At 67.4% G+C, this 115,343-nt stretch carries 97 protein-coding genes, 1 tRNA gene and 2 pseudogenes; 68 read left to right on the plus strand and 32 right to left on the minus strand.

All coding sequences use genetic code 11. The features are described from left to right. The 14 genes and pseudogenes from CDO44_RS27700 to CDO44_RS21900 all read left to right on the plus strand — a co-directional run. Nucleotides 1-2,366, plus strand: a pseudogene (locus CDO44_RS27700) (hypothetical protein); the annotation flags it as partial. A 108-nt stretch (nt 2,367-2,474) separates the two neighbouring features. After that, a complete protein-coding gene (locus CDO44_RS21845) occupies nt 2,475-2,765 on the plus strand; it encodes a hypothetical protein (RefSeq protein ID WP_087782474.1) in 291 nt (96 codons plus the stop codon). 1 nt (nt 2,766) lies between these two features. Further along, nucleotides 2,767-4,263, plus strand: coding sequence for a hypothetical protein (locus CDO44_RS21850; protein ID WP_087782373.1), 1,497 nt, complete (start codon nt 2,767-2,769; stop codon nt 4,261-4,263). A 3-nt stretch (nt 4,264-4,266) separates the two neighbouring features. Continuing rightward, nucleotides 4,267-5,925 carry a hypothetical protein gene (locus CDO44_RS21855; protein ID WP_087782374.1) on the plus strand — a complete coding sequence of 553 codons (1,659 nt, stop codon included), beginning with the start codon at nt 4,267-4,269 and terminating at the stop codon, nt 5,923-5,925. 9 nt (nt 5,926-5,934) lie between these two features. Continuing rightward, nucleotides 5,935-7,098 (plus strand): hypothetical protein, encoded by a 1,164-nt coding sequence (locus CDO44_RS21860; RefSeq protein WP_144389567.1) that lies wholly within the window; start codon nt 5,935-5,937, stop codon nt 7,096-7,098. Nucleotides 7,099-7,209: 111 nt separating this feature from the next. Continuing rightward, complete coding sequence (locus CDO44_RS21865) at nt 7,210-7,590, plus strand: phage tail protein (protein ID WP_087782376.1); 381 nt, start codon at nt 7,210-7,212, stop codon at nt 7,588-7,590. Between the two features lie 14 nt (nt 7,591-7,604). Continuing rightward, nucleotides 7,605-8,522 (plus strand): hypothetical protein, encoded by a 918-nt coding sequence (locus tag CDO44_RS21870; RefSeq protein ID WP_087782377.1) that lies wholly within the window; start codon nt 7,605-7,607, stop codon nt 8,520-8,522. Nucleotides 8,523-8,540: 18 nt separating this feature from the next. Next, complete coding sequence (locus tag CDO44_RS21875) at nt 8,541-8,867, plus strand: hypothetical protein (RefSeq protein WP_087782378.1); 327 nt, start codon at nt 8,541-8,543, stop codon at nt 8,865-8,867. Nucleotides 8,868-8,909: 42 nt separating this feature from the next. After that, entirely contained in the window at nt 8,910-10,004 is a 1,095-nt protein-coding gene (locus tag CDO44_RS21880) for a hypothetical protein (protein ID WP_087782379.1), read from the plus strand. A gap of 81 nt (nt 10,005-10,085) precedes the next feature. Beyond that, a complete protein-coding gene (locus tag CDO44_RS27880) occupies nt 10,086-10,679 on the plus strand; it encodes a DUF5658 family protein (protein WP_198951423.1) in 594 nt (197 codons plus the stop codon). Beyond that, a complete protein-coding gene (gene avd / locus CDO44_RS27885; RefSeq protein WP_224648553.1) occupies nt 10,676-11,047 on the plus strand; it encodes a diversity-generating retroelement protein Avd in 372 nt (123 codons plus the stop codon). Before CDO44_RS27880 ends, avd (CDO44_RS27885) begins: the two co-directional genes overlap by 4 nt. A gap of 292 nt (nt 11,048-11,339) precedes the next feature. After that, the gene (locus tag CDO44_RS21890; protein WP_087782380.1) at nt 11,340-12,404 is read left to right on the plus strand and encodes an RNA-directed DNA polymerase; all 1,065 of its coding nucleotides are present in this window, start codon (nt 11,340-11,342) and stop codon (nt 12,402-12,404) included. After that, nucleotides 12,401-12,751 (plus strand): diversity-generating retroelement protein Avd, encoded by a 351-nt coding sequence (gene avd, locus CDO44_RS21895; RefSeq protein ID WP_087782381.1) that lies wholly within the window; start codon nt 12,401-12,403, stop codon nt 12,749-12,751. The genes CDO44_RS21890 and avd (CDO44_RS21895) overlap by 4 nt, the downstream gene beginning before the upstream one ends. Nucleotides 12,752-13,052: 301 nt before the next feature. Beyond that, on the plus strand, nt 13,053-14,126 hold the full coding sequence (locus CDO44_RS21900; RefSeq protein ID WP_087782382.1) for a reverse transcriptase domain-containing protein: 1,074 nt from the start codon (nt 13,053-13,055) through the stop codon (nt 14,124-14,126). A gap of 95 nt (nt 14,127-14,221) precedes the next feature. Here CDO44_RS21900 and CDO44_RS28170 read toward each other — a convergent pair whose 3' ends face one another. Further along, nucleotides 14,222-14,506, minus strand: a complete 285-nt coding sequence (locus CDO44_RS28170) for a helix-turn-helix transcriptional regulator (protein WP_087782383.1) — start codon at nt 14,504-14,506, stop codon at nt 14,222-14,224. A gap of 215 nt (nt 14,507-14,721) precedes the next feature. Between CDO44_RS28170 and CDO44_RS21910 the strand changes: the two genes are divergently transcribed. Genes CDO44_RS21910 through CDO44_RS21925 form a run of 4 tightly spaced genes read left to right on the plus strand, consistent with a single transcriptional unit; the run spans nt 14,722 to nt 18,415 of the window. Then, nucleotides 14,722-15,651 carry a branched-chain amino acid ABC transporter permease gene (locus CDO44_RS21910; RefSeq protein WP_087782476.1) on the plus strand — a complete coding sequence of 310 codons (930 nt, stop codon included), beginning with the start codon at nt 14,722-14,724 and terminating at the stop codon, nt 15,649-15,651. A gap of 12 nt (nt 15,652-15,663) precedes the next feature. Further along, entirely contained in the window at nt 15,664-16,875 is a 1,212-nt protein-coding gene (locus CDO44_RS21915) for an ABC transporter ATP-binding protein (RefSeq protein ID WP_087782384.1), read from the plus strand. A 41-nt stretch (nt 16,876-16,916) separates the two neighbouring features. Continuing rightward, nucleotides 16,917-17,672: an ABC transporter ATP-binding protein gene (locus tag CDO44_RS21920; protein ID WP_369824703.1), complete on the plus strand. Its 756-nt coding sequence runs from the start codon at nt 16,917-16,919 to the stop codon at nt 17,670-17,672. Next, nucleotides 17,669-18,415 (plus strand): ABC transporter ATP-binding protein, encoded by a 747-nt coding sequence (locus CDO44_RS21925; protein ID WP_233146305.1) that lies wholly within the window; start codon nt 17,669-17,671, stop codon nt 18,413-18,415. The genes CDO44_RS21920 and CDO44_RS21925 overlap by 4 nt, the downstream gene beginning before the upstream one ends. 13 nt (nt 18,416-18,428) lie before the next feature. Here CDO44_RS21925 and CDO44_RS21930 read toward each other — a convergent pair whose 3' ends face one another. Next, the gene (locus tag CDO44_RS21930) at nt 18,429-19,568 is read right to left on the minus strand and encodes a branched-chain amino acid ABC transporter substrate-binding protein (RefSeq protein WP_087782387.1); all 1,140 of its coding nucleotides are present in this window, start codon (nt 19,566-19,568) and stop codon (nt 18,429-18,431) included. Between the two features lie 139 nt (nt 19,569-19,707). Here CDO44_RS21930 and CDO44_RS21935 point away from each other — a divergent pair, with 139 nt between their 5' ends. From CDO44_RS21935 to CDO44_RS21950, 4 genes are all read left to right on the plus strand, one after another. Then, on the plus strand, nt 19,708-20,592 hold the full coding sequence (locus CDO44_RS21935) for a hypothetical protein (protein WP_087782388.1): 885 nt from the start codon (nt 19,708-19,710) through the stop codon (nt 20,590-20,592). Between the two features lie 201 nt (nt 20,593-20,793). Beyond that, the gene (locus CDO44_RS21940) at nt 20,794-22,377 is read left to right on the plus strand and encodes a tannase/feruloyl esterase family alpha/beta hydrolase (protein WP_087782389.1); all 1,584 of its coding nucleotides are present in this window, start codon (nt 20,794-20,796) and stop codon (nt 22,375-22,377) included. 200 nt (nt 22,378-22,577) lie between these two features. After that, nucleotides 22,578-23,726 (plus strand): DUF4382 domain-containing protein, encoded by a 1,149-nt coding sequence (locus CDO44_RS21945; protein WP_087782390.1) that lies wholly within the window; start codon nt 22,578-22,580, stop codon nt 23,724-23,726. Between the two features lie 25 nt (nt 23,727-23,751). Next, nucleotides 23,752-23,943: a hypothetical protein gene (locus CDO44_RS21950; RefSeq protein ID WP_087782391.1), complete on the plus strand. Its 192-nt coding sequence runs from the start codon at nt 23,752-23,754 to the stop codon at nt 23,941-23,943. 47 nt (nt 23,944-23,990) lie between these two features. Here CDO44_RS21950 and CDO44_RS21955 read toward each other — a convergent pair whose 3' ends face one another. After that, on the minus strand, nt 23,991-25,100 hold the full coding sequence (locus CDO44_RS21955) for an alkene reductase (RefSeq protein WP_087782477.1): 1,110 nt from the start codon (nt 25,098-25,100) through the stop codon (nt 23,991-23,993). A 192-nt stretch (nt 25,101-25,292) separates the two neighbouring features. On the opposite strand from CDO44_RS21955, the gene CDO44_RS21960 reads away from it, so the two are divergent. The 6 genes from CDO44_RS21960 (at nt 25,293) to CDO44_RS21985 (ending at nt 32,420) form a co-directional block, all read left to right on the plus strand. After that, on the plus strand, nt 25,293-26,474 hold the full coding sequence (locus CDO44_RS21960) for an HPP family protein (protein ID WP_198951424.1): 1,182 nt from the start codon (nt 25,293-25,295) through the stop codon (nt 26,472-26,474). Between the two features lie 147 nt (nt 26,475-26,621). Continuing rightward, a complete protein-coding gene (locus CDO44_RS21965; protein WP_087782392.1) occupies nt 26,622-28,319 on the plus strand; it encodes a bifunctional diguanylate cyclase/phosphodiesterase in 1,698 nt (565 codons plus the stop codon). Nucleotides 28,320-28,346: 27 nt separating this feature from the next. Further along, the gene (locus CDO44_RS21970) at nt 28,347-29,834 is read left to right on the plus strand and encodes an HDOD domain-containing protein (protein ID WP_087782393.1); all 1,488 of its coding nucleotides are present in this window, start codon (nt 28,347-28,349) and stop codon (nt 29,832-29,834) included. Beyond that, nucleotides 29,831-30,829 (plus strand): DUF2157 domain-containing protein, encoded by a 999-nt coding sequence (locus tag CDO44_RS21975; protein ID WP_158213380.1) that lies wholly within the window; start codon nt 29,831-29,833, stop codon nt 30,827-30,829. The genes CDO44_RS21970 and CDO44_RS21975 overlap by 4 nt, the downstream gene beginning before the upstream one ends. Further along, nucleotides 30,826-31,908, plus strand: coding sequence for a DUF4401 domain-containing protein (locus tag CDO44_RS21980; RefSeq protein WP_087782394.1), 1,083 nt, complete (start codon nt 30,826-30,828; stop codon nt 31,906-31,908). The genes CDO44_RS21975 and CDO44_RS21980 overlap by 4 nt, the downstream gene beginning before the upstream one ends. Continuing rightward, entirely contained in the window at nt 31,905-32,420 is a 516-nt protein-coding gene (locus CDO44_RS21985; protein ID WP_087782395.1) for a GDYXXLXY domain-containing protein, read from the plus strand. Before CDO44_RS21980 ends, CDO44_RS21985 begins: the two co-directional genes overlap by 4 nt. 48 nt (nt 32,421-32,468) lie before the next feature. Here the strand turns inward: CDO44_RS21985 and epsC are convergent, their stop codons facing one another. Then, entirely contained in the window at nt 32,469-33,389 is a 921-nt protein-coding gene (gene epsC / locus CDO44_RS21990) for a serine O-acetyltransferase EpsC (RefSeq protein ID WP_087782480.1), read from the minus strand. Between the two features lie 200 nt (nt 33,390-33,589). Between epsC and CDO44_RS21995 the strand changes: the two genes are divergently transcribed. From CDO44_RS21995 to CDO44_RS27705, 7 genes are all read left to right on the plus strand, one after another. Next, nucleotides 33,590-34,741, plus strand: a complete 1,152-nt coding sequence (locus CDO44_RS21995) for an ABC transporter substrate-binding protein (RefSeq protein ID WP_087782396.1) — start codon at nt 33,590-33,592, stop codon at nt 34,739-34,741. Nucleotides 34,742-35,030: 289 nt separating this feature from the next. Further along, complete coding sequence (locus CDO44_RS22000; protein WP_087782397.1) at nt 35,031-35,912, plus strand: branched-chain amino acid ABC transporter permease; 882 nt, start codon at nt 35,031-35,033, stop codon at nt 35,910-35,912. 15 nt (nt 35,913-35,927) lie between these two features. Continuing rightward, the gene (locus CDO44_RS22005; protein WP_087782398.1) at nt 35,928-36,785 is read left to right on the plus strand and encodes a branched-chain amino acid ABC transporter permease; all 858 of its coding nucleotides are present in this window, start codon (nt 35,928-35,930) and stop codon (nt 36,783-36,785) included. 1 nt (nt 36,786) lies between these two features. Then, on the plus strand, nt 36,787-37,566 hold the full coding sequence (locus tag CDO44_RS22010; protein WP_087782399.1) for an ABC transporter ATP-binding protein: 780 nt from the start codon (nt 36,787-36,789) through the stop codon (nt 37,564-37,566). Further along, a complete protein-coding gene (locus CDO44_RS22015) occupies nt 37,563-38,276 on the plus strand; it encodes an ABC transporter ATP-binding protein (RefSeq protein ID WP_087782400.1) in 714 nt (237 codons plus the stop codon). The genes CDO44_RS22010 and CDO44_RS22015 overlap by 4 nt, the downstream gene beginning before the upstream one ends. A gap of 96 nt (nt 38,277-38,372) precedes the next feature. Continuing rightward, nucleotides 38,373-39,653 carry an MFS transporter gene (locus CDO44_RS22020; protein WP_158213381.1) on the plus strand — a complete coding sequence of 427 codons (1,281 nt, stop codon included), beginning with the start codon at nt 38,373-38,375 and terminating at the stop codon, nt 39,651-39,653. Between the two features lie 171 nt (nt 39,654-39,824). Then, nucleotides 39,825-40,337, plus strand: coding sequence for a histone (locus CDO44_RS27705; protein ID WP_158213382.1), 513 nt, complete (start codon nt 39,825-39,827; stop codon nt 40,335-40,337). Between the two features lie 73 nt (nt 40,338-40,410). Here CDO44_RS27705 and CDO44_RS22030 read toward each other — a convergent pair whose 3' ends face one another. Genes CDO44_RS22030 through CDO44_RS22055 form a run of 6 tightly spaced genes read right to left on the minus strand, consistent with a single transcriptional unit; the run spans nt 40,411 to nt 46,475 of the window. Then, entirely contained in the window at nt 40,411-41,862 is a 1,452-nt protein-coding gene (locus CDO44_RS22030) for an aldehyde dehydrogenase (RefSeq protein ID WP_087782403.1), read from the minus strand. 47 nt (nt 41,863-41,909) lie between these two features. Continuing rightward, nucleotides 41,910-42,629, minus strand: coding sequence for an ABC transporter ATP-binding protein (locus CDO44_RS22035; RefSeq protein WP_087782404.1), 720 nt, complete (start codon nt 42,627-42,629; stop codon nt 41,910-41,912). Continuing rightward, entirely contained in the window at nt 42,622-43,380 is a 759-nt protein-coding gene (locus CDO44_RS22040; RefSeq protein ID WP_087782405.1) for an ABC transporter ATP-binding protein, read from the minus strand. Before CDO44_RS22040 ends, CDO44_RS22035 begins: the two co-directional genes overlap by 8 nt. Further along, on the minus strand, nt 43,377-44,321 hold the full coding sequence (locus CDO44_RS22045) for a branched-chain amino acid ABC transporter permease (RefSeq protein ID WP_087782406.1): 945 nt from the start codon (nt 44,319-44,321) through the stop codon (nt 43,377-43,379). Before CDO44_RS22045 ends, CDO44_RS22040 begins: the two co-directional genes overlap by 4 nt. Beyond that, on the minus strand, nt 44,318-45,190 hold the full coding sequence (locus tag CDO44_RS22050) for a branched-chain amino acid ABC transporter permease (RefSeq protein WP_087782407.1): 873 nt from the start codon (nt 45,188-45,190) through the stop codon (nt 44,318-44,320). The genes CDO44_RS22045 and CDO44_RS22050 overlap by 4 nt, the downstream gene beginning before the upstream one ends. A gap of 55 nt (nt 45,191-45,245) precedes the next feature. Continuing rightward, a complete protein-coding gene (locus tag CDO44_RS22055; protein WP_087782408.1) occupies nt 45,246-46,475 on the minus strand; it encodes an amino acid ABC transporter substrate-binding protein in 1,230 nt (409 codons plus the stop codon). Nucleotides 46,476-46,624: 149 nt separating this feature from the next. On the opposite strand from CDO44_RS22055, the gene CDO44_RS22060 reads away from it, so the two are divergent. Both CDO44_RS22060 and CDO44_RS22065 read left to right on the plus strand, forming a co-directional pair. Then, entirely contained in the window at nt 46,625-47,551 is a 927-nt protein-coding gene (locus CDO44_RS22060; RefSeq protein ID WP_087782409.1) for an AraC family transcriptional regulator, read from the plus strand. A 307-nt stretch (nt 47,552-47,858) separates the two neighbouring features. Continuing rightward, on the plus strand, nt 47,859-48,236 hold the full coding sequence (locus CDO44_RS22065) for a hypothetical protein (RefSeq protein WP_087782410.1): 378 nt from the start codon (nt 47,859-47,861) through the stop codon (nt 48,234-48,236). Between the two features lie 8 nt (nt 48,237-48,244). Here CDO44_RS22065 and CDO44_RS22070 read toward each other — a convergent pair whose 3' ends face one another. Beyond that, the gene (locus CDO44_RS22070; RefSeq protein WP_087782411.1) at nt 48,245-49,222 is read right to left on the minus strand and encodes a threo-3-hydroxy-L-aspartate ammonia-lyase; all 978 of its coding nucleotides are present in this window, start codon (nt 49,220-49,222) and stop codon (nt 48,245-48,247) included. A 391-nt stretch (nt 49,223-49,613) separates the two neighbouring features. Here CDO44_RS22070 and CDO44_RS22075 point away from each other — a divergent pair, with 391 nt between their 5' ends. The 3 genes from CDO44_RS22075 to CDO44_RS22085 all read left to right on the plus strand — a co-directional run bounded on the left by CDO44_RS22075 (nt 49,614) and on the right by CDO44_RS22085 (nt 53,643). Continuing rightward, entirely contained in the window at nt 49,614-50,336 is a 723-nt protein-coding gene (locus CDO44_RS22075; RefSeq protein WP_233146306.1) for a TerC family protein, read from the plus strand. A gap of 172 nt (nt 50,337-50,508) precedes the next feature. Then, a complete protein-coding gene (locus CDO44_RS22080) occupies nt 50,509-52,221 on the plus strand; it encodes a sulfatase-like hydrolase/transferase (protein ID WP_087782413.1) in 1,713 nt (570 codons plus the stop codon). A 24-nt stretch (nt 52,222-52,245) separates the two neighbouring features. After that, nucleotides 52,246-53,643: an MFS transporter gene (locus CDO44_RS22085; RefSeq protein ID WP_087782414.1), complete on the plus strand. Its 1,398-nt coding sequence runs from the start codon at nt 52,246-52,248 to the stop codon at nt 53,641-53,643. Nucleotides 53,644-53,649: 6 nt separating this feature from the next. On the opposite strand, the gene CDO44_RS22090 is transcribed toward CDO44_RS22085, so the two are convergent. Both CDO44_RS22090 and mdtD read right to left on the minus strand, forming a co-directional pair. Next, nucleotides 53,650-54,552 carry a recombination-associated protein RdgC gene (locus tag CDO44_RS22090; RefSeq protein ID WP_087782415.1) on the minus strand — a complete coding sequence of 301 codons (903 nt, stop codon included), beginning with the start codon at nt 54,550-54,552 and terminating at the stop codon, nt 53,650-53,652. 49 nt (nt 54,553-54,601) lie between these two features. Further along, entirely contained in the window at nt 54,602-56,014 is a 1,413-nt protein-coding gene (gene mdtD, locus CDO44_RS22095) for a multidrug transporter subunit MdtD (protein ID WP_087782416.1), read from the minus strand. Nucleotides 56,015-56,169: 155 nt separating this feature from the next. On the opposite strand from mdtD, the gene CDO44_RS22100 reads away from it, so the two are divergent. The 6 genes from CDO44_RS22100 to CDO44_RS22125 all read left to right on the plus strand — a co-directional run bounded on the left by CDO44_RS22100 (nt 56,170) and on the right by CDO44_RS22125 (nt 61,363). Beyond that, nucleotides 56,170-56,391, plus strand: a complete 222-nt coding sequence (locus CDO44_RS22100) for a dodecin (RefSeq protein ID WP_087782417.1) — start codon at nt 56,170-56,172, stop codon at nt 56,389-56,391. A gap of 125 nt (nt 56,392-56,516) precedes the next feature. Then, a complete protein-coding gene (locus CDO44_RS22105; protein ID WP_087782418.1) occupies nt 56,517-57,155 on the plus strand; it encodes a PepSY-associated TM helix domain-containing protein in 639 nt (212 codons plus the stop codon). A gap of 13 nt (nt 57,156-57,168) precedes the next feature. Beyond that, a complete protein-coding gene (locus CDO44_RS22110; protein WP_087782419.1) occupies nt 57,169-57,681 on the plus strand; it encodes a DUF2271 domain-containing protein in 513 nt (170 codons plus the stop codon). A 37-nt stretch (nt 57,682-57,718) separates the two neighbouring features. Further along, on the plus strand, nt 57,719-58,528 hold the full coding sequence (locus CDO44_RS22115; protein WP_087782420.1) for a DUF4198 domain-containing protein: 810 nt from the start codon (nt 57,719-57,721) through the stop codon (nt 58,526-58,528). A 289-nt stretch (nt 58,529-58,817) separates the two neighbouring features. Continuing rightward, nucleotides 58,818-59,747, plus strand: coding sequence for an FAD:protein FMN transferase (locus tag CDO44_RS22120; RefSeq protein ID WP_087782481.1), 930 nt, complete (start codon nt 58,818-58,820; stop codon nt 59,745-59,747). Next, nucleotides 59,744-61,363 carry a sulfite reductase flavoprotein subunit alpha gene (locus CDO44_RS22125; RefSeq protein ID WP_233146307.1) on the plus strand — a complete coding sequence of 540 codons (1,620 nt, stop codon included), beginning with the start codon at nt 59,744-59,746 and terminating at the stop codon, nt 61,361-61,363. Before CDO44_RS22120 ends, CDO44_RS22125 begins: the two co-directional genes overlap by 4 nt. Nucleotides 61,364-61,367: 4 nt before the next feature. Here the strand turns inward: CDO44_RS22125 and CDO44_RS22130 are convergent, their stop codons facing one another. Beyond that, nucleotides 61,368-62,783 (minus strand): MFS transporter, encoded by a 1,416-nt coding sequence (locus CDO44_RS22130; protein WP_087782421.1) that lies wholly within the window; start codon nt 62,781-62,783, stop codon nt 61,368-61,370. 148 nt (nt 62,784-62,931) lie between these two features. Between CDO44_RS22130 and CDO44_RS22135 the strand changes: the two genes are divergently transcribed. Then, a complete protein-coding gene (locus CDO44_RS22135; protein WP_087782422.1) occupies nt 62,932-64,125 on the plus strand; it encodes an MFS transporter in 1,194 nt (397 codons plus the stop codon). A 9-nt stretch (nt 64,126-64,134) separates the two neighbouring features. Here the strand turns inward: CDO44_RS22135 and CDO44_RS22140 are convergent, their stop codons facing one another. Next, on the minus strand, nt 64,135-64,530 hold the full coding sequence (locus CDO44_RS22140) for an ankyrin repeat domain-containing protein (protein ID WP_087782423.1): 396 nt from the start codon (nt 64,528-64,530) through the stop codon (nt 64,135-64,137). A gap of 339 nt (nt 64,531-64,869) precedes the next feature. Here CDO44_RS22140 and glgA point away from each other — a divergent pair, with 339 nt between their 5' ends. The 9 genes from glgA (at nt 64,870) to CDO44_RS22185 (ending at nt 85,406) form a co-directional block, all read left to right on the plus strand. Further along, nucleotides 64,870-66,396, plus strand: a complete 1,527-nt coding sequence (gene glgA, locus CDO44_RS22145; RefSeq protein WP_233146308.1) for a glycogen synthase GlgA — start codon at nt 64,870-64,872, stop codon at nt 66,394-66,396. Further along, a complete protein-coding gene (locus CDO44_RS22150) occupies nt 66,396-69,557 on the plus strand; it encodes an alpha-1,4-glucan--maltose-1-phosphate maltosyltransferase (protein ID WP_087782425.1) in 3,162 nt (1,053 codons plus the stop codon). The genes glgA and CDO44_RS22150 overlap by 1 nt, the downstream gene beginning before the upstream one ends. A 23-nt stretch (nt 69,558-69,580) precedes the next feature. Continuing rightward, complete coding sequence (gene treS / locus CDO44_RS22155; RefSeq protein WP_087782426.1) at nt 69,581-72,952, plus strand: maltose alpha-D-glucosyltransferase; 3,372 nt, start codon at nt 69,581-69,583, stop codon at nt 72,950-72,952. Continuing rightward, the gene (glgB, locus tag CDO44_RS22160; protein WP_087782427.1) at nt 72,936-75,131 is read left to right on the plus strand and encodes a 1,4-alpha-glucan branching protein GlgB; all 2,196 of its coding nucleotides are present in this window, start codon (nt 72,936-72,938) and stop codon (nt 75,129-75,131) included. Before treS ends, glgB begins: the two co-directional genes overlap by 17 nt. 3 nt (nt 75,132-75,134) lie before the next feature. Then, nucleotides 75,135-77,222, plus strand: a complete 2,088-nt coding sequence (gene glgX, locus CDO44_RS22165) for a glycogen debranching protein GlgX (RefSeq protein WP_087782428.1) — start codon at nt 75,135-75,137, stop codon at nt 77,220-77,222. A gap of 166 nt (nt 77,223-77,388) precedes the next feature. Continuing rightward, a complete protein-coding gene (treZ, locus tag CDO44_RS22170; RefSeq protein WP_087782429.1) occupies nt 77,389-79,179 on the plus strand; it encodes a malto-oligosyltrehalose trehalohydrolase in 1,791 nt (596 codons plus the stop codon). Beyond that, nucleotides 79,176-81,284 (plus strand): 4-alpha-glucanotransferase, encoded by a 2,109-nt coding sequence (gene malQ / locus CDO44_RS22175; protein ID WP_087782430.1) that lies wholly within the window; start codon nt 79,176-79,178, stop codon nt 81,282-81,284. The genes treZ and malQ overlap by 4 nt, the downstream gene beginning before the upstream one ends. After that, nucleotides 81,281-83,971, plus strand: coding sequence for a malto-oligosyltrehalose synthase (gene treY, locus CDO44_RS22180; protein WP_087782431.1), 2,691 nt, complete (start codon nt 81,281-81,283; stop codon nt 83,969-83,971). Before malQ ends, treY begins: the two co-directional genes overlap by 4 nt. A gap of 136 nt (nt 83,972-84,107) precedes the next feature. Beyond that, nucleotides 84,108-85,406 carry a solute carrier family 23 protein gene (locus CDO44_RS22185; RefSeq protein WP_087782432.1) on the plus strand — a complete coding sequence of 433 codons (1,299 nt, stop codon included), beginning with the start codon at nt 84,108-84,110 and terminating at the stop codon, nt 85,404-85,406. A gap of 40 nt (nt 85,407-85,446) precedes the next feature. Here CDO44_RS22185 and CDO44_RS22190 read toward each other — a convergent pair whose 3' ends face one another. Together CDO44_RS22190 and CDO44_RS22195 are read right to left on the minus strand one after the other, a co-directional pair. Continuing rightward, entirely contained in the window at nt 85,447-85,788 is a 342-nt protein-coding gene (locus CDO44_RS22190; protein WP_087782433.1) for a hypothetical protein, read from the minus strand. Between the two features lie 103 nt (nt 85,789-85,891). Then, complete coding sequence (locus CDO44_RS22195) at nt 85,892-87,460, minus strand: gamma-glutamyltransferase family protein (RefSeq protein ID WP_087782483.1); 1,569 nt, start codon at nt 87,458-87,460, stop codon at nt 85,892-85,894. 316 nt (nt 87,461-87,776) lie between these two features. On the opposite strand from CDO44_RS22195, the gene gshA reads away from it, so the two are divergent. Together gshA and CDO44_RS22205 are read left to right on the plus strand one after the other, a co-directional pair. After that, entirely contained in the window at nt 87,777-89,363 is a 1,587-nt protein-coding gene (gene gshA, locus CDO44_RS22200; RefSeq protein ID WP_087782434.1) for a glutamate--cysteine ligase, read from the plus strand. A gap of 31 nt (nt 89,364-89,394) precedes the next feature. Then, nucleotides 89,395-91,056 (plus strand): Na+/H+ antiporter, encoded by a 1,662-nt coding sequence (locus CDO44_RS22205; protein WP_087782435.1) that lies wholly within the window; start codon nt 89,395-89,397, stop codon nt 91,054-91,056. Between the two features lie 464 nt (nt 91,057-91,520). On the opposite strand, the gene cls is transcribed toward CDO44_RS22205, so the two are convergent. The 4 genes from cls to CDO44_RS22225 form a co-directional block, all read right to left on the minus strand. Further along, a complete protein-coding gene (gene cls / locus CDO44_RS22210; RefSeq protein WP_087782436.1) occupies nt 91,521-92,960 on the minus strand; it encodes a cardiolipin synthase in 1,440 nt (479 codons plus the stop codon). Nucleotides 92,961-92,969: 9 nt separating this feature from the next. Then, entirely contained in the window at nt 92,970-93,557 is a 588-nt protein-coding gene (gene ribA / locus CDO44_RS22215) for a GTP cyclohydrolase II (protein ID WP_087782437.1), read from the minus strand. 11 nt (nt 93,558-93,568) lie between these two features. Beyond that, nucleotides 93,569-94,381 (minus strand): undecaprenyl-diphosphate phosphatase, encoded by an 813-nt coding sequence (locus CDO44_RS22220; RefSeq protein WP_087782438.1) that lies wholly within the window; start codon nt 94,379-94,381, stop codon nt 93,569-93,571. A gap of 148 nt (nt 94,382-94,529) precedes the next feature. Next, the gene (locus tag CDO44_RS22225) at nt 94,530-95,345 is read right to left on the minus strand and encodes an inositol monophosphatase family protein (protein ID WP_087782439.1); all 816 of its coding nucleotides are present in this window, start codon (nt 95,343-95,345) and stop codon (nt 94,530-94,532) included. A gap of 53 nt (nt 95,346-95,398) precedes the next feature. Here CDO44_RS22225 and CDO44_RS22230 point away from each other — a divergent pair, with 53 nt between their 5' ends. Beyond that, the gene (locus tag CDO44_RS22230) at nt 95,399-96,157 is read left to right on the plus strand and encodes an RNA methyltransferase (RefSeq protein WP_087782440.1); all 759 of its coding nucleotides are present in this window, start codon (nt 95,399-95,401) and stop codon (nt 96,155-96,157) included. After that, nucleotides 96,144-97,292 carry a PrpF domain-containing protein gene (locus CDO44_RS22235; RefSeq protein WP_087782441.1) on the plus strand — a complete coding sequence of 383 codons (1,149 nt, stop codon included), beginning with the start codon at nt 96,144-96,146 and terminating at the stop codon, nt 97,290-97,292. The genes CDO44_RS22230 and CDO44_RS22235 overlap by 14 nt, the downstream gene beginning before the upstream one ends. A 22-nt stretch (nt 97,293-97,314) precedes the next feature. On the opposite strand, the gene CDO44_RS22240 is transcribed toward CDO44_RS22235, so the two are convergent. The 4 genes from CDO44_RS22240 to CDO44_RS22255 all read right to left on the minus strand — a co-directional run bounded on the left by CDO44_RS22240 (nt 97,315) and on the right by CDO44_RS22255 (nt 100,004). Then, nucleotides 97,315-98,124: a UDP-2,3-diacylglucosamine diphosphatase gene (locus CDO44_RS22240; protein WP_255407814.1), complete on the minus strand. Its 810-nt coding sequence runs from the start codon at nt 98,122-98,124 to the stop codon at nt 97,315-97,317. A gap of 85 nt (nt 98,125-98,209) precedes the next feature. Next, entirely contained in the window at nt 98,210-98,713 is a 504-nt protein-coding gene (locus CDO44_RS22245; RefSeq protein ID WP_087782443.1) for a peptidylprolyl isomerase, read from the minus strand. Further along, complete coding sequence (locus tag CDO44_RS22250) at nt 98,710-99,276, minus strand: peptidylprolyl isomerase (protein WP_087782444.1); 567 nt, start codon at nt 99,274-99,276, stop codon at nt 98,710-98,712. The genes CDO44_RS22245 and CDO44_RS22250 overlap by 4 nt, the downstream gene beginning before the upstream one ends. Then, complete coding sequence (locus CDO44_RS22255) at nt 99,276-100,004, minus strand: hypothetical protein (protein WP_087782445.1); 729 nt, start codon at nt 100,002-100,004, stop codon at nt 99,276-99,278. Before CDO44_RS22255 ends, CDO44_RS22250 begins: the two co-directional genes overlap by 1 nt. Nucleotides 100,005-100,138: 134 nt before the next feature. Here CDO44_RS22255 and cysS point away from each other — a divergent pair, with 134 nt between their 5' ends. The 7 genes from cysS (at nt 100,139) to CDO44_RS22290 (ending at nt 108,353) form a co-directional block, all read left to right on the plus strand. Then, nucleotides 100,139-101,515 (plus strand): cysteine--tRNA ligase, encoded by a 1,377-nt coding sequence (gene cysS, locus CDO44_RS22260; protein ID WP_087782446.1) that lies wholly within the window; start codon nt 100,139-100,141, stop codon nt 101,513-101,515. Nucleotides 101,516-101,565: 50 nt separating this feature from the next. Continuing rightward, the gene (locus tag CDO44_RS22265; RefSeq protein ID WP_087782447.1) at nt 101,566-102,216 is read left to right on the plus strand and encodes a DNA-3-methyladenine glycosylase; all 651 of its coding nucleotides are present in this window, start codon (nt 101,566-101,568) and stop codon (nt 102,214-102,216) included. Nucleotides 102,217-102,418: 202 nt separating this feature from the next. After that, the gene (locus tag CDO44_RS22270; protein ID WP_087782448.1) at nt 102,419-103,387 is read left to right on the plus strand and encodes an acetyl-CoA carboxylase carboxyltransferase subunit alpha; all 969 of its coding nucleotides are present in this window, start codon (nt 102,419-102,421) and stop codon (nt 103,385-103,387) included. Further along, entirely contained in the window at nt 103,356-104,792 is a 1,437-nt protein-coding gene (gene tilS, locus CDO44_RS22275; protein WP_087782449.1) for a tRNA lysidine(34) synthetase TilS, read from the plus strand. The genes CDO44_RS22270 and tilS overlap by 32 nt, the downstream gene beginning before the upstream one ends. A gap of 172 nt (nt 104,793-104,964) precedes the next feature. Next, nucleotides 104,965-106,224, plus strand: coding sequence for an aspartate kinase (locus CDO44_RS22280; protein ID WP_087782450.1), 1,260 nt, complete (start codon nt 104,965-104,967; stop codon nt 106,222-106,224). Between the two features lie 58 nt (nt 106,225-106,282). Next, nucleotides 106,283-106,374 (plus strand) — tRNA-Ser (locus tag CDO44_RS22285). 335 nt (nt 106,375-106,709) lie between these two features. Next, the gene (locus tag CDO44_RS22290) at nt 106,710-108,353 is read left to right on the plus strand and encodes a tannase/feruloyl esterase family alpha/beta hydrolase (protein ID WP_158213384.1); all 1,644 of its coding nucleotides are present in this window, start codon (nt 106,710-106,712) and stop codon (nt 108,351-108,353) included. A gap of 63 nt (nt 108,354-108,416) precedes the next feature. On the opposite strand, the gene CDO44_RS22295 is transcribed toward CDO44_RS22290, so the two are convergent. The 7 genes and pseudogenes from CDO44_RS22295 to CDO44_RS22320 form a co-directional block, all read right to left on the minus strand. Continuing rightward, nucleotides 108,417-108,845 (minus strand): carboxymuconolactone decarboxylase family protein, encoded by a 429-nt coding sequence (locus CDO44_RS22295; RefSeq protein WP_087782452.1) that lies wholly within the window; start codon nt 108,843-108,845, stop codon nt 108,417-108,419. Between the two features lie 84 nt (nt 108,846-108,929). Further along, nucleotides 108,930-109,796, minus strand: a complete 867-nt coding sequence (locus tag CDO44_RS28175) for a CocE/NonD family hydrolase C-terminal non-catalytic domain-containing protein (protein ID WP_233146309.1) — start codon at nt 109,794-109,796, stop codon at nt 108,930-108,932. Nucleotides 109,797-109,848: 52 nt separating this feature from the next. Beyond that, nucleotides 109,849-110,637 (minus strand): annotated as a pseudogene (locus CDO44_RS28180) (CocE/NonD family hydrolase); the annotation flags it as partial. An 8-nt stretch (nt 110,638-110,645) separates the two neighbouring features. Then, complete coding sequence (locus CDO44_RS22305) at nt 110,646-111,626, minus strand: tripartite tricarboxylate transporter substrate binding protein (protein ID WP_087782453.1); 981 nt, start codon at nt 111,624-111,626, stop codon at nt 110,646-110,648. 121 nt (nt 111,627-111,747) lie between these two features. Then, the gene (locus CDO44_RS22310; protein ID WP_087782454.1) at nt 111,748-112,719 is read right to left on the minus strand and encodes a tripartite tricarboxylate transporter substrate binding protein; all 972 of its coding nucleotides are present in this window, start codon (nt 112,717-112,719) and stop codon (nt 111,748-111,750) included. A gap of 27 nt (nt 112,720-112,746) precedes the next feature. Further along, nucleotides 112,747-113,616 (minus strand): polysaccharide deacetylase family protein, encoded by an 870-nt coding sequence (locus CDO44_RS22315; protein WP_087782455.1) that lies wholly within the window; start codon nt 113,614-113,616, stop codon nt 112,747-112,749. Beyond that, nucleotides 113,613-114,488 carry a fumarylacetoacetate hydrolase family protein gene (locus CDO44_RS22320; protein WP_087782456.1) on the minus strand — a complete coding sequence of 292 codons (876 nt, stop codon included), beginning with the start codon at nt 114,486-114,488 and terminating at the stop codon, nt 113,613-113,615. The genes CDO44_RS22315 and CDO44_RS22320 overlap by 4 nt, the downstream gene beginning before the upstream one ends. A gap of 85 nt (nt 114,489-114,573) precedes the next feature. Here CDO44_RS22320 and CDO44_RS22325 point away from each other — a divergent pair, with 85 nt between their 5' ends. Beyond that, nucleotides 114,574-115,239, plus strand: a complete 666-nt coding sequence (locus CDO44_RS22325) for a GntR family transcriptional regulator (RefSeq protein ID WP_087782457.1) — start codon at nt 114,574-114,576, stop codon at nt 115,237-115,239. Nucleotides 115,240-115,343: the final 104 nt, after the last annotated feature.

Genomic DNA, 115,343 nt, shown 5'->3' on the forward strand with positions numbered 1-115,343 from the left:
CCGCTGGCGGTGGGCGCGGCGCTGGAGCCGGAGGCCCAACCGATGGCGAGCGCGACGGCCAGGACGAAAGCGCGCTGCGCTCCCTGGGCGACCGCATCGTGGGCGCGTTCAAGGAATCGGGCGCCGGCCTGGAGGAAGCCGACCCGACGGTCAAGGCGTTCAACGAGGTGGCCCAGCCGATGGCGCGGGGCTACGAGCTGCTGACCGGCGGCGACAGCCAGAAGAAGCAGGAAGGCTGGCTGCGCCGCATCTACGGCTCGCTGACCGGCTTCAGGAAGGATGAGGGCCTGTTCAACAAGGTGGCCGCCAAGCGGCTGAAGGCCATCGAGGAAAAGCCAGTCGCCGAAGCCGGCGGCGGTGGCGGCCTGTTCGGCGGGCTGCTGGGAATGCTGGGCGGCCTGCTGAAGCGGATTCCGGGCGTCGGCGCGCTGGCTGCCAGCGCTGGCGGGCTGCTCGCGCGCGGCGGTGGGTTGCTGGCTGGGGCTGGCCGGATGGCCGCCGGCGCTGGGCGCGGCCTGCTGGGCCTGGGTCGTGGCGCGCTGCGCCGCATCCCGATCATCGGCGCGCTGCTGGGCGGCATCGGGGCGGCCACCGACATCTACGACTCGGAGACGGACGACACCCTGACCCGGCGCGAGAAAGACCAGCGCGCCGGGAAGGCGGTGGGCGGCCTGGCCGGGACGATGGGCGGCATGTTCGCCGGCGCGAAGCTCGGCGCGCTGGTGGGGGCCTTCGCCGGCCCGGCGGGCGCGGCCATTGGCGGCGCCATCGGCGGCGCGGCGGGCCTGTTCTTCGGCGACCAGGCCGGCCAGATCATCGGGACGACCGTGGGCGGCTGGGTGTCCGACCTGCGCGACGCCGACATCCCCGGCAAGATCGCGGCGGCTTGGACGGCGACCACCGAAGCCGTCATGTCCGCATGGAATGCGACGGTCGAAGGGGTGAAAAAGGGCTGGGATTCCGTTGTGTCTGGCTTCACGGCTGTGGGTGATGGCATCGGCAAAGCCTGGGGCAAATTCGTAGATTCGGCCAAGGCCGGGTGGGATGCCATCACGAGCCTGTTCACGTCGGCCTATGAGGGTCTGAAGTCACTTCCCGTCATCGGCCCGGCTATTGAGGCGGTCGAGGGCGCGGCCAAGAAGGCGGCGGAGGTCGTCAGCTCGGCCGCCACCGGCGCCAAGGAGCTTGCATCCAAGGCGGCGGATGCGGCGGTGGAACTGGGCAGCCAGGCGATTGATGGTGTCAAGGCTGGCGCAAGCTACCTCGCCGAGAACACTACCGTCGGGCGCGGCGCCACCAAGGCATGGGAAGGCGCGAAGTCCATCAGCGGGCAGATCGCCGAACGGTGGAACGACGCCAAGCAATACCTGTTGGGCGCGTCGGACAAGGCGGGCGTGGATGCTGGAACGGTGGCGAAGATCGCCAACTTCGAGAGCGGCTTCAACGCCGATGCCGCGCCGATCAGGAGGGACGGCACCCGCCTGTCGTCTGCCCACGGTTACGGCCAGTTCATCGACGGAACCTGGATGGACATGCTCAACAAGTACGGCGGCAAGTACGGTATCGAGGGCGCCGGCAAGCTGACGAAGGAGCAGGCCGCCAAGTTCCGGGGCGACAAGACCATCCAGGCCGCGATGCTGGCCGAGTTCACCCGCGAGAACATCGAGAAGGGCCGCAAGTACGGCGGCACCGACGACGACGCCAATGTCTATGCCTTCCACAATCTGGGGGACAAGGACGCCAAGAACCTGCTGACCGGGATGCGGCAGAACCCGTCCATGACCGTGCGCGAGGCGCTGTCGCAGGGAGCAAAGACGGACAAGGAGCGCGCCCGCGTCGAGGCCGTCATCACCAACAACAGGAGCCTGTACGGCGATGGCAGCGTCACGGCCGCCGAAGCCTATTCGCGCATGGGGCAGGTCATGCGGCGCGGCGAGGTGTTTGCGGCCGATGCGCAGCAGGCCCAGCAAGCGCCAGGCGGCAAGCGTCCGCCCAGCTATGCGGCTCTTGCGATGGCGAAAGTCTCCCCGGATGGCGAGGCCAAGCCGGCACCGCCGCGCGCCGCCGCTGCGCCGGAGGGCGTCACCGCGCCCGCCGCGCCGGCGCTGGCCCAGGTTTCCGCGCCGGCCGCCCCGGTTGGCATCGTGGCGCCGGCCGCGCCCGTGGTGGCTGCCGTGAGCGTGCCGACTGTGCCGGCCGCGCCCGTGGTGCCTCCCATCGCCGACGCGCCGCCCGTGGCCGTGCCGATGGCCGGGGCCGATGCGCGCAAGCCCGTTGCCGTCGTGTCTCAGCCGGCCGAGGTGGGCCAAGACCTGCGCGAGCGGGGTATCGCGCACATTGCCACGGGAGGCTTGGGGGGCGCGTAGCGGGCGTGCCGGCCCTGAAGGTTTCCGAAAAGGCCGCACGAAGGTTCCCGAGAAACCATCGGAAAACGAGCCGCTGCCTGTTGTTCCTTGAGCGTCATGATTTCTGGCATGGCGACGATCACTGGAAACGACATTCAAGGCATGGTGCGCCACTGGCTCAATACGCCGGTGGGGGGCTATCTCGGCTCGGACTATGGGCAGGACACGAAATCCTTGCTCCAGCGCCCGCACGCCGACGGTGCGCCCGATTCGTTCCTGCGCAAGATGCGCAGCGACGTGCCTGTGCTTCAGGCCCTGCCGACCGGCTCGCTGAACCTCTACGGCGTTCCCTCGCTGCCTGACCGCCTCGACCTGATCGTGGAAGTCGCCGGCCAGACCATCGAAGTGACGGGGGGATGACGTGCTGACCAAGGCCGATTACCAGCGGGCCATCCGCGATTCGATTGCTTCCTACCCGACCATCGCCCCTCTGTACCAGGCGGGCGACCCGCGCATCATGCAGCACCTGGACGCGATGGCGACCATGCTGGCGATGTTCTCGGCGCAGGTGGAGGCAGCCCATGCGGAGGCATTCGAGAAGACCCGTGACGCGACCGTGCTGGCGGATGCTGCCATGCGTGGCATCGTGCGCAAGGGCAAGTCCGCGCGTGTGCGCGTGCGGGCCATCAACACCAGCTCCAGCGCCTTCACGGTGGAATCCGGCCGCACGCTGCTGGATTCATCGGGCCTGCTGTGGCGCGTCGAGACGCCGGCCGCCGTGCCCGCCGGCGGCGAGACCACGTTCGAGGCCAGCCAGGTGCGCTCCAGCACCGTCACGCATACCGTGAGCGGCACCGAGCCGTTCTACGCCATCGAGGTGCCGGCGCCCGAGGACGACTCCTACCTGTGCGCCATCGCCGTCAGCGATGCGGATGGCGCCTTCGAGTACCGCGACCGCTACGTGAACACGGCGCCCGATGAGCGCGTGTTCCACGTCGAGGCGGACGACCGCCAGCGCACCTACGTCCGGTTCGGCTTCGACGGCGTGGTGGGCGTGCAGCCCAAGGACGGCGCGGAAATCACCCTGACGGTTTTCTACACCTCGGGCGAGGTCAGCCCGGCCTACGACAGCCCGTTCTCGTTCGAGTACCTGGGGTCGCCGGCCGAGTCCGCCATCGAGCTGCGCATGGACGCGCTGCTGATCGCCGGCCAGAACCCCATGCCCATGTCGGTGCTGCGCGACCTGGCGCGCTACCCGTCGGTGTACGACAACAACGCCGTGTTCCTGGGCGAGTTCGACTTTCTGGTGCGGCGCAACTTCCCGACCCTGCAATTCCTTTCCGTCTGGAACGAGTCGGCCGAGGAGCAGGCGCGCGGCCCGGCCTTCGACAACATCAATGCGATCTTCGTGGCCTGCCTCTCCAGCGAGGGAGGCGAATCCGTGTTGATCGAGGATGACCCAGACACGCCGGTGCCGCCGGCGGTGATCGCCGACGACGACCTGACCGGGACGCAGCAGGCCATCAAGGCGGCGATCCTGGCTGCCGACGACAGCTACCGCGTCCGCTTCTTCTCGCCAGTGCGCTCGAAAATCCGCATGACCATCAGCGCGCGGGTTTCCACCTCTTACGTGGCGTCCGACGTGAAGCAGAAGATCATCGAGGCGCTGATGGCCGAGTTCGGCCCGTCCTCGGCGGCATCGCGGCGCGGCCGCCAGCGCCCGCTGTACCAGCGCGTCTATGCGCTGCTGCGCCAGAAGGTGCCGGCCTTGTCCGACGGCGAGGCCGACCTGACCGTGGGCATCGTGGAGCCGGCCTCGCTGCTGGCCCGGCCCGAGATGTGGCGCTACCTGGACACCGATACCCTGAGCGTCACCGTGGAGACGGTGAATATCGTCACGCCTTCCTGGGGCGGGTAAGCCATGTCCCTGGATTTCTCGAACGCCCAGCTCCCGCGCCTGCTGCCGCTGGAGAACAGCTACACCGAAAACGAGGTCGAGGCCGACCTGAAGCGGCTGTTTCTCGACCTGTTCGACTCGACCCTGGCCGCCGACACCTTCGACGTGAATGTGCTGGGCGCGGCGCACCTGGGCAGCTTCGACCTGGTGCGCAAGGCGGTCAATGCCGACGGCCTGGTGCTGATGCAGGGCGACCGCGAGGAAGCCGCCACCCGCTACCTGTACCGGGCCTGGAAGTCGGGCGACGTGCAGGGACGCGGGCTGCACTTCCTGCGCACCTACCTCCAGATGCTGTTCCCGAACCTTTGCCAGGTCGATCAGCTCTGGCACGACAAGGCGCTGCCGTATCCGACCGGCCTCTATCCCTCGACGCCGCGCTTTTCCTGGTGGCTGCACCAGATCGGCGAACCCGGCCTGAAGCTGGACGGCACCTGGGGCATCGGCCGGCGCATCCTGAATGCCGCCGAGAGCCGCGCCGACCGGCCCATCGACACAGACCAGATGTACCTGACCAGCCGGGTCGAAATCGTGCTGGACTTCAGTGTGAATGTGCGCTCGATTGCGAGCCTCATGCACATCATCCGCTCGGTGATTCCCGCGCGCCTGCTGCCGGTGTTCCGCTTCTGGCTGAACTTCGTCCTGTACGTCGAAATCCTGGCATCGTCCAAGCTGCTGATGCAGAAGAACTCGCGGATGCGCTACCCCTGGTGCGGGCGCGTGATCGGCGATTCCACCGACGTGCGCTGGAAGCTGGGCAAGGACGGCGTGCTGGTCAAGCTGCCGCAGCCCTTCGGGTCGTTCCGCTTGGGCGAAGCGCGCGGCGGCAAGTCCGTGTGGCGCCTGAAAGGTTGCCGCATCCAGAGTTCGGCGCTGCTGGAGAGCGCGGCCAGCGCGATCATCTACCGCCTGCCGAAGGTGGGCGAGGCTGACCGGCGGCTGGACGGCACCTGGCGGCTTGGCGGCCGCTCGCTGTACGTCGGCAGCCGTGCGGCCATGCAGAAGCGCATCGAGATGGCGGCGCCGGCCGGCCTGGTGACGACGTTCCACGACAAGCACCAGATCAAGTACCCGGCCACGCCGGCGCGCCTGGGAAGCACGGCTCGCCTGGCGCCGTGGCGCCGCCTGGACGGCCGCTGGCGCGTGGGCGAGAAGTCCGTGCGCCGACCCTTCGGTTTCGCCATCGAGCGTGACGAGGCTTTCCTTGCCGACGGCTCCCTGGGCATGACTTCGACGGCGAATGCCTGGGCCATCCCCGAGCGCCTGGCGCGGCCCGCCGCCACGAAGCTCAAGGGCACCTCGCGCAAGCTCAACGGTACGTGGTTCCTGGGCGCGGAGAACCGCATCGGGCGCTTCCCCCTGGACGGCCGGCGCCTGCGCGCCATGAAGATGACCCAGTACCCGCGCATCGGGCACTTCGCCATCGCGGCAGACATCCCAGGCGACGTGGAATACGCCTCGGGCGACGTGCGCCGCCTGCGCCTCGATGGTGCTTGGCGCATCGGCGGCCCGGCCGCGCCGGAGTTCAAGCTGGAGGTGTTCAAGGTGCCGGGTGGGCCGGGCTACGAGCCGGAGCCGCTGGACGACCTGGACGCCTCGGTGCTGCCCGACGGACTGGCGGACTAGAACCATGTGGTGGTCTATGGGCAATCCCTGTCCGTGGGCGCCACCTCGCGGCCGCCGCTTTCTACGACGCCGCGCTATGGGCATCTGACGTTCGGCGCCGGCCCGCGCGCGAGCAAGGCCGGCAGCCTGGGCACGAACCCCGGCACCGACACGGTGAAGGGGCTGATAGAGAACACGGCGGCGTCCGAAGGCTCGAACCGTGGCGAAACGCCATGCAGCGGCCTCGCGCACGCCTTCACGGAGCTGTCGCTGTCCGAGGATGGCATCGCGCCGGGCAGCGTGGTGCTGTTCTGCTCCGCGCCGGGCCACGGCGGCTACTCGCTGGCCCAGCTCGACATGAACAGCGCCTGGGTGCAGGTGCTGAAAGACCATGTGACCGAGGCCAAGGCCCGCGCCGACGAGGCCGGCAAGTCGTACCAGGTAGTGGCGATGCCCTGGATGCAGGGCGAGGCAAACAGCGGCACCGCCTACCAGACTTACTACAACGGCATGGTGGCCTTCCAGGCTGGGTTCTCGGCCTGGGTGAAGAGCGTCACCGGGCAGAGCTTCGACGTGCCGATCATCATGTACCAGACCCCGAACAACGGGAGCCTGAACGGGCAGATTTCGCGCGCGCAGCTCGACCTGTGCCTCAACGAGCCGGGGTTCTTCTTCGGCGGGCCGATCTACCACATGGAGCCGGCCACCGACGGCACGCACATCACCAACATCAGCGAGTACCGCACCGGCCACCAGTTCGGCCGCGCGGTCAAGCAGTACCTGATCGACCGGAAGAAGCCCGCCTTCATCCGCTCGGTGGCCGCCGTGCGCAAGGGCAGCACCATCGAGTGGAAGTTCAGCGTGCCCCTGCGGCCGCTGGTGTTCGACGTGGCGACCATGCCGCAGACGACCGACTACGGGTTCCGTGTGAATGACAGCGCGGGCAACAAGCTGGCGATTTCCTCCATCGCCATCAAGGACGGCGACACCGTGGTGCTGACGCTGGCCGCCGGCGCGGCATCGGCCGCCGAGGTGCGCTACGCGCTCGACTACCGCGCGGCCGGCACGGCCTGGAATGACGAGGAAACCGGGAACCTGCGCGACTCGACCAGGGGCGATTTCTCGGTGGCGGGCGGCACCTACCGGCGCTGGCACGTTGCGCCTTCCTGCCGGGCCGCCATCACCCAGGGCTGACCGTCTCCGCCCGGCGGGCCGTTGTGGGCCGTCTGGATTCGGAAAAAGCCGCCAAGCCGGGGTGTTCCTGGCAACCAGAATGGCCGGCATCACGCTCATAGGAGGGCTGACATGGCTGAAGCCGTCGTCGTCAACACTTACCGCCAGCGCATCGCGGCCCACATGGCCGGCGGTGCGCAGCTCGCGCCCGTCGCCTACATGGCCTTCGGCGATGGTGGGCACAACGCCGACCTGACGCCGAAAGCCCCGTCCGCCAGCGCGACGGCGCTCAATCACGAAATCCTGCGCAAGCCCCTCGCGGCGATCACGCAGGAAGACCTGTATTCGGTGACTGGCAAGGGCGCGGTCGAGGCCAATGAGGTTGTCGGCGCCGGAATCTCCGAAGCGGCCCTCATCGACGCCAACGGGCAGCTTGTCGGCCTGAAGACGTTTGCTCCGAAGTTCAAAGAGAACGACGAGCGTTACGAAATCAGCATCAAGCTGCGCTTCTGAAAGGAGTTTCCACAATGGCACTGCCCCATCCCAACATTTCCCCGATTCCCAACAACGAGCCGGATGCCGTCCCGTCGCTGTGGAACACCCGCTACCAGGAAATCGACGAAAATTTCGCCGATCACGAGTCGCGCCTGGCGGCCCGCGAAACCGAGCTGAACAACGCCCGTGGTGGCAAGGCCAACCTGGCCGCCCGCCTGACCGAGATGGACTCGAACATCGGCGCGACCTCGGTGGACATGCAAAACGCCACGGCCGCCGCGCTGAAGTTCGCGCTCGACCAGGCCGCACTGGCGAACTACAGCGTGCGCGCGCTGCGAGAACAGGCCCAGCAGGAGGGCGTCGTCACGATCAAGAACCGGGGCATCGTCAAGGGTTGCTCGGTGTCGAAATCGACCACGGCGGCGCGCAACCTGAACATCACCAGCGGTGTGTGTTTCGCCAACGGCCGGGCCTACTCCGTGTCGGACGGTAATAACGCCGCCTCCGTGCCCAGCAACATCGGCTCCAGCTCCGTGGTGGTCTATGCCTACCTGTTCCAAGACGCGAACGGCTTGTGGCGTCTGGCGGTGACGCCCATCGGCACGACCGTGCCCGACGGCGCCATCATCATCTACAACCTGACCATCCCGGCGAACTCGACTGATGCCACTGACCCGAATCTGACGGGCGTGGCGATGACGGACGTTCGCCGCATCGAAGCGCAGTTCCCGCAACTGCTCAACAGTCCGGCCAGCGTGTCGCCCGCTCTGCAAACGCTGGGCGCCAACGACTACAGCCTGTCCTTCGACGTGGTTTCCGCCGACGGCGCGCCCTGCGACAGCCGGCACATCGTCGTTGCCAGCCGTGCCACCAACGGGTTCTCCGTCTATCTGGCGAGCGCGGCCGACAACGTGGTTCTGCGCTGGCGCGCCAGCAAGCTCAACAACTAAGGAAAGGAGCAATCCACCATGCAAATCATCCTCAAGCAGGACGGCCAGCCCGTCGCCGACTTCTCGGTGTCGGGCGCCAATGTCACCGTCGCTGGCGTCGCCATCGACTGCGCCGAGCGCCAGCAGGACATCGCCGTGACGGTTGAAGTCCGCCAGAACATCGGCGGCCCCAGCGAAGGCGGTAACGGCGCCTACCTGGCGCAGATCGAGATTCCGGCTCGCCGCTACGAGACGGTCATCGTCCCCGCCGAAGGCGAAGGCGAGGACGAGCAGCCGACCGAGCTGCGCGAGCCGCTGCCGCTCGACCCGAACGCCGTCGTCGTTACGCTCTGGCCCACGGCCTAAGCGCGCGGCACCACCCCGACCGATTCATCAGGAGAAACCTACATGCCTTCCATCTTCGTCAAGGACGACCTGCGCGCGTCCGTCGAGGCCGCCACTGGCGGCAAAGTCACGGTGCTTTACACCGCCAGCGGTCAGCCCTCGTACATGAACGTCATCCCCAAGTTCAACTTGGAAGACATCGATGCGGGCCTGGGTTCCGGCGTGCATCCGGCGTTCATCGTCGGCGGCGTCGAGAAGTCCGAGCTGTTCATCGGCACCTACCAGGGCATCAACAAAAACGGCGAGTTCCTGAGCCTGCCCGGCGTCGATCCGACCGCCAGCCAGAACTTCGACTATTTCGCCAACCTGGCCCGCGCCAATGGCCCCGGCTGGCACGCTATTTCGAACGTCGAATTCGCCGCTCTGGCGCTCTGGTGCTGGAAGAACGGCTTCATGCCGCGCGGCAATACCAACTACGGCAAGCCCAGCGACTCCGCCTGGGAAACCGGCCGGCGCCAGGATGGCGGCACGCCTGGCGACACGAACGGCACGGCGCGCACCCTCACCGGCTCCGGCCCGGTGAGCTGGCGCCACGACAACAGCGTGGGTGGAATCGCTGACCTGTGCGGCAACATCTGGGAATGGTCGCCGGGCCTGCGCGTGGTGCAGGGCGAAATCCAGGTCATCGCCAACAACGACGCTGCGCTGAACGCTACCGATCTGAGCGCCACGTCCTCGGCCTGGAAGGCCATCGACGGCGATACCGGACTGCTCATCAACCCGACCTTCACGGGCAGCATCGCCGGCGGCGACTACGTGCCGACCACGCCGAAGTCCGTCCGCTACAACACGTCGGGCACGGCGAACTACACCCTGGTGCGCACCTCGGGCCAGTCTTTCGAGGGCATGACCAACCCCGGCTCCACCCCGGTTTCGGCTGCTGCGCTGACCGTGCTGAAGAAGTACGGCCTGTTCCCGGTGGCAAGCACGGGCCTGGGCGGCGACGGCTTCTACCTGAACGTGGAAGGCGAGCGGCTGGCGCGCCGTGGCGGCAGCTGGCACTACGCCGCCCTCTCGGGCGTGTTCGCGCTGGACCTGACCCACGCTCGGTCGAGCGCGAGCACGGGCATCGGCTCCCGCCCCGCTTTTGTGCTCTGAAATCTGGAGCGTGTCATCTGATGGGGTGGGCGATAGCCCACCCCTCGGGCCTCTCCAAGAAAACTGCTCAGGGAATCCAAGATGAACGAAACAAACTTCGAGCACGCCATCTACGCCGTGCTCCTGCAAATCGCGGTGGGCGTGCTCACCGGCAACTGGTGGATTGGCGCCGCCGCTGGCGTCTTCTTCTTCCTTGGCCGCGAGCACGCGCAGTTCGAGCGCAAGCTGGCCGTCGCCGGCGGCACCGTCGGCACGCTCAACCCGCTGGCCGGGTTCCAGCTCTGGAAGTGGAGCCTCGACAGCCAGCTCGACCTGGCGTTTCCCGTCGCGGCGACGCTGCTGGTGGCCCTCGGCTGGCACCTCGGCGTGAGCGTGCCCTTCGTGGCGCTGTTCGCCGCCCTGGTGCTGCTGAACGTCGCCGATGCAGTGCTCACGGTGCGCGTGCTGGACGGCGGCGGCCGCGAGCTGAACCCCATCATGGCGAAGGCCATGAGCTGGATTGGCGTGGTGCCGGCGCTGGCGGTCGTGAAGGTCGTTGCTCTCGCGGCGTTCTACGTCGGCCTGGGCGTGCAGGCGCCGGATTGGGTCTATACGCCCCACGTCACGGCGGGCCTGTGCGGCTTCTATGGCCTGGTCGTCTGCAACAACTGGCGGCTGGTGGCCGCGCAGGCGTGACGCGGCCAGTCCAGAACGACCTACTGATTCGGCAGCGGTGCGAAGCAATGATCGAGTACGGCCACACGGCCGTCAGGCAGTTTCCCAAGATGGAGCGGCATGTCCTCGGCGCGGAGATTCGCGCCACCATGTGGGCGGTGCTTCGGTTGATCGTGGTGTGCAACAAGCGATACCACAAGAAGACCACGCTTCAGGACTTGGACGCTGAACTCGACCTGCTGCGCTCCCAGGTGCGGATGGCGAAGAACATGGGCTACATCGACTTCAAGAAGTATGAGCACTGGTCACGCCTGAACGACGAAATCGGCCGGATGGTAGGCGGTTGGGTCAAAGCATTTGCCGGTGACGGCAATGGGGGTGCGCGTTGAAAACGGCTGGCGATCCGTGGCGGCAACTGGAACAACGCCGCCATCTCGGGCGTGTTCGCGCTGAACCTGAACAACGCTCGGTCGAACACGAACACGAACATCGGCTCCCGCCCCGCTCTTGGGGAAAGTCAGGAACGGCAGGCTCACGGGCCTGACGGCAGCACACCCTCAAAAGGACGCGCATCCCCCGGCCACGGGAAACCTGAAGCCGGAAGATTGAACAGGCGGCCCGAACCAGTAGCCCGATTGGGCGACCGTTCGCAGCCGCCGCCCTTCGGGGTCTTGGGTTTTTATGGCGAAGACGTACAACAATCTCTACCCGGACATTTACAGCTTCGAGTCCCTTCACGCGGCCTACATGCTCGCCCGGCGCGGCAAGCGCGAGAGGCGCGAAGTCCAGAAGTTCGAGCAAGACCTGGAAGGCAACCTGATTCAGCTCCAGAACGAGCTTATCTGGGGCATGTACCAGACGGGGCACTACCGCCAGTTCATCGTCAATGAGCCGAAGGAGCGCCTCGTTGCCGCGCTGCCGTTCCGCGACCGCGTGCTCCAGCACTCGCTGGTGTCGGTGATCGAACCGATCTGGGAGCGTCGCTTCATTTTCGACAGCTACGCCTGCCGGCCGGGCAAAGGAACCCACAAGGGCGCCGACCGCGCCGAGGCCATGCTTCGCAAGGTGAAGCGCGAGCACAGCCATGTGTATGTGCTCAAGGCCGACATCTCCAAGTTCTTCTACAGCATCGACCACGGCGTGATGAAGTCGCTGGTGCGCCGGCGCATCCGATGCCGCCGCACGCTGAAGCTGATAGACGGCATCATCGACTCGACGGCCATGCCAGGCGACCCGCACCCCGTCGGCCTGCCCATCGGCAACCTGACCTCGCAACTGTTCGCCAACGTGTATTTGAACGAGCTGGACGAGTTCGTGAAGCATGTTCTGCGGGAGAAGAACTACCTGCGCTACATGGATGACTTCCTGATCGTGCATCACGACAAGGCCCACCTGCACCGCATCCGCGCCCAGATCGAGCGGTTCCTGTGGGAGCGCCTGCGGCTCAAGACGAACTCCAAGACCCAGGTGTTCCCCGTCGGCGAGCGGTTCGGCCGCGCTGTGGATTTCCTGGGCTACCGGATATGGACGACGCACCGGCGCATCAGGAAAAGCTCGATTTCGCGCATCACCCGCACGCTCAAGCGCCTGCGCAGGCAGTACGCGGCTGGCAAGATCGACCTCTCGAAGATCAGGGAATCGGTCATGTCGTGGATAGCGCACGCGAGCCATGCGGAAACCTACGGCCTGCGCCGCAAGCTGCTGGCCAGCACCCCCTTCACGCGCGGGGAGGGCCGGCCCCAATGAGCGACGCCCACCTGGTGCTGATGACGAAATTGGAGGAATTGGACGCCTACACCCACACGGTGCTGCACCAGTTCCCCAAGCTCGAACGGCATCTGCTGTGCGCCGAGATGCGCGGCACCATGAACAGGGTGATTCGTCAGGTCGTGGTGGCGTGGAAGCGCAGGCAGAAGTCCGCCGCGCTGTTCGACCTGGACGTAGAAATCGAGGTGTTCCGGGGCCTCATCCGCAAGGCCCACCGGCTGGGCTACATCAACACGCACCGGCTGGAAGTCTGGATGCGGCACACGAACGAGATAGGCCGCATGGTAGGGGCCTGGATTAAGAACGAGGGAGGCAAGGCCATGTAGCGCGCCACTCTCCCAAGCGATGGGGCAGAGGCTTACTCCGGCGGCAATTGGGGCAACGGCCAGAACGCCGGCGCCTTCCATCTCAACGTCAACAACGACGCGGAGTTCTCGAACTCCAACATCGGTGGCCGCCTCGCAAACGACATTGCCAGAAGGCGGGCGGTTCAAGCGGCCACCGTCCAGTGCATTTCCTTTGGGGCCTGTGTCCTGACCATGCTGTCGAAGATGAACAGGGCGTCACGGCAAGTACCCGGCACGCCGGCGAACGTGGTGGCACCCGACCACCCCCAACAGGAACCCCATGCCGAAGACCATCAGCGGCCTATGGCCGAGCATCACCCAGTTCGACAACATCTACCGCGCCTACCTTGAGGCGCGCCGCAGCAAGCGGTATCGGCCCGACGTGCTGCGCTTCTCCGAAAGCCTGGAAGACAACCTTTTTGCGCTCCAGGCGGCCATGATCGAGAAAACCTGGACGCCCGGCCCGCAGCGCGAGTTCATCGTGCGCGAACCGAAGCTGCGCGCCATCCAGGCGCCGCCGTTCGCTGATCGTGTGGTGCATCACGCCCTGGTGGCCGTCGTCGGCCCGCACTTCGAGCGCCGGTTCATTTCTGATTCGTTCGCCTGCCGCGAGGGTAAGGGAACCCAGGCCGCCGTGGCGCGCGTGCAGCACTTCCTGCGCGTCGCCAAGCGCAACCACGGTGACGGCCTCTACGTGCTGAAGGCGGACATCAGCAAGTATTTCGCCAGCATCCGCCACGACGTGCTCATGCGCGAGGTGGAGCGGGTCATTTCCGACCCGGACGTGCTCTGGCTGTGGCGCTGCATCGTCGCTGGCTACGGACACGAGAGCGGCGTGGGCCTGCCCGTGGGCGCGCTGACCAGCCAGCTCGGGGCCAACGTCATGCTGAACCGGCTCGATCACGTCGCCAAGGACGACCTCGGGCTGCGGTACTACGTCCGGTACATGGACGACTTCATCGCCATCCTGCCGGGAAAGTCGGCCGCCCAGCAGGCGATGCAGGCCCTGGGCGATACGGTGCGCGAGCTGGGCTTGTGGCTGAACCCGAAGACGGCAGTTCATCCCTGGCAGCGCGGCATCGACTTTTGCGGCTACCGCATCTGGCCCACCCATGTGCTGCCGCGCAAGAGGAACATCAAGCGGGCGCGGGCCGACTTCAGGGAGCTGGCGAGCCAGTTCTACCACGGCGAGGTCGACCTTGAGCACGTCCGCCAGCGGGTGATGTCCTTCTTGGCCTATGCCAAGCACTGCAACGCCCAGCGGACGGTCGAGGGCGTGCTCGGTGATTTGGTGCTGGTGCCTGGCCTGCGCGACATCGCCGAGAAGGCGTCAGGCATTCCCATGACACAATAGCGTAACTTTTAGCGTAACTCGATTTTTAAGTTATTGATTTTAAAGGGCCATAGACCCGTGCATCATCGGGGTATGGGAGGAAGTATCGGCTTTAGTCATGCAGGGCGATGAACGGGATTCCGGGTCGGTTCGGAGGCACGGCCGCGGGTTGCGGACCGCCGCCATTCGGTGTCGTCGAGGGGCCACTGCCCGGTCTTGATCATGAAAAGCTCGAACAAGCCGGGGGGCATGGCACGATCGCCTGCTTCCCATTGTTGCCAGCCGCGCAGCGAGGCGCGCACGGTATCGGCAGCCTCGGCCTGGGTGAGGCCGGCCGTGTGCCGGGCCAGCCGTATGGCTGCCGGAGGCGGGCCGTATTTTCTTGGCGCGGACAAGGCCATGGCGGGCGGGCGATGCGGGGCGAAGGAAGCGGTTGCGGAGATAGCGCGGGATTGTACGCTCAATGCGCGTAGCGAACCACGCTGGTGCACCGTGCAATCCTCCGTTGACTAGGCCGGCCTAACACGCGACCATCCTGTCTGGCTTGCGGCCGCGGGCTGCGGGCCGCCGCATGCTGCACGTTCGGGTCCAACGCATTCCGGAGAACGCCCGTTTCATGGATATCTTCCTCCAGCAGATCATCAACGGCCTGGTCCTGGGCAGCATGTATGCGCTGATCGCGCTGGGCTACACCATGGTCTATGGCGTGCTCAATCTCATCAATTTCGCCCATGGCGAGATCCTGATGATCGGGGCGATGGCGGGGCTGACCATCTTGCGCGTGATCGAGAGCGTGGCGCCGCAGCTGCCGGGCGGCGTGCAGCTGGCCCTGGCCATCGCGGGCGCGGTGCCGGTGTGCGTGGCCGTGAGTCTCGTGATCGAGCGGGTGGCCTATCGGCCGCTGCGCAACGCGCCCCGCCTGGCGCCGCTGATCACCGCCATCGGCGTCTCCATCCTGTTGCAGACCATCGCCATGATGATCTGGGGGCGCAGCCCGATCCCGTTTCCGCAATTGCTGTCGGCCGAGCCGGTGAATATCGCCGGCGCGCTGATCTCCCATACGCAGATCCTGCTGCTGGCCCTGGCCGTGGTCGCTATGGCGGGCCTGGCGCTGATGATCGAGCGGACGCGGCTGGGGCGCGCTATGCGGGCCACCGCCGAGAGCCCGCGCGTGGCGGGCCTGATGGGGGTGGACGCCAACAAGGTAATCATCGCCACCTTCGCCATCGGCGCCGCGCTGGCGGCGATCGCAGGCGTGATGTGGGCCGCCAATTACTCCACCACGCAGTTCGCGATGGGCTTCGTGCCGGGGCTCAAGGCCTTCTCGGCCGCCGTGCTCGGCGGCATCGGCAATATCTACGGGGCGATGCTGGGCGGCATCCTGCTGGGGCTGATCGAGAGCCTGGGCGCGGGCTACATCGGCGACCTCACGGGCGGTTTCCTGGGCAGCAACTACCAGGACATCTTCGCCTTCGTGGTGTTGGTGGGCGTGCTGACGCTGCGCCCGGCCGGCATCATGGGCGAGCGCGTCGCCGACCGCGCCTGAGGAGGGGCAGCGATGAATCATTCGTTCGCCGCCCGCGACCCGCGCCGGGTCCGTGCCGGACTGGCCGCCCTGATCGTCGTGATGCTGGTCTTTCCCTTTGTCGCCAGCCAGTTCGGCAACTCCTGGGTCCGCATCATCGACGTGGCGCTGCTCTACATCATGCTCGCCCTGGGGCTGAACATCGTGGTGGGCTTCGCGGGATTGCTCGACCTGGGCTATATCGCCTTCTACGCCATCGGCGCGTACACCGCCGGACTGTTCGCCTCGCCCCAGTTCGCCAGCGTGATCGAGTCGTTCGTCAATACCTATCCGGCCATCGGCGAGTTTCTGGTCTGGTTGTGCGGCCCGCAGATCGTGCAGGAGGGCATACACCTGTCGCTCTGGTTCATCGTGCCGCTGTCGGCGCTGCTGGCGGGCATCTTCGGCGTCATCCTGGGTGCCCCGACGCTCAAGCTCCGGGGCGACTACCTGGCCATCGTCACGCTGGGCTTCGGGGAAATCATCCGCATCTTCCTGAACAACCTGAACGGGCCGGTCAACATCACCAACGGTCCGCAGGGCATCAACATGATCGACCCGGTGCGGATCTTCGGCGTCTCGCTGGCGGGCGAGGCCGGCTCGGGTTCCACCGTGCACGTGCTGGGGTTCAGCCTGCCTTCGGTCAACGCCTACTATTTCCTGTTCCTCGTGCTGTGCGGGCTGACCGTCTTCATCTCGGTACGCCTGCAGAACTCCAGGCTGGGGCGCGCATGGGTCGCCCTGCGCGAGGACGAGATCGCCGCCGCGGCCATGGGCATCAACACGCGCAACGTGAAGCTGCTGGCCTTCGCCATGGGCGCCACCTTCGGCGGCGTGGCCGGGGCCATGTTCGCCGCCTTCCAGGGCTTTGTCTCGCCCGAATCCTTTTCGCTGACCGAGTCCATCGCCGTGCTGGCCATGGTCGTGCTGGGCGGCATCGGCCACATTCCCGGAGTCGTCCTGGGCGGCGTGCTGCTGGCGGCGCTGCCCGAAGTGCTGCGCCACGCGGTGGAGCCGCTGCAGCAGGACCTGTTCGGGCGGGTCTGGGTGGACGCCGAGGTGATGCGGCAATTGCTGTATGGCCTGGCCATGGTGCTGATCATGCTGGCCCGGCCGGCCGGGCTGTGGCCGTCGCCGCGGCCGGAGGACCGGCCCGAGGCCGACCATCCGCACGGGGCCGAATCCGTGGGTGAGGTGAAGGCATGAGGCAGGATGCCGTTGCCGCCCGCGCGGAAGAGGGGCTGGCGATGCTGCAGGTGAGCGGCGCCAGCAAGCGTTTCGGCGGCTTGCAGGCCTTGTCGGAGGTCGGGCTGCGCATCATGCCGGGGCAGATCTACGGGCTCATCGGACCGAACGGCGCGGGCAAGACGACGTTCTTCAACGTCATCACCGGCCTCTACCAGCCCGATGCCGGGCACTTCGCGCTCCAGGGCGTTCCCTATACCCCGTCGGCGCCGCATCGGGTGGCGCAGGCCGGCATTGCCCGCACCTTCCAGAACATCCGGCTGTTCGGCGACATGACGGCGCTCGAGAACGTCATGGTAGGGCGCCACGTGCGCACCTCGCAGGGCGTATTCGGCGCGGTCTTCAGGCACCGCGCGGCGCGCGAGGAGGAAGCGGCCATACGCGCGCGTGCCAAGGAACTGCTGGAGTTCGTGGGCATCGGGCATTACGCCGGCCGTACCGCCCGCCATCTGTCCTATGGCGACCAGCGTCGCCTGGAGATCGCGCGGGCGCTGGCGACCGATCCGCTGCTGCTGGCGCTGGACGAACCCGCCGCCGGCATGAACCCCACCGAGAAACTGGCGCTGCGCGAACTGCTGCAGCGCATCCGCGCCGACGGCCGCACCATTCTCTTGATCGAGCACGACGTCAAGCTCGTCATGGGGTTATGCGACCGCATCACCGTGCTCGACTACGGCAAGGTCATCGCCGAAGGTCCGCCCGCCGCGGTGCAAAGCGATCCAGCGGTCATCGCCGCCTACCTGGGAGCCAGCCATTGAGCGACGCGACGACCACCGCGGCCGGCAACGTCCTGTCCGTCCACGACCTGCGCGTGGCCTATGGCGGCATCCAGGCGCTCAAGGGCGTATCGCTGAAAGTCGACGAGGGCGAACTGGTGGCGCTGATCGGCGCCAACGGCGCGGGCAAGACCACGACGCTGAAGGCCATCACCGGCACGCTGCCCGGCAGCCGGGTCGAAGGCCGGGTCGATTACCTCGGCCAGCCCCTGAAGGGATTGAAGTCCTTCCAACTCCTCGAGCGCAAGCTCGCCATGGTGCCGGAAGGACGCGGCGTGTTCGCCCGCATGAGCGTGCGCGAGAACCTGCTGATGGGCGCCTACACGGTCTCCGACAAGCGCCAGATCGCCGAGGACATCGAACGCTGGTACGGCGTTTTTCCGCGCCTGAAGGAGCGGTCGTCGCAGATGGCCGGCGCCTTGTCGGGCGGCGAGCAGCAGATGCTCGCCATGGCGCGCGCCCTGATGTGCCGCCCGCGGCTCCTGTTGCTGGACGAGCCTTCCATGGGCCTGGCGCCCATCATGGTGCAGAAGATCTTCGAGGTGATCCGCGAAGTCTCGGCCCAGGGCGTGACGATCCTGCTGGTGGAGCAGAATGCCCGCCTGGCCCTGCAGGCCGCGCACCGGGGATACGTGATGGAGTCGGGTTCGATCATCATGACCGGCCCGGCTTCGGCAATGCTGGACGATCCGCGCGTGCGCTCGGCCTACCTGGGCGAGGAATGAGCCTCCCGGGGAGCTACTTGGTGACGGCCAGCAGGGTGCGCTTGCCGCCCTTGTAGGTATAGAGCGTGAGCGCGCCGTCCTTCAGGTCGCCCTTGCCGTCGAACGCGATGTTGCCGGTGATGCCCTTGTAGTTGATCTTGGCGAGTTCGGGCAGGTATTTCGCGGGCTCCCACGAATCGGCCTTCTGCATCGCGGCGGCCACGGCCAAGGTGGCATCGTAGGCGTAGGCGGCGTTGTAGACCACGTCTATGCCGTAGCGCTTCTTGTACGCCGCCCGGAAATCGTCCATGCCTTTCTTCTCGGACTCGGGCACGCCGCCCGCCTCGGCGCAGACCACTTGCTCTTCGCCCAGTCCGGCGCCCGCCAGCCCGGGCAGCGAGCCGGTGCATATGCCGTCGCCGCCCATGAATTTCGACGTGATGCCCAGCTGCTTCATCTGGCGCAACATAGGACCGCCCACGGCGTCCATGCCGCCGAAGAACACCACGTCGGGCTTGCGCGACTTGATCGCGGTCAGGATGGCGTTGAAGTCGGTAGCCTTGTTGTTCGTGTACTGGTTGGCCACGACCTTGCCGCCCGCGGCCTTGACGCCCTTGGCGAATTCCTCGGCCACGCCTTGCCCGTACGCCGTGCGGTCGTCGATGATGGCGATGTTCTTGGCGCCCAGCGTCTTGACCGCGTACTGGCCGAGCACGTTGCCCAGCTGGGCGTCGTTGGCGACCACCCGGAACGCCGTCTTGAAGCCCTGCTGGGTGTACTTGGGATTGGTGGCCGAAGGCGATACCTGGGGGATGCCGGCGTCCGAATAGATCTTCGAGGCCGGGATGGTCGTGCCGGAATTCAGGTGGCCGATGACGGCGGAGACCCGGGCGTCGACCAGCTTGGTGGCGGCGGCGGTGGCCTGCTTGGGGTCGGCCGCGTCGTCTTCGGCCTGCAGCTGGAAGCGGATCTTCTTGCCCGCCAGGGTGAGCCCCTTGGTATTGAGTTCCTCGACCGCCATGCGGGCGCCGTTCTCGTTGTCCTTGCCCATGTGGGCATCGGGGCCGGTGATCGGGCCCACGTGGCCGATCCGGACGGTTTGCTCCTGGGCGCCGGCGCCTGCCGCGAAGAGCAGGCCGCTGATCAGCGCGGCAACGGTGAACGTCTGCTTCATGGGTTTTCCTTGTGAAGGTGGCAAGTCCTGGACACTGGCCCCTGGCGGGCGCGGTCTAAGTATGCTCCGATCGGGCGGGGGCGGGGAAGGGGCGCGCGGTCGATTACACTGCCCGCCGATCCGCAATGGCGAGGTCCCGATGGAAATAGAAATCAACGAAGAACTGCGCGCCTATATCGACCCGCTGACCGACGACGAATATGCCGCGCTGGAAAGCAGCTTGCTGGCCGAGGGGTGCCGGGATGCCCTGGTTCTGTGGGGCAATGTGCTGGTCGACGGCCACAATCGCTATGGCATCTGCAAGAAGCACGGCATCGAATTCCGCACCGTGCAGAACACGGCGTTCCGGTCCATGGACGACGTGCGGCTCTGGATGATCGACAACCATCTCGGCCGTCGCAGTATTTCCGACTTTCAGCGCGGCGTCCTCGCCCTGCGCAAGAAGGACATCCTGCAGGCGCGGGCCGCAGCGGCGGCCCACGAGGCCGCCCCGGCGGCGCCGGAAGGCGCGTCCGGGGCGCAGGCCTTGCCCGCGAGCGACGCGCCTGCCGATGCGGGCAAGGCGGGCCTCGTCACGCGCGAGGCCGTGGCCAAGGCGGCGCGCCTGAGCCCAAGCATCGTTGGCCAGATCGAAAAAATCCAGAAGGCGGCCGCCCCGGAGCTCGTGGCCGCCGTCAAATCCGGCACCGTTTCCATCAGCGCGGCGGCGGCTGTCGCTTCGCTGCCCGCCGAGGAGCAGGTCGCAGCCGTGGCCGGCGGCAAGGAGGAACTGCGTCGCGCCGCCCGGCAGGTGCGCGAGAAGCGGGCCAGGCCGAAGCGCGACGAGACGATGCCCCCCGAGGACGGCGCGGCGGCGGCCGATGCGGACTTGCCGCCGGAAAGCAGCGACGTCGAGGAATTGCAGCGCACGGTACGGGCGCTGCGGGCCGAGAATGCCGACTTGAAGCGGCGCGTGGCGCACTTGACCATCGCCTTGAAGGAGGCGCGCGGCGGCAAAGGGGCCGGCCCGGCCGGCGAGGCGTAGCCGGCTTTCGCGGGATGTCCGCAAGCGCGCGGCTCGCCGGCGCATTGATTGGTTTCTTGGGATTGTCTATCCGAAATATCGAATTCACAGAATAGATGCGCAGGCATACATTGCCGCTCAACTCCGCTGGCCTGCGCCAGCAGCCTCCAGCGGACCGCCGGCGTCCGGCGCCGACATACGAAAAGCGAGGAGGAGAGAGCAATGGTGCTTGCCAAGGGGCGCGGCGTTGCCGTGCTTGGGATATGCGCATGGATGCTGTCGGCCTGCGGCGGCGATGGGGACGGCGGCGCGGGAACGCCGGAAAATCCTCCTCCCGCGGCATCGCGCAGCTGCGAAGAACTGGCCTCGGTGGCTCTGGACAATGCGCGTGTGGTGGACGCGGTATCCGTTGCCGCCGGCAAGTTCACGCCGCCCGGCGCCGCCGAGCTGGACGTGCCCGCCTTCTGCCGCGTGCGCGGCGTGGCGACGCCTACGGCGGATTCGCTCATCAACTTCGAACTGTGGATACCGCCGTCGGGCGAATGGAACGGGAAATTCCTGGCGACCGGCAATGGCGGCTACAGTCCTGCGCTGAGCTGGTCCGACATGGCGCGCGGCCTGGCCCGGGGCTATGCCGTCGTCGGCGGCGACACGGGCCACCAGACCGGCAATCCCAACGACATGCTCTGGGGCGTGGGCCATCCGGAGAAAATCACCGATTGGGGAACGCGGTCCATCCACGCCATCACCCAGGCCGCCAAGCCCCTGGTGGCGGCATTGCGCGGCAGGCCGGCGTCGAGGTCGTACTACATGGGCTGCTCGACGGGAGGCCATCAGGGATACGCCGAAGTCCAGCGTTATCCCGAGGACTTCGACGGCGTCATCGCGGGTGCGCCGGGCAACAACCGCACCGCCCTGAACGTAGGCTTCATGTGGCAGTTCCTCGCCAACCACGCACCCAACGACAATACCCGCCCGATCCTGACCGTGGAAAAGATCCGGTTGGCGACACGCACCGCCGTAGCCGCGTGCGACGGGATCGACGGCGTGACGGATGGCGTCATCGACGATCCGCGCCGGTGCACGCCCGACAAGTTCAATATCGAGTCCCTGCGCTGCACCGGTGAAGACGCGCCAGGCTGCCTGACGGGGCCGCAGATCGACGCGATGAACAAGATGTACGCCGGCCCATCGAATCCGCGGACGGGAAGCCAGATCTATCCCGGGTGGCCGATCGGCAGCGAGTCCGGCTGGAACGCCTATTGGGGGACCACCGAACCGACTCGGGCTGATTTCTGGCGCTACTGGGTTTTCGATGATCCGAAATGGAACTGGTGGACATTCGACTTCGATCGCGACCTGGCCTACGCCATGGCCAAGATATCGCCGCTGGTCGACCATGTGAATCCCGACATCAGCGCTTTCAAGGCCCGCGGCGGCAAGCTGCTGGTCTACAACGGCTGGGCGGATCCGGTCGTCAACGCCCTGGATACCATCGCCTACTACGACAAGGTCCGCGCCGCGCAGAGCGGGCAGGCCGCCACCGACGAATTCTTCCGGCTCTTCCTGGTGCCGGGCATGGGGCATTGCGGCGGCGGCAACGGCACTTCCACGTTCGATGCGCTGGCGGCGCTGGATGACTGGGTGGACAAGGGACTGCCCCCGGATCGCATCGAAGCGTCCCGGGTCGCCGGGGGCGCCGTCGACCGGACGCGCCCGTTGTGCCCGTATCCGCGCGTGGCCCGATACGACGGTTCCGGCAGCATCGACCACGCGTCCAGTTTCTCGTGCGTCATGCCGGATTGAGGAAACGCCGGGCGCCGGCTCGTTCCGGTCCCGGCGTGTGCTGCGCGCCACATCTTCGGTGCTTGTAACCGGCGCCCGCTTCGCCGCTTACACAGCTTACACGTGGATTACACGAGTCCGGCATCGGCCGCCGTATGCTCGGGCCGCGTTCACGTTTACCGAAGGAGATCGTCGTGGCGAACAAAAGAAATCTATACGGCATGCTGGCACTGGGCTGTGCAGGAATGGTCGGGCTGGCGGCCTGCGGCGGCGGCGATGGCTCCTCCGGGCCGGCCCAGGGCACGCTCCAGGTATCGATGACCGATGCGCCGGCCTGCGGCTTCGACCATGTGTATGTAACGGTCAGCAAAATCCGTGTGAACGGCAACCCTAACGTGGACGACAACGGCTCGGGCTGGGTCGACATTCCGGTTACGCCGGTCCGCCGTATCGACTTGCTGTCGTTGACCAACGGCGTGATGGCCACGCTGGGCAAGGCGGCGCTGCCGGCCGGCGACTACCAGCAGATCCGGCTGGTGCTGCAGGCCAACGGCGGCAGGCCTTACGCCAATGCGGTGGTGCAGACGGGAAGCGGCGGCGAGGAAATCGCCTTGACGACGCCGAGCGCCGCGCAGAGCGGGTACAAGATCATCCGGCCATTTACCGTCGCGCCCGACACGCTGACCGACCTGGTGCTGGACTTCGACGCCTGCAAGTCCATCGTGGCGCGCGGCAACGGGGGATTCAACCTGAAGCCGGTCGTGACCGCCATTCCCATGGTGGTGAGCGGCAGGATCCAGGGCTACGCGCCGGCCGGTTCCTATGTGTACGCCGAACGTGGCGGGGAAGTGGTCAAGGGAACCGTGGCGACCGATGCGGGCAGCTTCACGCTGTCGCCCATCGAGCAGAGCCGCACTGCCGGCAATGTCGACGTCGTGGTCGTGCCGCCGCCGGCGGCGGCACGCGCCGCGGGCATCATCCGCGCGGTGCCGGTGGTCGCCGGCGCCAGCACGACGGTCTCGACGGCGGCTGCGCCCATCAATCCGCCGTCTTCCGCTGTCAACACCGTCACGGGCACGGTTACCCCGGCCAGCGCGGAGGCCGCGTTGCGCGCCCTGCAGACGACCGGCGGCGCGCGGTTCGAGATCGCCTCGACCTTCGCCAACCTGTCGACCGGCGCCTACAGCATACGCCTGCCGGCGGCGGCGCCGGCCGTCGGTACCTATCAAACCACCTTGCCCATTCCGCTTGCGCAAGACGCCGCGGCGGCGGGGCGCTATACCATCGAGGCCACCAGCGCGACCGGAGCGGTCCAGTCCGCGTCCGTCGACGTCGGGGCGGGGCCGGCAACGCGCGATTTCGCGTTCTGAACCCATCGTGAACGGAGAATCGGCAATGAAATCCATCCTCACCGCAATCGCGGCGGCCGTCGTGCTGTCCGGGTGCGCCGTCTATACGCCGAGCGGCGTCGTGGTGGCGCCCGCTCCCGGCGTCTATTACGAGCCGCCGGGGTACTACGACTACGGGCCGGTGTATCCGGGCCCGAGGTTCTGCCCGCCGGGCCAGGCCAAGAAAGGCCGTTGCTGACGGCATGCGGCGCGGGCCCATGGCCCGCGCCGCGACGCGTTCCCGCATCAGGCCAGGGCGGGGTAGTCCGTGTAGCCCTTTTCCGTGCCGCCGTAGAAGGTGGTGTTGTCGGGCGTATTGAGCGGCGCCCGCTCGCGGAAGCGGCGCACCAGGTCCGGGTTGGCGATGAACGGCTTGCCGAATGCGACGAGATCGGCGGCGCCCGTTTCGACCGCGGCTTCCGCCAGCGCCTGGTCGTAGCCATTGTTGACCATCCAGGCACCCTTGCCGCCGGCGTTGGCATAAGCCGCCTTCAAGGCCGCATAGTCGAACGGCGTGTCGCCTTGCCGGAAATCGCGGGCACCGCCGGTCGCGCCCTCGATCACGTGGACGTAGGCCAGGCCGTAGCCGGCAAGCTTGCGGGCAACGTATTCGAACAGCGGCTGCGGCTGCGGATCGGACGCGTCGTTGGCCGGGGTGACGGGCGAGATCCGGATGCCGGTGCGCCCGGCGCCGATTTCCGCCGTGATGGCGTCCAGCACTTCCGTCAGCAGGCGGGCGCGGTTCTCGATCGGGCCGCCGTAGGCGTCGTCGCGATGGTTGCTGCCCGAGCGCAGGAACTGATCGATCAGGTAGCCGTTGGCCGCGTGCAGTTCGACACCGTCGAACCCGGCATCGATGGCGGCCCGGGCGGCGCGGCGGTAATCCGCCACGATGCCCGGCAGTTCGTCCAGCCGCAGCGCCCGCGGTTCCGACGTGGGGGCAAAGCCGCCGCCGTCCGGGCCCGCCAGGTAGGTCTTGGCATTGGCGCGGATGGCGGAAGGCGCCACCGGCGCGCCGCCCTCGGGTTGCAGCGAGGTGTGGGAGATCCGCCCCACGTGCCACAGCTGCACGACGATCTTGCCGCCGGCCGCGTGCACCGCGTCGGTAACCCGGCGCCAGCCGGCGAGCTGCTCTTCCGAATAGAGTCCCGGCACGTCGGCGTAGCCCTGGCCCTGGTGGCTGATGGCGGTGGCTTCGGTGATCAGCAGGCCGGCGCTTGCCCGCTGGGCATAGTAGGTGGCGGTGATCGGCCGGGGCACGGCCCGCGGTGACCGGTTGCGGGTCAGGGGAGCCATGACGATGCGGTTGGCGAGCGGAATGTCGCCGACGGTGATGGGGTCGAACAGCGTAGGCATGATGCGGGGATCCAAAACGGAAATGCTGGTGGTCAATATCGATGAACTGCGAATCATATATCGTTAAGTAACGATATATGCGCATGCCCGTTGCGGCATCGGGGTTATCGGGGCGAACCGGGGAGGGCGCCCAAATCCAGTACTATGCCCGGCTGGTTCAATCCGGCGGATCGCGCCGTTGCCTTGCTCTTCATGTCCGATCGTTCCGCTTCCTCTCCGCCCGTCTCCCCCTCATTGCCCTTTCCCATCCTCGCCGCGCTGCGGGCCTGGCTGCTGTCCTTTCGCCCGGGGCGGGTCCGCATCAGCGGCCGCGAGCGCCTGCGCATCATTGCCGGGGCCGCCGCCGGGATCTTCCTGGCGGCCTGGGCCTGCCGGCTCATGGCGGGGGAGGGGGCGGCCACGGCCTGGATGGTCGCGCCACTGGGCGCGAGCGCCGTCCTGGTGTTCGCGGTCCCGGCCAGTCCCTTGGCCCAGCCTTGGTCGGTGATCGGAGGCAATACCCTGTCGGCGCTGGTGGGCATCACCTGCGTCCGGTACGTCGGCGATCCCGCGCTGGCGGCGGCGCTGGCCGTGGGCGGGGCCATCGCCGCCATGCTGGCGCTGCGCTGCCTGCATCCGCCGGGCGGGGCGGCAGCCTTGACGGCCGTGCTCGCCCATGCGGCCGACTATCAGTTCGCGCTGTTCCCCGTGCTTACCAATTCGGTACTGCTGGTCATGGCGGGACTGGCCTACAACAGCCTGACGGGCCGGCGCTATCCCCATGCCCAGGCGGCCCCGTCGAGCGGCCAGCGGTCGCGCTTCACCTCGGCCGATCTCGATGCCGCGCTGGCGCACTACAACCAGGTGCTGGACGTCAGCCGCGATGACCTGGAAGAGCTGCTGCATCACGCCGAAATGGCCGCCTATCGCCGCAACCTGGGCGAGCTGCGCTGCCGGGACATCATGACGCCCGGACCGGTGGTCGCGACGCCAGAGATGCCGTTGAAGGAGGCCTGGTCGCTGATGCGCCGGCACCGCGTCAAGGCGTTGCCGGTGGTGGACAAGGGAAGCAGCCTGGTCGGGATCGTCACGGTGGCCGATTTCATGCGGCAACTGGACATGGACCGGCCCGAGGGGCTGGGCGGCCGGCTGCGCGCGTTGATCGGCCTGGGAGGAGCGGCGGGGCGGCCAGGCGTCATCGCCGAAATCATGACCCGCCAGGTGCGGGTGATCAGCGCCGGCCGCTACGTGATCGAGCTGGTTCCGCTCTTTGCGGAAGGCGGCCATCACCACATCCCGATCATCGACGAAGAGCGGAAACTGGCGGGCATCATTACGCAAACCGATCTTGTCAAGGCTTTGTCGCGGGCGGTCGGCGCCGGAAGAGAGGCATGAATAGGGGTCTTTTCGGATCGCCGCGCATCTCAATTTGGCGCCGGAAGCGCCGTTAACTACGGAACAAGTACGTTGACCGGAGAGCAAGCCCCGCTATCCTCCTGCTGTCCAAGCGTGGCTCCGGATCTCCCCTGAGCCCGTCCCTCCATGCGACTTGACACCTTAGACCGCGTTCGCGCCGATTCGATCTCCTCTTTCGAGCACGCTATCGATTTTTTCGCGCGCATCGACCAGCAGGGCCGGTTCCTCCACATTTCGGCGCCGGGGCTGGCGTTCATCGGTTACCACCGCGAATACCTGCGCATCATCACCTTGCGCGATCTGGTTCCCCAGGAAGACGCGCCCCTGCTCGACGCCTGCCTGAAGCAGGCGCACCTGACCGGAGAGGTGCAGAAGTGCACGCTGCACCTGATCAAGACGCTGACCTATCCGCGCCTGGTGGAACTGCGCATTTCGCCGGACGCGGCCGACCCGGGGCAATTGACGGTGGTCGGGCACGACGTCTCGGCATGGGCCGACAACGAGCAGTGCCTGACCTACGCCATGTACCACGACGTGCTGACGGGGCTGGACAACCTCGCCTCGGCCCGCCACGAGATCGAGCGGGCCAAGCAGGAGGCGCTGGACAAGGGCTTTCGCGTGGCCTTGATGCAGATCGACATCGACGAGTTCCACCGGGTGAACCAGGCGTTCGGCTACGAGGCCGGCGACCGCATCCTGCACGAGACGGCACTTCGCCTCAAGAACGCCTGCCACGCGCGGGAGTTCGTGGCGCGCTGCTACAGCGACGCCTTCCTGATCCTGCTGCGCGACGTTCCCGACCGCAACTACGTCGAGGAGTTCGCCCGCCGCATTTCCGACGCGATCCAGCTTCCATATTCGCACGAGGGGCAGACGCTGCAACTGTCGGTCCGCATCGGCGCCGTGCTGTTCCCGGACCCGGCCAACGGCAGCGACCAGTTGCTGCATCACGTGGACGAGGCCCTGGCGCAGGCGGGCCGCAACCGCGGCTACAGCTTCGCCTTCTACGAGCGGCGCGCGGCGGGCAACCGGCCCGATACGCTCAAGCTCGAGTCCGACCTGCACAGCGGCATCCGCAACGGCGAGTTCTCCCTGTATTACCAACCCATCGTCGAGGCTCGCAGCGGTCGCGTGGCCGGCATCGAGGCGCTGATGCGCTGGCACCACCCTGTGCTGGGGCCGGTATCGCCGGAAGTCTTCATCTCGCTGGCCGAGTCGGCCGGACTGATCAATTTCCTGGGCGGCTGGGCGCTCAAGAATGCCTGCATGCAGCTCATGCAATGGGATGCGCGAGGCATCCACTTGCAGTACGCCACCGTCAACGTCTCCGCCCAGCAATTCCGCGACAAGCGGTTTCCGGCGGCGGTGCGCGAGGCGTTCAAGCTGACCGGGCTCGCGCCTCGGCGCATCGTGCTCGAGATCACCGAAAGCGTGCTGATGGAGGACCCCGACCATGCCAAGCTGCTGCTGGAAGAGCTGACCGACCTGGGCGTGCGCTTCGCCGTCGACGATTTCGGCACAGGCTACTCCAGCCTGGCCTATCTGCAGAGCTTTCCGCTCGCCGCGCTCAAGATCGACCGCCGTTTCATCAGCAACCTGCCGGTGTCGCGCAACGACCAGGCCATCGTTGCCGCGATCGTGGGGCTGGCGCGCACGCTGGGCCTGGCGCTGGTGGCCGAAGGCGTGGAAACCGAGGCCCAACGCGAGCTGCTGGTGTCCAGCGGCTGCGAGCTGATCCAGGGCTGGCTGGTCTGCAAGGCCCTGCCCATTACCGAGTTGGCGCACAAGTTCGAAACGGGCGAATTGCTGCCGCTGGACTGCTGAGCCGGACATCACCACCTGATCCTTTCCATGCCGGATATCCAACAACGCCATGCGTTGACCCGCAAGCTATGGTCGCGCATCAACGAGCGCGGCGATTTCCCGCTGCTGTCCGACTCCCTGCGCGCCACCATCTCGGCCATGAAGGCCGACGATTACGATATTACCGCGCTGGTCCAGATCGTCCTGTCCGACTTCACGCTCACGCAGCGCGTCATCCGCCTCGCCAATTCCGCCATGTACATGGCATTCGGCGGCAACATCACCACCGTGTCCCGGGCGCTGGTGGTGCTCGGCATCGAGGCCGTGGGCCATCTCGTGCTGGGGCTCAAGCTGGTGGACCATTTCCAGCAATCGCACCTGCAGTTGCAGCGGCTCGATGCCAAGCTCGAATTGAACCGCGCCATGCTGGCCGGCTGCGTGGCGCGCAAGGTATGCGAGGCGCGCGAGGTGCTGGCGAGCGAAGAGGCGGTGGTCTGCACGCTGATGCGCCAGCTCGGAAAGCTGCTGTGCATCTTCTATCTCGAGAACGAATGGACCCGGATCCGCGAGCACGCGCTCGAATACCGCCGCACCGAGGACGAGGTGGCGGCCGAGGTACTGGGCGTGAATTTCGAGGAGCTCGGCGAGGACGCGGCCGAGCGCTGGGGCCTTCCGGCGGTGATACGGCGCGGAATGCAGCCGTTCGACCCGTCCTCGGTGCCGCCTGACCAGGAGGGCGTACTGGACCACGACCGCTGGCTGCAGGCGGTGGCGACGTTTTCGGTCCAGATGTCCCGCAGCATGACTATCGCCGGCGGGGACGTCGAGCTGCGCGAGCGCCGCATGCGCGAGACGGTGCAGCGCTATGCGCGGGCGCTGTCGGTCGCGCCGGGGCCGCTGTACGACATCATGGAGCAGCTGACCCGCGAACGGGCGAGCCAGCGTTTCATCCAGGAAATCGACGACCTGCACGCCGAGTCGTCCCAGGGCGGTTCGCACAACGCCGAACGCACGTTGCGCGAGGGCATGCGCGACCTGCGCTCGCTGCCTTCCGAGCACAACCTGGGGCCGGTGCTTGCCATGGCCTCCGAGGCCATGCTGGCGGGCATGCAGTTCTCGCGCACCATCGTTTTCGTCCGCGATCCGCGCCGCCATACCTTCGAGGCGCGGCTGGGATTCGGGCGCGGCATCGAGCAATTGCTGCCCCAACTGCGCTTCAATGAGATATTCTCGGTGGATGTCTTCCACCTGGCCATCACCAATTCCGTGGGAATCTTCATCGAGAACGCCTGCGATCCCAAGTTCAGCGTGCATATCCCGCGCTGGTTCCGCGAGGTCGTCCCCGATTGCCATGCCTTCGTGCTGCTGCCCGTGCGCGCCGACAAGGACACGGTCGCGTTGATCTACGGCGACTGGAACAGCGCCGAACTGGCACGCAAGATACCGCCCGAGGAAATGGCCGCCCTGAACGAGCTGGCGCGGGAACTGGGCCGATTCTTCGGCCATGCCCGCGCGGCGGCTCCCGAATCCCATTGAGCGCCCGGGATCACGTCCGCGAACGGTTCCTGCAACTGGCGCAACGGCGCCGGATCCCGGCCGCCGCGGCCGAGGAAGGCCTGCGGCTGGCGGGCGTGCTGCCCGATGCGCGGGCCTGGCGCGGGTTCCTCGAACGCCTCTGCGCCTACGGCGGGGCGCTGGCCTGCGCCGCGGCCGTCATTTTCTTCGTCGCCTTCAATTGGCAGGCGTGGCCGCCGATCGCCAAGTTCGCGCTGCTGCAAGCCGTGCTGGTGGCTGCCGCGGGACTGGCCTGGCGCCTGGGCACGGCTCGCGCCGGCGGGCGGGTGGCCCTGCTGTTCGCCATGATCGCCTGCGGCGCGCTGCTGGCCTACGTCGGCCAGCGCTACCAGAGCGGCGCGGACAACTACCAACTGTTCCTGGCGTGGGCGGTGCTCATTTTTCCATGGGTGGCGGCCTCGCGTTCGGCGGCCGCCTGGGTGCTCCTGCTCGTGTTGGCGAACCTGGCCGCGCAGCTCTATGCGGGCCGCTTTTCGCCGTTCCTGGTGGATGCCCTCGCGGGAGACGGCGGGCCGCATGCCACGCTGTTCTGGCTCGATCTTGCCGCCGCGGCGCTGGCGGAGCGGCTGAGCGCCCGCTTGGCCGAAGGCGGGGCGGGGCGCCTGCTACCGCGCCTGGCCGGCACGCTGCTGCTGGCCATCGTCGTGGTCGGGCTGGCCGGGGCAATCCTGGACGGCGGCCGCAACGCGGGAGCCGGATACTGGGTGACGCGCGCGGCGATGTTGCTGGCATTGGCAGGCGGTTTCCTTTTCTACCGCCGGCGCCGCGACCTGCTCATGCTCACCCTCTGCTGCATGGCCGCCATCGTGGTCGCGACGGCCGTGCTGTTGCGTCTGCTGTCCGAAGGTAACGGAGGGGAGCTGGGCGTGCTCGTCATCGGCGTATTCCTGGTCCTGGCCTCGGCCGGGGCGGCCGTGTGGCTGCGGCGCCTGCAGGCGCGGTGGGGAGCTGAATGAGCGCTCCAACCCGGCCGCCCGTACGGCCAGACGGGGCCCCATCCAGGCCCGGATTCGAGTCGATCTGGAGGCAGCTCCATGCCGGCGGCCTGGTCGACGGCGCGCCCCCCGGCAGTCCGGCCGACGGTCCGCCGGCGCCCTGGCACGTGCGGGCCATGCTGGCCGTGTGCGGCTGGCTGGGCGGGCTGTTGCTGCTGGTGTTCCTCGGACTGGTCGTGCCGGATCCCTTCGACGAGCGCAGTCTGGCCGTGGCCGGCGTCCTGCTGGTGCTTGCCGCCGGCGTGCTGTTCCGGGGCAAGGCCTCCGAGCTGCGGGCGCAGTTCGCATTGAGCCTGTGCCTCGCCGGCTATGGCGCGATCGCCGTCGCCGCCGGGCTTTGGCTATCCGCCGCCCAGGCGTGGGCCGCGGCGGCGCTGGCCGGCGCCGCACTGGCGGTCGCCATGCCCGACAGGACTGCCCGCACCTTCGGCGTGGCGGCGGCGTTTCTCGCCGCCGAAGGGGGGATACGGGCGCTGGATTGGCCCAGTCCTGTCGCAGCGGTGGCGGCGTGGACCTGCACGATCTGCTGGCTGGCCGAAACCCGCCTTGCCTATCGCCTGGGCGAGCGCCAGGCGCCGCTCGCCTGGGGCGCGACGCTGGCGCTTTGGGCCCTGGGCCTGGCCAGCGGCCTTTGGTCGGCAGTGGGGATGGAGACGCCCGCGGGCTGGCGCGCCGTGTCCTGGGGGCTCGCCTTGCTGGCGGCCTTGCCGCTGGCGTTCGCCGCCTGGCGGCTGTCGGCCCTTGCGGGGCAACCTGCCCGGGGCTGGGCCACCGGCGCGGCGTTGGCGGTCGTCCTCGCGGGCGCATGGGCGCAGGGCGTGGCGTTCGGCCTGCTGACCGCGGTCCTGGGCTATTCCCGCGGCCGGGGGCCCTTGTGGAAAGGCGGGTTGATGGTGGCGCTGTGGGGCGTCGGCTGGTTCTACTACGCGCAGCACTGGACCCTGCCCCGCAAGGCGGCAATGCTGCTGGCGCTGGGAGTGGTATTGCTGCTGGCCTGGCGCGGCGTGTCCCGGCTCGGGGCGCGGGAGGCCGGACCATGAGCGAGCGCGCGGTACGCTGGCTCATCGCCGTCGGCCTGGCGCTGGTGCTGGCAGCGGTCAACGTGTCGATCTGGCGCAACGAATCGCTGTTGGCCCATGGCACGCTGCTGTCGCTGGAACTGGCCCCGGTCGACCCGCGGTCGCTGATGCAGGGTGACTACATGGCGCTGGACTGGGCGGTGGCGCATGAAGCGCGGCAGCGCTATGGCGAGCGGCTGCCCCGGGCGGGCGCGATTGTGGTCAGGCGCGAGGCGGGGTCTACCCGCGCCACGCTGGTCCGGCTGGACGAGGGCGGGCCGCTGGCCGAAGGAGAGAGCCGGCTCGCCTATACCGTCCGCAATGGGCGGATGCGGATCGCCACGGACGCGTACTACTTCCAGGAGGGAATGGCGCAGGCCTATGTCCGCGCCCGCTATGGCGCGCTGCGGGTGGATGCGCGGGGCAGGGCGGTGCTGGTGGGATTGCAGGATGCCGACCTGGCGTGGCTGGGGCCGAGCCCGGCGGGAAAGTAAGGCCGCCGGCGCGCCGCCTGGAGGGGGCGGAGCGCGGGCGAGCGGGCGTCAATCTTCCTGGCTCTTGGCCTGGGTGACGTTGCTGCCGGCCGGCACGCTCTGGGTCAGCCAGACGTTGCCGCCGACGGTGGACCCGCGGCCGATGGTGATGCGGCCGAGGATGGTCGCGCCGGCGTAGATCACCACGTCGTCCTCGACGATGGGGTGGCGCGCGATGCCCTTGGTCAGCTTGCCGTCCGGGTCGGCGGGGAAACGTTTGGCGCCCAGCGTGACGGCCTGGTAGAGGCGGACGCGTTCGCCGATGATGGTGGTCTCGCCGATGACGACGCCGGTGCCGTGGTCGATGAAGAAGCTCGCGCCGATCTGTGCCGCGGGGTGGATGTCGATGCCGGTGGTCGAATGGGCGATGTCCGAGATCAGCCGGGCCAGGAACGGCGCGCCCAGTTTGTGGATCGCATGCGCCAGCCGGTAATGGATGATGGCCTTGATGCCCGGATACGACAGCAGGATCTCCGAGATGCTGGTGGCGGCCGGATCGCCCTGGTAGGCGGCATGCAGGTCGCTGACCAGTACCGCGCGGATGGCCGGGAGCTGGGCGGCGAACCGGCGCGTGATGTCGATCGCCTTGACCTGCAGGCCCTGCTGGTCGTGGGTGTCGGGGGCCTCCGAGAAATACAGGGCGCGCCGGACTTGCTCGCAGAGCAGGTTGAGGGTGGCGTTGAGCGTGTTGCCGACGAAGTAATCGATACTGTCGTCGGTCAGCTTGCAGCGGCCGTAGTGGGTCGGAAACAGGGCCGCCGACAGGCCGTCCAGCACGGTGACCAGCGCTTCGCGCGAGGGCAGTTCGCGCACGCGGTCGAGGTAGCGGATCTTGTGCTCGATCTCGCGCGAGGTGCGCAGCTGCTCGACGATGTCGGCCAGGTTCCACTCGGGCGAGATATCCGAAGATGGGGTATGGGATGCGATCATGATGGAACGAAACGCGGTTGCGTGGGCGATGCCCCCAAGCATAGTCGAAGCGCCGTCTCCCGCTAGGGGAAACCCTTTCGACTCGTCTGGTATGGCCCGAAACGGTAGAATATCGCCCCAAGTCGCCCGCGCATGCGGCTGACGCAGTCCCGCGTCCCAGGAGCCCATGCGCAAAGTCGACGCCTTCAGGGACATCAATTATGAACCGCATTTTCAGTCAATCGCTGGTGGCCGCGGCCGCGCTGGGCGTCGCCGCTTTCGCGCAGGCCGCCGAGGTCAAGATCGGCCTGGCGGCGGCGCTGTCCGGCGGTGCCGGCCAGTACGGCGCTGCCATCCGCAATGGCTTCCAGCTTGCCGCCGACGAACTCAACGCCGCGGGCGGCGTCAACGGCAATACCATCAAGCTGGTCATCGAAGACGAACAGGGCAAGAAAGAAGAAGCCATCAACGTCTTCAAGAAGCTGATTTTCCAGGACCGGGTCGTGCTGATCTTCGGGCCGACGCTGTCCAACTCGGCCCAGGCGGCCGATCCCATCGCCCAGGGCGCCAAGACGCCGGTGTTCGGCACGTCCAACACCGCCGACGGCATCACCTCCATCGGCAACTACGTCTTCCGCAATTCCGTGACGGAAGCCGACGTGCTGCCCGAGACGATCCGTGTCGCGGCCAAGCACAACAACATCAAGAAGGTCGCCGTCTTCTACGGCAACGACGACGTCTTCACCAAGAGCGGCTACGACAACTTCAAGAAGGCGCTGGAGGACTTGAAGATCCCGGTCACCACCACCGAGACCTTCGCCAAGGGCGACGTCGATTTCAAGGCCCAGCTGACCAAGATCAAGGCCTCCAATCCCGACGCCGTGGTGCTGTCGGCGCTGATTGCCGAAGGCGGCCCGATCATGGTTCAGGCGCGCCAGCTCGGGCTGAACGTGCCCTTCATCGGCGGCAACGGCATGAACTCGGTCAAGGTATTCGACCTCGCCAAGGAAAAGGCGGACGGCCTGTGGGTGGGCAGCCCCTGGTCCATCGAGAACGCGACGCCCGAGAACACCAAGTTCATCGCCGCCTACAAGGCCAAGTACAATATCGCGCCGGACCAGTTCGCCGCCCAGGCCTATGACGCGATGCACATCGTGGCCGAAGCCCTGAAGAAGGTGAAGCTCTCCGGCAACGTGCAGAACGACCGCCAGGCGCTGCAGGCGGCGCTGCCCGCGGTGAAGATCACCGGCGCCACCGGAGCCTTCCAGTTCCGCCAGGCCAAGGGCGCCGGCGGCAAGCCCGGCGGCTACGATGCGGTCCAGACCCCCATCGTGATGGTCACCCGCGGCGGCCGCTACGTCATCGAGAAGTAATCGGTACCTGCGGAATCCGCCGGCTCCGTGCCGGCGATCCGAAAAGGGCGCGGGACTCCCGCGCCCTTTGTAATAGTAGGGCTCTCGCCCATTTTTCACTTGTAACCTTGCTGCTTCGATCCTGTATTCGGTCCCACGAAAGGTGGGCTGCTCTGATTCACGGCGCCGCGGATCCGGCTCCGCCGGTCTGCCAGCGCCGCCCCGAGGCGAGTCCCGGCCCTCTCGGGGGGCTGCCGCGTAGCGGATGGGGGCTCACCATACAGGGCGCGCGAAGCGCGTAGGGGGTGCCATGTTCCATCAACAACTCGTCAACGCGCTTTCGCTCGGGTGCGTTTACGCCCTGTTCGCGCTCGGTTTCACGCTGGTGTTCGGCGTCCTGGGCGTCATCAATCTTTCCCATGGCGCCGTCTTCATGGTGGGCGCCTACGTGGCGCTGCAACTGGTTTCCCAGTTCGGCCTGCCGCTGTGGGCGGCCCTCGCCGCCGCCGCGCTGGGCAGCGGGCTCGTCGGCATCCTGATCGACGTGCTCATCCTCAAGCGCCTGCGCAAGCGCAATGCGCCGCACCTGATTCCCATGATCGCCACCATAGGCGTCGCCATCGCGCTCAACAGCGGCATGCAGGGGATCTACGGGGCGGCCAACATGCGCTTCCCGGCCGGCCTCGTGCCCGACGACGCCATCCAGATCGCCGGCCTTCACATGACGGTGATCGAGCTCATCATCATTTTCCTGTCGTTCGCGCTGATGGCGGCGCTGATGGTGATCATGAAACGGACCCAGCTCGGCCGGGGCCTGCGCGCCATCGCCGAGTCGCCCAAGGCGGCCTCGCTGCTGGGCATCAACGTCGAAGGGCTGTTCCTGCTCACCTCGTTCGCCGCCGCCGCGCTGGGCGGGGTGGCGGGCGTGCTGATCGGGCTGTATTCCAACGCGGTCTTCCCGCTGATGGGGCAACCCATGCTGCACAAGGGCATCGCGGTCATCATCCTGGGCGGCATGGGCGACATCCGCGGCGCCATGATAGGCGGCCTGTTCCTGGGGTTCGCCGAGGTGCTGTCGGTCGCCTACGTGGGGTCCACCATGCGCGACGCCGTGGCCTTCGGCCTGTTGTTCCTGATTCTGCTCGTTCGTCCGCAAGGCTTGTTCGGCAAGGTGCTGGAACGCAAGGCATAAAGGGCGAAGAAAGAAATGGAATGGTTCGATAACTTCTGGGCGATCTACAGCAACCTCGTGCTGACCCTCGGCACCAATGCGCTGCTGGCGTTGTCCATCTACCTGACGCTTTCGTGCGGCATGCTGGCCATGGCCAATGCCGCCTTCATGGGGATAGGCGCGTACACGGCGTCCATCCTGACCATGAACTACGAGATGTCTTTCCCCGTGGCGCTGCTGGGCGGCATGGCGGCCCCCATGCTGGTCGCGTTCGTCATCGGCAAGCCCACGCTGCGCCTCTCGGGCGTGTACCTCGCCATGGCCACCCTCGGGTTTGGCGAGGTCGTCCGCGTGGTCATCCTCAACACGGAATCCTGGACCGGCGGCGCGCTGGGGCTGAACGGCATCCCCCAGCTGACCCAGTGGTGGCATATCGCGCTGGCGGTGGTGCTGGCGCTGGCCGTGCTGTACCGCCTGCGCCGCTCCAAGGTCGGCCGCGCCTTCGAGGCCATCAAGGAAGACGAGACCGCGGCCGGCCTGATGGGCATCGACGTCAACAACACCAAGATGCTCGCTTTCGTCCTGGGGGCGCTGCTGGCGGGGCTGGCGGGCGCACTCAACGCGCACCTGACGTTCTTCATCGGCCCCAATGAGTACGGATTCGACCGCGGCGTCGAGATCCTGACCATGACGATACTGGGCGGCATCGGCAGCCTGGCCGGACCGGTGGCGGGTGCCGTGATCCTGACACTGCTGCCCGAGACGCTGCGTGCGTTCAGCGATTTCCGGCTCGTCATCAACGGCGTGATCCTGGTCCTGATCGTCCTGTTCCTGCCCAAGGGCATCTGGGATCCGGCGCTGCTGCGCAGCTGGTTCCGCCGGCGGGGTACCTGACATGCTCAAGCTTCAATCCATCTCCAAGCATTTCGGCGGGCTGCACGTATTGCAGGACGTCAATATCGAGGTTCCGCAAGGGACCATCTTCGGCCTAATCGGGCCCAACGGCGCCGGCAAGACGACGGTGTTCAACCTGATCACCGGGTTGCTCGAGCCTTCGGGCGGGAGCATGACGTTCGACGGCCGCGACCTGGCCGGCGCCAAGCCGCATCAGATCACGCGCCTGGGCATTTCCCGCACGTTCCAGAACATCCGCATCTTCAAGGAAATGTCGCTGCTCGAGAACGTGGTGGTGGGTATGCATCGCCATCTCGACTATGGGCCGGCGGGACTGCTGCTATCGCTGCCGGGGTTCCGCGCCCAGGAGCGCCGGGCGCGCGAACGGGCCCTGGAGCTCCTGTCCTGGGTCAAGCTCGAGCACAAGGCGCACCAGACGGCGGACAATCTTTCTTATGGCGACCAGCGCAAGCTCGAGCTGGCGCGCGCGCTGGCCACCGAACCCAGGCTGCTTTTGCTGGACGAGCCGGTGGCGGGCATGAACACCGGCGAAAAGGTGGACCTGATGGCCGAGATCGAGAACATCAAGTCCCGTGGCTACACCATATTCATGATCGAACACGACATGCGCTTCGTGATGGGCCTGTGCGACCGCATCGCGGTGCTCAACTTCGGGCGCATCATCGCCGAAGGCAAGCCCGAGGAGATCCGCAACAACCCGATGGTGATCGAAGCCTATCTGGGGCGGGAGGACGACGTGGCGGACGAGGTGCAGGCATGAATCCGCTGCTCAAGGTATCCGGGCTGGAGGTGTCCTACGGTCATATCGCCGCCGTCAAGGGCATCGACCTCGAACTGCGCGAGGGCGAGATCACGACGCTGGTCGGCGCCAACGGCGCCGGCAAGTCCACCACGCTGCTGGCGCTGTCCGGCCTCGTCCCCAAGGCATCCGGCACGATCATGTTCGAGGGCGAGGACATAACCCGGCTGGCTCCGCACAAGATCGTCTCCCGGGGCATCGTGCAGGTGGCCGAAGGGCGTGCGATCCTGACCACGATGACGGTACGCGAAAACCTCGAGCTCGGCGCGTACACGCGGCGCGACAAGGGTGAAGTCGGCGCCGACCTGGATCGCGTGTTCGAACTTTTCCCGCGCCTGAAAGAGCGCCTGAACGGCATGGCGGGCAACCTGTCCGGCGGCGAACAGCAAATGCTCGCCATCGGCCGCGCCCTGATGGCCAAGCCGCGGGTGCTGCTGCTGGACGAGCCGTCCATGGGTCTGGCGCCCATCATCGTCCAGGAGATCTTCCGCACTTTGCGCGAGATCAACCGCCAGGGATTGACGATTTTCCTGGTCGAGCAGAACGTCAGGCAGGCGCTCAAGATTGCCCACCGCGGCTACGTGCTGGAGACCGGCAAGATCGCGCTGGCTGGCAGCGGCAAGGAGCTGCTGGGCGACCGGCGCCTGGTGGAAGCGTATCTGGGAGGCTAGCGGACCTATCCCGCGCCGTTCAGGCCGCCGCATAATAAAGGAGCACGCCATGCATGTGGCGTGCTCTTTTTTTGCTTTTCCCGAGGAGATCCCGCCGTGGACGACAGGCGCCAAGCGCCGGCACGCATCGCCTTGCCGGTAGGATTCATCATCGTGCTGGGCCTGCTTGCGGGCCTGCCGCCGCTGTCCATCGACATCAGCCTGCCAGGCCTACCCGCCATCGGTGCGGAATTGGGCGCCTCCGACGCGCAGATGCAGGCCACGCTAGGCGCCTTCATGCTGACCTTCGGCTTCGGACAACTGGCGTGGGGACCGTTGTCCGACCGCCATGGCCGGCTGCGCATCATCCTGTCGGGCCTCGTGGTGTACGTCGTGGCGGCGCTTGCCTGCATGCTGGCGCAGGGCGGAGCGGCGCTGGTCGGCTGGCGGGCGCTGCAGGGATTCGGCGCATCGGCTGCGTCGGTGGCTGGCATTGCCCTGGTGCGCGACGTGTTTCCGCAACCACAGCAGCGGGCCACCATCCAATCCTTCATCGTGGCGGTATTGAGCCTGGCGCCCATCGTTGCGCCGCTTCTCGGCGCGCTGGTCATTCACCTGGCCGGTTGGCGCGGGTTGTTCGGCGTGCTGGCCGGCGCGGGGCTGTTGTTGATCGGCATCGTCGCGGCGCGCCTGCGCAGCGGACGGCTGCAGGCGTTGCGCGCATCGGCCGCGCAGGCGCCCGCCGGTGCACCGGAGGCGCCTTCCGCATCAGGCGCCTCCGGTACGCCTTCCGGGTACCGGCGCTTTATCTCCCTTCCGCACGCGCTGGCCCTGGCAGTGTCGCTGGGCATGGTCTTTTGCGGCATGTTCGTCTTCATCAGTGGTTCGCCGTTCGTGTTGATCGACAGGATGCGGATCTCGAGCGCCGCCTATGCGGTCGCGTTCGCCATCGCCTCGGCGGCCGTGCTCGCGGGTTCGCTCGCAACCGCTCGCCTGTCGCAGCGCGGCGTCGCGCCGCAACGGATCCTGGCCGCCGGCGTGCGCGGCGCAGCCTGCGCCGGTGTCGTGGCGCTGGTCGTTGGCCTGGTCTTGAGCGATGCGCACGGGCAGTGGTGGGAAGTCGCGCTGTTCGTCGCGGCGATGGCGGCGAGCCTGTTCTTTGGCGGCTTCGTGATGCCGGCCATCTATGCCTTGGGATTGCAGGACGCGGGAGCGATGGCCGGTGTGGGCGCCGCCGTGCTGGGAGCTTCGCAGATGCTGGGCGGTGCGCTGGGAAGCACCGCGGTGGGGGTGCTTCCGATCGCGCCCGTCGTAGCCGTGGGCATGCTCGCCGCCGCGTGCGGCTTATTGACCTGGGGTATTGCGGCCGCGACGATGAAAGCCGGCACGTCGCGCTGATCGCACGCTTCGACGGCGACGCCATCGACGTAACGCCGGAACAAAGCCTGCATGCGTGACCGCATTGCGTGTCGCAAAAAAAAATCGTCGCCGACGTGTTTTTGCGGCCAAAAGGGTTGACATTGTTCAGAGCACCATTAACACTTCGGGCCTCGACTTTTTGAGATTGATATGGTTAAGAAATCGCAATCCGTTAAGGCCGCTGCCAAACCGGCAGCCAAGAAGCCGGCCGCGAAGGTCGCCAAGAAAGCCGCTCCGGCCAAGTCGGCCGGATCGGGCGTGCTGGTGAAGCTCGAAGCCGCCGCCGTGCGTCTGGGCGAAGCCGCCAAGAAGGCGCTGGAGCGTTCGGAGAAGGCTCGCAAGGATGCCGCGCAACGCGTGAGCCTCTACGAGAAGGCCGTCAAGGCCGCTCTGAAAGAGGCCAAGGCTGTCGTGGCCGCAGGCGACAAGAAGCCTGCTGCCAAGAAAGCCAAGGCCGCTTCCCCGGCCGCGCCGGCCAAGAAGGCTGCCGCCAAGCCCGCCGCCAAGGCTGCCAAGCCGGTCAAGCCGGCCGCCAAGCCTGCGGTCAAGCCCGCTGCGAAGAAGCCCGCCGCCAAGCGCGTGGTTCGCAAGAAGGCTGTCGCTCCGGTTGCCGCACCGGCCGCCGCCGAGCAGCAAGCCGCCCCGGCTCCGGCCGCCGCCTGAGCCGCGACGCGTTGAAAAATGCCGCCCTTCGGGGCGGCATTTTTTTTGCTCTCGCGCAGCGGCCAGCGGGGATTCAGAATGGATAATGCCGTGGCGTCGTTTGCACCGTGATCCAGCGCAGCTCGGTGAATTCGTTGATCCCGGCCTTGCCGCCGAAGCGTCCGTAGCCGCTGGCTTTGACGCCGCCAAACGGCATCTGCGCCTCGTCGTGCACCGTGGGGCCGTTGATGTGGCAGATCCCGCTCTCGATGCGCTTGGCCACCTCCATCGCCCGCGCGATGTCGCGGCTGAAAATGGCCGACGACAACCCATACTCGCTGTCGTTGGCGACCCGGATCGCTTCCTCCACGCCGCTGACGCGCACGATGCAGACCACCGGCCCGAAGGACTCCTCGCCGTAGATTTCCATGGCCGGCGTGACCTTGTCGAGGACCGTGGCCGCCATGATGTTGCCCTCGATCTGGCCGCCGGCGACGAGCTTGGCGCCTTTGGACACGGCGTCGTCGATCAGCCGGCGGATGCGCTGCACGGCTTCCGCCGTCACCACCGCGCCGAGCACGACGTCGTCGCGGCGCGGGTCGCCGGCGGGCAGGGCGGCGGCCTTGGCGGCGAACTTGGCCGCGAACGCGTCGGCCACCGCGTCGTCCACCACCAGCCGTTCGGTCGACATGCAGATCTGCCCCTGGTTCATGAACGCGCCGAACGCCGCCGCGTCGACCGCGGCGTCCAGGTCCGCGTCGTCCAGCACCAGCAGCGGCGCCTTGCCGCCCAATTCGAGCAGCACCGGCTTCAGGTAGCGCGCCGCCGTCTGCGCGATGATGCGGCCCACGCGCGTCGAGCCGGTGAAATTGACCCGCCGCACCGCCGGATGGGCGACCAGCGCCTCGACCACGGCCGGCGCGTCATCCGGCGCGTTGGAGACGACGTTGACCACGCCGGCCGGCAGGCCGGCCTCACGCAGCACGTCGGCGATGAGATGATGCGTGGCGGGGCAGAGTTCCGAGACCTTGAACACGACCGTGTTGCCGCAGGCCAGTGGCATGGCGATGGAACGGGTGCCCAGGATGATGGGGGCGTTCCAGGGAGCGATGCCAACGACGACCCCCACCGGCTGGCGCACGGCCATCGCCAGGCTGCCGGGCACGTCGGACGGGATGACCTCGCCGGAGATCTGCGTGGTCATCGCCGCGGCTTCGCGCAGGATGCCCGCCGCAAGATGGGCGTTGAAGCCGGCCCAGCCTCGGGTGGCGCCGGTTTCGGCAATCATGCGGTCGATGAATTCGGGCGTGCGGTTCTCGAGCAGGTCGGCGGCGCGGTTAAGCAGCCGCCGCCGCTCGTTCGGCGCAAGCGCCGCCCAGGCGGGAAAGGCCGCGGCGGCGGCATCGGCCGCGGCCCGCGCATCGGCTACCGTGGCGGCAACGGCGCGGGTGCTTTCCGCGCCGGTCACCGGGTCGCGCCGCACGAAGGTGGCGCTTGCCGCGGCATCGCGGTCTTCGTTGTCGATCAGCAGCTTGATGTCGAACATGAATGAGGCTCCAGTGAAGGCGGCCGGCAAGGGCCGCCGGATTCGGATCAGGTGGCGGCCGCCATGCCGAGGTAGGCTTTCTGGACAGCCGGGTCGCTCATCAGCGCGTCGGCCCGGCCTTCGCCGGCGACGGCCCCGTTTTCGATCAGATAGCCCCGCTGCGCGATGGCCAGGCTCAGGCGGGCATTCTGCTCGACCAGCAGGATGCCCACGCCGGTCTCCCGGACGGCGGACAGGGACTTGAACAGCTCGGTGCTCATCAACGGCGACAATCCCAGCGACGGTTCGTCCAGCAGCAGGATCTCGGGCCGGGACATCAGCGCCCGGCCGATGGCCACCATCTGCTGTTCGCCGCCGCTCATGGTGCGGGCAGTCTGCCGCAGGCGTTCTCCCAGGCGGGGGAAGAGGGCCAGCACGCGTTCCAGCGTCTCGTGCTCGGCTCCGCGCGCGCGGCGGGCGTAGGCGCCCAGCTGCAGGTTTTCGCGCACGGTCAGATCGCCGAAGATGCCTCGTCCCTCGGGCACGAGCGCGATGCCGAGCTCCACGATCCGGTGCGCCGGCAGCGCGGCGATGTCCTTGCCCGAGAGCCGCACGACCGCGCGGCCGTCATGCGGGACCAGGCCGGCAACGGCCTTCAGGAGCGTGCTCTTGCCCGCGCCGTTGGCGCCGAGCATCACCACGATCTCGCCCGGCTGCACGGATAGCGCGACCTCGCGCAGCGCCGAGTGCTTGCCGAAGGCGACCGACAAATTAGAGACTTCAAGCACCGGCGTCTCCCAGGTAGGCGCGGACCACTTCCGGGTCCGCCAGTACGGTGGCGGGCGTGCCCTCGGCGATCTTGGCGCCGGCGTTCATGACGACGCAGCGATCGCATAGCGAATGCACCGCGTCCATGACGTGCTCGACCAGGACGATGGTCACGCCTTCCTCTTTCAGCGAACGGACCAGGGCAATGCCCTCCAGCAGCTCGGACGGATTCAGGCCGGCCAGCCACTCGTCCAGCAGCAGCAACTGCGGCGACAGCGCCAGGGCGCGCGCGAGCTCCAGCCGTTTCTGGTCGATGTAGGTCAGGTCGCCCGCGAGCGTCCGCGCATGGCGCGCCAGTCCCACCCGGGCCAGCAGCTCGCGGGCGCGCGAGGCGGCCTCGGCGCCCCAGAGCGGCCGCCGCGAAAAGGCGAGTCCGGCGATCACGTTCTCGACGGCATTCATCTCGCCCAGCACCCGCACGAGCTGGAAGGTGCGCGCAACGCCCGCGTGCGCCACCTTGTGCGGCGCCTTGCCGGCGATCGGATGGCCCGCGAGGACGATCTCGCCCGCGTCAGGCGACAGCGCGCCGGAGATCAGGTTCATGACCGTCGTCTTGCCCGAGCCGTTGGGTCCCAGCAATCCCACGATCTCGCCGGCCGCGACCGAAAAGCCGAGGTCGTTGACGGCGGTCAGGCCGCCGAAAGTCTTGCGCAGCGCGGAGATGCGAAGCAGGGGGGGCGAGCTTCCCGTGGCGGGAGCGGTCGTATTCATGCGACCTCCTTGCCCGCCGGGGCGGCTGGCGAAGCGGTGCGGCGCAGCCGTTCGGCCAGGCCGACGACGCCGTTGGGCAGCAGATAGACGATGACCATGAACACGGCTCCCAGCAGGATGCTGTAGTGATTCGGGAAGTTCGCGCCCAGGTATTCGAACAGCAGCGCCAGCGGTATCACGCCGAGCAGCGGGCCATAGAGGCGCTGCACGCCGCCGAGCAGGGCCATGATCAGCACCTGGAACGACGTGACCGGATTGAACGCGATGGCCGGATCGATGTAGGTCCAGCGAGGCGCCATGATCGCGCCGGCAAGCGTCATGAAGACGGCGCTCAGGGCGAACAGCAGCACCTTGGCGCGGGTGGTGTCGATGCCGCAATGGCGTGCCACCGTTTCGTCGGCGCCGATGATGCGCAGCGCGAAGCCCAGCCGGGACCGGCCCAGGAACAGGGTGGCCAGGAACAACACCGCGCCCAGGGCCAGCAACTGCCAGTAGATCTGCTCCTGGGTAATGTCGAGGAACACGTACCGGCCGATGGAGTTGGAGACGTTGACTTCGTACCAGGTGACCAGTTGGCGGATCAGTTCCGTCAGCCCGAAGGTGAAGATGACGAAATAGACGCCGGCCAGCCGCAGGGTGGATAGGCCCACCACGAACGCCACCGCGACGCCGACCAGCGCGGCCGCGGCCAGCACCGCGGGCCAGGGCAGGGCGTCGCCGAGCACCGCCACGGTATAGGCGCCGATGCCGAAGAACGCCACCGTGGCCAGCGACACGTAGCGAGTCGGCCCGGAGAACATGGTCCACGCCGTGGCCAGCACCGCATAGTTGAGGATGTTGATGGCCAGCGACAGGCCATAGCCGTCGGCTACCAGCGGCACGACGGCCAGCACGGCCACGGCGATCGCGCCGAAGAGCAGGGGAGTGCGCAGGGATGTCATCGCGCCGCCCTCCCGAACAGGCCGGTGGGCCGCACCAGCAGCACCAGCAGGAACACGCCGTAGGTCACGGCGATGGTCAGGCCGGGGTCGACATAGGTGGCGATGAAAGACTCGGCCACGCCCAGCAGCAGGCCGGCCACCAGGGCGCCCAGGACGTTGCCCACGCCCCCCATGATGATCACGATCAATGCCTTCATCGTGAAGATCACGCCCATGTTGGCGTTGAACGTCAGGAACATGCTGACCAGCACGCCGCCGGCGGCCGCCAGCGCGCCGCCCGCGGCGAAGGCCAGTGCCGCGGCCCAGCGCACGTCGATCGCGACGAGGCGGGCGGCGACGGGATCGACCGCCACCGCGCGGATGGCCGTGCCCAGCCGCGTCCGAGTCAGCGCCAGGTAGAAGCCTATGCCGAACACCGCCGCGAAGGAGAGCGCCAGCAGCCTGTTCAGGGCCACCACCGAATCGAGGATGCGCACGGGTTCATTGAGATAGGAGTAGCTGTGGTAGTTACCGCCGAAAATGACCTGCATCACGCCCTGCACGATGAACAGGAGGCCGAAGGTGGCGAGGATGCTGTCGACCTCCAGCGCCGCCCGCGTCTTGGCGCGCTTGACCAGCGGCGTGAGCAGGAAGCGGTAGACCAGCCAATTGAGCGCGAATGCGGCCGGGACGATGATCAGCAGCCCCCACAGCGGGGTAACCTGGAACGAAAGCATCAGCAGGTAGGCGCAGAAGGCCGCGGCGACGAGAAACTCGCCATAGGCCAGATTCATGATGCGCGAGACGCCGTACTGGAGCGTGAGCCCCATGGCGACGAGCGCGTACATGCCTCCCAGCGTGATGCCGGAGAAAAGTGCATCGATGAACATACGGAATTCCTGTCGCTCGCCGCCCGGCTGCAAAGGCCGGACGGCGGTTTAGGGGTCAGCGCGCGGCGGCGGGCTGCCAGGCGGGCTTGGGGAAGACCAGCTTGGCGGCGCCGGCGTGGTCGGCGGGTTCCACGCCGACGAACTCGCCGTTCTGCCATTGGCCCAGGGTCCAGACGTTGGGCATCATGTGGTTCTTGAGGTTGATGCGCCCCAGCACGGTATCGAACTCCTCGCTGGCGATCTTGGCGGATACCGCCTTGCGATCCAGCGTTCCCGCTTTTTCGATGGCCTGTTGCAGCACTTGCAGCCCCGCATAGGTGACCAGGCTGGCCCAGCGGTCGGGTTCGGCGCCCGTCACTTCCTTGTGGCGCTGGATGTAGGCCTTGACCGCGGGGCTGTTGGCATCGATGCCGCCCAGGCTCGCCACGCCTTCGACGTTCTGGCCGAAGCGGTTCTTGTACAAGGGGAAGGCGGTGCCCACGCCGGTGTAGAACACCTTGGGATTGAAGCCGAGCAACCGTGCCTGGTCGGTAATCGCCATGGTGTCGGGCGGATAGCTGAACGCGATGAAGACGTCGGGATTCAGGTTCTTGACCTCGGTCACGATGGGTGCCAGGTCCTGCGTGCCCACAGGATAGGTCTTGGCGTAGGAGACCTTGAAGCCCGCTTTCTTGAAGGCGGCGCGCGCGGCGGTGGCAAGTTCGATGCCAAAGCCGTCGGCGATGGAAACCATGGCGACGGAATCGCCGATCTTGCCTGCCTTGCGCAGGCTGGCGAGCTGGTCGACCAGCGCTTCGGCGTACTGCGAGCCGGTGCCCAGCAGCCAGTAGCTGTTGGGCCAGCGCTTGGCCAGCTCGGGCGCGCGCTCGGTCACGGCGGATCCGGCCAGCAGCGGATAGCCGTAGCGGTGGAACGTCGGGGCGACCGCCAGATTCATGGCGGTCGACCACGGCGGCAGCAGGAAGTCGACCTTGTCCTGGGTGATCAGCCGCTCGACGGCGCGCACGACGTCCTCGGAACTGGAGCGGTCGTCGTACTCGATGACCTTGATGGGCAACCGCTTGCCGCCGACCAGCAAGCCGCCCGCCGCATTGACCTCGTGGACCCACAGTTTGTAGTTGGGAATCGTGGTGATGCCCGTGCCGCCGGCATTGACGCCGGTCTTGGAGACCGCATAGCCGATCGTGACGGCATCCTGGGCGGCAGCCGGGGGAGCGAGCGAGAAGGCCGAGAGTGCCGCGGCCGCGCCCAGCAGGCGCAGGGACTTCAGGGACGAGGTGAGCATGGTTGTCTCCTGGTTATTTTGTAACAATCGCAGAGTTTTGTTGTAGCGACCTGCAGATTCTGGCCAGGGGACAAGGCCGTGTAAAGTTGCAGGCATTGACTAATTCGGACGAATACTTGCACTTTTCCGCGGACCTTCTCAGGAGCAACATGACGACTTCCCTCCCACCCGCCCCCGCGGGGCATGCGGACGCCGGCGACACGCCGCTGGCCACGCTGATCGACGGCGAATCGATGGTGCCCGCGCTGGCGCCTCGCGAGTGGGTGGTCGAGGCCGCGCGGCGCCAGGGCCGCAGCCACGCGTTGCTGCTGACCTCCGGCAAAGGGCTCGCGGTCCTGCGGCACGGCCAGCTCGCGCTGCGGGCGCCGTGCCTGGCGTGGCTGCCGCCGGGCATGGCGCAGTCGGTCCGGCTGGAGGCGGGCGGCGCGGGATACATGCTGTCGGCTGCCGAAGAACTGGTGTCGCGCGCATCTTCGGCCAGCCAGCATGCCGCGGCCCTGCGCAATGTGGCGGACCGGCTGCTGCACATCGGCCCGGATGAAATGACTTCCGGCGTGGACATGCTGCGCCCGGTGTTCGAGGCGGTGAACCACGAACTGCGCCAGGGTGCCAAGGGCGCGGCCGGCATTGTGGCCGCCTACCTCGCCATCGTCCTGACCCACCTATGGCGCATGAGCGACATCGATCCGGAAGCGCCCACCGGGGATCGGCCCGGTTCGGTCGTGTTCCAGCGCTTCCTGCGGGTGGTGGAGCTGCACTTTCGCGAGCACTGGCCCATCTCCCGCTATGCCCGCACCCTGGGCGTGACCGAACGGCGGCTGCATGCGGCGGCCATGCGCAGCGCCGGGTGCGGTCCCCTGGCAGTGGTGCACGGGCGCCTGTTGCAAGAGGCGCGGGTGCGACTGCAGCAGTCTCCGCTGCCGGTGGCGCAGGTGGCCTATGGACTGGGATTTCGCGACACCGCGCACTTCAATCGCTTCTTCAAGCGCCACATGGGCGAGCCGCCCGGCAGCTACCGGCGGCGCATGCTGGAATCGGCGGCCCGCGAGGACCTGACGTATTCGGCTTGGCCGTAGAGGCCCCCCCTACGCCCTTACGGGCGCCCCCCAGGGGGCGATGCGGGTGGACCGGCGGAGCCGGATCCACCGCATCCTGGGTCTAGGGCCGTTGTCTTGGGGTGGGGCGCCTGTGCTTCGCTGGCTGCCAGCGGTAGCAACGGTGCCGCAACCCAAGAAAGCCGTACTAGACCCAGGGCGCCGCGGATCCGGCTTTGCCGGTCCGCCAGCGCCGCCCCCTTGAGGGGGCGCCCGAAGGGCGTAGGGGGTGGGCTTCCAGGGGTGGGCTTCCTTTACACTTCCGGCTTATTCCTTGGGTGGGCCTGCCGTGAAGTTTTTCGTCGATCGGGATTTGTCGTGGGGGGCGCTGGCGGGAGCGCTGGGGTTGATGTTCCTGGTGTCCAGCGCCTTGCGCGGGCCTTTGCCGGAGGGGCCGTTCAGCGAGCGGGTGCCGGTGCTGGCGCAGTACGCGGGGGCGTTTCTGGCGGCTGCGCTGATGGGGGGCTTCATCGTGCTGGTCCTCTGGGGATTCAAGCGGTTTCGCTCGGAACGCTACGAGACGCCGCGCCGCGATCTGGCGATCGCGGTGTTGCTGATGACGGTCGTGACCTTCCGTCCCGCCCAGGCCGCGGTGCCCTCGCAGCAGGATGCCGTGGCGGCGGTGTCCGCCGCGCAGGCTGGCGTCCATCTCCCGCCCCGGCCCTGAGCCGGCGGCTATTCGCCGTAGGCGGAGCGTCCCCGGGCCAGGTGGGGCGCCAGCGCGAACAGGTCGACGTTGCCGCCGGAGATGATGACGCCCACGCGCTTGCCGCGCACGTCGACCTTGCCCGACAGCAGTGCCGCCGCACCCAGCGCGCCGGTTGGTTCGAGCACGAATTTCATGCGCTCCATCAGGAAGAACATGGTGCGCAGCAGCTCATCATCGGTAACCGTCAACATGTCGTGGACATAAGACAGGATCAGCGGGAAGGTGTATTTGCCCGCCGACTGCGTGCGCGCGCCGTCGGCGATGGTGTCCGGATTGTCGACGGTCTGCAGGGTGCCGCTGCGGAAGGAGCGGGTGACATCGTCGCCGGCGGCCGGCTCGACGCCGACGACCTTGATGCCCGGTGCGCAGCCGCTGGCGGCGATGGCCGAACCCGACAGCAGTCCGCCGCCGCCGCACGGAACCAGCAGGTAGTCGAGCGGGCCGGTCTCGCGAAGCAGCTCCAGCGCCGCGGTGCCCTGGCCGGCGATGATGTCGGGATGATCGAACGGCGGAATGGTGGTCAGGCCCTCGCGAGCGGCCAATTCGGCGGCGATGTCTTCGCGTTTCTGGGTGGCGCGGTCGTAGGTCACGATGCGGGCGCCGTAGCCGCGCGTGGCCTCGAGCTTCACGCGCGGCGCATCGGTGGGCATCACGATGGTGGCGGCGATGCCCAGCAGACGGCCGGCCAGGGCCACCGCCTGGGCATGGTTGCCCGACGAATAGGCGACCACGCCGCGCCGGCGCGCTTCGTCCGGCAGGCGGGCGAGGGCGTTGTAGGCGCCGCGGAACTTGAAGGCGCCCATGCGCTGGAAGTTCTCGCACTTGAAGAACACGGAGGCACGGGTGCGCGCGTCCACGGCATGCGAGGTCAGCACGGGCGTGCGATGGGCGTGGCCGGCGAGCAGGGCCGCGGCGGCTTCGACGGCGTTGAAGGCGACGGACATGGCGTTTCCAGGGTGATTCCCGGCCGGATCCGGCCGACCGTCCAAGCATATACGAAGCCGGCGCCGAGCCGCCGAGGCGTGGGCGATGGGACGGGCCCGGGACGGCACACTAGGGGTATCCCCCGGTGTTGACGCGAATGTTTCCCGCAGCGAAAATGCCGGCTGACGTACAAACCGTATGTCCCTCCAAAGGGGAGTAGTTCGAGAGCCTTCCCGGCTCTTTCGCCCGATCGTCAATACGTGGAAGCTCGCTTCCTCCGGTCGTGCGGGTCACCGCCCGGTGATCGAACAAGACCTTTGCAGCCTGGCGTCAGGTCCTGCATGGGTGCTCCCGTCCCCCGGTCATTCCTGTTGCCAGCAGAGGTCGACAACTTCTCTGGAGATATCCCTCGTGGAATGGCTTTCGGCTTTTGCCGCAGAAACCTTTACGACACAGTTCCTCTTCGCGCTGGCCTCGATCATCGTGATCGACATCGTGCTGGCCGGCGACAACGCCATCGTCATCGCGCTCGCCGCGCGCAACCTGCCCCCGGCCCTGCAGAAAAAGGCCATCATCTGGGGGACCGTGGGCGCGATCGTGGTCCGTACGCTGATGACGCTGGCGGTCGTGTGGCTGCTCAGGATACCGGGCCTGATGCTGGTGGGCGGCCTTGCGCTGCTGTGGATCGCGTATCGCCTGCTGACTGCCGAGGATGACGGGCACGGCGACGGCGGGGCCAATACCAGCTTCATCGCCGCCATCAAGACCATCGTGATCGCCGACGCCGTCATGGGCGTGGACAACGTGCTGGCCGTGGCCGGCGCCGCGCACGGCAGCTTCCTGCTGGTGGTGCTGGGCCTGCTGATCAGCGTGCCCATCATGGTCTGGGGCAGCCGCATCATCCTGCGCCTGATGGAGCGCTATCCCGTGATCATCTACATCGGCGCGGGCGTGCTGGTGGTGACCGCGGTCAAGATGGTGACGGGCGAGCCGCTGGTCAAGCCCTGGTTCGAGGCCAACGCCTGGGTGCCGTGGGTGCTCTATCCCCTGGCGCTGGCGGCCATCCTGGGCGGCAGCCGCATGATCATCGGCAACCGCATGCGGGCCAAGGAGCCCGAGTCCAGCGCCGCATGATCGCCGTTCCCTGCCGCCAGGCGCGGCGGGGAACAATGCGGCCCGGAACTGGGTTAACCTTGCGACTTGACGTCCAGGGCGGGAGCTCTCCCGCCCCTAGAACGGCGTCCGGATTGAACCGGACGCCGTTCTGCTTATCGGGAGGCCGGCGGGCCGCTTTATTCGAGTGCGCATGACGACGAACGATTCCCTGACCTACATGCCCCGGCCCGGGATGTGGAACTGGCGCAATCTCGCTTTCCGCGGGGCGCTGGTGCTCCTGACCACTACGCTGCTGATGCTGGACGACTGGATCCAGCAGTGGTTCACGTCGTCCAACCAGGCCGATTTCGAGCTGAACTACTTCGCGGCCCTGTGTGCGTTCAATCTCGGCCTGTGGCTGTCGGGCAGCCGGGTTTTCGTCTCCTGCATCCTGGCGCTGCTGGCCGGCATGGAACTGGTGCAGTTGAGCCATATTTCGTACGCCGGGCGGCCGCTCGATCCCGTCGTGCTGGCCAGCCTGTTCTCGGAATTCCACGACGTGCAGCAGGTGGCGCTGGCCGAGTTCGGCGACCATGCCCACGTGCTGTTCGCCGTACTGGCGCCTTACCTGACTGCGTGGTGGCTGTTCATGGCCTGCATGCAGTCCGACGTGCGGCGCTGGCAGCGCACCCTGGGCCTGCTGCTGGTGGCGGCGGGCCTGCTGTCCAAGCCGTACCGCGCCACCTACCGCGACCTGAACGCCTTCCTGCCCGGGCCCACACGCAGCGGCCTGCACAATTCGCTCAATACCTTCAGTTTCTTCCTGGTGCACAACGTCCTGCGCGACGGCGCCCATGCCGCGCCGGCCCCCGGCGCGGCGCCGCCCGCGGTCTCGCCGGTCGCTTCCGACACCCGGCACGTGTGGCTGTTCGTGGCCGATTCGCTGCGCAGCGAACACCTGGGCATCATGGGGTACGAACGGGATACGACGCCTCGCCTGGCGCGGCGCATGGAAGAAGGGTTGATCGCGCGCCACGGTGTGGCGGCGGCGGTGTCCACGGCGGCCAGCATGCCGCTGATCCTGAACGCCGTGCGCGAGCCGGGGCAACTGGGGCAGATAAGAGGGCTTTCCACCAATCTCTTCAAGTTCGCCAAGGAGGCGGGCTTCAAGACCTACTGGATCTCGTCCCAGGAGTCCAAGCTGCTCAATGACGTCGGCAGCCGCTACGTCGACGTGTCGATCACCCGCGAAGACGAACCCCAGCGTTTCCTGAACCAGGGCGACGAAACCCTCTTGTCGTTGCTCAAAGAGCAGAAATGGCCGGAAAAGACCTTCGTCGTGGTCTTGCTGCGTTCGGTCCATGCTCCCTACGAGGCCAACTACCAGCACGCCCGCGACCGCTTCGCCCGCTGGCCCGACGGCGGCGACTTGCCGCGCGAAGTGCGCATGCGCAATGCCTACGACAATTCGGTGCTGTACCTCGATGCGCTGCTGGACCGGATGCTGGACGAGTTCGACAAGCTGCCCGGCCAGCGCCACCTGGCCATTACCGGCGACCACGGGCAATTGCTGGGAGCCCGGGGCCTGTGGGGGCACAACGTCCTGGAGCCCGAAGTGGCGGACGTGCCGGTGCTGGCCTGGAGCCGCGACGCGCCGCCGTCCGCGTCGGCGCCCATGGCGCAGCAGCGCTGGATCAGCCATTTCGAGATGTCGCGGTGGCTCGCCGGCCTCCTGGGGCGCGACATCCAGTCGCCTTCGGCCATCGAAGGCGTGCATTACGTGCAGGGTAAGAACCTGTATGGCGCCAATACCTTCAGGGAAGTGCACGAGGGCGTGGCGCTGGAGTTCTCGGACGTCGTCCCGGTCGGCCACAGCCTGCCGGTCCGCCCCTACGATCCGGTCCGCTCGGTGGTCGCACGCTGACCGCGCGGCTTGCCGGATGCCCTCATGTCCGCCCCCCAGGAATCCTCGTCCCCCTTCGAGCTCATGACCGGCCGCAACGCGCTGCGCTCGCTGGCGCTGGCCGGCGGCGTGGCGCTGCACGCGATCAACGTCTACGTGGTCACCACGATCATGCCCACCATCGTGCGCAGCATCGGCGGCCTGACCTACTACGCGTGGAGCACGACACTGTTCGTGGTGGCTTCCATCCTCGGCTCGGCCTTGTCCTACCGGCTCATCGACCGCCTGGGGCCGCGCCGCGCCTACCTGTCGGCGCTGGGACTGTTCTGCGCCGGCTCGCTGATCTGCGCCAGCGCGCCCGCCATGTGGTGGCTGCTGGCGGGGCGCACCGTCCAGGGGCTTGCCGGCGGGGTATTGCTGGCCTTGTCGTATGCGCTGATCCGGATGGTGTACGAACCGCGGCTATGGGCGCGCGCGCTGGCCTTCGTGTCGGCGATGTGGGGCGTCGCCACCTTGTCCGGCCCGGCGCTGGGCGGGTTGTTCGCCACGCTGGGCTGGTGGCGGCCGGCGTTCCTCTCGTTGTTGCCGGTGGCCGCCGCACTGGCGGCCATCGTGCATCGCCTGGTGCCGGCCAGCGCGCCGGTGTCCTCGTCCGCGACCGGCGTGCCATGGGGCAAGCTCGGCATGCTCGCATGCTCGGTCCTGGCTATTTCCGTGGGCAGCCTGTCCACCCGGTTGTCGTGGAATGCAGCCGGCTTGGCGACCGGACTGGCCCTGGTGGCATGGATGGCGCGGCTGGACCTGCGCGGCACGTCGCCGCTGCTGCCCACGGGCGCCTATTCGCCGCGCACGATCCTGGGCGCCTGCTACCTCACGATGGCGATGCTCGTCGTCGGCCTGACTAGCGAAATCTTCGTACCGTATTTCCTGCAAGCCATCCACGGCCAGACGCCGCTGGCCGCCGGTTACCTGACCGCCGTCATGGCGGGCGGCTGGACGCTGGCCTCGCTGATGCTCTCGGGCCGGACCGGCGACGCCGTGGTGCGGCTGGTGCATGGCGGCCCCCTGGTGACGGCCGCGGGATTGGCTGCGCTGGCCATGCTCATGCCCCATCCGGCGGGTGCCTGGGCATTCGCCGCGCTGTGCCTGGCCCTGGCCGGGGTCGGTTTCGGCATAGGCATGTGCTGGTCGCACCTGGTCACCCGCGTGTTCCGCTCGGCACCGCCCGGCCAGGAGAACCTCGCATCCGGGGCGGTGACGACCTTGCAGCTCTATGGCATCGCCTTGGGCGCGGCGCTTGCCGGCATGGTGGCCAACGCGGCGGGCCTGGCCGACCCCGGCGGGCTGGAGGGGGCGCGCACCGCGTCGGCCTGGCTGTTCGGCCTGTTCGCGCTCACGCCGGCCGTCGCGGCCTGGAGCGCCCGGCGGGCGATGCGGCCCTGAAAGGCGCTAGTCCTTCTTCTCGCCACCGAGCGCGTCCACCACATCGGCAATGAGCTTGGCCAGTTCGCCCGACATCAGCGCGAAGTCGGCATCGAAGCGTTCGGCATCGTTCTGCGCGAGGGCGTCGGCGTTTTCCTTGAGCACGTCCAGAGGCGCAATGCGCTTGACGGCCAGGGACTCGGTCAGCACGAACGACACGCGGTCGGCCCAGGTCATGGCCAGGCGGGTGCATTGCTTGCCGGACTCGATGTGGCGGCGCACGTCTTCGGCCTCCACCGACTGCCGCACGTAGCGTACCGTCGCGCGGCCCTCGCCGGTGGAGCGCAATTCCGTGTCCTGGTCGATGGTGAAGTTGGCGGGCGCCTCGCCGCCGGCCAGCCAATCCGTCATGGCCGCGGCAGGGGAGGTCTGGACGTGCAGGTTGGCCAGCGGGAACTTGTCGATGGCCCGGTTCAGCAGCTGCAGCATTTCATCGCAGCGCGCCGACGAGGAGGCGTCGATGCACAGCCAGCCGTTGCGCGTATCGATCCAGGCGCGGGTATCGCGCAGGATGCTGAAGGCGCGCGGCAGCAGCGTTTCCTTGACGTTTTCCTTGATCTCCTTCATCTGCTTGCGGCCGGGCTTGTAGCCTTGCTGTTCCTCGATTTCCTGCGCCTTGGCCTTGGCGACCTGGTTGATCACCGTGGTCGGCAGCAGTTTTTTCTCGGTGCGCAGAGTGATGAGCAATTGGCCGCCGACCCCGTGCGCCAGCATGCTGCCGTTCTCGAGCGGCGGGGCCCATCCCTGGGTCTGCAGCTCCAGGCTGGAGCCGGAGGCAAAGACGTGCGGCCGGAGCAGCTCGTCGAGCCGCTCGGGCGTCATGGGCCAGGGGGCGGGAAGGCGATAGATTTGCAGGTTCTTGAACCACATGGCGGGCCGGGCAAAAGGGTCGATTCTATACGACGACGCCCGGCCGCCCTCAACCCAGGTCCAGGGAATTGTCCTTCTTGGATTCGCGCGGCACGTCGGGCGACAGTTGCCAGAAGATCCATGCCGAGGCCGCCGTGAGCAGGCCGATGCAGACGAAGGTGGCGTGGAACGCCGGCAGCGTGTCGGCGGGGCTGCCGTGATCGACCAGGTGGCTGAAGGCCGCCAGAATGCCGCCGGCGACCGTGACGCTCAGGCTCATGGCGAGCATCTGCATCATCGACAGGATGCTGTTGCCGCTGCTCGCGCCTTGCTGGCCGAGGTCCTTGAGGGTGAGCGTGTTCATGGCCGTGAACTGCAGCGAGTTGACCGCGCCGAAGAAGGCCATCAGCAGCGCCTGCGCCCATACCGGATGGGAGGGGTCGATGAGCGAGAAGCTCGCGATCGTCAGGCCCACCAGCACCGTGTTGACCACCAGCACGTGGCGGTAGCCGTAGCGGGTGATCAGCGAGGTCGCGATGCGCTTGCTCAGCATGCCCGCGGCCGCGACCGGCAGCATCATCATGCCCGAATGGGTGGGCGAATATCCCAGGCTGAGTTGCAGCAGCAGCGGCAGCAGGAAGGGCATGCCGCTGCTGCCAAGCCGGGCGAACAGGTTGCCCAAGAGGCCGATCGTGAACGTATGGATGTGGAACAGGGTGGGGGAGAACAGCGGCGCGGCCTGGCGCGAGGCGCGCAGCCAGTAGGTCACGATGCTGATGAGGCCGAACACCAGCATGAGCACCACCGACGCATGGCCCATGCCGCGCCCCGACAGGCCGTCGAGCGCCAGCGAGATGGAGGCCATGCCGAACGCCAGCAGGCCGTAGCCGACGCCGTCGAAGGCCGCCGGATGCGCTTCGCGCTTGTCGATCATGAAGGCGCGCGTGGCGGCGGCGCCGGCCAGCCCGACCGGGATGTTGATGAGGAACACCCAGTGCCAGGAGAACTGCTCCGAGAGCCAGCCGCCCAGCACGGGTCCGATCATCGGGCCGACCATGGCCGGAATGGCGACGAAACTCAGAGCGGGAAGCAGGCGCTGCTGCGGGAAGCTGCGCAGGATGGCGAGCCGGCCCACCGGCATCAGCATGGCGCCACCCGCGCCCTGGATGACCCGGGACGCCACGAGCTGGCTCAGATTCTGCGACACGGCGCACAGCACCGACCCGAGGGTGAAGAAGACGATGGCGGTGAAGTACACCTTGCGCGTGCCGAAACGGTCCGCCACCCAGCCCGAGGCCGGAATCAGCACCGCCATGGTCAGCGCGTAGGAGATCACTACCGACTGCATGCGCAGCGGACTCTCGCCCAGGCTCGCCGCCATGGCAGGCAGGGCGGTATTGACGATGGTCGTGTCCAGCGTCTGCATGAAAAGGCCGATGGCGACCAGCCAGAGGGTGACGTTCAGCGATTTTTCTGTGTCCACGGGGCGCGCGCCGGTAGGGGACTGAGGGGTGGCATAAGGATAGCTTGATTCCTTCCCGCGGCATGGTCTAAGGTGGTCTGGCCGGCGTCCCGCGCGCACTCGGCGCCGGGTATGGGCTTTGCTGGCCGGCACGGGCAGGCAACCAGGAGACGACGATGTCGGAACATGTATACAAGCAGCTCGAACTGGTCGGGTCTTCCACGACGTCCAGCGACGATGCCATCCGCAACGCCATCGATCGCGCGTCCCAGACGATGCGCCATCTCGCGTGGTTCGAGGTGACCCAGATTCGCGGGCACATCGAAGACGGCAAGGTCGCGCACTGGCAGGTATGCCTGAAGGTGGGCGTACGCCTGGAAGACGCCAAGGACAAATAAAAAGAGGAAAGGCGGCAAGGTGCCGGGCAGGACCGCCGGCCCGGCCGTGCGCTGGATGCGCTGCTTGAGAATTGTTATCATTCCCCGTTGGATCATTTCTCTAGCAGTGCCGCGCACGGCTCCGTATGGACAAACAGTCGGATCGCTTCCTGGAACAGAAGCGTCGCTCATTCTGGTTGAAGCATCTGCACCAGTGGCACTGGATCAGCTCGGCGATCTGCCTCGTCGGCATGCTGTTGTTCGCGGCAACGGGCATCACGCTCAACCACGCTTCCCAGATCGAGGCCCACCCGCACGTCGTGTCCAGGGAAGGGCAGTTGCCGCGCGAGCTCGCCGATGTCCTGGCCGAGGGCGCCGGCGCCGACAAGGCGCCGCTGCCGCCGGCATTGCGGCAGTGGCTCGAAAGCCAATTCTCGCTGGCCGTGGGCGAACAGCTTGCGGAATGGTCCGCCGATGAAATCTATCTCTCCCTGCCGCGGCCGGGCGGCGACGCCTGGCTGAGCGTCGAGCTGCCCGACGGCGCGGTCCGCTACGAAAGCACCGACCGGGGGTGGATCTCGTATTTCAATGATCTGCACAAGGGCCGCAACACCGGCGAAGCATGGAAGTGGTTCCTGGACGCCTTCGCGGTCGCCTGTCTGGTGTTCTGCGTGACCGGGTTCTTCCTGCTGCAGATCCATGCACGCAATCGGCCGGTCACGTGGCCCATGGTGGCGCTCGGAGTGGCCGTGCCCTTATTCCTCGCGCTCGTTTTCATTCATTGAAGAGGTTTTGGCTATGCGTACGCTGATCCCGGTGGCCGTCACCGGCCTGCTGGTCGGGCAGGCCCACGCCGCCGACATGGCGGTCCGGATCGAGATCCCCCGCTTGAATGTCGCGGAGTATCACCGTCCCTACGTGGCGGTGTGGATCGAGGGCCCGGACCAGAAGGTCGCCGCCAACCTGGCGGTCTGGTATGACCTCAAGCTCAAGAACGACGAAGGCACGAAATGGCTCAAGGACATGCGGCAATGGTGGCGCCGCAGCGGCCGCGAGCTGTCCATGCCGGCGGACGGCATCAGCGGCGCGACCCGTCCCGTGGGCGAGCACCAGCTGTCGTTCAGCGAGGGCAAGGCGCCGCTGGGCAAGCTGGCCGAAGGCAAGTACGAACTCGTGGTCGAGGCCGCGCGCGAAGTGGGCGGCCGCGAATTGCTGCGCATTCCGTTCCAGTGGCCGCCCAAGGGACCGGAGAAGGCCGAGGCGCGCGGGGAGCACGAGCTCGGCCGCGTGGCGCTGCAACTCAAGCCCTGACATCCAGATCGCAATCCCCTCTCCATAGGAAAAAAACATGAAGACGTCTCTCAAATGGGCCGCCCTGGCCCTGGCGTTAAGCCTCCCCCTGTCGGCGCAGGCGCACCGCATGTGGATGCTGCCCTCGGCGACCGTGCTGTCGGGTGCCGATCCCTGGGTGACGGTGGACGCGGCGATTTCGAACGACCTGTTCTATTTCGAGCACTTCCCCCTGCAATTGCACAACCTGACGGTGACGGCGCCCGACGGCACGCCGGCCAAGGCCGAGAACCAATCCACCGGCCGCTACCGCAGCACGTTCGACGTGCACTTGACGCAGACCGGTACCTACAAGATGGCGGTGGTCAATGCGGGGCTGTTCGCTTCCTACAAAGAGGATGGCAAGAACAAGCGTTGGCGCGGCACGCCCGAGAAGTTCGCGCAAGAGGTGCCGGCCACTGCCCAGGACCTGCGGGTGACGCAATCCAACAGCCGCCTCGAAACCTTCGTGACGGTGGGCAAGCCCACCGAGACCGTGCTGCGGCCCACCGGCCAGGGACTGGAGCTGGCTCCCATCACCCATCCGAACGACTTGTTCGCGAAGGAAGAGGCGAGTTTCCGCCTGCTGCTCGACGGCAAGCCGGCTGCCGGCGTCGACGTGTCCATCGTTCCGGGCGGAATCCGCTATCGCGACCAGTTGCACGAGATCAAGACCCGCACCGATGCCGACGGCAAGTTCACGGTGACCTGGCCCGAGGCCGGCATGTACTGGATCGAGGCCGAGACCCGCGACGACAAGACCTCCTTCAGCCAGGCCAAGGAGCGCCGCTCGACTTACGCCGCGACGTTCGAGGTGTTGCCTGAGTAGAAGGCCCCCCCCTACGCGCTTCGCGCGCCCCCCGGGGGGCGGCGCTGGCGGACTGGCAAAGCCAGATCCGCGGCGCCCTGGGTCGGGGGGGAGTGGGGTGGGGCGGGTGTCGGGTGCAATCGTGGAAGCTTCTGATCCAGGGCGCCGCGGATCTGGCTTTGCCAGTCCGCCAGCGCCGGCCCCTGGGGGGCGCGCGGCAGCGCGTAGGGGGGGGCCTCGAATTCTTGTTCCGCTGGCGTTGTCGGCCGATGCCTTGCGTGGCTATTCGGCCGGGGCGCGGGTGCGGACGATGGGTGGGCCGACCATGGGGACGAGCTGGTCGGTGAAGTTCGTGGACGACGGGGCCGTGGCGGCGGACTTGGGGGCGCTGGTGCAGGCGGAGCTGGACATGGTCATCGGGCAGATGAGCACGTGGCGGGATAGCTCGGATCTGAGCCGGTTCAATACCGCGCCCGCGGGTTCGTGGCACGAGTTGCCGGAAGCGCTGTTCGTGGTTCTGGAGCAGGCGCTGAATGTCGCGCACGACAGCGGCGGCGCCTACGATCCGACCGTCGGCCCGTTGGTGAACCTGTGGGGCTTCGGGCCCCAGGGGGCATATCGGCGCCCGTCGGGCGCGGACGTGGCGGCGCAGCGATCGCGGGTGGGCTGGCATCGCATCGAGCTGGATCCGCCGCGCCGTCGGGCGCGCCAGCCTGGCGGCGCCTATGTGGACCTGTCCGGGATCGCCAAGGGGTATGCCGTGGATGCCGTCGCGCGCTGCCTGCGGCGCGCCGGCGTGGCGGGCTATCTGGTTGAGATCGGGGGCGAGCTGTACGGCCACGGCGCCAAGCCGGACGGGCAACCCTGGTGGGTGGAGCTGGAGCAGCCGCAAGCCGGCGCCGGCGAGGCCCCGCTGCCCGTCACGCGGGTTGCCCTGCACGGGCTGGCGGTCGCCACCTCGGGCGATTACCGGCGCTACATGTCCGATGGCCTGGGCGTGTACAGCCATACCATCGACCCGCGCACCGGTGCGCCGATCGAGAACGGCGTGACATCGGTCACCGTCCTGCATCCGGAGTGCATGGTGGCCGATGCGATGGCGACCGCCCTGACCGTCATGGGACCGGAGGCCGGACTTGCCTGGGCCGTGCGTCGCGGGCTGGCTGCATCGATAGTGTGGCGTGCCGCCGAGGGCCACCGGGAAGCGATGACGCCCAATTTCGCGGCGATGATGGAATGAACGAAAAATCTCGCAACGTGTGCGCCGCCGTCGCGGGCGTGGCGGCGTTGCTGTCGCTGGCCGTCCTGGTCGTGGTGGCGCGGTCCGAGCTGCCGCTCGGACCGGAGGTCCGCCACGCCGTCGCAGGAGGGCTGGTGGTCGGGTGCTATGCGCTGTTCTGCGGCTGGATAGGCTTGCGCAGGCGCGGAGTCGCCATCGGGACCTCATCGGCGGCGCCCGACGCGCTGCTCGTGGCCTATGCCAGCCAGACCGGCTTCGCCGAGCAGATCGCTCGGCGAAGCGCGCAGGCCCTTCAAGCCGCCGGCCTGCCCGTGCACCTGGCCAGCCTGGGGGACCTGGGCGGGAACACCCTGCAGCGCTTCCGCAAGGCGCTGTTCGTGGTCAGCACGACCGGCGAAGGCGACGCACCCGACAGCGTGGCCGGTTTCGCGCGCAAGACACTGAGCCGCGACTTGTCGCTGCCGGACCTGAGCTATGGCGTGCTGGCGCTGGGCGACAGCAGTTACCGGCAGTACTGCGCCTTCGGGCGGTCGCTGGCCAACTGGCTGCATCGGCAGGGCGCCGAGCCCCTGTTCGACACCATTCTCGTGGACGACGGCGATGCCGGGGCGCTGCGGCATTGGCAGCACTACCTGAACGTGCTGGGAGCCAGCGCCGAGATGGAGGACTGGGCCGCGCCCAGCTACCAGCCGTGGACGCTGGCCGAACGCCGCCTGCTGAACCCCGGCAGTCCCGGCGATCCCGCCTATCATTTGTCCCTCGTGCCTGGTACGGGCAGCCCGTGCGACTGGATGGCGGGCGACATCGCCGAAGTCGGGCCGCGCAACGATCCTCATGCGGTCGAGGCCATGCTGGCCGTGCTCGGCATGGACGGCGGCCTCCCGGTGCGCGGCAAAGGCGGCGAGCAGGCCTTGCGCGATGTGCTGGCCGCGCGCCTGCTGCCCCATGGCGATGCCGCGCTGGCCGCGCTGCGCGGCGCGACGGCGCAGCACCTGGCCGAGACCTTGCCCGTCATTCCCCATCGCGAATACTCCATCGCCTCGCTGCCTTCGGACGGACGCCTGGAGCTGCTGGTGCGGCAGATGCGGTATCCCGACGGCAGGCTCGGGCTGGGATCGGGCTGGCTGACGCGCCATGCCGAACGGGGCGGCACGATCGCCGTCAGGCTGCGGCGCAACAGCGGCTTTCATCCTCCCCCCGTGGCCTGCCCGCTGATCCTGATCGGCAACGGCACGGGCATGGCCGGATTGCGAGCCCATCTGAAGGCCCGGGCGGCGGCCGGCGCGGCGCGCAACTGGCTGCTGTTCGGCGAACGCACGTCCGACCGCGATTTCTTCTATCGGGACGAGATCGAGGCGTGGCGGGCCCAGGGCCTGTTGGCCCGCGTGGACCTGGCGTTTTCCCGCGAATCGGGGTGGCCGCGCTACGTGCAGGATTGCCTGCCGGGCGCCGCCCGCGAACTCGAGGCCTGGGTGGACGAGGGCGCCGCCATCTACGTGTGCGGCAGCCTGCAAGGCATGGCGGCGGGCGTGGCCGCCGAGCTGGAGCGCATCCTGGGGCGCGATCGGCTCGACGAGCTGGCCGAGCGCGGCCGCTATCGGCGAGACGTCTATTGACCGGTCACGCGGGCTTGTCGGCCCGCCGGTGTCCGCTGACTTCGGCGCCGGCGTCGCGGCGCAGCCGCGCGAAGCTTAACAGGCTGCTCAGGGCGAGCAGCCCCACCACCAGGAAGGTGATGCGGAAATCCTGCACCTGGTAGGCGCCGTCGGCGGCGCCGCGGGCGGCCGCCGCGGCGTGCAGGACGACCGCGCCGACGGCGATGCCCAGGCCCATGGACATCTGCTGCGTGGTGCTGAACAAGGTGTTGGCGCTGCTCATCTGCGGCTGGGGGACCTCGGCGAAAGCCATGGACGTCAGGCCGGTGAATTGCATGGACCGCGTCATGCCGCACACCAGCATGATCGCCACGATCAACGGTACCGGCGTCTCGCGCGACAGCACCGCGCACAGCGCGATCGAAGCAGCGGCCAGCGCGCCGTTGAAGACCAGAACGTTGCGAAAGCCGAAGCGCCGCAGCGCCTGCGTGGTGACCAGCTTCATGCCCAGGTTGCCCAGCATGCTGGCCAGGTACAGCATGCCTGCCTCGAAGGCATTCAAGCCGAAACCGACCTGGAACAATAGCGGCAGCAGAAAGGGCATGGCGCTGATCGCCGTCCGCGCGATCGTGCCGCCGACCATGACGGAGCGGAACGATGCCACGCGCATGACCGCGGGCTCCACCAGCGGATGAGGATGGCGGCGAAGGTGGGCCGCCAGCGCGATGCCGGACACGGCGCTGGCGGCGATCAGGCCCGTCCCCAGTTGCCAGTGCCCGCCGTATCCCAGCATCTCGACGCCCACCATCAGCGCGCTCAGGGCCAGGCCGCTGAGCGCGAAACCGGCCGTATCGAGCGGCCGCCGGGGCTGCGGCGGGGATTCGGGGATGTAGGCGCGTATCAGGAAGATGCCGGCTACGCCCAGCGGCACGTTCAGGATGAATATCCACTGCCAGCTCAGATACGTCGCCAGGAAACCGCCCAGCGGCGGCCCGATCACCGGGGCGATCAGCCCCGGCCAGACGATGAAGGCCATGGCGCGGACCAGGTCTTCCTTGCCGGTGTTGCGCAGCACCGCCAGCCGGCCCACCGGCACCATCATTGCCCCGGCCATGCCCTGGAACACCCGTGCCGCCGTGAACTGGGCGACGCTGGTGCTGAGCGCGCACAACACCGATGCGACGGTGAACGCCGCGACCGCCCAGGCGAAGACGCGGCGGGTGCCGAGCCTGTCCGCGACCCAGCCGCTGATCGGGATGAAGACCGCGAGCGCCACCAGATAGGAGGTCATGCCTATGCTGAGATTGACGGGATTGGTGCCGAAGGTGGCGGCCATCTGTGGCAGCGCGGTGGCGATGACCGTGCCGTCCAGCGTCTCCATGAAGAAGGCGGCGGCGACGATCAGCCAGATGATGTTGGGCTTGGACGGGGTGGCGGTCATGGGGCGGCGCGGGTCGCATGCCGGAAAAGGCCGGGGCAGTATATCTCCGTCTCCCTGTTGCCCGGCGGGTTGTTCGATGGCGCGGCAGGTAAATAACCTAGAATCATAAGAAGTGCGGATGGCAGGCCGGGGAGGCATGAAGCAAAGCATGGAAGGATTGACCGAGAAAGCGGTGCGGCGCAACGCGCTGGTGCTCAGTTGCGCGCAGGCGCTTGGCGGCGCGAGTCCGGCCATCGTCATATCGCTCGGCGGGCTGGTGGGACAGACCCTGGCGGAAGACAAGGCGCTGGCGACCTTGCCGGTGAGCCTCTATAACCTCGGCCTTGCCCTGGGCACCATTCCCGCCGCGATGCTCATGCGCCGTCTCGGCCGGCGCGCGGCCTACATGCTGGGCGCGGCCATCGGCGTGGTGGCCGGCCTGCTGGGCGCCCACAGCATCACGTCCGGCGCCTTCGCCCTGTTCTGCGTCGCCACCGCCATCGCCGGCCTCTACGGTTCATGCGTGCAGAGCTATCGCTTCGGCGCCACCGACGGCGCCGATCCGGCCTTTCGGGCGCGTGCCATTTCCTGGGTCATGGTGGGCGGCCTCGTGGGCGCCGTCGTGGGCCCGCAAACCGTCATCTGGACCCGCGACGCCATCGCCGGCATCCCGTTCGCCGGCAGTTTCGTGGGCCAGGCCGCGCTCGCCTTGCTGGCGATCCCGGTGCTGATGATGCTGCGCGGATCGGTACGTCCGGCGGCCGAGCAGAGCGGCGGCCGCTCCCTGCGCGAGATCGCGTCGTCCGGCCGCTTCGTCGTGGCGGTGATCGCCGGCATCGTGTCGTTCGGCATGATGAGCTTCGTGATGACCGCCGCGCCGATCGCGATGGTGGCTTGCGGGCACACGGTGGGTGAGGCTGCGATGGGCATCCAGTGGCACGTGCTGGCGATGTATGCGCCGAGTTTCTTCACCGGCAGGCTGATCACGCGCTATGGCAAGGAGCGCGTCACCATGGCGGGACTCCTGTTGATGGCGGTCTCGGGCACGATCGCGCTGGCGGGGCTGACCGTGGCGCATTTCTGGCTGTCGCTGGTCTTCCTCGGCGTGGGGTGGAATCTCGGTTTCATCGGCGCGACCGCGATGGTCACCGACTGCTACCGGCCCGAGGAACGAACCAAGGTGCAGGCCCTGAACGACTTCCTGGTGTTCGGGTCGGTGGCGCTGGCTTCGTTCTCCTCGGGCAAGCTGCTCAATGCCGCCGGCTGGGAAACGATCAATTGGCTGCTGTACCCCGCCGTGGCCGCGGTGCTCGTGCCGCTGCTGTGGCAGTGGGGGCGCACCGCCCGCCGCCAGGCTGCCTGACGCCGCGCCTCAGGCGTCGCCGAGCAGCCCGGTCCGGCCGAACATGCGCGCGGTATCGCGCGCCGAAGGCGTGCCCAGTTCGGGATCGGCGCCGCCTTCCAGCAGCGTACGCACGACTTCGTCGCTGCCCTTGAACACCGCCCCGGCCAGGGGGCTCTGGCCGCGGTCGTTGACCCGGTTGGGGTCGGCACCGTGCTGCAGCAGCTTCTTAACCGTGTCCACATGGCCGTAGTAGGCCGCCAGCATGATGAGACTGTCGCCCTTGTCATTGGTAAGGTCGGCGGGAGCGCCTGCCTGCAGGTAGGCGGCCAGCTGCTCCGTCTGCCCCTCCCGTGCCATGTCGAATAGCTTGCCGGCCAAGGCCAGCACGGATTCGCTGGGTTTGTAAGCGTCGGTTGGGCTCATGATTTCTCTTCGTGATCAAAGACTTCCGCCGGCGAGTCCGGGAAGGAAGTCGTTACAAACTTGGCGCTCGCTGCCAACAGCCTGACGCACTATGGCATGCATATTGCCCTAGTCGCTGCAAGGGATACAAATCCCGGGGAATCGGCCCGCCGGACGTGTACATCTTACTCATGGCGGTAATTTTTATCGGCGAGGATGAAATCTCCTCCGCCGGCGGCCTGAGCTCCTCGGCGATGCGAAAGAATGATCCCCCGCGTATTGAACACCCTTGATTCTCACTCACCCCGCTGCCCATGGGGAAGCGTCTTTTGCCGGAGAAAAATCTTGCTGCCGAGAGTCATGCTAGTAACGTCAGAAGCTTTGCCACTTGCGAAAACCGGGGGATTGGGTGACGCGGTGAGCGGCTTGGCGCGCGCCCTGCGCGACGCGCATGTGGATGCCACCGTGTTCATGCCCGCCTACGAAAGCGCGATGGATGCGGCCTGCGATCTCGAGGAAGTGGCCGAGCTGCCGGGGTTGGCCGGCGGCGATGCCACCGTATGGGCCGGGTGGGTGGCCGATACCGAGATCCCCGTCCTGCTGTTGCGCAACGATCGCCTGTACGTGCGCCCCGGCAATCCTTACCTGGACGCGAACGGGAAGGAGTTTCCCGACAACGGAATCCGCTTTGCCGCGCTGGCCCAGGCAGCAAAGCGGATTTCGGTTGGCGAGACACCCATACGCGTACCGCACGTGGTGCATGCGCACGACTGGCATGCCGGCCTGACGCCGCTGTACCTGCACGCTGCGGGCGTCAAGCGCCCCAAAACCGTGCTGACCATCCATAACCTGGCATTCCAGGGCAACTTTCCGCTGCACCTGGCCGACGAGCTTGGGATCCCGCCCGCCTATCGGGGCAGCGAGGGGGCCGAGTTCTGGGGCCACCTCAATTTCATGAAGGCGGGGCTGCGCTATGCGGATCGGCTTACCACCGTAAGCGCCACCTACGCGCGCGAAATCCTGACGCCCGAGTTCGGCCACGGGCTGGACGGCGTGTTGCGCGAGCGTGCCCACGAATTGCACGCGATTCCCAACGGCATCGATACCGAGGTCTGGGACCCGAGCACCGATCCTTTCCTGCCCGAGCATTTCTCGGCGCTCGACATGCGCGGCAAGGTGCGCAACAAGCTCGAGATGCAACAGGCCTTCGGCTTGCCGACCGATCCCGAGGCGCCGCTGCTGGCAATGGGCAGCCGCCTGACCTCGCAGAAAATGGCGGACCTGGCGGTAGAGGTCTTTCCCCGGCTGCTGGCCGCGCATCCGCGGCTGCAGATCGCCGTGCTCGGCTGCGGCGAACGAGCGATCGAAGAGGCGCTGCGAGCCGTGGCCGAGCGCTATCCGCGCAATCTGGGCGTGCACATCGGTTACGACGAGCGGCGCGGACACCTGCTTCATGCGGGCGCGGACATGCTGCTGCACGGCAGCCGCTTCGAGCCTTTCGGCCTGACGCCCCTGTACTCGATGCTGTACGGGACCGTGCCGATCGCTTCCCGCGTGGGCGGGCTGGCCGACAGCATCGTCGGCCTGTCGCCCGAGCCGGGCGCGGAGGTCGGCTCGGCCACCGGCATCTTGTTCGATGGCGACACGCCGGACGACATGCAGAAGGCAGTGGAGCGGGCGCTGGACGTATTCGCGCAGCCACAGAAATGGTCGGCCTTGCAGAAGAACGGCATGACCACGCATTTCGGCTGGGAAGCTTCCGCCGCCCAGTATGTCGAGCTGTATCGCATGCTCGCTCCGGTTGCGCCGGTCGGCGCGCCCATGGTTGCACGCCGGCCCGAGACGGCCAGCATCCCGGCCGCGACGGCAGTACGGAAACGGGCCTGATGGCGGCGGCGCGACGGAGTCCGCTCCGGATCTATCAGGCGCGTGCCGCGGTCCTGGGCCCCGTGCTCGACGAGGCGGGGCAATTGGCCGCGGCGTGGCGCGGCCTTCTGGAGACCGCGGCCGCTTTGGGGTTCGGACAGGTGTTGACGGACGCGCGCGTCGTCGATGTCGAGGCAGCGTGCTCCGCATTGGTGCGCGCCGCCTCGCGTCGCCGCCTGGCGCTTTACCTGGACTGCCACGTGGGCGAGGCGGGGACCGCCATCTCTTCCGGCCAGGGTGGTGCCGGGCATGCGCTGGATCCGCGCGTATTGGCGCCTGCCGCGCCGCATGGCGGAGAGGAAGCGGTCGACTGGAGCGCACGGGCGCCGGCCTGGCGCAAGTGGGGCGTGAGCGGTCTCTTGTTGCGCGGGCTGCGGGACGTGCCGCCCGACAAGCTGCGCGAGCGGCTCGCCCCGCTGCGCGACGGTGAACAGGACCTGGACCTGCTGGCCTGGACACCGGGGCTGTCGCGCGAAGCGGTCCGGGGCCTGCGCGGCCTGGGGTTCTCGCACGTCTTTTCTTCCCTTGCCTGGTGGGACTTCCACAGCGCCTGGCTCATGGACGAGCGGCACGCGCTGGACCAAGCCGCCGACGTACTGGCTTTTCCCGCGGATCCATACGGGCCCGGCGCGACCGGCGTCGGCGTACCGGACGTCGAGGTTCGCCGCCGGGCCGCGACACGGGCGCTGTGGGCCGCCGTATCGACGGGGTCGGGCTGGCTGGCTCCCATGGGATTCGAGCGATACGGCCTGGACGGCGCGCCCCACGACCAGCTGGACCTGAGCGCCGACATCCGGGCCGCCAATCGCTGGCTGGCCGGCGTGCCCGCCGCCGGCGTGGAGCTGTTGCCGCTGGGCGGAACCGATGCCATCGTGGCCGCGTTGCTGCGCAGGGCGCGAGGGCCGCGCGGCTGGCGCAATCATCTGCTGCTTTTCAATCCCGACTTGCTGGCTTCCACGGCGGTCGACTGGGACGCCATTCAAGCCCGGCTGCCAGATCGCGTGCAGCGCGCCGTGCGGGTGCGGGAAGATGCCGTCGATGCGCTGCATGCCGGCGTGCCCGCGTGCCTCGAGCCGGGGGCCGCCGCGATCGTGGAGCTCGGGCCCGCGCCGCCAGTCCTCGGGGGGCCGCCGCGGCGCCGTTCGCTGACGGCGGCCATGGCCGCGCCACGGGTGTCGATCGAGGCCGTCGCCCCGGTGATCGAAGGCGGCCGTTTCGCCGTCAAGCGCACGCCCGGCGAAGCCTTGCGCGTGCAGGCCGACATATTCATGGATGGCCACGACAAGCTGGCCGCGCACCTGTTGTGGCGGGCGGCGGACGAGGACGCGTGGACGCGCATCCCGATGAGGCACGTGGACAACGACAGATGGGAAGCAGTGTGCCGTCCCGAACGAGTGGGCATGGGCTGCTACGCGATCGAGGCCTGGCGCGACACGTTTTCCACTTATCTCGACGAGTTGCGCAAGAAGATCGAGGCGGGCCTGGATGTGGGCCTCGAGGTCGAGGAAGTCAGGGCCTGGATCATGAAGGTCCTGGCGGCGCGCGGCACGCACGCCGACGAGGACGTGCGCGCCCGCGCCGACGAGGCCGCGCAGCGCCTGCCCGGCCTGGCCGCCGACGCCTGCCTGGAATGGATACGCTCCGCACAGGCCGCCGAGCTGATGCAGGCGCTGGATCCGAGGGAGTTTGCCTCCCGCTCGCCCGAGTTTCCGGTCCGGGTAGAGCGGCGCGCCGCGCAGTTCGCGAGCTGGTACGAACTCTTTCCCCGTTCGCAGAGCGGCGATGCGCGCCGGCACGGGACCTTCGCCGACGTGGCGGCCAGGTTGCCGGCCATCCGCGACATGGGATTCGACGTGCTGTACTTCCCGCCCATCCATCCCATCGGGCGCAAGAACAGGAAGGGGCGCAACAACAGCCTGGTGGCGGGCCCCGACGATCCGGGCAGTCCTTATGCCATCGGCGCGCAGGAGGGCGGCCACGATGCCATCCATCCGGAACTGGGCACGCTGGACGATTTCCGCCGGCTGGTCGAGGCTGCGGCCCGGCACGGACTGGAGATCGCGCTCGATTTCGCCATCCAGTGTTCGCCCGACCATCCCTGGCTGACCGAGCACCCGGAATGGTTCGCCTGGCGCGCGGACGGCTCGCTGCGCTATGCCGAAAACCCGCCCAAGAAATACGAGGACATCGTCAACGTCGATTTCTATGCCCGCGGGCCGGGCGGCCGCGACGCCGCCTCCGGGCTCTGGCTGGCGCTGCTGGACGTGGTGCTGTTCTGGGCGAACGAGGGCGTGCGGATCTTCCGCGTCGACAATCCCCATACCAAGCCGCTGCCCTTCTGGGAATGGCTGATCGCGCAGGTGCATGCCCGGCATCCCGACGTGGTGTTCCTGTCGGAAGCGTTCACCCGGCCCAAGATGATGTACCGGCTCGCCAAGCTGGGTTTCTCGCAGTCGTATACCTATTTCACCTGGCGCGAGAGCAAGTGGGAACTGGCCGCGTACCTCGACGAAATTTCTCGGCCGCCGGTTTCCGATTTCTTCCGTCCCAATTTCTTCGTCAATACTCCCGACATCAATCCGCGCTACCTGCATTCGTCCGGCCGTCCGGGGTTTCTCATCCGGGCGGCGCTGGCGGCAACCATGTCCGGTTCCTGGGGCATGTACAACGGGTTCGAGCTGTGCGAGGCGGCGCCGGTCCCAGGCAAGGAGGAATACCTGGATTCGGAGAAGTACGAGATCCGGGCCTGGGACTGGAACCGTCCCGGCAATATCGTGGCCGAGATCGGCATGCTCAATCGCATCCGGCGCGACAACCCCGCGTTGCATATCCATACAGGCATACGCTTTCTCAATACCGATAATGACCGGGTGCTGGCCTATACCAAGGCCACGCCGGAGCGCGACAACGTGGTCCTGGTGGTGGTGAGCCTGGACCCCCATGCCGGGCAGGGGGCCCATATCGAACTGCCGCTGTGGGAGTTCGGCCTGCCGGACAACGGCACCCTGCATGCCGAGGACCTGTTGCACGGCTATCGCTTCGACTGGCGGGGAAAGATGCAATACGTCCGCCTCGAACCCCACGGTCCGTACGCGATATGGCGGATCTCCCGGCGGTTCTAGGGACCTATCGGCAGCGAGGACGCATGAACAGCAAGCGCGAGACATCGGTGAATGCGGTCAACCGGGGCGATCCGCTCTGGTACAAGGACGCGGTGATCTACCAGCTGCACCTGAAATCGTTCTTCGACGCCAACAACGACGGCATCGGCGATTTCCCCGGCCTGCTGGCCAAGCTCGACTACATCGCCGAGCTGGGCGTGGACACCATCTGGCTGCTGCCGTTCTATCCCTCGCCGCGCCGCGACGACGGCTATGACATCGCCGAGTACCGCGGCGTGCATCCCGACTACGGCGAGATGGCCGACGTGCGGAGGTTCATCGCCGCGGCGCACGAACGCGGCATGCGGGTGATCACCGAACTCGTGGTCAACCACACCTCGGACCAGCACCCCTGGTTCCAGCGCGCGCGGCATGCCAAGCCCGGCTCGGCGGCGCGCAATTTCTACGTCTGGTCGGACAACGATCAGGCCTATGCCGGCACGCGCATCATCTTCCTCGACACCGAGAAGTCGAACTGGACCTGGGATCCGGTGGCGGGGGCCTATTTCTGGCACCGGTTCTACTCGCACCAGCCCGACCTCAACTACGACAATCCCCGCGTGCTCAAGGCCATCCTGAGCGTCATGCACTTCTGGCTCGACCTGGGCGTGGACGGGCTGCGGCTGGACGCCGTCCCCTACCTGGTCGAACGCGAGGGCACCAACAACGAGAACCTGCCGGAGACCCACGCCATCCTCAAGCGCATACGGCAGGACCTTGACGCGTCCTACGACGGCCGCATGCTGCTGGCCGAGGCGAACCAGTGGCCCGAGGATGCCCAGGAGTATTTCGGGCAGGGCGACGAATGCCACATGTCCTTCCATTTCCCGCTGATGCCGCGCATGTACATGGCCATCGCCCGGGAGGACCGTTTCCCGATCACCGACATCATGCAGCAGACGCCCGACATCCCGGCCAACTGCCAGTGGGCGATATTCCTGCGCAATCACGACGAGCTGACGCTGGAGATGGTGACCAGCAGCGAACGCGATTACCTGTGGGAGGTCTATGCCGCGGACCGGCGGGCGCGGCTCAACCTCGGCATACGCCGCCGCCTGGCGCCGCTGATGGAGCGCGACCGCCGCCGCATCGAGCTGATGAACAGCCTGCTGCTCACCATGCCCGGCACGCCGGTCATCTACTACGGCGATGAGATCGGCATGGGGGACAACATCCACCTGGGCGACCGCGACGGCGTGCGCACGCCCATGCAATGGTCGCCCGACCGCAACGGCGGCTTTTCGCGCGCCGATCCCGAGCGTCTGGTGCTGCCGCCGTTGATGGGCAATCTCTACGGCTACGAGGCGGTCAACGTCGAGGCCCAGTCGGGCGATGCCCACTCGTTGCTGAACTGGATGCGCCGCATGCTCGGCAAGCGCCGGCAATACCGGGTGTTCGGCCGTGGGACCCTGCGTTTCCTCTATCCCGGCAACCGGAAGATCCTGGCCTACCTTCGCGAGTATGAAGAGACCACCATCCTCTGCGTGGCCAACCTCTCGCATACGCCGCAGGCAGTGGAGCTCGACCTGGCGGAGTTCGACGGAAGGGTCCCGGTGGAACTGATGGGGGGGACTTCGTTTCCCGCCATCGGTCGCCTGACGTATTTGCTGACGCTGCCCCCTTACGGCTTCTACTGGTTCGAATTGAGCACGTCGGCCGCGCCGCCGAACTGGCACTTGGCGACCGCCGACCAGTTGCGCGAGTTCCGTACCCTGGTCCTGCGAGGCAGGACTGGCTATGAGCTGACCTCCGAATCCCGGCGGACGCTGGAGCAGGCGGTCCTGCCCGAGTACCTGTCGCTGCGGCGCTGGTTCGCTTCGAAGAACGAACGCATTGTTTCGGGGCACGTTGTCTACGGCGTCAGGCTGCCGGCCACCGATGAGCTCTACCTGACGGAAATCGAAGCCGACCTGGGCGAACGCCGCGAGCGCTACGTGGTGCCGCTGGGGCTGATCTGGGAAGAGACGCTGCCGCAGCTGCAGCAGCAGCTGGCCCTGGCGCGCGTGCGGCGCGGTCCGATGGTCGGCATGGTCACCGACGCCTTCAGCCTGCAGAGCTTTGCCATCGCGATATTCGACAGCCTTCGCAACGCCATCGAGCTGGAAGCCCGGACCGCCGGCGACAGCGGCACGGGTGCGCGGATACGGTTCATTCCCGAGCCCGGGCTGGATGCGGTGGTGGTCAATGCCGAAACGCCCATCCAATGGCTGTCGGCCGAGCAATCGAACAGCTCCCTCGTGATGGGCACCGATGCCGTGCTCAAGATCGTGCGGCGGGTGACCGCGGGCATCCATCCCGAGAGCGAGATGACGCGCCATCTGACGCGGCTGGGTTTCCAAAATACCGCCGCGCTGCTGGGCGAGGTGGTCAGGGTCGACGAAGACGGCACCCCGCATACGCTGATCCTGGTGCAGCAGTACGTGGGCAACCAGGGCGACGCCTGGAACTGGACCCTGGAATATCTGCACCGTACCCTGGACGACGCTGCGCTGACCGACGAGAGCGTGGAAGACTACGGGCAGGAATTGCGCGGTTACGCCACGCTCGCCGCCGCCATCGGCCGGCGCCTCGGGGAGCTGCATGCCGCGCTGGCCCTGCCTTCCGACAATCCGGCTTTCGCGCCGGCCGATGCCACCGCCGAGGATCGGGCGCGCTGGATCGACGATACCCGGCAGAGCCTGGACCGCGCCCTGGCCATATTGGCCGCGCGCCGCGACTGGGGCGAGCTGTCGGCCGAGGTGGCGCTGCTGCTCGACAACCGCGACGCGCTCGAAGCCGCCATCGAACGCATCGGGCACGGGGTGAAGAACGCCCGGTTGACCCGCGTGCACGGCGACTTCCATCTCGGCCAGGTCCTGGTGGCGCAGAACGATGCCTACATCATCGACTTCGAGGGCGAACCGGCGCGCACCATGGACGAACGACGCCGCAAGAGCCACCCCATGCGCGACGTCGCGGGCCTGCTTCGCTCGTTCGACTACGCCGCCGCCGTGGCCGCGCGGGCGCCGGACGCGAGCACGCCGGCGACGGGGCCCAGTCCCATCGCCGGCCCGTCCATCGACACCGTGGCGCAGCGTCGCGATACCTTGCTCGAGCGGTTTCGCACCGAAGCTTCGCAAGCCTTCCTCGCCGCGTACCGTGAAGTCGCCGCGGCCGCGCCCCAGCCGTGGATGGACATGGACGAAGAAGAGGCACTGCTGTTGCTGTTCCTCATCGACAAGGCGGCCTACGAAGTGAGCTACGAAGCCGCCAACCGCCCCGCCTGGATAGGCGTGCCGCTGCGCGGACTGGTGGCGCTGGCCACACGCATCGAACCGGCGATCCGGAAGGAAGAGAACATTGACGGACAGCCATGACAGCGGGATCGGCCCCGCGGATATAGACGCCCTGGCGGCCGGCCGGCATGCCGACCCTTTCGCCGTGCTGGGGCCGCACCGCAAGGGCGATGGAATCTGCATACGGGCGTTTCTGCCCGGCGCGGTGACCGTCGAGGCGGTGTCGGACACGGGCGGCGTGCTGGCCCTGCAACCCTTGCGCGACGGCGTGTTCGAGGGATGCGCCGACGCCGGTTTCCTTCCCACCCGGACCGGATATCGGCTGCGCATCCAATGGCCGGGCTCTTTCCAGGAAACCGAGGATCCCTACGCGTTCGGGCTCATACTGGGTGAGGAAGACCTCGCCCTGATCGCGCAGGGCGCCCACGAGGCCGTGGACGACTGCCTGGGCGGCCATTGCGCCGAAATCGAGGGCGTGCCGGGCGTGCGCTTCGCGGTCTGGGCGCCCAATGCCCGGCGAGTGTCGGTGGTGGGCAACTTCAACGCCTGGGACGGCCGGCGCCATCCCATGCGGCTGCGCTATGCGGCGGGAGTCTGGGAGCTGTTCGTGCCCCGGCTCACGCATGGCGAGGCCTACAAGTACGAGCTGATCGGCGCCGACGGCAGGCTGCTGCCGCAAAAGGCCGATCCCTATGCGCGCCAGGCCGAGCTGGCGCCGGCCTCGGCTTCGGTAGTAGCCGATCCCGAGCCGTTCGGCTGGACCGACCAGGCCTGGATGGCCGGCCGCGCCGCGCGCCACGCCCCCGACGCCCCCATCTCGGTCTACGAGGTGCATGTCGGCTCGTGGCTGCGGCGCGACGACGGCGGAAACTGGAACTGGCAGGAACTGGCCGACCGGCTGATCCCGTATGCGCGGGAGATGGGGTTTACCCATCTCGAGCTCATGCCCATCATGGAACACCCGTTCGGCGGATCCTGGGGCTACCAGCCGCTGGGGCTGTTCGCACCGACCGCGCGCTACGGTTCGCCGCGGGATTTCGCCGCGTTCGTCGACCGCTGCCACGGCGCGGGGCTGGGCGTGATCCTGGACTGGGTGCCCGCGCATTTTCCCTCCGACGTCTACGGGCTTGCCCGCTTCGACGGCACGGCGTTGTACGAATACGAGGATCCGCGCGAAGGCTTCCACCAGGATTGGAACACCTACATCTACAACCTGGGCCGCAACGAGGTCCGCAATTTCGTGCGGGCCAGCGGACTTGCCTGGTTGAGGCGCTATCACGTGGACGGCTTGCGGGTGGATGCGGTCGCCTCGATGCTGTATCGGGACTACAGCCGCCGCGAAGGGGAATGGATACCGAATTACTACGGGGGACGCGAGAACCTCGAAGCCATTTCCTTCCTGCGCGAACTGAACGAGCAGGTGCGCCGCCATGTGCCGGACGCGATGATGATCGCCGAAGAATCGACCGCCTGGCCCGGCGTGACCACGCCGGTGGGCGAAGGCGGGCTGGGGTTCCACTACAAGTGGAACATGGGGTGGATGCACGATACCTTGCGGTACATGCACGATGATCCCTTGTTCCGGCACTATCATCATCACGACATGACTTTCGGCATGGTCTATGCCTATTCCGAGAAGTTCATGCTGCCGCTCTCGCACGACGAAGTGGTGCACGGCAAGGGCTCGCTGATCGGCAAAATGCCCGGCGACCGCTGGCAGCGCTTCGCCAATCTGCGCGCCTACTTCGGCTTCATGTGGAGTCACCCGGGCAAGAAGCTGCTTTTCATGGGCGGGGAGATCGCGCAAGAGCGGGAGTGGAACCACGACGCGCAGCTCGATTGGGACGCGCTGGCCGATCCGCTGCACGCCGGGATGCAGCGCCTGGTCCGGGACCTGAACCATGCGTATGCCGCCGTTTCCGCGCTGCACAGGCTCGACGCCGATTCCGCGGGCTTCCGGTGGATCGTCGGCGACGACGATCGCAACAGCGTTTTCGCCTACCTGCGCAGCGACGGCGATCGCCACGTGCTCGCGGTCTGCAACATGACTCCCGTGCCGCGCCATGAATACCTGCTGGGCGTTCCGCGCGGCGGACGCTGGAGGGAGATCGTCAATACCGACGCGGCCGACTATGGCGGCTCCGGCATGGGCAACGGCGGTGGCGTCGAGGCCCGCCACGAGGCTTCCCACGGCCTGCCGCATGCGCTTGCGCTGACGCTGCCTCCGCTGGCGACCTTGCTGCTCGAGCCACAGGAGTAGCGCATGCAGACGATCGCCGATCGATTGCTGCCCGGCCGGCCGTTTCCGCTCGGGGCGCAGTGCGACGGAATGGGAGTGAATTTCGCGGTGTTCTCGGCGAACGCCACCCGGATCGAGCTGTGTCTGTTCGACGAGTCGGGACGCAAGGAACTCCAGCGCATGCCGCTGCCCGAATGCACCAACGAGGTCTGGCACGGCTACCTTCCGCGCGCGGGCCCGGGCCTGGTCTATGGCTACCGCGCCTTCGGCCCTTACGAGCCACAGCACGGGCACCGCTTCAACCCCCACAAGCTGCTGCTGGATCCCTATGCGCGCAAGCTTATAGGGACGCTGCGCTGGACCGATGCCTTGAACGGCTATCGGGGAGAAGACCGGGGCATGGATCGCCGCGACAGCGCGGCCGCGATGCCCAAGTGCGTCGTGGTGGACGACGCCTTCGACTGGCACGGCGACCAGCGGCCCGAATGGCCGTGGGGCCAGACCATGATCTATGAGGCCCACGTGCGCGGCCTGTCCATGCTGCGCGAGGATCTGCGGCCCATCGAGCGCGGTACCTTCCAGGCCCTCACGGACCGCAAGCTCATCGATCATCTGCTGGCGCTGGGCGTGACGTCCATCGAACTGCTGCCCATCCACGCGCACGTCAACGACCGCTTCCTGGTCGAACGCGGCCTGCGCAACTATTGGGGCTACAGCACCCTGGGCTTCTTCGCGCCCGAGGCCTCCTACCTGTCCCGAAACAACCTCGACGAGATCCGCGTGGCGGTCCGGAACCTCCACGCCGCCGGCATAGAGGTCATTCTCGACGTGGTCTACAACCATACGTGCGAAGCCAGCGAAACAGGACCCACCTTGTCCTGGCGCGGCCTCGACAACGCCAGCTATTACCGCCTGGTGCCCGGCGACGAACGCCACTACATCAACGACACCGGCTGCGGCAACACCCTCAACCTGTCGCATCCGCGCGTGCTGCAGATGGTCATGGACTCCCTGCGCTACTGGGCCAATGCGTTCCACGTGGATGGCTTCCGGTTCGACCTTGGGGTGACGCTGGGACGGGAGGAGGGCGGGTTCGACCCGGGTGCGGGGTTCTTCGATGCCTTGCTGCAGGACCCGGTGCTGTCGCGGCTGAAGCTGATTTCCGAACCCTGGGACATCGGGCCCGACGGCTATCACGTAGGGCACCATCCACCGGGATTCGCCGAATGGAACGACCGCTTCCGCGACGCGGTGCGCCGGTTCTGGCGTGGCGACGAAGGGCAGCGGCCCGATCTGGCCACCCGGCTGGCCGGCTCGGGCGATCTTTTCAACCGGCGCCACCGCAAGACCTGGGCTTCGGTGAACTTCGTCACCGCGCACGACGGTTTCACGCTGGCGGACCTGGTCAGCTACGCGCACAAGCACAACGAGGCCAACGGCGAAGAGGGCCGCGACGGGCACAACGAGAACTACAGCAGCAACTGGGGCGTGGAGGGGCCGACGTCCGATCCGGCGGTCCTCGCCACCCGCGCGGCCGTGGCCCGCGCCATGCTGCTGACCCTATTCTGTTCGCACGGCACGCCGATGCTGCTGGGCGGCGACGAGTTCGGCCGCACCCAGCTCGGCAACAACAACGCCTATTGCCAGGACAACGAAGTGTCGTGGCTGGACTGGCGGCTGGCCGAATCGGAAGCGGGCAGGGCGATGGCCGCGTTCGTGTCGCGGCTGGCCGCGCTGCGCCACGATTACCCCTCCCTGCGCCATGAGCGTTTCATGGTGAACAATCATTTCGTCGCCGAAGACCTGCCCGAGATCGCCTGGTTCGACGAGCACGGGGAACATATCTGGGACGACGCCTGGAACGATCCGCACCGCCGCACCCTGGTACTGCGCCGGGCGGTGCGGCAGAACGAGACGATCGAGGCAACGCTGCTCATGATCAATGGCAACGGGCACGCCGTTGCCTTCGCGTTGCCGCCTTCGACCATGCGCTGGCGCATGCTGATCGATAGTGCGCGGCCCGATTTGCCCGAAGCGGATTTGACCCGGCAATCGATCGAGCTCGAGCCCCGCAGCGCGGTATTGCTGGGATGCAGGATGGACGCACCATGAAGAATTACCCTCTCACGCTCCGCCCACTTCGTGGGGTCGCTGCCCCCCGGGGGGGCGTTTTTTATCTTGGGACGGCCCGGCGATGGGGAATCGCCCCCACGCTCCGCCCACTTCGTGGGGTCGCTGCCCCCCGGGGGGGCGTTTTTCATCTTGGGACGGCCCGGCGATGAAAAAAAACCTTCCCGATAAATTCGGTGCCCGCCTGCTCCGGCCGGACCGTACCCGTTTCAGGCTGTGGGCGCCGGGCCGGAAGGAGGCATACGTGGAGCTGGAGCCGGGTCGCGCCGACGCCACCCGGATACCCATGCAGGCCAAGAAGGAAGGCTGGTTCGAGGCCGAAGCCGCGTGCGGCGCCGGCACCCGCTATCGCTATTGCTTCGAAGACGGCCTGTCCGTTCCCGACCCCGCCTCGCGCATGCAGGACGGCGATGTACACGATGCCAGCGTGGTGGTCGACCCATCCGCCTACCGTTGGCGGCATACCCGCTGGCGGGGACGGCCGTGGAGCGAGGCGGTCATTTACGAGCTGCACGCCGGCGCGCTGGGTGGCTTCGAGGGAGTGCGCGCGCAATTGCCGCGGCTTGCCAAGCTGGGCATTACCGCGGTCGAGCTCATGCCCATCGCCGATTTCCCGGGAGGGAGGAATTGGGGCTACGACGGCGTGCTGCCCTATGCGCCGGATCGCGCCTATGGCAGCCCCGAAGCGCTCAAGGCCTTGATCGACGATGCCCATGGCCTGGGCCTGATGGTATTCCTGGACGTGGTCTACAACCATTTCGGCCCCGACGGCAATTACCTGCACGCCTATGCCCCGTCCTTTTTCCGCGAGGATGTACAGACGCCGTGGGGGCCGGCCATAGATTTCCGGCGCAGGCCGGTGCGTGAATTCTTTACCGGCAATGCCATGTACTGGTTGCACGAATTCCGCTTCGACGGCTTGCGCCTGGATGCCGTGCATGCGATTTCCGAGCAGGATTGGCTGGAGGAAATGGCGAGCGATGTGCGCCAGGCCATAGACCGGCAGCGGCAGGTGCACCTGGTGATCGAGCATGACGGCAACGCCGTGTCGCTGCTCGAGCACGAGTTCGACGCCCAGTGGAACGACGATGGCCATCACGTGCTGCACCGGCTGCTGACCGACGAGAACCAGGGCTATTACCGCGACTACGACGACCAGCCGGCGGCGTTGCTGGCGCGGTGCCTCGCGGAAGGATTCGTCTACCAGGGCGAGCCGTCGGCCCATCGCGATGGCAAGCCGCGCGGCAAGCCGTCGGCCCACCTGCCGCCCACCAGTTTCGTGCTGTTCCTGCAGAACCATGACCAGATCGGTAATCGCGCGCTGGGCGAACGCCTCCGAACATTGGCTCGCGTGCGCGGACGGACGCAGGCGTTGAGGGCGGCGATCGCGCTGGTCCTGCTGTCGCCGCAAATACCGTTGATTTTCATGGGCGAGGAGTACGGCGTGGAAACGCCGTTCCTGTATTTCACCAGCCACGGTCCGGAGCTGGCGCAGGCGGTCAGGGAAGGGCGGCGCAAGGAGTTCGCCAGTTTCGAAGCCTTCGCGGACGGTACGGGCGCGGAGATCCCCGATCCCAACGAAGCGTCCACCTTCGAGGCGTCCCGCGAGGGATTGTTCGAGGCCGAGGGCGATTGGCATGCTTATTACCAGGCGTTGTTGCGCTGCCGGCGCGAGGCCCTCATGCCGCACCTGGATGCCGCGCGCGCGATCGGGGCGCGCGCGCTGGGGCCGCAGGCCGTGGAGGCGCGCTGGAGCCTGGGCGACGGCCGGACACTGGCGATCCATGCCAATTTCGGCGAACAGGCGGTGGCAGCCACCGCTCCGGCCGACTCGGCCGGCCTGCTGTTCGAGAGCCGGCCGGACGCGGCACGCCGCTTGCGGGAGGGCTGGCTGGACCCGGCATGCACGGTCGCATGGATGGAGGCAGGAACGCCATGAGCTCGCCCGATCACGACCTCGAACGCTTGGCCGGCGCCGCCGGCATCGCGGTGCATTGGAAAGACGCCATGGGGCGGCACCACGCCGTGGCGCCCGACGTGTTGCGTACCATGCTGACCGAGTTCGGCCTGGAAGCCGACACGCCGGCCCAGATCTCGGCAAGCCTCGCCTTTCTTACGGGGCCCGGGAACGAGGAGACGCCCGCCCTGAAGACGGCGTTGCAAGGCGAGGCCATCGAGCTGCCATGGCCCGGTGCCGAGCCGGAAATGCCCTTTCGCCTGGTGTTCGAGGACGGCGCCGGTTGCGACGGGGTGGCTCGCCGCGGACATGCCGGTGTCCTGACGCTGCCCGGCATCGCGCGGCCCGGCTATCACACTTTGCTGATCGGTGGCGCCACCTGCACGGTGGCGGTCGCGCCGCGGCGGTGCTTTGCGGCCGGCGACGCGCTGCACCGCGAGCATGGACGGATCTGGGCGCTGGGGGCGCAGCTCTACAGCCTGCGGCGCGAGGCCGCAGCGGCGGGAGCGGGTTTCGGCGATTTCACGGCCCTGCAGCGGCTTGCCGAGCAAGCCGCGGCGCAAGGCGCAGCCGCGGTGGCCGTCAGCCCGATGCATGCGATGTTCAGCGCCGACCCGACCCGCTACAGTCCCTACGCACCGTCGAGCCGGTTGTTCCTGAACGTGTTGTACGTCGATCCGGCCGCAGTCTTCGGCGCACACGCGCTGGCCGCCGTGACCGCCAAGGGGCTGGGCGACGAACTGGCCCGCCTGGCCGACCTGGACCTGGTCGACTGGCCCGCCGCCGGCCGGGCCAAGCTCGCGATATTGCACGCCTTGTTCGACGACTTCCCGCGCAATGTGGATGCCCGGGCCTACGAGGATTTTCTGGCGTTCGAGCGCGAGGGCGGGCCATCGCTGCAGGCGCATGCGCGTTTCGAGGCCGTCCATGCCTGGCGAGTGGCCGAGACCGGCGACCGCGCCGGATGGCGCCACTGGCCCGCGGCATTCCGGTCGCCGGACAGTCCCGACGTGGAGCGGTTCGCCCGGCACCACGAGCGCGAAGTGCGCTTTCATCTGTTCCTCCAGTGGCTGGCGGCGCGCGGCTTGGCGGGCGCCCAGTCCGCGGCGCGGGCCGCCGGCATGCCCATAGGCCTGATCTCCGATCTGGCCGTCGGGACGGATCCCTCGGGCAGCCATGCCTGGACGCGGCAGGAGGAAGTACTCTCGAGGCTGTCGCCAGGTGCTCCTCCCGACGTCTTCAACCCCAAGGGCCAGGCCTGGGGGCTGACGGCTTTCTCGCCGCGCGCGCTGCGGGCCCGGGGCTATCGCGCCTTCATCGAACTGCTGCGCGCGAGCCTGGCGCACGCCGGCGGGGTGCGCATCGACCACGCGCTGGGGCTGTCGCGGATGTGGCTGGTGCCCGAGGGCGCGTCCCCGGCCGAAGGGGCGTACGTGAGCTATCCGTTCGAGGACATGATGCGCCTGATCGCGCTGGAGTCGTGGCGTTATCGCGCCATCGTCGTCGGCGAGAACCTGGGCACGGTTCCCGAGGGCTTCAATGCGCAGATCGAGGAGGCAGGCATGCTCGGCATGGACGTGCTGTGGTTCACGCGCGAAGGCGATTGGCCCGGCGCGCCGTTCCGGCTGCCGGCGGACTGGTCTTCGCATGCGCTCGCCACCACCACCACGCACGACCTGCCGACGGTGGCCGGGTGGTGGCGCGGCACGGACATCCATTGGCGCGAGCGGCTGGGCCTGTTGGCCGAAGGCAGCAGCGGCGACTCGCAGATGGCCGAGCGCACCCTGGACCGGTCGCGGTTGTGGCAGGACCTCCACCGCGCCGGACTGGTCGGAGCAGAGGAGCCGGTTCCCGAGCAGGCGCCCGTGGCGGCGGTGCTCGGCTTCGTGGCCGCGACCCCCGCACCCTTGCTGCTGGTGCCGCTGGAAGACATGCTGGCGCTGGAAGACCAGCCCAACCTGCCGGGCACCATCGACGCCCATCCGAACTGGCGGCGGCGGATGCCGGTATCCGTGGAGTCCATGTTCGCGCAGCCCGAGGTGGCCGAGCGCGTGGCCGCGCTGACGCGGGCCAGGGGGGCGGCATGACCCGGCCCGCCGCATCGCGGCGGAGCGCTCCTTCCGCCGCCGTGGCGCCGGGTGTGCCGCGCGCCACCGCGCGATTGCAGTTCCACGCCGGCTTCCCCTTCGAGGCCGCCATCGAGCAGGTCGATTACTTCGACGCCCTCGGCGTCAGTCACATCTATGCCTCGCCGATCACCCGCGCGCGGCCAGGGTCCATGCACGGCTACGACACCGTGGACTACGAGACGGTGAGCCCCGAGCTGGGCGGCGAAGAGGGGTTGCGCCGCCTGGTGGAGCGGCTGCGCGCGCATGGCATGGGACTGATCATCGACGTGGTGCCCAACCACATGGGCGTGAGCCCCCACAACGCCTGGTGGTGGAGTGTGCTGCGGCTGGGGCGCCGCAGCCCCTATGCCGAGTTCTTCGACATCGATTGGGAACCCGCCGACGCGGCGCTGTGCGGCAAGGTGCTGGCGCCGTTTCTGGGCGACCAGTACGGCCAGGTGCTCGCGGCCGGCCAGTTGTCTCTGCAGCGCGACGACGAGACGGGCGAGTACGTCATTGCCTACTTTGACGCGCGCTTTCCGGTGGCGCCCGAATTCTCGGACGAGATCGCCGCCCAGCCGCCGGATGCCTACGACGCATCGCAACTGCAGGGCCGGGCGCGCCTGCACGCGCTGCTCGAGCGCCAGCATTACCGGCTTGCCTGGTGGCGCACCGCAGCCGAGGAAATCAATTGGCGGCGGTTCTTCGAGATCAGCGACCTGATCGGCGTGCGGGTCGAGCGGGACGACACCCGCGAAGCCATCCACCGCCTGCCGTTCCGCTTGTATGCCGAGGGCCTGATCGACGGCATCCGCGTGGATCACATCGACGGGCTGGCCGACCCGGAGGGATATTGCCGCTATCTGCGCGAGAACCTGACCGCCCTCAATCCGCAACGGCCTGCGGGCTGCCCGCGCGACGTGCCGTACATCGTGGTCGAGAAGATACTTGCCGCGGACGAACACTTGCCGGCCTCATGGCGTGTGCATGGCACCACGGGCTACGACTTCATGAACGAAGTGGGCGCCTTGCTGCACGACCCGCAGGGCGAGCCGCGCCTGACGAGCCTGTGGCAATCCGTCTCGGGCGAGTCGCGGGGATTCCGTTCTCTCGTCCTGGAAGTGCGGCGCAAGCTCGTGGCGCAGAATTTCGCCGGCGAGTGCGACGCGCTCGTGTGCGTCCTGCACCGGATTGCGCGTGCCGACCTCGGCACGCGCGACTGGGGGCCACCCGCCATCAGAAGGGTACTGACCGAGCTGCTGGTGCATTTTCCCGTCTACCGCACCTATGTGGGCGGAACCTCGCCGCTCGCCGCCGACGAGGTGGCCATGAGCATTGCCTGCAAAGGCGCACGCCAGGCGCTCAGGCGGGCCGATCTCGGACTGCTGGAGCTGCTCGCGCAATGGCTGGGACATGCGCCGGATCCGGCCACCACGCCGGCGCTGCGGACGTGGCGCCGGGAGGCGATACGCCGCTTCCAGCAACTGACTGCCCCGTTGGCGGCCAAGTCGGTGGAGGACACGGGTTTCTATCGCTATGGACGGTTGTTGTCGCGCAACGAGGTCGGCGGCGATCCTGGCATGTTCTCGCTGGACCTCGAGGGTTTCCACCGCAAGGTGCTGGCACGCGCCGCCCGACTGCCCGACGCCATGCTGGCGACTGCCACGCACGATCACAAGCGCGGCGAAGACACCCGGGCGCGTCTGGCGGTGCTCAGCGAGCTTGGCGATGAATGGCAGCGGCAGGTCGAGGTGTGGATGCGCCGGCACGAGGCGCTCAAGGCCAAGGAAGGGCCGCGTCCTGCAGCGGCGGACGAATACATGCTGTATCAGACGCTGTTCGGCGTCTGGCCGCTCGACCTGTTCATCGGCGACGAGGCGGGCGTCGCGTCGCTGGCGGAGCGGGTGGCCGAATGGCAAACCAAGTCGCTGCGCGAAGCCAAGCTGCGTTCGAGCTGGGTAACGCCCGCCGACGAGTACGAACAGGCCTGCGAGGCCTTCCTGCGCGCCGTGCTCGATCCGCGGCGCAACGGCCGCACGCTGCTGGAGCTGTCGGCCTTCGTCGCGCGCGCGGGCGCGGCCGGCGCCTTGAACAGCCTGGTCCAGGCCCTGTTGCGCCTGACCACGCCGGGCGTGCCCGACCTGTACCAAGGCACGGAATTCTGGGACTTCAGCCTGGTCGATCCCGACAACCGGCGGCCGGTGGACTACGAGCGTCGGCGCGCCGCGCTGCGGGGCGCCGCTGACAATGCCGACCTGATCGCCCGCTGGCGCGACGGCTGCATCAAGTTCGAGTTGATTCGCCGCGTATTGGCGCTGCGCCGGCGCGATCCCGAGCTTTTCCGCCGCGGCGACTATCTGCCGCTCGCGGTCCGCGGCGATGCCGAGGGGGCCGTGCTGGCCTACGTCCGCCGCTACCAGGACCGCATTGCGCTGGTGGTGGCACCGCATTGCGCCGCGGCGCTTGTGCTGGCGGCTTCGGGCTCTTCGCCGGTTCCCCACGTGCCGCCTCAGGCCTGGGGAGATACCGCGATCGACGTGTCCGGATTGGCGGTGGGCGACGCGCTGCGCAATGCGCTCGGCGGCCCCGATTGCAGCGTCGAGGGCGGCGCCGTCCGCGTGTCCGAAGCCCTGGCCGCTTTTCCTGTCGCCCTGATGTACGCCTGAGGCGGTCCGCCCCGCCTTCCCGGCTCGCTCCCCGTTTTTGCCGCCGTTGGCGCAAGACCACCCGCCACGCGGGCGGAACCTCTAAACTTGCGCTGCTTCACGTGGGCAAAATCAAATAATGCGAGGGAGTGTATCTATGGCGGGTTCCTATTTTCCGGCCTGGCGCGAGCAGGCCGGCAGCTTGCAGCAGGGGCGGGTCATCGCGCCCGACGAACGACTGCCCTGGCCGCCGATGCTGGCCATGGGCGTGCAGCACGTGGTCGCCATGTTCGGGTCCACGGTGCTTGCTCCTCTCCTGATGGGCTTCGATCCGAACCTGGCGATTTTCATGTCGGGCATCGGCACGCTGCTCTTTTTCCTGGTGGTGGGAGGCAGGGTGCCGAGCTACCTGGGTTCGAGCTTCGCCTTCATCGGCCTCGTCATCGCCGTGACCGGATACGGCGGATCCGGCCTGAACGGCAATATTGCCGTGGCGCTGGGCGGCATCATCGCCTGCGGCGTGCTCTACGCCCTGATCGGGCTGGTGGTGATGGCGGCGGGAACGGGGTGGATCGAGCGGCTCATGCCGCCGGTGGTCACGGGCGCCGTGGTGGCCGTGATCGGCCTGAACCTGGCGCCGATCGCGGTCAAGGGCGTCTCGGCCAATGGCTTCGACGGGTGGATGGCCCTGGCGACCGTGCTGTGCGTGGGCGGTGTTGCGGTGTTTACGCGTGGCATGTTGCAGCGCCTCTTGATCCTGGTCGGCCTGCTGCTTGCCTACGCGGTGTATGCCGTACTGACCAACGGCATGGGCCTGGGCAAGCCCATCGACTTCGCGCCGGTCGCGCAGGCCGCGTGGTTCGGGCTGCCCAGCTTCACGGCGCCCGTCTTCAAGCTGGATGCGATGGTGCTGATCGCCCCGGTGGCGGTGATCCTGGTGGCCGAGAACCTTGGCCACATCAAGGCGGTAAGCGCCATGACCGGCTACAACCTCGACCGCTACGTCGGCCGCGCCTTCGTCGGAGACGGGCTGGCCACCATGCTGTCGGGCAGCGTCGGCGGAACCGGGCTGACCACCTATGCCGAGAACATCGGCGTCATGGCGGTCACCCGCATCTATTCGACGCTGGTGTTCGTCATTGCCGCGCTGATCGCCATCCTGCTGGGCTTTTCACCGAAATTCGGCGCGGTCATCCTGACCATCCCGGCGGCGGTGCTGGGTGGCGTGTCGATCGTGGTGTTCGGGTTGATCGCGATAGCGGGGGCCCGCATCTGGGTCGAAAACCGGGTCGATTTCTCCGACAATCGCAACCTGATCGTGGCCGCGGTCACGCTGGTCCTGGGCGCGGGCGACTTCACGCTGCATTTCGGCGGCTTCGCGCTGGGCGGGATAGGTACCGCCACTTTCGGCGCCATCCTGCTCAACGCCTTGCTGGCGGGACGCGGCAAGGACTGAGGCAGGCGGCCGGCTGGCGCCTTGCCAGCCGGCCGGCGCGTCACGATGCCGGCAGCCGGGCCTCCCAACGGCCTCCCTGCTGATAGAACTCGTAGCGGTGCTTGCCCTCGCGCCGGTTGCCCTTCACATCGGCGCTGGTGGTGACATCGCAGGTCACGCTCTGGCTTGCGGGCGTGCAGTTGTCCAGGGACTTGACCTCTAGCGAGCGCGCCATGTTGGTGGCGGCCGGGCCATCGAACCCCTGTTGGTTGTTCATCGACTGGATTTCCCGATGCATCGCGTTCTGCAAGGCCTGGGTGGCCTGTTCCCGCGTGGGGGCCTGCTGGGCGTATGCGGCGGCGCAACAACCGGCCAGACCGATAGCCAAGACGAGCTTTTTCATTGCGTACTCCTTGGTAACGAAAACGCCACGCCTTTCAATCTAGTCGGCTTTGCGCCCCGGCTGTGTAAGGTTTTACGTGGAATCTTGTCGTTTGGTAATCGGGCTACCAGGCCGCCACGGCGCCGTCGCTGCGTGGATCCGCGCCGCCCTCGAGCGTACCGTCCGGATGCCGCAGGATCGCGCCGGCATGTCCCATGGTTTCGTCATACGGACGCAGGATCTCCACCTCGTGGCCACGGCCGCGCAGCGCGTCGGCCACCCCTGGCGCGAAGCGCGACTCGAGCTTGAGCGTATCGGAGGTCTGGCCCCAGGTGCGGCCCAGGAGCCAGCGCGGCGCATCCACCGCCGCCTGGGGATTCATGCCGAATTGCACGATGCGGGTGAATACCGCGCTTTGCGATTGCGGCTGGCCGTCGCCCCCCATGTTGCCGTAGACCAGCGTGCGGCCGTCGTCTAGATGAGCCATGGCCGGGTTCAGGGTGTGGAAGGGCTTGCGGCCAGGCATGAGCGGGTTGCGGCTGCCAGGGTCGAGCGAAAAGCTGCACCCCCGGTTCTGCCAGTTGATGCCCGATTCGGCCAGCACCACGCCGCTGCCGAATTCGTGGTAGATGCTCTGGATGAAGCTGACCGCAACGCCATGCGCGTCGACGGCACCCATCCACACCGTGTCGGCCGGCCCCTTGCCCTTGCCCCAGGGCGCGGCGCGGTCCCTCGAGATCTTGGCGGCCATTGCATCGAGCCGCCCGGCATCCAGCAGCGATTGCGGATCGACGTCCATGTGCGCGGGGTCGGTGATGTGGGCGTCGCGGATGCCGAACGCGAGCTTGGTTGCTTCGGTGCAGAGGTGGACGTAGTCGGCGCCCGTGGGGTCGGCTACCGCTTCCAGCAGGCGATCGAGCTGGCCCAGGATCAGCAGAGACACCAGGCCCTGGGTGGGCGGGGGGACGTTGTAGACCTTGCCGCGGGAGTGTTCCAGTACCAGGGCTTTTTTCCACACTGGCCGGTGCGCGGCCAGGTCGGACGCTGTCAGGGGGCTGCCCGCCGTGGCCAGGTCGCGCGCCAGGACTTGCGCGAGGTCGCCGCGGTAGAAGTCGTCCAGGCCCGCCCGCGCGAGCTGCTCCAGCGTGACGGCCAGCCTCGGCTGGCGGAAGAGGGCGCCCGGCGCGGGCGCCTGGCCGTCGACCAGGAACGTTTCGGCAAAGCCGGGGACGGCCAGCAGGTCCTCCCGCTTGGTCGAAGTGCATGCCGCCTGGCTGGTCGTGACAGGCATGCCGCGCCGCGCATAGTCGATCGCGTCGCCCAGCAGCCGTTGCAGCGGCAGGCGTCCGCCGAGGTTTTCGCGCGACCAGGCGTAGGCGGCGTCCCAGCCGGAAACGGTGCCGGCGACGGTGTTGGCCGCCAGGCCGCCGCGGAACGGGATCGCCTCGAGCCCGCGGGTGCGATAGGCGCCGATATCGGCCGCCGCCGCGGCGGCGCCGCAGGCTTCAAGCGCCAGGGGCGGGTGCCCGGGGCGGCTCACCAGCCAGAAACCGTCGCCGCCCATGCTGTTCATGTGGGGATAGACGACGGCGATGGTGGCGGCGGCCGCGATCATCGCCTCGACCGCGTTGCCGCCTTCGCGCATGACCGCCAGCGCGCTTTGCGAGGCGAGCGCATGGGGGGCGACTGCCATGGCGCGGCTGCCGCGGACGGGATTGGGAGTGAACGGGGAGGATGGCATGGGCGCGATCCGGGCGGGTGGAAAGCCCGATTGTGGCCCAGACTCGGCCCGCGGTCATGTCCCTCGCGTAAGGCCGGGGCGCGGCGAGGTATGCTGTACGGCGAGCCATGCCGAATTGAACGAGGTCATGTAAGGGAATTCCGGGCCCGGGCGGACCGCCACCTATAATGTGCCGCCTTGCGGCGTAGGCGCGTGGGCCGCAATTGGGATATAAACACGCCCATACCGGCGCGCGCCGTAGCGCCGCCGCGCGAATTCAAGGATATCCGTGAGTGATCTGTTAGACAGCCGCCTGGCGTTGCTCGACCAGCCCGCGCACCGCGCGGTGCTGGCGCGCCGACTGCATGGCATAGAAAAAGAAAGCCTGCGGGTCGACGCCGAAGGGCATCTGGCGATGACGCCGCATCCCGCCGGCCTCGGTGCCGCCCTGACGCATTCCAGCATCACCACCGATTACTCCGAAGCCTTGATCGAGCTGATCACGGCTACTCATGCCGGCCATGAATCGCTGCTCGGCGAGCTGCGGGACATCCACCGTTTCGTCTACAGCGAGCTCGATCGCGAAATGCTGTGGAACCAGTCCATGCCCTGTGGGCTGCCGCCCGAAAAGGACATACCGATCGCATGGTTCGGATCGTCCAACATCGGCATGCTCAAGCACGTGTATCGGCGCGGCCTGGCCTATCGCTATGGCAAGGCCATGCAGTGCATCGCCGGCATTCACTACAACTTCTCGTTCGCCGAGGACTTCTGGCCGCTGCTGGCCGATCCCGGCGAGCCGGCGGGCATGTCCTCCAAGGACCGGCAGTCGGCCAAGTACGTGGCGCTGATCCGCAACTTCAACCGCTACAGCTGGCTGCTGATGTATCTGTTCGGCGCGTCGCCCGCGCTATCGGTGGATTTCCTCCAGGGGCGCGCGCACCAGCTCGAACGCCTGGACGACAGCACGCTATACCTGCCGTACGCCACCAGCCTGCGCATGAGCGACCTGGGGTACCAGAACAAGGCGCAGGCCGGGCTCAAGCCGTGCTACAACGATTTGTCGACCTATGTGGCGCGTCTGTACGAGGCGGTCAGCACGCCGTGGCCGGAGTACGAGAAGATCGGCACCGTGCGCGACGGGCAGTGGGTGCAGCTCAACACCAACATCCTGCAGATCGAGAACGAATACTATTCGAGCATCCGGCCCAAGCGCGTGGCCCGCAGCGGCGAGCGGCCGTTGCGGGCGCTTGCCGAGCGGGGCGTGCAGTATGTCGAAGTGCGCTGCATGGACATCGACCCCTTCCAGCCGGTGGGCATAGACGAGACCACCAGCCGCTTCCTCGACGCGTTCCTGCTGTATTGCACCCTGGAAGACAGTCCGCTGTTCGCCGAGGGCGGGCATTGCTCGCGCAGCGCCGACAATTTCCTCACCGTGGTCAAGCGCGGACGCCAGCCCGGATTGACGTTGAATCGCGACGGCAATGCAATCCCCTTGCGCGCGTGGGCGGAGGAATTGCTCGATCGTATCGCCGACTGCGCGGGGCTGCTCGACCGCGTCCACGGCGAGACCGGCTATTCGGCGTCGATTGCGCCGCAGCGGGCCAAGGTCGAGGCGCCGGAGCTCACGCCGTCGGCACGCGTGCTGGAATCCTTGCGTACGAGCGGGATGACGTTCCAGGCCTTCATGCTCGACCTGAGCCGCCGCCATGCCGAGCATTTCCGCAGCCAGCCCTGCGCCGGCGAGCAACTCGCCCGGTTCCGGCGCCTGGCCGCCGAGTCGCTGGCCGAGCAGCGCGAGCTGGAACGGATGCAGACGGGCGACTTCGGGGAGTTCGTGGCTGCCTACCAGGCAGGTCTCCTGGGGCGCCAATAGGCGCCAGGAAGAGGCCGAGGCGCGGAAGCCCATGCAAATCGTCTTCACCGTACTCGTCCTGCTGCTGGCCGTGGCGATGTCGGGGGTGCTGTCCAGGCTTTCGCCGGTCCGGCTGCCGCTGCCCCTGTTCCAGATCGCGATCGGCGCGCTGCTTGCGGCACCGGCCTTCGGCCTGAAGGTGAGGTTCGATCCCGAGCTGTTCCTGCTGCTCTTCATTCCGCCCTTGCTCTTCGTGGACGGCTGGCGGATCCCCAAGCGCCAGCTGTATCAGCTGCGCGGCCCGATCCTGGCGCTTGCCCTGGGACTGGTGCTCTTTACAGTGGTCGGCGTGGGGTATTTCATCCACTGGCTGATCCCCGCCATTTCCCTGCCGGTGGCGTTCGCCCTGGGCGCGGTGCTGTCGCCGACCGACGCGGTGGCGGTATCGGCCATCGTCGGCAAGAACCGCTTGCCGCCCAAATTGCAGCATGTGCTGGAAGGCGAGAGCCTGATGAATGACGCATCGGGCCTGGTGGCGTTCAAGTTCGCCATCGCCGCGGTGCTTACCGGGTCGTTCTCGCTGTGGCAGGCGAGCCTGAGCTTCGTCATCATCGCCGTCGGCGGGCTGGCGGTGGGCGCGGCCCTGGCCTGGGTGCTGAGCCTGGGGCGCAAGCTGGTGGCGCAATGGACCGACGACGAACCCGCCATCCAGGTCGTCCTGTTGCTGTTGACGCCATTTGCGGCCTACCTCGTGGCCGAGCATTTCGGGGTCTCGGGCATCCTCTCGGCCGTGGCCGCGGGCATCGCCATGACCTACACCGATTCGGGGCAGGGATCCTCGGCCATGCGCCTGCAGAGCAACAGCGTGTGGTCCATGCTCGAGTTCGTATTCAATGGCATGACCTTCATCCTGCTGGGGCTGCAGTTGCCCAGCGTGGTCGGCCTTGCGCAGGTCGATGCGCAGGCGGCCGGCAACGTCCCGGTGTGGCACCTGTTCGTCTACGTGGCGGCGATCACGCTGGTGCTGATCGCCTTGCGCTTCCTGTGGGTCTGGGTGACCTACCATCTGAAGAGCTTCCGGATGCTGCTGCAAGGGTCGCCCGTGCGCCCCGTCAATGCCTGGGTGCTGCTGGTGACCTCGCTGTCCGGGGTGCGCGGCTCGATCACGATGGCCGGCGTGCTGACCGTACCGCTGGAAATCTCGGCCGGCACGCCGTTTCCCGGCCGCGACCTGCTGATCTTCCTCGCCACGGGCGTCATCCTTTGTTCGCTCTTGGTGGGGAGCACGCTGCTTCCCCTGGTACTGCCCAAGGTTCCTACGCCTGCCGAGACCATGAAAGACAAAGAAGAGCGCGCGGCGCGGCTGCGGCTGGCGCACGCGGCGCTCGACGGCCTGGAACAGGCGCAGATGCGGATGCGCCAGGGGCTGAACGAGGAATCCCTGGCCGTACTGGCCGAAGTCGGCGCCGACCTGGCGAAGGTCTATCGCAATCGCATCGATGCCGAGAGCGATACGACCGAAATTGCCGCGCGAGCCAACCTGCATCGCAACTTCGAGCGCGACCTGCGCATGGCGGCCATCTATGCGCAACGCACCGAGCTGCATCGGCTGCGCGACGCCCACCTGATCGACGACGACGTGTTCACGGTATTGCTGCGCGACGTGGATCTGGCCGAGAGCTGGCTGGCGGGGCCGCTGGTCAGCAAGCATTGAACAGGCCCTAGAGGCGGGGCGTGATTCATGTCGGGGTTTTGGTCCCTAACACGGCCCCGGCGTACCGCGCAAGACCTGCACCGTTAGGCATGCAGATCAATGGATTTCAGTGCGGTCGTTTTGTCGAATTGGATGGAACCTCGCCGTATCCCATCTGGCGATCGTCGCTCATCACCGCCGTAGTCCTTGGCCGGTGTGGTGGGGCGGCCCGCTCTCGGGGCGCATTCGGAGCCGCCGGAGTTGGCGCGGTCGGCGGGGAAGCAAGGGCGTGCATGTCTGAGCGCGGCAGTAGGGACAGTCCGGGGGACTGTCCCCGCGCGAGTTCACGCCCGCCCCGCCGACCGCGCCAACTCCGGGAAGTCCCGGCAAAGCCGGGGCCGGCTTCGCTGCGCCCCGATAGGGGGCGCCCCGCCACACCGGCCAAGGACGGATCAAGAACTCAACTCTCCAGCAATTGACCCCCCCTAGAGCATGGGCGAAAACAGCCGTGCGAAGGAATCGAACAGCCGGCGGGGGAAGGGGGTTTCCCGGTCCTTGGCGACGCGCGCTGCCTGGCGCAAGTCCAGCTCGAACTGGCGGCCCAGCTGGCGCGCCATGGTTTCGCCATAGACCAGGGCCATGACCTCGAAGTTCAGCTCGAAGCTGCGGTTGTCGAAATTGGCGGTGCCGATGAACGAATAAGTGTCGTCGACCAGGAGTGTCTTGGAGTGCAGCATCCTGTCCTGGTATTCCCAGACCTTGACGCCGGCCTCGAGCAATTCGTCGAAATAAGAGCGCGAGGCCGCCGTCACCACCAGCGAGTCGCTGCGGCGCGGGACCAGCAGGCGAACGTCCACGCCTTTCTGGGCGGCGCTGGTCAGGCTCATCAGGGCCGGTTCGCTAGGGACGAAATAGGCCGTGGTCAGCCACACCCGCTCGGTGGCCGCATGGATGGCCGCGACTTGCATGCGGTGGATCGCCTGGCGGGGGTCGTCGGGGCCCGACGTCAATATCTGCACATGATGCTCGCCAGGCGGCATCTCGGGCAGCAGCGCGTCCAACTCCCGGTCGTCGGTGCGCTGCTTGGTGGCGTAGGCCCAATCCTCCAGGAACACCATCTGCAGCCAGCGCACGGCGCCGCCTTCGATGCGCAAGTGCACGTCGTGATAGGCGTCCGGTCGCGTGCGCTCGTCCTCGTCGTCGGTGACGTTCAGGCCGCCCGTGAAGCCCAGCTTGCCGTCGCAGATCAGTATCTTGCGGTGGTTTCGATAGTTGGTGACCGGCCGCCAGCGCCGGCCGATCCGCACATTGTGGAAAAAACCGACCTGCGCGCCCGCCTCGCGCAGCGGCGCGAGGAAGCGCCGGCCCAGCCGGTCCGATCCCAGCGCATCCACCAGCAGCCGCACGGCCACGCCCTGGCGCGCCTTTTCGGCCAGGAGGTCGCGGATGGCGGTGCCGATGCGGTCGGGATCGAAAATGTAGAACTCGACGTGGATGTGCTCGCGCGCGGCGCAGATCGCTTCCACGAAAGCGTCGTAGGTCTGCGCGCCGCCCACCAGGAGGCGCACGTCGGTAGCCGAGGAAAGCGGAATGTCGCAGGCGGTTCGCCCCAGCGCCGCCATGCGCGCCACCGTCGGGGGGATTTGGTGCTCGTGTTCGCGCAGCAGTGCGCGCTCGGTCTGGCTGGCGATCAGCAGGCGGCTGCGCAGGCGCTTGATGCGGCGGCGCTTCAGGCGCTGGGGCCCGAGGAAGTAGTAGACGATATAGCCGACGTAAGGCAGCAGGGCCAGCACCAGGATCCACAGTACGGTGGACAGCGGCGGGCGCCGCTGCAGCACGATCCAGACGGTGACGGTGCCGATATAGAGCGCCCAGCCCACGGACCAGGCATTGACCAAGTGGTGCTGGAGCTCGGCATTGGCCATCGCGCGCGCTTATAACGGGATGGTGTGCTTCTTGTGGCGGACCTTGGCTTCGAGATAGCGCCGGTTGTTCGGGTTCAGGTAGACCCCCGTGGGAATGATGCTCTCGATCTCGATGCCGTGCTCCTCGAGCTGGCTCGCTTTGTCGGGATTGTTGGTCAGGAGGCGGATGCGAGTGACGTCGAGGGCCCTGAGCATCTGCGCGGCCGGCTCGAAGCTGCGGGCGTCTTCCGGCAGGTTCAGGTGGCGGTTGGCCTCGAAGGTATCGAGGCCCTTTTTCTGCAGGGCGTAGGCCGACAGCTTGGCATACAGGCCGATGCCCCGGCCTTCCTGCCGCAGGTACAGCAGGACCCCGCCCTCGCGCGAGAAGCACGACAAAGCCTCGTGCAATTGCGGACCGCAATCGCAGAGCTGGGAGCCGAATACGTCGCCGGTCAGGCATTCCGAGTGGACGCGGACCAGCGGCGGCGTATTGCCGGGCTTGAGCTGCGGAAACACGATGGCCACGTGTTCTTCCGCGAAGCCGTTGAAAGTGACGAATTCCGGCGGCGTTCCTCCCTCTTCGAGAGGAATCACGACGCGGTTCTTGATGGTGACCATGGTTGTTCCGATCAGACCAGCATCCAGACGACGATGACCAGTCCCAAGGCGATACGATACCAGCCGAATACCCGGTACGAGTGGTTCGCGACGAACCGCATCAAGGCCCGCACCACGAGCAGCGCCGCGACGAACGCCGCCAGGAAGCCGATGGCGATGGCCGTGACATCGTTGCTGGTGAGGGATTCGTGGTTCTTCCAGGCATCGTAGACCGATGCGGCCAGCATCGTGGGCATGGCAAGGAAGAACGAGAACTCGGTGGCGGTAGTGCGCTTGAGTCCGGCGGCCATGCCGCCGATGATGGTGGCGCCCGAGCGCGAGGTGCCCGGGATCATCGCGACGCATTGCGCCAGGCCCACCATCAGCGCCTGGAACCAGGTGATCTCGCCGATGTTCGGCGTCTTGACTTCCGACTGCGGCTTGCGTTCCACCCACAGGATGATGAAGCCGCCGATGATCAGGGTCGTGGCCACCACGCCCGGATTGAAGAGGACGGTCTTGATCTCTTTCAGGAACGTCACGCCGACGATGGCGGCGGGAAGGAAGGCGATCAAGATGTTGCGGGCGAACTTCAGCGAGAACTTGTCGCCGGTGAGTATGCCGCCCAGGATGTGCGCGACCTTTTCGCGGAAGATCCAGATGACCGCCAGGATGGCGCCGAATTGGATGACGACCTCGAATACCTTGGCATCCCCCGAGAAGAACTGGATCCAGTCGCCGACCAGGATCAGGTGCCCCGTGCTGGAAACGGGCAGGAATTCGGTGAGGCCCTCGATGATGCCGAGGAAGAAAGCTTTGAGCAGGTAAAGCGAGTTTTCGGTCATGAGTATCGGCGTCCGGGGGCGGACGGTGTGGACGGGAGCGGCTCGCCGTCGAGCCGACGCGCAGCCGGCGGGAGACGCCGACCCGCGCGGAAGGCGCGCGAAGCCGGTGCCATTGTAGAGCTAACGGGGAACCATCCCCGGCAGGGGATCAGTCGCGGGCTTCCTTGAGCGGCTCGAGCAGGGTCAGGAGCTGCGGAAAGACCTTGGGCGTGGCGGCAACCACCTCGCCGCTCTGCATCCAGCCCTGTTCGCCGTCGAAATCCCCGATCAGGCCGCCCGCCTCGAGCACCAGCAGGCTGGCGGCGGCGAGGTCCCAGGGCTTCAGGCCGCAGCCGTAGTAGCCGTCGAGCCGGCCGGCGGCGACGTTGGCCAGTTCCAGCACCGACGAGCCCTGGCGGCGCACGCCGGAGGTCGTGGCCGAGATCTGGCCGAAGGTCTTGGTCCACAAGGCGAGCCGCTTGCCGCTGGGGTCGGGCGCGAAACTGGTGCCGATCAGGGTCTCGGGCATGCGGGTGCGGCGCGACACGCGGATGCGGCGGTCGTTCAGGAATGCGCCGGCACCGCGCGTGGCGGTGAAGAGTTCGTTGCGGGAGGGATCGAAGATGCAGGCCTGGGTGACCTGGCCGCGCTGCATCAGCGCGATCGAGACGGCGTAGATCGGCATGCCATGGATGAAATTGGTGGTGCCGTCCAGCGGATCGATGATCCAGAGGTTCTCCTGCTGGCCTTTGGCGTCGGCCGCGCCCGGGGTTTCGCCGGACTCTTCGGCTAGAATTCCGTGTTCGGGGTAGGCTGTCTTCAAAATGTCAACGATGGCTGCTTCCGCGGCCTTGTCGACTTCGGTCACGAAATCGCCCGGTCCCTTCTGAGACACCTTGACCAGATCCAGGTCCAGGCTGGCGCGATTGATGATGGCGCCTGCGCGCCGGGCCGCCTTGACAGCGGTGTTGAGCATGGGATGCATAAGGAGGCCGATGGGCTAGGAATATGGTGAAACCCCTCTAGTTTAAAGGACACATGCTTTCCCTAGTCAGTTTCGTCATGGTCGAGCCCAGCCACCCCGGAAATGTGGGCTCGGCGGCACGGGCGCTCAAGACCATGGGGTTCTCGCGCCTGGTGCTGGTCAATCCCCGCGTGGCCGATGCCGCGAACCATCCGGAGGCGCTCGCGCTGGCCAGCGGCGCCACCGACGTGCTGGCGGCCGCGCGGGTCTGCGCCACGCTGGAAGAGGCCCTGGCGCCCGTGACCATGGCCTTCGCGATGACCGCCCGCCTGCGTGATCTGGGCCCGCCGGCCTGCGACATGCGGCAGGCCGCCGAGCTGGTCCGCGACCATCTCGCCGGCCATGCCGGCGCGCAGGCCGCCGTGGTGCTGGGCACCGAACGCTCGGGCCTGACCAACGAGCAGGTGGCCTTGTGCCACCGGATCTGCCACATTCCGGCCAATCCCGAGTACTCGTCGCTCAACGTTGCCCAGGCGCTGCAGCTGGCCGCCTACGAGTTGCGCTATGCGCTGCTCGGCGCCGAGCAACTGGCCGTCGCCGGCCCCCGCGCCGAGCCCGCTTCCGGCGAGGCCGTCGAGGCCCTGCTGGCGCACTGGGAAGAGGCGCTCATCGCCGTGGGCTACCTCGATCCCCGGCATCCCAAGAAACTCATGCCGCGGATGCGGCACCTTTTTGCGCGGGCGGGCCTCAGCCGGGAGGAAACCGACCTGTTGCGCGGTGTTTGCACCGCGATGATCGCGCAGTCCCGAAAGATTTCCCATGGCAGTTCTTAAGATTCCCGCCGTCTACATGCGTGGCGGAACCAGCAAGGGCGTATTTTTCAATGCCCGGGACCTGCCGCGCGATCCGGAGCAGCGCGACCGGGTCCTGTTGCGCGTGCTGGGCAGCCCGGATCCCTATTCGCGCCAGGCCGACGGCATGGGCGGGGCCAGCCCGTCCACCAGCAAGGTCGTGGTGGTCGACGCCTCCAGCCGCGACGATTGCGACGTGGAGTACCGGTGCGGCCAGGTGGCCATCGACCGTCCGGTCATCGACTGGTCCGCCAACGGGGGCAGCCTGGCGGTAGCCGTGGGCCCGTACGCCATCCAGCAGGGCCTGGTAGCGCCGCGCGAAGGGACGACGGTGGTCCGGATCTGGCAGCCGCATCCAGGCCGCTGGCTGGCCGCGCATGTCGAGGTGCGCGGCGGCGAAGTGATGGAGGACGGCGTTTTCACCGAGGACGGCGTGCCATTCCCGGCGGCCGAGGTGCGGCTGGATTTCATCGATGACGGATCCACTAGCCTGCTGCCCACCGGCCGAGTCCAGGACACGCTCGAGATCGACGGCGTCGGCGCGTTGCCCGTGAGCCTGATCCGCACCGACGAAGCCACCATCTTCGTGCGGGCCTCGGACCTGGGCCTGAACGGCCGCGAAAAGCCCGATGCGTTCAACCGCGACGCCAAGACGCTGGCGCGGCTGGAAACCGTGCGGATCGAAGGCGCCGTCGCGATGGGACTGATGTCCCGGGCGCGGGCCGAGAAGGCCGGCGCGCCTCTGCCCAGGCTGGTGTGGGTGGCGCCGCCGATGTCCTACAAGAGCGCCAGCGGGGGGGACATTCCGCGCGACAGCATCGACGTGCTGGCGCGCGGCATCGCCGACGGCCACATGCAGCGGGGCTTCGGCACGCGAAGCGCCATCTCGCTGGCGGTCGCGGCCGCGGTGCCGGGCTCGGTCGTGTCCCAGGTGGCCCGCACGTTGCCCGGCGTGGCGACCCGTATCGGCCATGCCAGCGGCGTGCAGGCGGCCTGGGCGACGGTGGTGCCCAAGGGAGCGGGGTGGGGGCTGGAGCGCGCCACCGTCTCGCGCACGGCGCGCTGCCTGATGAGCGGCTGGGTCCATGTGCCCGCCGGGCCGGGACGGCTGTGCTGATTGCCCGGCGCGGGCCGGCGTATCAGGCGTCCAGCGCGATGTCGTGATAGGCCGGGCCGTCCCGGTCGATTGCGAGCCAGCCGCCGCGCGGATCGGCCGCATCGTCCAGGTCCCAGTCCGGCAGCACCCAGCGTTCGCACCGGCGGCCGTCCATCTCGAACACCTCGCGGCCGGGACGATGGGTATGGCCATGGATCATGCGCGTGACGCCGTGCGCGGCGAGCGCCCCTTCCACGGCCTGCCGGTTCACGTCCATGATGTCGGCGGCCTTGCGGCTTTTCTCGGCCATGCTGCGTTCGCGCAGCTGGCGCGCGATGGCTTGCCGCGCCGCCAGCGGCTGGGCGAGGAACTGCGCCTGCCATTGCGGGTTGCGGACCATCGCGCGGAATTGCTGGTACTCCACGTCGTCGGTACAGAAGGCGTCGCCGTGCGAGAGCAGGAATTCGCCGGCGTCGGTGCGGATGGTTACCGGTTCGGCCAGCCGATGGGTGCCGGTGGCCTCGGCCAGTTGGTCGCCCATCAGGAAATCGCGGTTGCCGGGGCCCAGGTAGACGGGAATGCGGGAGGAGGCGGCGCGCAGGCCGGCGACGACCTCCTGCAGCCAGGGTGCGGGCGCGTCGAGCTCGTCGTCGCCGACCCAGGCGTCGAAGATGTCGCCGGGCAGCAGCAGCGCCGCGGCGCCTTCGGCGGCGGCCTGCAGAAACGCCAGGAATGCTTCGCGCGTAGCCGGGCCGTCAGGGCCCAGGTGCATGTCGGAGGCCAGCCAGACAGGGCCGGCGAAGGAAAGCGCGGGGTGGGAAGCGGGCGTCCCGGAAAGCGGGGAACCGGACACGGAAATCCTCGAAGGGGTGCGTGGACCGCCTCGCGCGCCGGCGCGGGACGCGGACGTCCCGGCGTGCCGGCTGCGCCGGCGGCGTTTACTGAACGACTTCTGCCTTGGTGATGACGACGTCCTCGACCGGCACGTCCTGGTGGCCGGCGCGGCTGCCGGTCTTCACGCCCTTGATCTTGTCGACCACGTCCTCGCCTTCCACGACCTTGCCGAAGACGGCATAGCCCCAGCCCTGGGGCGTGGGCGAGCTGAAGTTGAGGAAATCGTTGTCGGCGACGTTGATGAAGAACTGCGCGGTGGCCGAGTGGGGGGCGTTGGTACGCGCCATGGCGATGGTGTAGCGGTTGTTCTTCAGGCCGTTGGCGGCTTCGTTTTCGATCGGGGCTTGCGTGGGCTTTTGCGACATGCCGGGCTCGAAGCCGCCGCCCTGGATCATGAAGCCGTTGATGACGCGGTGGAAGATGGTGTTGTCGTAGTGGCCGCCGTTCACGTAGGCGACGAAGTTCTCGACGGTCTTGGGCGCTTTCTCGGCGTCCAGTTCCAGGCCGATCAGGCCCTGGGAGGTATGCAGGTTGACGCGGGTAGTCATTTGTTCAAAACCTCTGCTTTTTCGATCACGATGGGTTGGACCGGGACGTTCTCGTAGGGGCCCCGGGTGGTGGTGGGCGCGGTCTTGATCTTGTCGACCACTTCCTTGCCCTGGATCACCTTGCCGAACACCGCATAGCCCCAGCCGCTGGGGGTGGGCCCACGATAGTTCAGGAAGTCATTGTCGGCGACGTTGATGAAGAATTGCGCCGATGCCGAATGCGGGTCCGGCGTACGGGCCATGCTCACGGTATAGGCGGCGTTTTTCAAGCCATTTGAGGCTTCGTTACGTATGGGCGAGCGGGTGGGTTTTTCCCGCATGTCGGAGGTGAAACCGCCGCCCTGGATCATGAAGCCGTTGATGACGCGGTGGAACACAGTCCCGTTGTAGTGGCCGTCGCGCACATACTGGAGGAAGTTGGCGACGGTGCCGGGTGCCCGGCCGTCGTCCAGTTCGAGCACGATGCGGCCGGCGGTGGTTTGCAGCGCGACTTGCGGCGCGGCGAGCGCGGCCGGGGCGGCCAGCGCGCATGCCAGCGCCAGGCTGGGGAAAAGCAGTTTCATCAGGGCGTCCGGGGTTGGGATTCGGGGGAGGGCGAGGGTTCCAGCAGCTTGCGGGTCTCGGTGCCTTTCTGGCGGGCGGCGTCTTCGCCGGGGTTGAGCTTGCCGGCGGCGTCGTAGGAGCGCGCCGCCAGCATGATATACAAATCGCCCAGGTTTTCGCGCGCGACGGCATAGTCGGGCGCGGTGCGTATGGCCATCTCCAGGGCCACCTTGGCCTGGTCGAGCCGGCCGTCGGCGACCTCGAGCGCGGCCAGGTTGTTCCAGGGCTCGGGCAGCTCGGGAAAGCGCTGGGTCATGTCCCGGTAGATGGCCTTGGCCTCTTCGCGCCGATCCAGCTGGTTGAGCGCCCGAGCCTTCAGGAAAAGCAACTGCGCATTGGTGGTGTCGGGCGATTTCTGCGTGTCGGCGGCCAGGCGCTCGTCGATCTCGGCCAGTGTCTCGGCGGCCTTGCCTTCGTTGAGCTGGCGCTCCAGCCTTTCGGTCATGGCCCGGGTCGATTCCGGCAGGCTGGTGTCCACGCCGGGCTTGAGCGCCTCCAGCAGATTGCTCAACCAGGGGATGTCCCCGGCCGACGACGGAGCCAGCACCGGTGGCGTGGCCGTGGTAGTCTGGGCGGGCAACGGGGCGGGCGCCAGCGCGGCGAATACCGCGAGGGCGGCGGCCAGGGCCGCCGGGCGGGCCCGGCGGGCGCCGCGCAAGGCGGAAAGGAAAGCTTTGGTCGTGGCCAAACGGTTCTGCCTGAATGTGGAAGGGGATGCCGTCCGCGCGGACCGGCATTCCCGGTTGATATAATCTGACCGATTTTAGCCCCGGTAGTGGTCAATCCAGCCGGGGCTTCCCGTTTTCAGCCTGTAACTCGCTCATGCTCCATATCTACAATACGCTCGCTCGTGCCAAGCAACCCTTCCAGCCTGTGGAGCCGGGATGCGTGCGCATGTATGTCTGCGGCATGACGGTGTACGACTACTGCCATCTGGGCCATGCCCGGATGCTGATCAGCTTCGACGTGGTCCAGCGCTGGCTGCGCGCCAGCGGCTACCGGGTCACCTACGTGCGCAATATTACCGACATCGACGACAAAATCATCCGCAAGGCGGTCGATACCGGCAAGCGCATTTCCGAGGTTACCGGCTTTTTCATCGATGCCATGCACGAGGATGAAAAGGCCCTCGGCGTGGAGCCGCCGGATTTCGAGCCGCGCGCCACCGAGCACGTGGGCAGGATGCTGGAGATCGTGCGCCTGCTCGAGCAGAAGGGCCTGGCCTACCGCTCCGGCGACGGCGACGTCAATTACGCGGTGCGCCGGTTCCCGGGCTACGGCAAGCTGTCGGGCAAGTCGCTGGACGACTTGCGGGCGGGCGAGCGGGTGCAGGTGGATATCTCCAAGCGCGATCCGCTCGATTTCGTGCTCTGGAAGGCCGCCAAGCCGACCGAGCCGGCCGAGTCCCGCTGGGAGTCCGAATACGGGCCCGGCCGGCCCGGCTGGCACATCGAATGCTCGGCCATGAGCCGGGAACTGCTGGGCATGCCGCTCGACATCCACGGCGGCGGGCCCGACCTGAAATTTCCCCACCACGAGAACGAGATCGCGCAAAGCGAGGGCGCCTACGGCGGCACCCTGGCCAATACCTGGATGCACTGCGGGCCGCTCATGGTGGATGCCGAGAAGATGTCCAAGTCGCTCGGCAACTTCTTTACCGTTCGCGATACGCTCGCGCACTACGATGCCGAGGTGGTCCGCTTTTTCGTCGTGCGCAGCCACTACCGAAGCCCCCAGAACTACGCGGCCGACAACCTGGCCGACGCCCGGGCGGCCCTGACGCGCCTGTATACCGCGCTGGGCAATGCCGAGCCCGACGGTCTGGGCATCGATTGGAACGACCCGTCGGGCCAGGCCTTCAAGGCGGCGATGGACGACGATTTCAACACGCCGGAAGCCGTCGCCGTGCTGTTCGACCTCGCCGCCGAAGTCAACAAGACCGGCTCCGCCCGCGCCGCGGGCCAGCTCAAGGGCCTGGGCGGGTTGCTGGGATTGCTCCAGCAGGAGCCGCGAGCTTTCCTGCAGGGCAAGGCTGCCGACGAGGGCGCGGCAGGCATCGAGGCCCGTATCGCCGAACGGGCGCAAGCCAAGAAGAACAAGGATTTCGCGACGGCCGACCGCATCCGGGCCGAGCTGCTGGCCGACGGCATTGTCCTGGAGGACAAGCCCGGTGGCGTGACCCTTTGGCGTCGCGCCTGAGTGCCGCGATCCGCTGAATACCTTTGGTTTTGGAAATGAAGTCTCAAGTCATGGCCGAGACCGGCGAGCACGCGCCCGCGGCGCCGTTCGACGGTACCGAAAAACCCGCTTACTGGGATGCCGCGGTGGCCCACCTGGTCAAGCGCGATCGCATCCTGAAAAAGCTGATTCCGCAGCATCCCGAGGTCCATTTGCTGACGCGGGACGAGCCGTTCGTCACATTGGCCCGGGCTATCATCGGCCAGCAGATCTCCACCCGCGCCGCCGCCGATGCGCTGTGGGAACGCTGCCTGGGCGCCTGCGGCCGCCGGGTGACACCCGGGGCGGTGGGCAGGCTGGGCCTGGCGGGGCTGCGGGCGGCGGGATTGTCCCAGCGCAAGTCCGAGTACCTGGTGGATCTTGCCGCCCATTTCCAAGAGCGCCGGGTGCATCCCGCGCAATGGGAGCAGATGGACGACGAAGCCGTCATCGGCGAGTTGACCGCCATACGCGGCATCGGACGCTGGACAGCGGAGATGTTCCTGATTTTTAATCTGCGGCGGCCGGATATTCTGCCGCTGGACGACCCGGGCCTCTTGCGCGCCATTTCGTTGCACTATTTCAGCGGCGAACCCGTGTCCCGTTTCGAGGCGCGGGAAGTGGCCCAGGCCTGGAAGCCCTGGTGTACCGTTGCGACGTGGTATTTGTGGCGGAGTTTATGACCCCCCCTACGCGCTGCGCGCGCCCCCCAGGGGGGCGGCACTGGCGGACCGGCGGAGCCGGATCCGCGGTGCCCCGGGGTTACTCCGCGACTGGATGGCTGGACAGGAATTGGGCGTTGCGGGTGGCTGCGGCGCGATGGAGTGATGAATTGTTGATGAAACGAGCCGAACGCCTGGCGTTCACTGCCCCTCGGGAGGCCTGATGCGCAACGCATTTCTTGAATTCGAACAACCGCTGGCCGACCTCGAGGGCAAGATCGAGGAGTTGCGCTTCGTGCAAGCCGACTCCGCCGTCGATATTTCCGAGGAAATCAGCCGGTTGCAGCAGAAGAGCCAGGCGCTGGCCAAGGAAATCTATTCGAAGCTGACGCCGTGGCAGACCGCCCTCGTGGCGCGCCATCCCCAGCGGCCTTACACGCTGGACTACGTGCGCGAGATCTTCACCGACTTCCACGAACTGCACGGCGATCGCATGTTCGCCGATGACCGCTCCATCGTGGGCGGCATGGCGCGGTTCAATGGCATGCCGTGCATGGTGATCGGCCACCAGAAAGGCCGGGACACCAAAGAGCGCGCCGCGCGCAATTTCGGCATGCCGCGCCCGGAAGGCTATCGCAAGGCCTTGCGCCTGATGCGCCTGGCCGAGAAGTTCGGGCTGCCGGTCTTCACCTTCGTCGATACCCCGGGCGCCTACCCGGGCATCGACGCCGAGGCGCGCGGCCAGTCGGAAGCCATCGGCCACAATCTTTACGCCATGGCCGAATTGCAGGTTCCCATCATCACCACCATCATCGGCGAAGGCGGTTCGGGCGGCGCGCTTGCCATCGCCGTGGCCGATTGCGTGCTGATGCTGCAGTACGCCACCTATTCGGTCATCTCGCCCGAGGGCTGCGCTTCCATCCTGTGGCGCAGCCAGGACAAGGCGTCGGAAGCCGCGGAGGTGCTGGGCATCACCGCGCATCGCCTGAAGGCGCTCGGCCTGGTCGACAAGATCGTCAACGAGCCGGTCGGCGGCGCCCATCGCGATCCCAAGCACATGGCGCAGTTGCTGCGGCGTGCCCTGGCCGACGCCCTGCGCCAGTTCCAGGGCGTGAAGGCCGGCGACCTGGTCACCACGCGCCTCGAACGGATCATGGCCTATGGCCGCTTCAAGGAAACCGTCCAGGCCTGATCCCGGCACGGACGTAGCGGCGTTGCACGCGTCCGAGCTGCTGGACCGGGCGCTGGACGATCTGCCGCAGGTGGACGGCCAAGCCGGGGTGGCCCTCAGCGCCGGCCCGGATTCGGCCGCGCTGGCCGTCAAGGCGGCCGAATGGGCGCAGCGGCGCGGCCTGCAGCTCTGGCTGTTCCACGTTCACCACGGGCTGCACGCAAACGCCGACGCATGGACCGAGCGCGCGTATGAACTCGCGCAGCGCCTCGGCCTGCCGCTTGCGATGCGCAAGGTACATGTCGACCCCGATGACCCGGCTGGCATCGAAGCCGCCGCGCGCGAGGCGCGCTACCGCGCGCTCGCCGAAATGGCCGTCGAGACGGGAGTGGACGCCGTCCTGCTGGCGCATCACCTCGACGACCAGGCCGAGACCGTGCTGCTGCGCCTGCTGCGCGGCGCGGGACCGGACGGCATGGGCGCCATGGCACGCGAGACCCGCAAGGATGGGATTCGTTACCTTCGCCCCTGGCTAGCCCTGCCTAGAAGTCGGATACTTGCATTCATGCACGCCTATTCGGCGCGCACCGGTTTCGAGGCCGTTCAGGACCCCAGCAACCTCGATGCCCGCTACGCCCGAGGCATCCTGCGTGCGCAAGTCCTGCCGGCCATCGAGCGCCATTGGCCGGGGTATCGTTCTACGCTCGACCGCTATGCGCGCCGGTCCGCCGAAGCGGCGGCCTTGCTGCGGGAAGTGGCGCAGGCCGACCTGGAGGCGATCCAGGAACCGCGTCCTCCCTACGGCAACGCGCTGCGCCTGTCCGGGCTGAACCGGCTGGCGCCCGCGCGCAGGGCGATGGTGCTGCGGCTCTGGCTGGCCGGACACGACGTGGCCGCTCCGCCGGAAGCCCGCTTGCGGGAAATGGTCAGGCAATTGCAGGACGCGGCGCAAGACAGGCAACTGTTGCTGCGCCACGGCGACAGGCAGGTGCGCCGCTATCGGGATCACGTGATCGTGGACAGCAGGGACAGCGCGCCGCCCGCGGTACAGGCGGCCGGCGTCGAATTCAGATGGGCCGGCGAACCGTCCATCCGGCTGGAGGCCATGGACGGGACGCTGGTGTTCGCCACCGAGGAATCGGGCATCGACCCGGCGTGGCTGCGCAATACGGGGCTGACGATGCGCCGCCGCCGCGGCCGGGAGCGGCTGCAAGTATCGGCGCAAGGCCCCAGCCGCAGCCTGAAGAATCTCTACCAGGAGCGCGGCATCCCCAGTTGGGAGCGCGAGCGCCTGCCGCTCCTGTACCGCGGCGACGTCCTGGTCTACGCGGCCGGTCTGGGGGCGGACGCGCGCCTGCCGCAGGCCTCGCCCGGCATACGCCTGGAGTGGCGGCCGGACCACCCCGGTGCGACGGTGATGCTTTGACGACATAAGCCGGCGTGCCCCCGTCGCTGCTCCGAAGGTTTTTTCCCGGGCGCCACAAGGAAAGAACGTCATTTTGCGAACTCGAACAAGGTGGGCTACCATCTATGGTTAGCCTTTTTCCCGGGCCGGATCGCGCCCGGGGCCTTCGGGCCTGTAAACAAGCGACAAGACAATGGCACTAATCGTTCACAAGTATGGCGGTACGTCGATGGGCTCGGTCGAGCGCATCAAGAACGTGGCGCGGCGCGTGGCCAAATGGCGCGCCGCCGGCCACCAGGTCGTGGTGGTTCCCTCGGCCATGTCGGGCGAGACCAACCGGCTCATCGGCCTTGCCAAGGAAATCCAGGAACAGCCCGACCCGCGCGAACTCGACATGATCGCCTCCACCGGCGAACAGGTCAGCGTCGGGCTCCTGGCCCTGGCGCTCAAGGCCCAGGGCGTGGATGCCCGCAGCTATGCCGGCTGGCAGGTTCCCGTGCGCACCGATTCCGCCTACACCAAGGCCCGCATCTCCTCGATCGACGACGCCCGCATCCGCGCCGACCTGGACGCCGGCAGGGTCGTCATCGTCACGGGGTTCCAGGGCGTGGACGACGACGGCAACATCACCACCCTCGGCCGGGGCGGATCCGACACCTCGGCCGTGGCCGTGGCGGCCGCGCTCAAGGCGGCCGAATGCCTGATCTACACCGACGTGGACGGTGTCTACACCACCGACCCGCGCGTGGTGCCCGAGGCGCGCCGCCTGAACGTCGTGTCGTTCGAGGAAATGCTGGAAATGGCCTCGCTGGGTTCCAAGGTCCTGCAGATCCGCTCGGTCGAGTTCGCCGGCAAGTACCGCGTGCCCACCCGCGTGCTGTCGTCGCTGACCGACCCGATGATCCCGCTCGACGAAGAAATGAAGTCGGGCACCCTGATTACTTTTGAGGAAGACGAGAAAATGGAAGCCGCCGTTGTTTCCGGCATCGCATTCAGCCGGGACGAAGCCAAGATCACGGTCGTGGCCGTGCCGGACAAGCCCGGGGTCGCCTTCTCCATCCTGGGACCCGTTGCCGATGCCAACATCGACGTCGACATGATCGTCCAGAATCAGTCCGTCGCCGGCACCACCGACTTCTCCTTCACCGTCCACCGCAACGAGTTCAAGAAGGCGCTGGACGTCCTCAACAATCAGGTCGTCAAGGCCATCGGCGCCCGCGAGGTGGTGTCCGACGACAAGGTGTGCAAGGTCTCCATCGTCGGCATCGGCATGCGCTCGCACGCCGGCATCGCGAGCCTGATGTTCAAGACCTTGTCGGAAGAGGGCATCAACATCCAGATGATCAGCACGAGCGAGATCAAGACCTCGGTGGTCATCGAGGACAAATACATGGAACTGGCCGTGCGCGCATTGCACAAGGCCTTCGGCCTCGACCAGATGCCCGAGCAATAATTTTCCGGCCGTTCGAGGCCGAATCACCCTCGGGGCGTGGTACACTGCTCCCCGTTTCGGAAGCGTGCCCGAGAGGCCGAAGGGGCTCCCCTGCTAAGGGAGTATGCGGCTAAAACTGCATCGTGGGTTCGAATCCCACCGCTTCCGCCAGATACGACCCCTCGATTTCCTCAGTGGAATCAAGGGGTTTTTTGTTGGCGCTTTCCCTTGCACAACAAGAATGGCGTTGCCCTGCATTGCAGCGCGTTGCAGGACAGGGAATTCGTCACCTCTTTGTCTTTGCCGTCAGGACTAACCCTATCCGCGTAAGTCTCAGTTTTATGTAAGGTTTTTTTATATCAGCATACCTTATAAATTTGCCAGCGTAGGCACCAACGAAGGGGGACCGCACTGTGCATGCACCAGGTAGATGTCTGGCTGTGGGGTGGGGCGCTGTAAGTCTGGCGGCGGTTCTGGCGGTTGCCGGATGTGGCGGATCGGGGGCGGTGCCTGAGTCCCAGGCCCTGACCGGAGAGGCGGCCTGTGCGGCAGTCAAGGATTTCAGCGGCACGGAGCATAAAGGTGTCATCACCAGCGCCACATGGGTGCCGGCTGGCACGGAGAAGTCCGCGCCGACTGCGGCAACGTTTCTGCCCGCTCACTGTGTGGTCAGAGGCTCTCTCGAGCCCCGGACGGGGGTTGACGGAAAGAGTTACGCGACAAAGTTCGAGCTTCGCCTGCCTCTCGATTGGAACCAGCGCTTCTTCTTTCAAGGCGGCAGCGGACTCGAGGGCATCCTGCCTCCCGCGTATGGCCCGACGGGTGGCGAGAAGACGGCTCTGGAGCAAGGTTTCGCGGTGGTTTCCCAGAACGGAGGCCACGACAATGCAGACCTGCCGGCGCCCGAGGCCTTCGGCTTCGATCCCCAGGCGAGGGTGGATTTCGGCTACGGATCCATCATCAAGACGTCCAGGGCCGCCAAAAGCCTGATCGCCGATTACTATGGCGACGCGATCGAGCGGTCATATTTCGACGGATGCTCCACGGGCGGGCGGCAGGGCATGGTTTTCGCCCAACGTTTTCCGGACGAGTTCGACGGCATCGTCGCGGGTGCTCCGGTATTCGACTTCGGCCGGGTGGTGGCGGCCCGGATCTGGGGCTGGCAGCAGGCCGCCGCGGTGGTGTCTCGAGAGCCGACCGGCATGCCCCGCTTTCACGAGGCGATGCCCCAGGCAGATCGCCAGTTGTTCCAGCGCGAGCTTCTGGCCGCCTGCGACGCGCAAGATGGAGTAGTCGATGGCATGTTGAGCAACGTGGCCGCATGTACTTTCCGTCCCAAGGCGTTGCTCTGCGCCGGAGAAAAGACCTCGGAATGCCTGTCGGCGGAGCAGGTGCGCATTTGGGAAGCCGTGCTGGATGGGCCGGTCGACTCCGCGGGCGCGGCATTCAAGGTGCCTGGCTATCGATCGCCCGGAGAGGTTCCAGTCCGCGGATACCGCATCGACGCCGCGTGGATGACGTCCGCCGGCCAGGCAGCACGTATCACGGGGCAGGGGCCGATTCTGGATATTCAATGGAAACTGAATATCGACCCGACCCCCATCCTGTTCATGACACCGCCCCAGCCGGGATTTCGGCCTCTCGACGATGTCAATTGGGCTACCTGGGGCCGCTCGATGACCGTCAATGCGCCGTGGCTGGCGTCAGATCCTGATCTGGGCCGATATCGTGACAGAGGAGGCAAGATAATCTTCTATCACGGTACCGGAGACAGCGGACCGAACGCCGTCGACACGATCGACTACTATGAATCCGTCGTGGCACTCAATTCGAGTCGTGAGCAAACGGGCAAGTTCGCCAGGCTTTTCCTCGTGCCGGGCATGGGCCATTGCCGAGGGGGGCCCAGCACCGACACCTTCGATCGCCTGGTGCCGATCATGGATTGGGTCGAGCGCGGCAAGGCGCCCGATTTCATCGTGGCACAGGCAGCGCCGGGTAACGCCGACCTCGCCGCAGTGACGCCTGCGATTCCGGCCAACCGGACACGTCCGCTTTGCCCGCATCCCACGTACGCACGTTATGACGGAACCGGGTCGATAGACGACGCCGCCAGCTTCAAGTGCACGCCCCCTGAGGCCGATCCGACGTAATACATGCACGAGCGGCGGGGTCGCCTTCACGGCCGCCCTGCCGGTGTCGATCGCGGTTTTACCTCACACTCCCATTTCCGCGAACACCTCCAGCATTACCCGCTGCCCATCCAGCGCAGCCGGCACGCCGCAGTAGATGGCGGCTTGCAGGAACACCTCGTTGATCTCCTCCTTGGTCAGGCCATTGTTGATCGCGCCGCGCACGTGCAGCCGCAGTTCGTGCGGGCGGTTCAGCGCCGTGATCATGGCGAGGTTGAGGAAGCTGCGCGTGCGGCGATCGAGCCCCGGCCGATTCCAGACGTCGCCCCAGCAATGCTGGGTGACCAGCTGCTGCAGCTCCATGCGCAGCGGATCTTCCGCTGCCTTGGCCAATGACGCGTCGACGTATTCGCGGCCGAGCACTTCCCGGCGCGTGGCCAGGCCTTTCTCGAACAGGGCCTCGTTGAAGCTGCCGCCGAGCGCGGTTTGCGTAGGTGAGGGGGATTGCGCCATGCTTGTCTCCTGGATGGGGAACCAGCAGGGAGCATAACGTGACGCGAGCCGGCCACGCGAATCGCGGCCGGCTCGCGCCGGCGCTCAGTTGCGTGTTGGAATCAGCGGCATGAGCAGATGACTGGCCCTGTCGCCGCCCGTGTAGACGGTGCTGGTCCCGCCGAACTCTTCCACCGGCCTGTCTTGCGGATGATCGTGCCGCATTCTTCCCGGCGCATCGACGATGAAGTCGTGCCCTTGCACCGTGAGGACGAGCCGCCAGCCGCGGGGAAACACCATGCAGGTAGGCCAGATCTCCACGTCCAGCGCATAGACGTCATTGGGCACGAGCTTCTGCACTTCGTCGTGCGGGTGCCAGGGCCGATAGGGCAGGCTGCGCCGCGGATCGGTTTTCCTGTGCGAGGCCCGCAGCCATCCCAGCGCCATCGGCACGCGCTCGTGCGCGCCGATGAAGGTCGCCTCGCGGCCTTCGGGATCGAAGACCCGCAGTACCGCGAAGATGTCCATGTCGCGCGTGGACGAGGACACCCATAGCCGGAGGCTGGCCGGTCCGGTGAACTCGACCTCGTGTTCGAACGGCGGCGTGGAGAAGCTGAGGCCGTCCTTCATCGCGACGAAGGAAGCCTGCCCCCCGCGCGCAGGAGCCTCGAGGCCGAGCGACCCGGACTCGGCGTCGAGGTAATAGGGTGTCCATGCCGTCCGGGCCAGCGGCCATTCGTGTTCCTTGCGCAGTTGTGCCGTGCCGTCGGGACGGCGGATGGCCAGTTGCACGCGCGCTTCCTTTTCCCAGCCGTTGTCTTCGCCGCGCAGATAGTGGTTGAAGAAGCGCTTCTGCAAGGCGACGCAATGCGGCAGGTAAAAGCTCTCGTAATGCGTCCCGATGTGCGCAAACAGCCACTTCTCTTCCGATCCCGCATTGAGGAAGCCTTCGACGTTGCCGCGCAGGTGCATGCCCGGCCCCCCCCCAGTTGGCGGCCGAGAGCACGGGCACCCGGATGGCGGCGAGGTCGGGCGCGAGCGCCTGGTTCCAGGCATCGTCGAGCGGATGTTCGAGCCTGTCCCGCGGGTGATCGGCGCGGCTGCCTTTCAATATCTCTTCGGGCAGGTCGGGACCGGTGGTGCGCTCGCCGGTGAGCCGGTCGCGATGGATGCTGGCGCCGCTGCCGTACTGGTTGGAGAGGACCTGGCGCGGCCACCATGCCTCGGTGAAGCTGTTGCTCAGTATGCCGCCGTGGTAGCTGCCGTCGCGGTAGAGATCGCTCGAGCCTTCCCACGGGACGATGGCGGCAAGATGCGGGGGCCGCAGCGCGGCGACCTGCCATTGCTTGATGGCGAGGTACGACACGCCGATGAGCCCGACCTTGCCGTTGGACCAGGGCTGTACGCCGGCCCACTCTATCCATTCATGGAAATCGCGGGTTTCAACGGGGCCGAAGGGATCCAGGTAGCCTTCGGAGCGGCCCGTTCCGCGCGAATCGACCTGGATCACGACAAAGCCGTCAGGCACCCAGCGCTCGGGGTCGACCACCTCCCACCGCAGATAGCGGCCGGTCGTTCCGTCCGTGTCCAGCCCGGGATAGATCTTCTTCAGGTTCTGCCATTGCGGATTGAAGGCATCCTCGAAATGCACGTCCTTGCCGTAGGCGCCCATGGCCATGACGACGGGGTACCGGCCGGCGGCCTCGGGCCGGAAAACGTTCGCGCGCAGGATCGCGCCATCGGCCATCGCGAGCGCGACGTCGCGCTCGAAGATCATGCCGTTTTCGACGGTGGTCTGTGTCTGGATCATCATGGGGCCTTCTACTGCATGGGAACGTTGGCAAGCTTGACGATGCGGGCGAACTTGTCCATTTCGGCACGGAAAAAGCGCCCGAATTCTTCCGGGGTGTGGGTGGCCGGCGGGCTGTCCCAGGAGATCATCTTGTCCTTGACCTCCGGCACCTGCATGGCCTTGCTGATTTCCGAGTACAGCCGCGCGACGACGGGCGGCGGGGTCTTGCCCGGCGCGAAGATGCCCACCCATCCGCCGTTGTAGTCCATGTCGGGAACGCCGTTCTCGGCCATGGTCGGCACGTCGGGAAAGGCCGCGATGCGCTGGCGGCTGGTGACCGCCAGCGGCCGCACCTGGCCGGCCTTGACGGCGATCGTGGCGGCGGTCGTGCTGAGAAAGCACGCGCTGACGTCGCCCGCGATGACGGCATTGAGGGCCGGCGCGCCGCCCTTGTACGGCACGTGCAGCATGTGGGTGCCCGCGGTGGCGTTGAGCAGTTCTCCCACGAGATGCAGCGTGTTGCCTGTGCCGGGCGAGCCGAAAGTGATCTTGCTGTCGGGTTTGCGCGCCATCTCCAGGAAATCCTTGAAGGTCTTGCCGGGAAAGCCGGGATTGACCACCAGCGTCAGCGCCGGCGCCACCGTCAGCAGGCTGACCGGTGCGAAATCGCGCAGGGTGTCGTACGGCAGCTTGCGGTAGATGCTGGGGTTGATGGCCTGCGAACCCGTGGTGACGAGCAGCGTATAGCCGTCGGGGGCGGCATTGGCGGTGGCTTCGGCCGCGATGATCCCGTTGGCGCCGGCCCGGTTCTCCACGACCACGCTCTGGCCGGTTTGCTTGCCGACCTGGTTGCCCACCAGGCGCGCGAGCAGGTCGGGGCTGCCGCCGGCCGAGAACGGCACGAGCAGCCTGATGGGCCGCGAAGGAAAGTCGCCCTGGGCGCGGGCCGGGACGGCGGCCGCCAGGGGCAGCGAGCCGAGCAGCGCAAGGCATTGTCTACGATCGGGCATGAGGGGGGTCTCCTATTGTTCTTCCAAGGGGGCTCCTATGCGGAACCTGAGGCGGTGGGCCGCCGCTCCGGTCTCCAAGGGCGCGCGGTCCGGTCTTGGGGCGGCCCGGCGGCGCCTGGTCCTAGTTCACTTGCGCGCCCGTCTCCTTCACGACCTTGGCCCATTTGGCCAATTCGCCGTGAAGGTAGCGCTTGGCCTCGGCCAGCGTGCCGCCCAGCGGTTCGAAGCCGGTCGCGGCCAGCCTGGCCTGGAACTCGGGGTCGCGCTGGATGCGGGCGATCTCCGTGTTCAGGCGTTGCAGAACCGCCTCGGGCGTCTTGGCGGGCGCGAACACGCCTACCCAGGTCACGTCCTCGAACCCCGGGAAGCCGGATTCGGCCACCGTCGGCACGTCGGGCAACGCCGACGACCGCTTGCTGCCGGTCACCACCAGCCCGCGAACCTTGCCGGCCTTCACCAGTTCGACCGCCGCCGGCAGGGCCACGCTGGCGAGCTGGGTCTGGCCGGCCGCGGCGGCGGTGAGCGCGGGGCCGGCGCCTTGGTAGGGGACGTGCGTGACAGGGGTCTTCGCCAGTACCTTGAACAGGTATTCCGCCGTCAGGTGCGGCGTGGTGCCCGCTCCCGCGGTGCCGTAGTTGTAGTCACCCGACTTGGCGTCCGCGATGACTTCTTTCAGCGTCTTCGCCTTCAGGTTGGGCGCGGTCACGATGAGGTTGGGGCTGGAGGCCACCAGGGCGGCCAGTACCAGGTCTTTCTCCGCGTCGAAGCCGAGATTGCGCTGCATCGCCGGATTGACGGCGTACGAACTGGTATTGATCATCAAGGTGTAGCCGTCGGGGTCGGCGCGCGCGACTGCCGCCGACGCCACGGATCCGCCAGCGCCGGGCCGGTTCTCGACCACCACGCTCTGGCCCAGGGCTTCGCCCAGGCGGTGTCCCAGTAGGCGGGCAATGATGTCGGCCGGACCGGCGGGCGCGAACGCAACCACGAAACGAACGGGCTTGGCCGGCCATGCGGCCTCGGCCTGCGCCAGGGCCGGGGACGCCAGGCCGCAGGCGGCCAGCAGGGCCGCGCCCATGCGGGGCATTGTCATGTTGTCTCCTCCATGCGCGGTGCGCTGTTAAATCGTGTCCAGGACGTAGCGGGCCATCTCCTGCCGGGTGCAGATCCAGACGTCGTCGGCCTGGCTGACGCGGCCCATGATCTCGTCGTACACCCATGCGCCGGACGGTCGGCCCATGACGTGCGTATGTGCCGTCACGTCCAGCATCAGCGGCGCGGTCTCGCGTTCGCGGAACGCCTCGAAGCAATCGGCGAAAGTGTCCAGCATGTGGCGCGGACCCTGTCCGTAGCGGATGCAGGTGGGCAGGTCGTTGACGTCCATGGTCAGGGGGATGGCGACGATGCGGTGCTTGTCGAACGTCATGACGTATGGCCGGTCGTCGTCGTTCATGTCGCCGTGGTGCAGGTAGCCGGCTTCTGCCAGCAGACGGGAGCTGATCAGGCTTCCCGTGCCGCGCGGGCTGATCCAGCCGGTGGGCGCGATGCCCGCCGTGCTTGTCAGGAGCTGGTGGTTGCGCTGCAGGTTCTGGCGCTCGGCCGCCTCGTCCAGGTAGACGGGAATGACGTCCATGCCCCACGAGTGATTGACGATCTCGTGCCCGAGTTCGGCAATGCGCCGTACGGTGGCAGGATCGCGTTCGCAGATGACGCCGTTCACCATGACGCTGGTCTTCACGCCATGTTTCTCGGCGATGCCGATCAGGCGATGGATGCCGCGGTTGATGCCGAAAGCCGCCCAGGAGTGCGCATTGGTATCGAAGTACCCGGGCTTGAGCACGTTGCCCATGGGGCCGATGCCCGGCGCTTGTCCATCCGACCAGGCCTCGAACGCGATGTTGAAGATCACCGCGATGCGCTTGCCGCCTGGCCAGCGGAAATCGTCCGGCAGGCGCGCGATGTGCGGGGTAACTGCTGCGGGGGCGGTCATGCTTCCTCCTGCACGGTGTTGGCGAGGATTCCGATGCCTTCGATTTCTATCTCGATGCGGTCGCCGGGCTGCATCCACACGGGGGGCGTGCGCGCATAGCCCACGCCGGCGGGCGTGCCCATTGCGATGACGTCGCCCGGTTCGAGCGTGATGGCCTCGGTGAGCAGGCACAGGGTTTCGGCCACCGGAAACAGCATGTTGGCCGTGTTGTCGCTCTGCATGACGCGGCCGTTGAGGCGGGATTCGATCTTCAGCCCCGCGGCCCCCGGGGCCACGCCGGCGGCGGGCACCAGCCACGGGCCGAAAGCGCCGGTGCCGTCGAAGTTCTTGCCTATGGTCCATTGCGCCGTCCTGCGCTGGTAGTCGCGCAGGGTGGCGTCGTTGAAGCACGCATATCCCGCCACCGCGGAAAGCGCGTCGGCCTGCGCGAGATGGCGGGCGCGGCGGCCGATGACGACTGCCAGTTCCGCCTCGAAGTCGAGCTTGGCCGAGACCCGGGGGCGCAGCAGCGGCGCGTCGTGGCCGATGAGAGAGGTGGCGCCGCGCATGAAGAAGCTGGGGTACGAGGGCTTGGCGTTGCCGCCTTCGGCGGCGTGGTCGGCATAGTTCAGGCCAAGGCAGATGATCTTGCCCGGGCGCGGAATGGGCGGGAGCAGGCGGACGCCCGACAGAGGCACCCGGTTGCCGGTGGCGACGGCCCGGGCGGCGGCCTCGCGCATGGCCCGCGGGCCCAGGGCGAGCAGCGCGGCGAGGGCCCCGGGCATGAACGAATGGTCGGGCGCCGCTACTTCGGCGACGCTTTCGTCCACCACGACGCCGATGCGGACTTCGGCTTGTCCCGGCAGCGAAAAGGAAACGAATCGATCTGACATTGTCGATAAAATTCCATATGAATGAAAATATCGACAAAATTCTATCGAGCTAAAATAATATCGGTAACTTGAGGAAAACCCCCACATGCTCGACGCCGATACCGCACCCAGCATGACCGTGCAGATCTACGAACGCCTGCGAGCGGATCTGCTCGATGGTTTATGGCCGCCAGGACAGAAGCTGCCGATGCACCGCCTGCGCGAGCACTATGCGATCGGCGCCAGTCCGCTGCGGGAGGCGCTCAGCCGTCTCGTGGCCGAGGGACTGGCCGTGCACAACGACCAGCGGGGTTTCTCGGCCGCGGCGGTGTCACCGGCCGAACTGGACGACATCGTGCGCAACCGCATCGCGCTCGAATCCATCGCGCTCGAACAGGGGCTGGCGCGCCGCGGCCCCGAATGGGAAGAGGCGCTCCTGATTGCGTTCCACCGGCTGTCGCGCACGCCGCGTTCGGTGGACGCCGACAGCTATGAGGAAAATCCGGTCTGGGAACAGCAGCATCGTGCCTTTCATTTCGCGCTGCTGTCCGCCTGCGGCTCGCCGCTGCTGATGGGGTTTTGCGAGCAACTGTACGACCGCGCTTACCGCTACCGCCAACTGGCGGCGCGCAAGGCCTACAAGCGGCGCAATGAGCTGGACGAGCACCGCGCCATTTTCGAGGCGGTCATGGCGGGCGACCTGGAGACCGCCAAGCAATTGCTGGCCCAGCACTACCAGCGGACCGCTTCGCTGTCGGGCCAGCAGGGTTGACCGGCCCCGCTGGCCGCGCAACCGGTATTCGCATGTGAGCTGCCCATGGCGGATGATACTGAAGCGGTACCGCTTGCCGGCGGCGGCAGGACGTTCGTTCAAGT

It is taken from the genome of Pigmentiphaga sp. NML080357, from assembly GCF_002188465.1.
Taxonomy (GTDB): domain Bacteria; phylum Pseudomonadota; class Gammaproteobacteria; order Burkholderiales; family Burkholderiaceae_B; genus Pigmentiphaga.

Bases quoted from the DNA above. Each gene is read 5' to 3' on its own strand.
- CDO44_RS22315 (WP_087782455.1), bottom strand. From the start codon at position 113,616: ATGACCGCCCCCGCAGCAGTTACCCCGCACATCGCGCGCCTGCCGGAC.
- ribA (WP_087782437.1), bottom strand. From the start codon at position 93,557: ATGGTCACCATCAAGAACCGCGTCGTGATTCCTCTCGAAGAGGGAGGA.
- CDO44_RS22150 (WP_087782425.1), top strand. From the start codon at position 66,396: ATGGCGGCGGCGCGACGGAGTCCGCTCCGGATCTATCAGGCGCGTGCC.
- avd (WP_087782381.1), top strand. From the start codon at position 12,401: ATGAGCGACGCCCACCTGGTGCTGATGACGAAATTGGAGGAATTGGAC.
- CDO44_RS22090 (WP_087782415.1), bottom strand. From the start codon at position 54,552: ATGTGGTTCAAGAACCTGCAAATCTATCGCCTTCCCGCCCCCTGGCCC.
- CDO44_RS22195 (WP_087782483.1), bottom strand. From the start codon at position 87,460: ATGGCAGTCGCCCCCCATGCGCTCGCCTCGCAAAGCGCGCTGGCGGTC.
- CDO44_RS21855 (WP_087782374.1), top strand. From the start codon at position 4,267: ATGTCCCTGGATTTCTCGAACGCCCAGCTCCCGCGCCTGCTGCCGCTG.
- glgA (WP_233146308.1), top strand. From the start codon at position 64,870: ATGCTAGTAACGTCAGAAGCTTTGCCACTTGCGAAAACCGGGGGATTG.
- treS (WP_087782426.1), top strand. From the start codon at position 69,581: ATGAACAGCAAGCGCGAGACATCGGTGAATGCGGTCAACCGGGGCGAT.
- epsC (WP_087782480.1), bottom strand. From the start codon at position 33,389: ATGATCGCATCCCATACCCCATCTTCGGATATCTCGCCCGAGTGGAAC.
- CDO44_RS21980 (WP_087782394.1), top strand. From the start codon at position 30,826: ATGAGCGCTCCAACCCGGCCGCCCGTACGGCCAGACGGGGCCCCATCC.
- CDO44_RS22265 (WP_087782447.1), top strand. From the start codon at position 101,566: ATGGCCGAGACCGGCGAGCACGCGCCCGCGGCGCCGTTCGACGGTACC.
- cls (WP_087782436.1), bottom strand. From the start codon at position 92,960: ATGGCCAATGCCGAGCTCCAGCACCACTTGGTCAATGCCTGGTCCGTG.
- CDO44_RS22085 (WP_087782414.1), top strand. From the start codon at position 52,246: ATGTCCGCCCCCCAGGAATCCTCGTCCCCCTTCGAGCTCATGACCGGC.
- CDO44_RS22005 (WP_087782398.1), top strand. From the start codon at position 35,928: ATGGAATGGTTCGATAACTTCTGGGCGATCTACAGCAACCTCGTGCTG.
- treY (WP_087782431.1), top strand. From the start codon at position 81,281: ATGACCCGGCCCGCCGCATCGCGGCGGAGCGCTCCTTCCGCCGCCGTG.
- malQ (WP_087782430.1), top strand. From the start codon at position 79,176: ATGAGCTCGCCCGATCACGACCTCGAACGCTTGGCCGGCGCCGCCGGC.
- CDO44_RS21960 (WP_198951424.1), top strand. From the start codon at position 25,293: ATGTCCGATCGTTCCGCTTCCTCTCCGCCCGTCTCCCCCTCATTGCCC.
- CDO44_RS22010 (WP_087782399.1), top strand. From the start codon at position 36,787: ATGCTCAAGCTTCAATCCATCTCCAAGCATTTCGGCGGGCTGCACGTA.
- cysS (WP_087782446.1), top strand. From the start codon at position 100,139: ATGCTCCATATCTACAATACGCTCGCTCGTGCCAAGCAACCCTTCCAG.
- CDO44_RS22185 (WP_087782432.1), top strand. From the start codon at position 84,108: ATGGCGGGTTCCTATTTTCCGGCCTGGCGCGAGCAGGCCGGCAGCTTG.
- CDO44_RS22305 (WP_087782453.1), bottom strand. From the start codon at position 111,626: ATGCCCGATCGTAGACAATGCCTTGCGCTGCTCGGCTCGCTGCCCCTG.
- CDO44_RS22270 (WP_087782448.1), top strand. From the start codon at position 102,419: ATGCGCAACGCATTTCTTGAATTCGAACAACCGCTGGCCGACCTCGAG.
- CDO44_RS22055 (WP_087782408.1), bottom strand. From the start codon at position 46,475: ATGCTCACCTCGTCCCTGAAGTCCCTGCGCCTGCTGGGCGCGGCCGCG.
- CDO44_RS21870 (WP_087782377.1), top strand. From the start codon at position 7,605: ATGGCACTGCCCCATCCCAACATTTCCCCGATTCCCAACAACGAGCCG.
- CDO44_RS21970 (WP_087782393.1), top strand. From the start codon at position 28,347: ATGCCGGATATCCAACAACGCCATGCGTTGACCCGCAAGCTATGGTCG.
- CDO44_RS21920 (WP_369824703.1), top strand. From the start codon at position 16,917: ATGCTGCAGGTGAGCGGCGCCAGCAAGCGTTTCGGCGGCTTGCAGGCC.
- CDO44_RS27705 (WP_158213382.1), top strand. From the start codon at position 39,825: ATGGTTAAGAAATCGCAATCCGTTAAGGCCGCTGCCAAACCGGCAGCC.
- CDO44_RS21910 (WP_087782476.1), top strand. From the start codon at position 14,722: ATGGATATCTTCCTCCAGCAGATCATCAACGGCCTGGTCCTGGGCAGC.
- CDO44_RS21995 (WP_087782396.1), top strand. From the start codon at position 33,590: ATGAACCGCATTTTCAGTCAATCGCTGGTGGCCGCGGCCGCGCTGGGC.
- CDO44_RS21890 (WP_087782380.1), top strand. From the start codon at position 11,340: ATGGCGAAGACGTACAACAATCTCTACCCGGACATTTACAGCTTCGAG.
- CDO44_RS21875 (WP_087782378.1), top strand. From the start codon at position 8,541: ATGCAAATCATCCTCAAGCAGGACGGCCAGCCCGTCGCCGACTTCTCG.
- CDO44_RS22045 (WP_087782406.1), bottom strand. From the start codon at position 44,321: ATGACATCCCTGCGCACTCCCCTGCTCTTCGGCGCGATCGCCGTGGCC.
- CDO44_RS22220 (WP_087782438.1), bottom strand. From the start codon at position 94,381: ATGACCGAAAACTCGCTTTACCTGCTCAAAGCTTTCTTCCTCGGCATC.
- CDO44_RS22050 (WP_087782407.1), bottom strand. From the start codon at position 45,190: ATGTTCATCGATGCACTTTTCTCCGGCATCACGCTGGGAGGCATGTAC.
- CDO44_RS22190 (WP_087782433.1), bottom strand. From the start codon at position 85,788: ATGAAAAAGCTCGTCTTGGCTATCGGTCTGGCCGGTTGTTGCGCCGCC.
- CDO44_RS28175 (WP_233146309.1), bottom strand. From the start codon at position 109,796: ATGCACCTGCGCGGCAACGTCGAAGGCTTCCTCAATGCGGGATCGGAA.
- CDO44_RS22245 (WP_087782443.1), bottom strand. From the start codon at position 98,713: ATGACTACCCGCGTCAACCTGCATACCTCCCAGGGCCTGATCGGCCTG.
- CDO44_RS21985 (WP_087782395.1), top strand. From the start codon at position 31,905: ATGAGCGAGCGCGCGGTACGCTGGCTCATCGCCGTCGGCCTGGCGCTG.
- CDO44_RS21865 (WP_087782376.1), top strand. From the start codon at position 7,210: ATGGCTGAAGCCGTCGTCGTCAACACTTACCGCCAGCGCATCGCGGCC.
- CDO44_RS22235 (WP_087782441.1), top strand. From the start codon at position 96,144: ATGGCAGTTCTTAAGATTCCCGCCGTCTACATGCGTGGCGGAACCAGC.
- CDO44_RS22320 (WP_087782456.1), bottom strand. From the start codon at position 114,488: ATGTCAGATCGATTCGTTTCCTTTTCGCTGCCGGGACAAGCCGAAGTC.
- CDO44_RS22310 (WP_087782454.1), bottom strand. From the start codon at position 112,719: ATGACAATGCCCCGCATGGGCGCGGCCCTGCTGGCCGCCTGCGGCCTG.
- CDO44_RS22250 (WP_087782444.1), bottom strand. From the start codon at position 99,276: ATGAAACTGCTTTTCCCCAGCCTGGCGCTGGCATGCGCGCTGGCCGCC.
- CDO44_RS21880 (WP_087782379.1), top strand. From the start codon at position 8,910: ATGCCTTCCATCTTCGTCAAGGACGACCTGCGCGCGTCCGTCGAGGCC.
- treZ (WP_087782429.1), top strand. From the start codon at position 77,389: ATGAAAAAAAACCTTCCCGATAAATTCGGTGCCCGCCTGCTCCGGCCG.
- CDO44_RS22125 (WP_233146307.1), top strand. From the start codon at position 59,744: ATGAACGAAAAATCTCGCAACGTGTGCGCCGCCGTCGCGGGCGTGGCG.
- CDO44_RS22280 (WP_087782450.1), top strand. From the start codon at position 104,965: ATGGCACTAATCGTTCACAAGTATGGCGGTACGTCGATGGGCTCGGTC.
- CDO44_RS21950 (WP_087782391.1), top strand. From the start codon at position 23,752: ATGAAATCCATCCTCACCGCAATCGCGGCGGCCGTCGTGCTGTCCGGG.
- CDO44_RS21935 (WP_087782388.1), top strand. From the start codon at position 19,708: ATGGAAATAGAAATCAACGAAGAACTGCGCGCCTATATCGACCCGCTG.
- tilS (WP_087782449.1), top strand. From the start codon at position 103,356: ATGGCCGCTTCAAGGAAACCGTCCAGGCCTGATCCCGGCACGGACGTA.
- CDO44_RS21940 (WP_087782389.1), top strand. From the start codon at position 20,794: ATGGTGCTTGCCAAGGGGCGCGGCGTTGCCGTGCTTGGGATATGCGCA.
- CDO44_RS22070 (WP_087782411.1), bottom strand. From the start codon at position 49,222: ATGTCCGTCGCCTTCAACGCCGTCGAAGCCGCCGCGGCCCTGCTCGCC.
- CDO44_RS22110 (WP_087782419.1), top strand. From the start codon at position 57,169: ATGCGTACGCTGATCCCGGTGGCCGTCACCGGCCTGCTGGTCGGGCAG.
- CDO44_RS21955 (WP_087782477.1), bottom strand. From the start codon at position 25,100: ATGCCTACGCTGTTCGACCCCATCACCGTCGGCGACATTCCGCTCGCC.
- glgX (WP_087782428.1), top strand. From the start codon at position 75,135: ATGCAGACGATCGCCGATCGATTGCTGCCCGGCCGGCCGTTTCCGCTC.
- CDO44_RS22135 (WP_087782422.1), top strand. From the start codon at position 62,932: ATGGAAGGATTGACCGAGAAAGCGGTGCGGCGCAACGCGCTGGTGCTC.
- CDO44_RS21930 (WP_087782387.1), bottom strand. From the start codon at position 19,568: ATGAAGCAGACGTTCACCGTTGCCGCGCTGATCAGCGGCCTGCTCTTC.
- CDO44_RS22120 (WP_087782481.1), top strand. From the start codon at position 58,818: ATGGGTGGGCCGACCATGGGGACGAGCTGGTCGGTGAAGTTCGTGGAC.
- CDO44_RS21965 (WP_087782392.1), top strand. From the start codon at position 26,622: ATGCGACTTGACACCTTAGACCGCGTTCGCGCCGATTCGATCTCCTCT.
- CDO44_RS22100 (WP_087782417.1), top strand. From the start codon at position 56,170: ATGTCGGAACATGTATACAAGCAGCTCGAACTGGTCGGGTCTTCCACG.
- CDO44_RS22040 (WP_087782405.1), bottom strand. From the start codon at position 43,380: ATGAATACGACCGCTCCCGCCACGGGAAGCTCGCCCCCCCTGCTTCGC.
- CDO44_RS21900 (WP_087782382.1), top strand. From the start codon at position 13,053: ATGCCGAAGACCATCAGCGGCCTATGGCCGAGCATCACCCAGTTCGAC.
- CDO44_RS22325 (WP_087782457.1), top strand. From the start codon at position 114,574: ATGCTCGACGCCGATACCGCACCCAGCATGACCGTGCAGATCTACGAA.
- CDO44_RS28170 (WP_087782383.1), bottom strand. From the start codon at position 14,506: ATGGCCTTGTCCGCGCCAAGAAAATACGGCCCGCCTCCGGCAGCCATA.
- CDO44_RS22130 (WP_087782421.1), bottom strand. From the start codon at position 62,783: ATGACCGCCACCCCGTCCAAGCCCAACATCATCTGGCTGATCGTCGCC.
- CDO44_RS22060 (WP_087782409.1), top strand. From the start codon at position 46,625: ATGACGACTTCCCTCCCACCCGCCCCCGCGGGGCATGCGGACGCCGGC.
- CDO44_RS22105 (WP_087782418.1), top strand. From the start codon at position 56,517: ATGGACAAACAGTCGGATCGCTTCCTGGAACAGAAGCGTCGCTCATTC.
- CDO44_RS21945 (WP_087782390.1), top strand. From the start codon at position 22,578: ATGCTGGCACTGGGCTGTGCAGGAATGGTCGGGCTGGCGGCCTGCGGC.
- CDO44_RS22295 (WP_087782452.1), bottom strand. From the start codon at position 108,845: ATGGCGCAATCCCCCTCACCTACGCAAACCGCGCTCGGCGGCAGCTTC.
- CDO44_RS22140 (WP_087782423.1), bottom strand. From the start codon at position 64,530: ATGAGCCCAACCGACGCTTACAAACCCAGCGAATCCGTGCTGGCCTTG.
- CDO44_RS27880 (WP_198951423.1), top strand. From the start codon at position 10,086: ATGAACGAAACAAACTTCGAGCACGCCATCTACGCCGTGCTCCTGCAA.
- CDO44_RS22225 (WP_087782439.1), bottom strand. From the start codon at position 95,345: ATGCATCCCATGCTCAACACCGCTGTCAAGGCGGCCCGGCGCGCAGGC.
- CDO44_RS22205 (WP_087782435.1), top strand. From the start codon at position 89,395: ATGCAAATCGTCTTCACCGTACTCGTCCTGCTGCTGGCCGTGGCGATG.
- CDO44_RS22015 (WP_087782400.1), top strand. From the start codon at position 37,563: ATGAATCCGCTGCTCAAGGTATCCGGGCTGGAGGTGTCCTACGGTCAT.
- CDO44_RS21845 (WP_087782474.1), top strand. From the start codon at position 2,475: ATGGCGACGATCACTGGAAACGACATTCAAGGCATGGTGCGCCACTGG.
- CDO44_RS22000 (WP_087782397.1), top strand. From the start codon at position 35,031: ATGTTCCATCAACAACTCGTCAACGCGCTTTCGCTCGGGTGCGTTTAC.
- CDO44_RS22080 (WP_087782413.1), top strand. From the start codon at position 50,509: ATGACGACGAACGATTCCCTGACCTACATGCCCCGGCCCGGGATGTGG.
- CDO44_RS22230 (WP_087782440.1), top strand. From the start codon at position 95,399: ATGCTTTCCCTAGTCAGTTTCGTCATGGTCGAGCCCAGCCACCCCGGA.
- CDO44_RS21915 (WP_087782384.1), top strand. From the start codon at position 15,664: ATGAATCATTCGTTCGCCGCCCGCGACCCGCGCCGGGTCCGTGCCGGA.
- CDO44_RS22115 (WP_087782420.1), top strand. From the start codon at position 57,719: ATGAAGACGTCTCTCAAATGGGCCGCCCTGGCCCTGGCGTTAAGCCTC.
- CDO44_RS22030 (WP_087782403.1), bottom strand. From the start codon at position 41,862: ATGTTCGACATCAAGCTGCTGATCGACAACGAAGACCGCGATGCCGCG.